Raw genomic sequence first — 112,997 nt, 5'->3', positions numbered from 1 at the left:
AGGGCGTCCTGTGGATGGAGGTCGGGGTAGGTGATCTGTGTCACCATCAGCCCCGCGAGGACGCCGGAGAGGCCAACGAGCAGGAGCGGGCCGACGAAGCCCGCGAGGACGCCGGCCGCGAGAATGGTCGCGGCGAGCGTCGAAGGCGAGCCTTTCGTCTCCGCGAGGTCGCTGTCGTAGGCGGTATAGAGGCCGAGGCGGGTGACCGCCATCGCGACGTAGACGGCGGGGAGGAGCAGTCCCAGTGCATAGAGGAGAGGGCGGTCGGCGAGCGTCCAGGCGTCGGCCGCCCGCGACGCGATGAGCATGGCGGGGGCGACGCCGAAAGAGGCCACGTCGGCGAGAGAGTCGAGATAGGGACCGGCAGGCGTCCCCCCGCGCTTCCGCGCGACGACTCCGTCGAGGCCGTCGGCGACGGCCGCCAGGAGGACGATGCGGGCCGCGAGTGGGGCGTTCTCCGTCGCGACAAACGCGGCCAGGAACCCGAGCATCGCGTTGCTGACCGTCACGGCGTCGGCCAGCCCCAGACGCCCGACGAACCGCGGTTGCATAGGCCCAACCTCTGGGACCGAGGATTTACGTCTTTATATCGTCGGATTCGATCACCGAACCAGTCTGCCTTTATTCGTCGCGCGCCGAGTGATACGTATGCACAGGCGTCGACTCCTCGCGGCGCTCGGAACGGGACTGGCCGTCGGCAGCGCCGGCTGTGTCGCCGGTGGCGTCAGCGGTGACGTCAAGGGCGATGTCGGTATGACCGCCGAAGCCTTCCAGCCCGCGACCATCACGATCACCGTCGGTGAGGACGTTGTCTGGCACAACAACAGCGCCCGCGCTCACTCCGTCACCGCCTACGACGACGGCATCCCCGAGGGTGCGGACTTCTTCGCCACGGGCGGCTACGACTCCACGAGCGCCGCCCGCGAGGCGTGGGACGGGTTGGACGGCGCGCTCGAAAACGGGGAGACGTTCAGCCACACCTTCGAGACGCCCGGCCGGTTCAACTACTTCTGTATCCCACACGAGCGGGCGGGGATGGTCGGACAGGTCGTCGTCGAGGAGTGATCACGCCGTCGGGAGTTCGACGACGACGGTCGTCCCGTCGTCGCCGGTGTCGACGTCGACTCGGCCGCTCGACACGCGAACGATCCAGTTCGTGAGCCACAGCCCAAGCCCGGTGCTATGGGTGAGTTGTGTCTCCGCCCCCGCCTCGAGGACGCGCCGCTCCACCGGCGGGAGTCCGGGACCGTCGTCGACGATTCGGAGGACGACTCGCTCGCCGGCGTCGGCCGTCGAGAGATCCACACACACCCGCGGAACGGGTGTTTCGTTGTGCTCGACCGCGTTTTCGAGGACGTTGTCGACGGCGTGTGAGAGAAGTTCGTGCGCGCTCACGGGGGCCACGTCCGGGAGTGTCGCCCGAATCTCACAGTCGGGGAACGTCCGCCGGAGTTCGGCGAGTCGCTCCCGCGTCACGGCGGCCAGATCCAGCCGGGTCGCCTCGGTCCGGTCGGCGTCGGCAACCCGAGCGATCAACCGGGCCTCGTCGCTCAACTCGACGAGATCATCGAGGCGGCGCCGAGCGACATCGAGGCTCCGTCTCGCCGCCTCGTCGTCTACGTGTGTCGCCAGTTGATCGACGTGACCCTGTACGACGTTCACGTCGTTCCGGAGGTTGTGGCGCAACACCCGGTTGAGGACGCCGAGTCGCTGTCGACGCCCCCGGCGATCCGTCACGTCGAGGACGACAAACGCCGCGCCCCCGTCCTCCCGGCGGAGCGGGGCAGCCCAGATCCGGGTATCGAGGAGGGAGCCGTCCGGCCGCCGGTGGTGTGCGTCCTCGCCCGCGATCCGCGCTCCCCGCCGCAGGCGGTCGAGGAGGGCGTCGAATCCGTCGCCGTCCGGTCTGTCGGCCCAAGTCACACCGAACGAACGACCGAGGACGGCCGCCCGCTCCCGGCCGAAGGTTCGCTCGGCGGCCGGATTCCAGAGCTGTACGCAGCCCCTCTCGTCGACGGCACAGATCGCCACGGGCGCCGCGTCGATCACCGTCGAGAACCGATCCACGAGATCCTCGACGGCCGCCGTGAGCACGGCCACCTGCTCCTCGCCGTCGAGTTCGCGGTCCAACGCGTCGAGCAACTCCGCGAACACCGTCCGTGAGAGTTGCTCCCGATCCGCCGCAGTCTCCCCGCCGACGCCGGTGTAGGCGTCGACCACCGCCCGCTCTACCGCCTCGTGCCCGCGGCGACTCAGCGCCCGAAACACGGCCCCGGCGATCTGGTCCGTCGACTCGTCCATTTTAGGCATACCTAAAAAATGGCCAATCATAAGCGTTCGGCTCCCGGCGCCGGCGGCCGGTTACGTCGCCCCGACTCAGAGGGCGTCGTCCGCTTGCAGGTTCAGTCCCGCGACGAGTCGGGCGGTGATGACCTGTTCGACGATATCGACCAGTTGGGCGTCGTCGCTGGTGTAGTCGGCGAAGATGCCGAGCGGTACCTCGCCGCCGGCCATCTCCCGGTGGCCGCCGGCGCTGCCCACATCCGAGAACGCCTCGGTGAGCACGTCGCCGATGTGGACCCGTGTGTCCGTCGAGCGTGCGCTCAGGTGGATGCTCTCGTCGACGACACCGAAGACGACGGCGGTTTCGACCCCCTCCAGCGTGGCGAGGTAGTCCGCCGCTTGCGGGAGGGCGTCTCGTTCGGTCGTCCGGCCGACGTGGGAGATGAGCACCGCGCCCCGAACCCGCCGGTTGGCGATGGCGCGGGCGATGGCGTCGACGGTGGCACCGGTGACCGACGGCGTCGAGAGCTGTCGGAGCAGATCCAGATCCGCCGCGTCGTGGAGATATCCCGCGGCGTCGTACTCGGCGTCGGTCGCGCCACGGAGAAAGCCCAGCGTCTCCCGCCGGATCGCAAACAGCAGCGCCGTCGCCAGCGTGGCATCGAGGTCGAGGTCGAACGCCCGGACGTATTCGGTGAGAATCGTCGCCGTCGCGCCGATGGTCTCGCGGTGGTCGACAAAGCGAGCATCGATATCCTCCGCAGGATGGTGATCGAAGACGATGTCCACCGGCGTCCCGTCCGACACGCGGTTGTTCGCGCCGGGGACAGCGTGATCGACAAACGCTAGGAGCGACTCCGGCGGGCGGTCACGGATGCTCTCCGTGTCGAACTCCCGGAGGTCGATATCGAGGAGGTTGATGAACGCCCGGTTTTGCTGGTGTGAGATGTCCCCGCTGTAGAGGATCCGCCGCTCGTCGATTCCGACGGCTGCGGCGATCCGTCCGAGCGCTAGCGCGCTCGCGAGACAGTCCGGATCGGGGTTGTTGTGACAGACGATGGTCAGTTCCTCGGCCGGCGTCAGTAGCTCTCGTAGCGCCTGGGCGGTGCTCATACCACTGTGTGGGGTCCCGGTGGGCACAAGCGTACCGGGCGAACTCGGGGCTTACGTCACGTGGCCGGCGGTCGTCGCCGGTCAGTGCTCGTCGAGGACGCCCGCGGCGAACCGCGTCATCGCCCGCCGGGGCTTCGCGGACAGGAGGCTGATGATGGCGTGATCGAGACCGTACTCCGACAGTCGTCGGAAGTAGTCCCGAAACCAGTCGATACCGGCGCGGTAGCCGAGGTGGATCGGCTCCGGCTCCGCTCCCGGGTCGTCCGTGAGATCGACGCGGACGGCGATCACGAACGGTTTCTCGCCCGCGAGGTTCCGCCACCGGTCTAAGTAGCTCCGGAGTGTTTCCTCCGGGAGGTGATAGAAGATCCAGCCGTCACCGTGGTCGGCAATCCACTCGACCGACTGGCGGGCGTGGCCCGTCGGGAACAGTGGAAGCGTCTCCGTCGTCGGCTTCGGCAACACGTCCAACTTGCCGTCGAGTTCACCCCACGGGCCATCGAGGGTCGGATACTCCTCGCGCCAGAGGGTCCGAATCGCGTCGATGCGCTCGCGGACCGTCACGTCCCGGTCGTCCGGGTCGACGCCGAACGCGGGATACTCGGGGTCACGGTCGCCGGAGGCGACGCCGAGGACGAGTCGGCCCTCCGAGAGACGGTCGACGCTCGCCGCGGCCTTGGCCACGTGAATCGGGTGCCGGAGCGGAAGGACGACGCTAGCGGTTCCGAGCGCTATCTCGTCGGTGTGCGCCGCCGCGTGCGAGAGCAGGGGCCACGTATCGAACGCGCCGCCAGCGTCGCCGAACCGCGGCCAGTACGTCGGGACGTCCCGTGCCCAGAGACCGTCGAAACCAACCGACTCGGCGTGGCTCGCGAGTCGTGTCTCCGTCGCGATGTCTGGGGTCGATTCCCGGACGCCCGTAAGCGGGAACCCGATTCCGAACGAGAGGCCGTCGGATGCGAACAGCCGTCGGTAGCCGGCGTTTGCGTACTCCAACTCGGTCATCGGGTGTCCTTGTCGCCGGACACACATCCGTACTCGGATCGCGGCGTCCGCAAAAAGGGTCGGTCGGTACCGATCAGTCCTCGTCGACAGCGACGTCTTCCTCGTCGACGTCGACGGCGGCCTCCTCCTCGGCGGCGACCTCTTCGGGCCGCGCTTCGAGGGTGAGTTTCTGGACCTCGACCCGCCGGAGCGGGTAGATGGTCTTGGCCTCGCCGTAGACGGCCGAGGAGAGACGCCCCTCGATACAGCTCTCGACGAAGGACTCGAAGTCGCGTTCGTCGGCAGCTTCCTCGACGAGGTCGATCATGACCCGCCGGATGGCCTGCTCCTGGCTCCGGTCGGCCTTCTTCGTCGTGAACGCGACGGGCTGTACGCGGACGCGGTAGTCGTCCGTCGTCAGCACCGTCACGGTGGCGCCGACCTTCGAGGCGCCGCGGCGCACCAGACTCCGCAGGTAGTCCCGCGTGAGTTCGTGCTTGACGAACTCCGTGTACGCGGAGTCCGACCCCACGTCCGTGATCTTGAACGTGAGTTTGGTGTTGTTCGACCCGGCGTCGTTCGTGAGGTCGCCGAGGGTCGTCTCGATGGTTCGTCCGATGATCTTCTCCGGTTCGTCGGCGAGCGTCTGGCCGAGTTCCGCCCGGTCGTACTGCTCCGGGGCGAAAACCGTATACCAGCGCTTGCCACGTTGCTGCTTGGGTACTGAGCGTTCACTCATGATTGTGGTTGTGTCCGCGTGCCGTTTGTACGACGGTCTCCGCGACCGTCAGGTTCACCACGTAATCGTCGAGGGTCGACCCCAGACCGCCTGCGGTCTCGCGTTCGACGACCGTGCGGACGACGTCGTCCGCCACGTCGGTCGTCATCGACGGCGTGTTGTCCGGCCGGAGTGCGGCCGCCACCGCCGACGCGTCCTCGTGTGTCGTCTCGACGCGGGCGCGTCTCATAGCGCCCCCCTGAACGCCGCGATGAACCTCGATACCTCCGCTTCGAACGCGTCCGCGTCCGCGCTCGCGTCGTCGAACCGCGCCGTCGCCCACCGGGAGCCACCGGCGCTCTGCCCGTCCGCGTCGACCGCCCGAACCGCCTCGGCCATCGCCGCGTCGAGACCGTCGTCGGCCGTGCTCGCGGCGGCAGCCGCCTCGTCGGCAACGACCAACACGGTCGGCTCCGGCGACTCGAAGTCCCGACAGAGGCGAGCGACCGTTTCGAGCCGACCCGGATCACCGTCCGCGACGCGCGCGACGAAGACGCCGTCGTATCGACCCGTCGTCGCGTCCGACAGCGCCCCGTGGACCGCCCGGGCGTGTCCCCGCCAGGCGTCGACGACGGCCGACCGGGTCGCCTCGGCGTCGCGAATGGCGAGGGCGACTCCCGTCCCCGGCCGCTCGCGTGCGGCCGCGTCAAGGGCGTCACCGAACCCTGCGACGGTCGCGAACCGACGCTCCGGGGTCGCGTACGGATGCAGGACCCGCTCGACGGCCTCCGCAGCCCGCGTCGACGGCGCCGAAGCCTCGATAGCCAGCCACGACGCCAACTGCCGACGGTCCGCACTCTCGGGGTCGGCGGGAACACCGAGGTCCGCGAGCGCCGCCCGCACCTGTTCGGGATCGCCCGACCCCGGCCCGCGAACGAGCGTCGAGTGGGCGAGACCCTCAACCGGGTCGGTCGTCGGAACCGCTAATCCCGGGCGACGCTCGATCTCCGTCTGCTCTGTGGCCGCGTCGAGCAACGACGGCGCGTCACCGACCGGGCGACCGGCCGCGGTGACCCCCGCGAGCGCGAGGATCGGATCGGAGTCGACGCCGAGTTCGCGGGCCGCCGCCGCGGCCCCGACACTCGTCGGCCGCGCGTCGCCCGGGAGTGCGAGGTCCCCACCCGTCACGCCGAGTGCGAGGGCGACATCGTCGCCGTCGGCCGGCAAGGGGTTGGGCACCGGGTCGACGCGCACCTGGAAGGGCGTGGATCGCTCCCGTAACGCCCGCGCGAGGACGCCGCTGGCGGCCAGCGCGTCGCCGTTCGCCGCCGCGACGACCCGGACGAACGGGGCGTCACGGAGCGTCGCGGCCACGTCGCCGGCGTCGGCGTCCTCGACTGTCGCGGGCGCGGTGGACATCTATTCCTCGAGCAGTTCGACGGCGACCTCGTAGCTGTACGTGAAGTCCTCGTCGAGCGCGTCGCCGCGGTAGTAGTTCACGAGGCGGCGGATCTTCGACTCCGTGTTCTGGAGTGCGCGCTTGTTCTGGTGGTCCTGAGGGTTCTCCTGCATATGCTCGCGCAGGCGGAGGGCCCGCTCCATCAGGCTGCGCAGGTCCTCGGGCAGTTCCGGCTCAGCGTCGTGTTCTGCCAGAATCTCGGTGAGCTTCTTCCCCGTCGCCAGCTTGACGTCGGGGATTGGCGTGCCTTTCACGCCCTCGTCGCGCAGTTTCATCCCGATGACGCTCGGGTCGTGACCCTGCTCGGCGAGTTCGACCACGCGCTCTTCGATGTCCGCTTCGTCTACGTCGCTCCACTCCGGGGGTTCGTCTGCCGCCGGCTTGTCCGAACCGGACGAGCCACGGCGGCGGGTGTGCATTCGTGCCATAGATGGATTGGAACCGCACAGACCGCAGAAGCGTATCCGTGACCGACAGCTGTCGGTCACACACTCCCGCAATCCCAAGCCCGAAGGCGAGTCGGATTTGCGGTCGCGCCGTTCCCACCCGAACCAACGCAGTCCAGCACTAAACCGTTTCGAATCCGAGGGTTCGGGGCCGTGGGACTGTGACACGACCGACGCCCCGATCCGAAGGCCTTATTATGTGGACCGCGGTACGGTTCGTTGCGACGCGGGCTCGTAGATCAGGGGTAGATCACTCCCTTGGCATGGGAGAGGCCCCGGGTTCAAATCCCGGCGAGTCCACTACTGTTCCTCGGTCATACTCAGGGATCACGACCGCGAAGTGCGAACTCTGAGACGACTGGATTCATCACCTCTGAGCGCGGAACTACTCCCTCGCAGAAGGGAGTTTGACAGGGGTCTCCGGTCGTCGTACGTCGCTGAGTTAGTTCACGACACCGTACAACAGGCACGAGACGCGTTTGGCTCAACGGCGTCACTTTCGTCGATATAGAAATTAGAGAATAGCGGAGAGAACCCGCTCGATTCTAGTTGTCGAACATTTCAGCGAGTCTCGCGTTTAGAGTCTCCCTATCTAGCTCGTCGTCACTGAAGTCGAAGTCAACCTCTGCCATCTCCTCGTAATCACTGACCGTCGGTGGCTCGTTTGGCATTGTTACACCGCCTCCGCGCTGATCGCTAGTTCGTCACTGATACCTGATGAGTCGATTGCACTCTCCGAAAGTGGGAGGCCGATGAGGCCAAAGCGGATGTCCTCACCAGGAGCTAGTTCCTTGATCGTGATTCCGTCCGTTGGATAGAAGACTCCGAAACCAAACAGATCTGGTGCGTTTTGTGGCACGAGCAGAACGGCCACCGCTCCAGAGTCGGTCTCGAGATACGCCAGTGGGGTCGCGGTTACCTCAACTGTCTGGGCGCCCTGATTCCGGATCTCGAACACATCGGCAATCTCGGTGATCGCGTTCGCGTTCAGTCCCTCCCCACCAGCGATTCCGCTCCCGACATTGTTGTTGCTCGCGGTGAGGTCGATTGCGAGGGCGTCATTCGAGGTGGTGTCGACGTAATTTCCGCTCGGTTCATCGGTCGGCTGAATGCCGAGGTGTGCGTCGGCGTCGTCGCTGACCGTGACGCTGATATTACGCTGCGCCTCGACACTGGAGAACGCTCCGGTACCCACGGTTGCCGCACCGCCACCGGCGAGGGCCCCGAGTCCCAGCACGAATCTTCGACGGTTCATTATTACTCCTCCTAGTTGGTTGCGGTCGCGGTGAAGGTCACCGAACCGAGGAGCTGGTCGCCGTCGCTCACACTTTCACCGACCGTGTCGATCTCGATACTGACAGTAACACTACTCCCCGTCCCGAGGGTGACTGGGCTACTCCCAATCGAGTCTCCGTCGTACGCGTTACCATCCTTGTAGAACTTCACCAGAGAGCTATTGTCTCCTGTCTTGGAGAGACTGACTTCGACCTCTTGCGTTCCCTGATTCTCGATGTGGAAGAGGTCGTCTATCTGGGTCACTGCGTCGGGATTGACACCGTCACCTCCACCACCAGTTGCGTTACTGGCATCTAGGTCGATGGACAGCGTTCCACCGTTCCCGTCGTCGGTCACGTACTCGGAGTTTGCGCCGCCGGTCCCCTCCAGTCGCAGGTACGCGCTTGCGTCGTCAGCAACCGCCACGTCGACGTTCCGGCTTGCAGTCACGTTAGTAAACGCACCAGTACCAGTCACAGCGACCGCCGCGGCCGCGAGTGATCCCACACCAGTGATGAACTTGCGTCGTTGCATAGTCGTTCGCTCCTATTTTCGCGCGCCCTGTCTCACAGCCCGGTGCTGTGATCGAACGCGCTTACGTCACCCGTTTTCCCCTACCTGTGTTGTTGTGAGGCGGTTGAAGATTGCCTATGACTGATTGCCGATCACCGTCACGCCGTTCAACGGGTGGATTATAGAGGGATAGCTCGGTCTGATCTCGCCGGTGATCGTCGCTCTCCCCGGTCAAATGGTCTTTGAAACCCGCGAATTTCGGGGTTGCGCGGTTCAATTGGATAACGAACAAGCCAACCCGTCTCACGGGGCCGCGACCCACGACCCGAACCGAGTGGTGTCGGTGCCCGGACTGAACTCACCATCTCGCCGCAGGGCATCCGTTGTCGAGGTGGTGCCGAGTTCATCCGCTAGGCGTCGTCACTCGTCGGCTGGTTCCGGGATGTGTTGGACTTCGGTCGCAGACGATCTATTCCGGCCGCTTCGGGGGCGTTGTTCCACGAACCGGCGTGTTTCCGATACGCGCTCCGACCGGTCTCCACGTGCTCGGCCATCTCCCGGCTCGAAGGGGATTGTACTTATCGGCGAGTCGTTCTATTTCGGCGAGTGCTGCTCGATCTGAACGCTTCTTTCGATCCGCGGGTTGCGAGAGAGGTCGGCAGTCTCAAACGCTCCGGTCCACGCTCCGAATCTATGCGTGTGGTCGACTTGGAGCAACCCGAACCGACGACCCGGCTGAGGAGCAGCCGCCGGGGTATCTACGCTTGAAGCGGCGTTCACGACGCATACAGGTATTCCGCGCTCCGTCTCGTCGCGGCGTCGCCACTGCAGACTATGAGGGGTCACGCCGTGGAACACGACGCACTTGGGGATGGTAAATCATTTACTCTTTTGCAGGCAACATAATACGTTGTGACCCAGACGGTGCGAGTGCTTCACGTCGACGACGACACTCAGCTTGGCAAGCTGACGGCGACGTTCCTCGAGCGCGAAGACGACCGTTTCGCCGTTCAGACGGCCACGAGTGTCGCCGAGGCCATCGACAGGATCAGAAGCCAGCCACCCGACTGTGTCGTTTCCGATTACGACATGCCGGGGGCAAACGGCATCGAGTTCCTGCGACGTGTCCGCGACGAGTGGCCCGAGTTACCGTTTATTCTGTTCACCGGTAAGGGGAGCGAGGAGGTCGCCAGCGAGGCGATTGCCCACGGCGCGACCGATTACCTACAGAAAGGGAAAGGGACGGATCAGTACGAGTTGCTCGCCAACCGCATCGGAAACGCCGTCTCACAGTACCGATCCGAAACCCGGCTCCGGGAGACGAGAGAGGAGTACGCCACCGTCTTCGAGAGCGCCTTGGTTGGACTGCTGTTGGTCGATGTCGAACGCGACGGATTCCGATATCAACGGTGTAACCCGCAGGCGCTCGAACTCATTGGCCGGGACCGGACAGGTATCGTCGGACACACGCCGTGTGAGGTGTTCGGCCCGGAGGACGGGCGGAAAATTCGGGGGGCATACCGGACGTGCGTCGAGCGTGGTGAACCGCTCGAATACACGGTCGACCTCGAACTGCCGGCCGGTCAGGTTGCCAGACCGGGCAAGGTTGCTCCCGTCGTGTTGGACGGTGAGATCGAACAGTTGGTGGTTTCGTTTTACGACATCACGGAAAAACGGTGGCAAAAAGAGCAACTGGAGCGGCAAAACGACCTCTTCAGGAAAGCGCAGGACATCGCCGACATCGGTGCGTGGGAGTACGACATTTTGGAGGACCGAATCACGTGGACGGATCAGGTCTACGAAATCTACGACCGTCCACCGGAGGCGCCCGCGGACACCGAAGCGGTCGTGGACCTGCACCATCCGGACGACCGGGAGACGCTTCGGGAGGCGTGTACGGACGCGGTCGAAACCGGCGAGCCGTACGACCTAGAGCTGCGGCTCCAGCCCGCAGACGGAGAGACACGGTGGGTGTCCGTCCACGGGCAGCCACAGACCGAGGACGGAGAGCTCGTCAGAGTTCGTGGGACGATTCAGGACGTGACCGAGAGCAAGCGTCGCGTCGAAGAGATACTGGAGCTGAGTCGTCAGTATCGGACACTCTCGGAGAATATTCCCAACGGGGCAGTGTTCCTGTTCGACGACGACCTTCGGTACGTCCGGGCTCGTGGGCCAGAACTCGACGCGGTCGGTCTCTCACCCGACGATGTCGAAGGGACGACTCCACACGACGTCTTCCCGGACGCGCTCGCCGAAGAACTCGCACACTATTTCACCGAGGCCCTGAACGGGCGCAGTCATACGTTCACACAGACGCTCGGGGACCGGACCTACCGGAATCGGACGGTGCCGGTCGAAACCGGTGGCGGAGCGATCACTCACGGAATCGCACTGACACAGAACGTCACGGAGCAAGTCGAGCGCAGGCAGGAACTCGAGACCCAAAACGAGCGGTTGGAGGAATTTACCGACGTCGTCACCCACGACCTACGAAACCCACTTCAGGCCGCCACGGGGCGGCTGGAGTTGGCACAGGCAGAGGACGACTCCACCCACCTGTCGGCCGCAGCCGATGCACTGGACCGGAGTCAGGCGCTTATCGACGACCTGTCGACGCTCGCACAGTGCGGCGATACGGTGGGCAGCACCGAACCACTCTCGGTGCCGGCACAAGCCGAGGAGTGTTGGCAGATGGTCCCGAGCGACGACGCCACGCTGGCTGTCGAGAGCGACCGGACGATACGTGCCGACCGCAGCCGCTTCCGCCAGGTGCTGGAGAATCTCTTCGCCAACGCCGTCGAACACGGTGGGGCGGAGGTGACGGTGTCAGTCGGCGACCTGCCCGACGGGTTCTACGTCGCGGACGACGGGGTCGGGATTCCCGAGAACGAACGCGAGGAGGTCTTCGAGGCTGGCTACTCGACTACGACCGATGGAACCGGCCTTGGGTTGCGGATCGTCAAGCGCATCGTCGACGGTCACGGCTGGAAGGTCGCGGTGACAGACAGCGACGGCGGCGGAACACGAGTCGAAATTACGGGCGTCGACACCGCCTGACGCGGGGGCGTCGTTCGGGTCCCCACGTGCCCCTCGGTGGGCGAACGCTCGCGCAGTCGCGGACGCGGGTTGGCAGCAACGGCGTTGGTTGCGCGGTGGGGCAGTCCCCTATTGGCTCCCCGCGATCCCTGCGGACGTGCCGCCGACGGTGATCACCCGGATCGGGATGCTCGGCCGCTGTCCGCGCTCAGTCGTCGGCGTGGCCCCCTTCCGGCGTGAACGTAACGCCGTCAATCTCGATTTCATCCGGGACGCTGCTCGTGTCGTGAGTTCCGACCGGCGGGAGGTTCGTCTCGGCCGCCGGTGAGGCATCGAGATCGGTCTCGTCGTCGATGGCCGACATCTTGCCGTCCGCGTCGCGGGCGTCCTGGTCGATCCGCATCGAGCAGAACTCCACACCACACATCGAGCAGAACCGCGCCTCCTTGTAGTTGTCTCCGGGAAGAGTCTGATCGTGGTACGCCTGGGCTCGCTCCGGATCTAGCGCGAGGTCGAACTGCCGACGCCAGTCGAACTCGTAGCGCGCCTCCGAGAGCGCGTCGTCCCAGTCACGGGCGCCCGGCAGGCCGGCCGCCACGTCCGCCGCGTGGGCGGCGATTCGGTAGGCCGCCAGCCCGTCGCGCACGTCTTCGCGGCCGGGAAGTCCCAAGTGCTCTTTCGGCGTAACGTAACAGAGCATCGCGGCCCCGGCACGGCCCGCCTCGGCCGCGCCGATGGCGCTCGTGATATGGTCGTACCCCGGTGCGACGTCGGTGACGAGCGGGCCGAGCACGTAGAACGGGGCGCCATCACAGACCGCCTGTTGGCGCTCGACGTTGTTCGCAACCTGATCCATCGGGACGTGGCCCGGTCCTTCGACCATCACCTGCACTCCGTGGTCCCACGCCGTCCGGGTGAGTTCGCCCAAGGTATCGAGTTCGGCGAACTGGGCCTCGTCACTCGCGTCGGCGAGACTCCCCGGCCGAAGCCCGTCGCCGAGCGAGAACGTGACGTCGTGTTCGGCGAAGATCCCACAGATGTCCTCGAAGTGGGTGTACAGCGGGTTCTGCGCTCCGTTCTCCTCGATCCACTGGGCTAGAATCGACCCGCCACGGGAGACGATACCCGTCTTCCGGCCGTCGGTCAGCGGCAGGTGCTCCATCAAAACGCCGGCGTGGACCGTCATGTAGTCGACCCCCTGTTGGGCCTGCTTTTCGATCACGTCGAGCAACAGGTCGTGGGTGAGGTCGGCAGGATCGTCGACGTGCTTGATCGCCTCGTAGATGGGAACCGTACCGACGGGCACCGGCGAGTGATCGACGTTCGTCTCGCGAATCTCGTCGAGGTTGGCCCCCGTCGAGAGATCCATCACCGTATCCGCCCCGTAGTGGACCGCCGCGTGGAGCTTTTCCAGTTCCCCCTGTAGATCACTCGTCTCCTCGCTGTTGCCGATGTTGGCGTTAACCTTCGTGGCGAACTCCCGCCCGATGATCATCGGATCGAGCGCGTCGTGGGCGTGATTGTTGGGGATGACCGCCTGGCCGCTGGCGACCTGTTCCCGGATGAACTCCGGGTCGCGATGCTCTCGCTCGGCCACCCGTTCCATCGCTGCCGTCACCTCGCCGTCGCGAGCGCGTTGAATCTGGGTCGGCGCCATCGATAACTAGGTTATATCACTAGATAATATTTGTTTCGGCTCCTCCCCCGGTGGCGGCCCCGGATAGCAGCGGTCGGTCGCTCGTCGAGAGACGAGTCGGGTCACGACGTGGACCGCACGCTGCCGTTCGGAGTGTGCCTTTGCCGACTCGACACCACACGGATTGGCTCGGTTCGGATCGGCCCGCCGCTCGGGACACCGGGGCGATGGTGTTCGTTTTCAGCTTCGCGCGCACGCGCGCGACGACGCTAAGTGCGTTCGACCCTACGTTTCGATATGAGTCAACGTGACGAGCGGGTGAGGTCGGACCCGCCGGACTACGCCGAAACCGACGTCTCTGTGCTCGTAATCGGCGCCGGTGCTGCCGGCGCCCGGACGGCAATCGAACTGGCCGAGCGCGGCGTCGACGACGTGCTCGTTCTCGGGAAGCGGAGCCACGGTGATGCCCACACCACGTGGGCACGTGGCGGTATCAATGGGGCCTTGGGGACGCGGGACCCGGAGGACGACTGGACGATCCACGCCGCGGACACCCTCGACGAGGGCCACTTCGTCAACGATCCCGAGAAAGTTCGGGCCGTCGCCGAACAGATGCCCGAGCGGCTTCGAGAGCTTGACGAGTGGGGGATGGACTACTCCCGGACGGATGACGGTGAGATCGACCAGCGGTACTTCGGCGCACAGTCGTTCCGTCGCACCGCGTTCGCCGGCGATCACACCGGTGAGTCACTCCTCGACACGCTGATCGACCGGGCGCAGTCGCTCGCAATCCCGTATCGCGAGGACGTGATGATAACCAAACTCGTCACCGACGGCGACCGTATTCACGGCGCTGTCGGGTTCGACATGGACAGCGGCGAGTTCGTCCTGTTCAATGCCGGAACGGTCGTGCTCGCGGCTGGCGGGTACGCGGCCATCTACGGCCGCCACACCTCGCGGGACGACGAGAACAACGGCGACGGCCCGGCGCTGGCCTACGACGCCGGTGCCGAGTTGATGGACATGGAGTTCGTACAGTTCCATCCGACCGGGATGGCGGTCGACGAGTCCGATGCCGAGTGGGAGCCGTGGAGCGGCCGACTCGTCACCGAGGCCGTTCGAGGCGAGGGGGGACGGCTCTACAACGCCGACGGCGAGCGGTTCATGGAGCGGTACTCGCCGGGGCAGATGGAGTTAGACGCCCGAGACGTCGTCGCGCGCGCCATCGCTCAGGAGGTCGCTGCGGGGCGTGGCACGGCGAACGGCGGCGTCTATCTCGACATCTCCCACCGCGAGTCGTCGTTCATTCAGGAACGACTCCCCCGGATGTACGAGCGGTTTCAGGACCTCGGGGTCGACTTGGCGACGGAGCCGGTCGAAGTCGCTCCGACGGCCCACTACGGCATGGGCGGCGTCGCCGTCGACGCTCACGGTGAGACGGATATCCGGGGGCTGTTCGCGATTGGGGAGACGATGGCCGGCGTCCACGGCGCGAACCGGCTGGGGGGCAACTCGCTCGCGGAAACCGTCGCGTACGGGTTCCTCACCGGCAAGCGGATCGCTGACCGCGTCGACGGACCCGGATCGGTGCCCGAGACCTGCATCGAGACGGTCGTCGAACCGCATCTGGCCGACCTCGACCGGATGGCCGACAGCGACGGGGCCTACGACGCCGAGACCGTCTTCGAGGAACTACAGGCCCTCACGTGGGAGCACGCGGGTCTCCTCCGCGACGAACAGTCGCTGGCCGACGGCCTCGACGCGCTCGATGACGTTCGACAGAAGGCCGGCGACATGCGAGTCGGACCGGTCACGAGTCGGTCGTTCGAACTCGCTATCGACATCGGATTCATGCTGACGGCCGCCGAAGCCGTGCTCCGGGGTGCCGACGAGCGCACCGAATCGCGCGGCGCCCACTATCGGACGGACTACCCCGAAACCGACGGCACGTGGCAGCGTAACATCCACTACCGACGGGCTGCAATCGGTGGAATGACGACGCACGCCGAGCCTGTCGACGCGCCGAGCGAGGCGGTACAGGCGGCTCTCGACGAAGGCCACGAACTCGACTATCACCAGCTCGAATGAGACGCCACGGTTCGCGGACGCCTCACCCTGCCGTCGCGTTGCCGTCGGGTGCCGCCTCGTAGACCACCTGAACCGACGCCCGCACCGTCACGGGACCGGACTCGATGTCGGTTGGAGGAGCGCCGGTCGCAACGGGCGTCTCGGTCGCATAGGCGCCCTCGTCGGCGGCACGAGGGGACCCTCCTCGGGTCGTCCGGATGACGTTCACGCCGGTGACAGAAAGGTTCGCGTCGCTGGCGAGCGCGCGGGCCTTCGTCCGGGCGTCGGCCATTGCAGCGCTCCGGGCGCGGCCTTCGAGTTCTCGCCGGCGGTCGGTCGAGAGCGTGAAACTCACGTCGTCGACCTCGGTAGCGCCGTTGGCGACGGCGGTGTCGACAATGTCGCCGACGCGGTCCGGATCGGTGACGGTGATCTCGAAGTCGTGCATGGCTCGATATCGAATCTGGGGGTCGGCGCCCTCTTCGCGGGGCCGACGGCGATCCTGCCGGATATCGTAGCGCTGGGTGGTGATGTGATCCTCTGCGACGCCGGCGTCGGTGAGGGCGGTACGCATCCGCGAAACGTTGCGGGTGAGGTCACGGCGGGCGGTCGCCGCGTCAGGGGCAGTCGCGACGACCGCCACGTCGACGACGGCCTGATTCGGTTCGGCGTCGGCGCTCCCGCTTCCGGCGACGCGGATAGTGCTGTCCGCTGTCGACGGTGTTGGCGTGTTGGCGGTCGTCGACGACCCGGCCGAACAGCCGGCGATCACGAGTAGGGCGGCGAGTCCCACGGCGACGAACGCGTGTCGTTGCATGGTAGGACGACCTCCGCCGGGAAGTGACAAAGGTGTCCGGGAGACACAAAGACCGGTTTGAGATACCGGTGCGCGCGGTGACTCCGCGGGGACGACCGACCAGCGACACACCGGTCACGCCCCACCCCGTCGGTCGTATCGGCCCACGTCGAGGGCGATGGGTCACGCGGACAGTCGTCGGTGACTGGGGGATTTTTGCCCGTTCCGACCCACCGTCCGGTTATGACACACGAACGCGTCGAGTACCACGATGTCGACCCGGTCGGTGGCGGCCTGCACTTCCTGCGCGACGCCCTCGACTGTGCGAACCTCGGAGTGTCGGTGCTGGACGTCGAGGCCGGCTGGAGCGGGAAGCCCCACGACCACGAAGACGACGGTCAAGAGGAAGTGTACGTCCTCGTCGAGGGGGCGGCGACGGTCACCGTCGAAGACGAAACGGTGTCGATGGCGGCTGGCGACGCCCTGCGCGTCGACCCGGCGTCGACCCGCCAGATCGACACCGAGGAAGCGTCCCTGTTCGTCATCGCAGGGGCGCCCTAGAGGCGGGCGTCTAGGTCGACCAGCGCCGTCTCGTCGTCCACCTCGGCGTCGACGAGATGCCGCCGACTGACCGACCGCGGGCGTTTTGCGCGCCGGCGGCCGAGCCAGCGCCAGCCGAGATTTCGCAGTTCCCGGCGCTGTTCGCGGTCCAGTCTGGGTCGGTGAGTGTCGCTCGTATCGCTCATGGCTCGGTCGTCCGGACCCTTCGACGTCGGTCGATCCAGACGGGATACCGAGCACTCCGGACCCGACCGACTTCAATCTGTGGGCCGAGGCTCCGCCTCCCGTCGCTCGCTATCACACGATCTCTGCGCCGACCGAAGGATACTCTCAGCGACACCTGTACGCGAGGACTCCCAGTGGAACGGTCACGAACGCGAATCCAATCGCCGGACCCAGGAAGACAATCTTCGACAGTTCGTGTGCAACGAAGACAGTCACTCCCAGTTCGTCACGGAACGGCAGCAGTGGCCAGTTCCGATACAGACCGAACAGCAGTCCTGCGAGAGGGAGAGCGAGCGACAGGGCCGCGAACTGCCGCCGAATGCGCTCGTCTGGAGTGTTCCACGCCGTTCCGCCCATCGACAGCGCCGAACTCACGCTGATCGAAACAAAGCCACCGACACCGACGACGAGGCCGCCGAGGGTATCGACGAGTGCGGGGAGTCCGGACTGCAACAACACGGCCCACACGGACGCAAGCGATAGCAGCACCGGCCAGAGGAGGATTCCGATCACGTAGCCGTATGGCGGGGTGAGAACCCACCACCGTCGCAGGAATGTCAGCCCGGAATCGGCAACGTCGCCCCCGTTTTCTCGTGTGCTCGCTCCCATACTGTCGGTGAGTGGGTTGTACGTACGTAACTGTTGGCCGGCAGGCGGTTGTCACACCAACGAACGGGGTGACCTTCGGAACACTCCGTGTCGGTGGAGATGGGACAGCGGACGCCCCACAATGGAGGCGGGGTTTCTCGCCGCCGACTCGATTCCGCTCTCCGCCCCGTCGTCGCCATCATCGGGCACAACGTCGAGTAAGTTCTCCGATGGCTCGATACGGAGCGTCATTCGAGCGGTTCGACGGTGTCACCCGGACGAATGGTCCCGCTTACGAGGATATCCGCTCGAAGCCCGCCACGGTGGGCGAGCGCGTCGAGGACGTCCGCGCCGACGAGGTCCTGTAGGTAGTGACACGGTTCGCAGAGACGGTCCCCTCGACAGATAGCGTCGCCGACGCGAAATCGCGTGTCGACGAGGTGATTGAGTGCGGCGTCCCGGGTGACGACGTTCCGACGGTGTTCGCCGGAGTCGAGTTCGATATCGGCGTCGCGGGCGATCGCGTCGATGGCTTCCGCTTCGATGAGCGTCAGGTCGTAGCCGTCGTCCCGGGCTTCGCTCTGCTCCCAAGAGACGAACGTCCCGGTTTCGTTTTCGCTAAAGTACCGGTCACCCCGAAGGCCACGCCCCGCGACGGCTTCGACTTCGCTGCGTGTCTCCATCGGGGCGCCAGCGTCGGGCGCAGTGAAGATTCGTTCGGCAGTCCCCGTCCCATCCATACCATCACGTCCCATGCCACTCGAAAATAGCTTTTCCGTACCGCGGACGTAGCCACCGACGAGGGAATACCGGTCCGCCACCGACGGAACGAACCCGCGGTCAGGTTCACGCCGAGAACCGCTGGTTCCCGGGGGTCGGTGTCACCCGTGCGGGTTCAGCCCCGGCCTCCGTTGGCTGGGGCACTCTCCTTCGAGCGATCCTGGGCGCTGTCGGCGGGCCACGCCGGGACGAAGACGTCGATTGTCGTCCCGTGGTCGTCGACGTCGGCCGTCACCATCCCGCCACAGTACGTCACGATCCAGGTCACCTTCCAGAGACCGAGCCCGCTGCTGTGGGTGAGTTGTGTTTCCTCACCTGTGGTCAGAATGTGTTGTTCTTGGGCGGACAGCCCGGGACCGTTGTCGCGCACCGAGAACTGAACCTCGCCCTCGTCGCTGAGCGTGACATCGATGTGTACTGCCGGATCCGGATTCGTGTTGTGCTTGACGGCGTTCGCGATCAGTTCGTCGAGGATCGTCAGTATCTCGTGGGTGACCTCGTAGCCGGCGAGACGCTCGTCGACATCGAGTGTCGTGGTCGCCTCGATGTCAGCGAGCGCTTGTCGGATCGACGTCGTGGCCGACCCCAACGGTAGCCGCCCGCCCGTCGCATCGAGGCGATCAAAGATCTGCTCGATCTCGTGTGCCTTCTCGGATCGAGCGATGATCGTCTCGGTCACGCCCTGGACTGCCTGGGCGACCTGGCGGGTCTGTGCTTCCCGCTCGTCGTCGTCGACAGAGGACTGGTAGAGGTCTTCGAGTCGCGTCATCTGGAGCGAGATGACGTTCAGTTTGTTCCGGAGGTTGTGTCTGAGCAGCCGGTTCAACACCGACAGACGCTGCTCGCGGACGAGATCCTCCGTCAGTTCTACCTGAATGGCAACGAACGCGACCGGCGCTCCGTGCTCGTCGGTGACCGGTGCAGCCGTCTGGCGGGCGAGATACCGATCCCCGCTTTTGGTCTTGTTGACGATCTGCTCGGAGAATACCTCGCCCGCGAGCACGGTGTTCCAGAGCCGTTCGTAGTACCCCTCGTCCATCTCACCGGACTTGAGAATACGCGGCGTCTGCCCGATGGCCTCCTCGGCGGAGTAGCCGGTGATCTCCTCGAACGCCGGGTTGACGTGGCGGATCACGCCGTCGGCGTCGGTGATGAAGATTGCGTATCCGGCGTGTTCGACTGCCTTTTGATACTCCTTTGCCTCTCGATGCGCCGTGATGGCGGCGACCGTGTTCGGAATTGCTTCGGAAATGTCCCGGAACAACTCGATCTCGGCTTCGCTGAAGCCGTCCAGCGCAGTCGTGTAGACGCCGAGAACGTACGCCCGGCCGGTCGGGAAGCGCAACGGGACTGCCAGACACGCGGTGATCCCTCGGTCGGCAGCAGCCGCTTCCCAGCCGTCATCGCGGTCCGGGTCGACGTCGACGACGTGGACTTCGTCGGCGCCGGCGTCGGCCGCTCTGCACACTGGATCGGGGTCGTCGATGTCGCTGCGCTGCCGGTGGACGTACCCGTCCGGGTGCCCGGCGACGTAGCCAGTCTCGTCGTCCGCCACCGCGTACAGCCAAGCCACCCGGTACGCGTCGATGGTCGACAACTTCTCCGGAACGAGCGTCGTGAACTCGTCTGGATCCCCGTTCTGGACGAGCACCTTGTTGAGTTCACGAAACAGCCGGGCGACCTCTTCGAGGTGGACAATCTGAGTCACGTCGGTGAGCGTGATCGCTTCCGAGGCGGTCTCGGCCTTGATGTCGACCCGGTGGCCCTCGAACTTGGCACGCTGGTCACCGAGCGACCGGGAGATGACGGTCTTTTCACCGCTACCTAGGTTCGCCAGTTCGGGGTCGGCGGTGGTGAGGGGTCGGCCCTGAATAGGCTCGTTTTCGAGGATGGAGGCCGCGCTGTCGTTGTAGTTGACGACCGTCCCGTGATCGTCCAGGATGAGCGCCCCCTCGGAGATGCTCTCGGCGATAGACGACTGATCGGGATTGCTGAGGCGGGTGAACTCGCCGCGCGCGTACCAGAACACACCGAGTGCGAAGAGAGCGACACCAATCGGTTCGTAGTTCAACAGGAGTACCGGCCCCTGGTCGTAGTAGGCGGCGATGTACGGAACAAGCGGGAGTGCCGTGACCGAGACGAGCAGATACAGCGCCGTCGGACGCGTCTCGGCGTCGGCAAACGAATCGAAGAGAAACCAAAATCCCATCCCGGACGCGGTGTACGAGAACCCAGTCACCAGCCAGTGGGGGGCGAAGTGCGTGACGCGGGCGTGGTGGAACGGGTCCGCGACGATTCGCATCTGCATGTACGCTCCGTGGATCGGGTTGGTCACCTTCATCAGTACAATCGCGGCGAAGACGCTGACAGCGAGGAGTCGCAGGGACCGTGATCGGTGGTACTGCCGGCCACTGTAGGCCGAAGCGAAGTAGAGCCACGCGAAGACGGTGGCGATGCCGGCGATCAGTCCGATGAGATATACGATACGTTTGCTCGACAGCGCCGGCAACAGGAGTCGGGCCGCCATCAGGAGCGCCCAGACCCCGTTCAACAGGAACAGTCCGGCGACTCCACGACGGATGTCGGGGTGAGAGAGCGTCCGAACGCCGAGTAGCGCACCGAGACAGATGAGACCAGCGAGGCTGAAGACCGCCACGTAGAGACCGTGCAACGTCCCGAGTATGATCTGTGCCATCTATTTCTTCGGTGTGTCTCTGTTATCGGATCCCCGTCACGGCAGGAAAACCGTCCCACTGCGGTCACGTCCGCAGTCAAGAGTACAAGAGCGCTACTAAAGTGGTGCTAGCGTATTCTCACGGGATGGGAACCCGCGTCCGTCCCGGGCGAGTGGAAGCGCACACGAACGGGTGAGTGCTTCAGGGATCGATGGCGTCCATTTGCTCCTCTCTTTACCTCCCCTCCCCGACGAACCGCACCTCGATTTCGTCCCGTCGAATGTGGACGTTGTGTTCCGGACTGAGTCCTTCGTCACCGCCCGATTTTGCGTTCCACGCGCTCCGGGGCACGTCGAAGGCTTTCCGAAGGTCGCCGTCCGCCCCACTCACCGCGAGTCTGGTGGTGTACGTCGCGGGACGGGAGAGCGCGAGTGCGATGTAGCCTCCGGGCGAAATCGTTCCCGTTCCCTCGCATACCAGCGCCCGTTCGTTCGACCCCAGGTCGACGGTTAGCGAAACACTCACCGCATCCTCGGAATCGTTGTATATCTCTACCCCATGAACACTCACGGGCCTCGACGTCTCGCCCAAAACGACCTCCGTACCGGGCGCTTGACCGGGGTACGAGCGGACGAACTCGCGTGTGTGCTTTGCAACTGGGATGTCTCCCGTCCGCGTGAGTGAAAACGCCGAGTTGGCCGCCGGTTCTCCGGATGACGCACAGCCACCGAGCGGAACGGCTAACGCAAGCGCGCTCGCCCCCAGTAACTGACGGCGGTTCATATGTCACCATCTCCGCCGGATCGCAAAAGTTCGTGGCACGGTCAACAACTGATTTTAGCCTTCTCTCGTTCGACAAGTTCCGCGTCTGTGAGGGTGTCACAGCGCCGCTTTCGTGCTCGCCGGAGAGAGAGGCGGTCGGTGCTCTCCCGAGTCTCTAGTCCCGATGGCTGTGTCGATCAGGGAGACGAACGCGACGACAGGTCGGTGGGTCGGCCCGACGACGCTTGCTCCCGGTTGCGCGTCGGCGTCGGCGGCTTCACGCCGATGTCTTCTGGGACGCGGCCGATATCGGAGACCGACGGCAGATGCCGGAGCCGTCGTGTGGCGTTACCACTCCCAGAACGAGCGGGTGAACAGCACCAGCACCGGCACCACTTCGAGTCGTCCGAGCCACATCAGCACGATCATGAGAACCTTCGACGTCGCGGGAAACTGGAGGTAACTGCCGAACGGGCCGAGCATCCCGAATCCGGGGCCGATGTTCCCGATGGTCGCGATACTCGCGCTGAGCGCCTCGATGGTCGTCAGTTGGAGTCCGACACGCCCCGTATCGAGGGCGATGATCACCGCCGATACGGCGAAGATGAACAGATAGAGGAACGTGAATCCAAAGATACCGCTGACGACGTCTTCGTCGATGACCTGTCCACCGAGCCGTACTGGTTCCACCACGTCGGGATACACCGTCGCCGACAGTTGGCGTCGCGCGGCCTTGAGAATGACCAGCCACCGGATGACCTTGACGCCGCCGCCGGTCGACCCGGCGGACCCGCCGATAAACATGACGGCCAACAGGAGTACCTGTGTCCACTCGCTCCACTGAGCGAAATCACTCGTCGCGTAGCCCGTGGAATTGAGTAGCGTCACGGTCTGGAACAGCGCTTGCCGGAGCGAGTTCTCGGCGACACCCTGAGTGGTGCCACCCAGCCCGCCGAGTGCGGGGGCGGCCCCGGTGAACAGCATCGCCCAGAGCAACAGTGTGATGCCGACGATTGCGCCGACGTATCCCTGCAACTCTCGGTTCCGGAACACCTCCGCAAACTTCCGTTGCAGAACGAAATAGAAGAGCGCGAAGTTCGTCCCTGCGACGATAATAAAGGGAATGACGAGCCACTGGACCGCCGGCGAGAAGGCTGCGATACTGTTTGCCTCGGGCGAGAATCCGCCGGTCGGGAGCGTCGTGAACCCGTGTGCAATCGCGTTGTACAGATCCATGTTGGGGGCAACACCGAGAAGGTGGAGCGCGTACAGCAGACAGATGAACAACGCGGTGAACTCGGCGTAGACCAGCCACAGGATGCGTGCCGTCTCGGCGATCTGGGGGGTGAGCTTCTTCAGTTCCGGTCCTGGCGCCTCCGCGTCGATCAACTGAGCACCGTTGACCGCGAGTTCGGGCAGAATCGCGACCATGAGCACGATGATACCCATCCCGCCGAGCCACTGCGTCAGTTGCCGATACATCAGCAGGGCGTGGGAGTGACGCTCGAAGGATATCTCCTCGAGGACCGTCGCCCCCGTCGTCGTGTATCCCGACGTCGACTCGAACAGTGCGTTGACGAGTGAGTTCCCCAGTGCAGCCGGCGAGTCCAGCGAGAGGCCGACGGTCGACGCCGTGTCGAACCCCGCCAGTAGATACGGCACTGTCCCGCCCACGGAGACCCCAACCCAGGCAAGCGTCACGAACAGGAACGCCTCTTCGAGTCCGAGGTCGGCTCCGTCCTCGAGTCGTTCGAGCGCCAGACCGATCCCGGCAGTGATCACCATCGATGCCAGAAAGACGAACTGGTCGTCACCGTAGACGACGGCGACGGTCAGTGGGACGAGCATCGTCACGGCGAGATACTTGAGCAGCGTGCCCACGTACGCACAGCTCTGTCGCCAGTTGACGCTCACGCGCATGCACCGACACTCCGTTCCAGACGACGCGAGCGTCGGGACCGCATCGTCCGGGAGCGTTCGTCGTCACGCGGTCTCATAGGAGGTTGATCGTCGCTTCGGCTACGTCACTGTCGGCGAGAACGACGGCATGGTCCCCCGATTCGACGACGGTATCACCGCGGGGCATCAGGAAGCTCCCGTTGCGGGTGATCGCACCGACCACGACGCCGTCCGGGAGGTCACCGATAGCCTCCTCGATTGGACGCCCGGTGAGAATGCTCTCCTCGTCGATCCGGATTTCGATCACCTCTACCTGCTCGTGTTCGAGGAGGTCGACGCTCTGTGTGTCTTGATCGCGGGCGAACTCGACGATTTCCTCCGCGGTTGCCCGCCGTGGATTTACCGCGACATCGACGCCAGCATCCTCGAACAGTTCGACGTATTCGCCGTGGTCGACGATTGCGACTGACCGGTCGATGCCCACCTGTTTGGCCCGCAACGCCGAGAGAAGATTCGCTTCGCTGTTCCTGTCGAGTGCGGCGACGACGACGTCGATGTCTTCGATCCGTTCGTCGTCGAGGAAGTCACGAACAGTCGGGTCCTTGTTGCGGACGGTCGTCACCGAAAGACGCTCCGACAGTGCGCGTGCCCGGTCGGGGTCGGCTTCGAGGAGATGGGGGCGCAGGCCACGCTCCTCCAGGAGCCGAGCGGTGTGATAGCCGATATCGCTACCTCCGACGATCAGCACGTTTCTCGTCGGTGATTCGGCGTGCCCGAGTTTGGCGCCGAAGGCGTGAACGGATGCGGGTTTCCCGATGACGATGATATCGTCGTCCGCCTCGATTCGGGTCGAGCCACGCGGGACGATGGTCGTTCCCCCCCGCAGGATCGCAGCGAAGGTCAGCGATTCGAACTGATCAGCCTCGCTGATCGTCTTGCCGACGATAGCGCCGCCCGATTCGACGTTGAACTCGGCCATCTGGACCGTTCCGCCGGCGAAGACGTCGAAGTCCTGCGCTGCCTCCAGTCCCGTCCCGCCGACCGCTGCCCCGATTGTCAACAGATTCGTCCCGACCATGAAGTCGACACCGAACACGTCCTCCGCTCGGTCCCACGTGTCGATGTATTTCAACCCCTTTACCCGTGCGACGGTCGTGACATCCGCCAAGGATTTCGCGGTCTCACAGGTCAGTAGATTGATCTCGTCGCTTCCGGTGCTTGCGATGAGTAGATCGGCGCTTTCGACCCCCGATTCCCGTAGCGTCTCGATAGACGAACAGTCGCCCACGACCGTCAGCACGTCCAGTTCGTAGCCCAGACCGTCGGTGCGGTCCGCGTCTACGTCGACCATCACGACGTCGTGGTTCCTCGCGAGTTCGGCTGCGACTCTCGTTCCGACCCGGCCGGCACCGGCGATTATCACGCGCATACAGTCGTCAGATTAGCCCATGCTCGGACAGTCGGTAAGTACGCTTCGGTAGGGGCCGTTGGCATCCACCCCCGGCCTGTCGCGTTCCGAGGGAGAGTGTCGTTGGTCGGCGTATGCGGGTGCTGTATACGCGCTCCGCGTGTCGCCGCCCCGTCGCCAACTACTCGGCCTCTGCCGACGGCGGCACGACAGACACGGTGGTGTGGACTGGGTGGCTGATGGCCACCGGACCCGGTCGCCTGGGCAGTAATTGGTGGTCGGGCGCCACAGCACAGAGACAGAGCGCGGGGTGAGAGATTGCCGGCCGTCTGTGACGAATACGACCGTGACAGCGCGCTAGTCGGACGTGGCGTGGCCGGGTTCCTTTTCGGGGAGAGATTCACTACATTCGATCTCGAACCTCGCTCCCCCTTCCTCGCCTTCCGAAACCGAGAGCTGCCACCCGTGTGCTTTAATGATATCTTGGACGATTGCGAGGCCGAACCCCGTTCCCTGCTGACTCGTCGTGTATCCTTGTTTGAGAACGTTCTGCCGTTCGCGTTCGGGGATTCCGGTACCGGTATCCTCGACATAGAATCCGCGCCCGCCCGATAAGGGACCGACTTCGACGGTCATCTCAGTCGAGTCGTTGTGTTCGACGCTGTTTCGGTACAGGTTCTCGAAGACGTTGAGCAAGCGATCACCGTCAGCCTCGAGTTCGAGGGTGGTCTCGACGACGAGCGTCGCCTCACCGGTCGCAACGTTTTCCCAGGCGTCACGAGCGAGCGTTCCGATGTCCACGTCCGCTGTCTCGGCGGCTATCTCGCCGGCCCGAGCCAGCGTGAGCGAGTCCTCGATGATGTCCTCCATTCGGCCGAGTTGGCGCTGGATATCGTCGATGGCCGCGGCAGTTTCCTCGTCGACGTCTGGTTTGAGAAGTTCGGCCCGACCGGCTGCGACATTAAGCGGATTTCGAAGGTCGTGCGCAACGATGCTCGCGAACTGGTCGAGTCGTTCGTTCTGGCGTTCGAGCTGTCGTTTTCGCTGCCGTTGTTTCGTCACGTCACGCGAGTTGAGGACGATGCCTTCGACGTACGGGTCGCCGAGCAAGTTCGTCGCACGCGCTTCCATCGTCCGCCAGTTGCCGTCGGCATCGCGGTATCTCGCGACGTACTGACCGACGAAGCCGTAGTCGTCCGCGTGCCTCGAGAGTTCCATGATGATCTCCTCTCGATCATTGGGGTGAATTCGGTCGATGATGTTCTCACCGATCATCTCCTCCGGGTCGTAGCCGAGTATCTCCGAGACCGACGGGCTGACGTACGTGACCGTTCCGTCTTTTTGCATCACGGTCACGACATCGGACGACCGCTCGATGAGCCGTTGGAACCGTTCTTCGACCACGTGCCGGTCGGTCACGTCCCGGTAGATGAGGAGCGATCCGAGTTCGGCGCCAGTCTGATCGGTCAGTGCCGTCTGGGTGACGTCGAAGTACCGCTTCCCATCCGCGGACTCGACGGAGACGTCTGCCTCCGGGGCGTTCTCGTCTTCTGCTGTGGAGCCGTAGGATGGAACGATATCGGAAGCGGGTTGGCCGATGACCGGCGTCTCGGTGTCCAGTAGTTCCACGGCGGCCGCGTTCACTTCGACGACTTGGCCATCCAAGTCAACGACGAAGATGGGATCGGTCATCTCGTCGACGAGCGCGTGTCTTGCAACGGGTGCGAGTTCGAGGAAGTCAAAGCGAAAGAGGGCAACCGCGAATGTGATACCCGTGACTCCGAACGCGAATGGGGTCGGGTCTATCGAACTCGGGAGGCCGACGCTGAATCCACCGAGCGTCACCGATCCGAGCGGAGAGATACCTGACACCCAAAACAAACTCACGAGGAGGGGAACCAGACCGCCGAACAATATCAGCCCAACTTGGATCCGATATCGTCGGTGCCGTCGAATCCCGACGAGGATGATAATCAGGTAGCTCACGAAGAGCAACGCATACGAGTAGACGATGTTGAGCCAGAACGCCGGCCCGAGCGCACGGTCGACGTACGCCATAGGTGCACCGGTAAATCCGGTAATCGTCCACAATAGGTCGTGCATCGGCGATGTCGCGGCGAGTGCGAGGACGATAGCCGGTTCGACGAGGAGTAGAACGCCGGCCCGTCGACGGAGCAGTGACTCGTGGCCTGCATACGCGAGGACGAACCACAGTTGCGTCGGCGGTAGCCCGACTAATCCGACGTAGCTGACGAAAAGGCCTCCTCGATAGGTCGCGAGAGTCGTGCTTGCGCCCTGAACAGCACTCCCCGACGCATACAGCGAGACGCAGATCATTGTCGCAGCGAACGGCACCGCGCCTTGGACCCCCCTTCGACGGACAGCCATAATAGCAAGTCCGAGATTGAGGCAAGAAACTCCCAGCAGGAGCCACGTTGCCACCCCAAAGGAGAAGGACATACTCCCTGACTTTCCGTGCTAAAGTATGAATCTTGGCCTAGTAAACGATCCCTACACGAATTCGAGGCGGTCCGCCCATTCCCCGCTCTTTCGAGACCAGGCGGTGCTGTGAGGACCGTACCACCCCTGGATCGAAGGGGCCGGAGCGCGCGCAGGGAGGACATCCGGGAGTCGCTCCCGGAGCGGCTCCGAGGAACTCGCGGAACTCGAATCCCGAGTATGGTTTCGAAACGACGACTCACGTCGTAGTCCGTCTTAGACGACGAACGTGCGACGAAGCGACGTGCCACACTGGAGAGGGATCGAACCACGAGGCGAAACCGCCGTCGTCCGGAATGATGCCGTAGCCGAGCGAATGCGCCATCGCAGCCGGAGACAGCGGCGTTGGCGAGGACCTGTCCGCGTCCGGAGGCTGTACGAAGACGGCTGTGAATTCGCCGTGGTACTACCGATCTTATCAGGAACCTCGCTCATGGTTTCAGCATCAGGCTCAGCAGCTCCAAGCCATTGTTTCAGCTGTTCACGTCCTCTCGGTTCGGTACTGCTGGCGCTGAAATCGCTGTTTGGTAGCTACTGTGGCGGTCGTGAAGGTGCCGTGATACCTTGACCCTCGGAAACGTTATCCGTCACTCGGCCCTCTGTTTGTTTGTAATGGCAAACGGTAAGGTTGATTTCTTCAACGACACAGGCGGCTACGGTTTCATTTCGACTGACGACGGCGACCTCGACGACGACGAAGACGTGTTCTTCCACATGGAGGATGTCGGCGGCGAAGACCTCACGGAAGGTACTGAGGTCGAATTCGACATCGAGTCCTCGCCGAAGGGGCCTCGCGCGGCGAACGTCGTCCGGCAGTAATACTGGGACACGACTGTCGTTCACAGCGACAGACACCACTCTCGACTTTTCAGACGATTCTACGTCCGAGTTGACACTATCAATATACTCTACAGCTACCGATTCGACTAGTTACTGTGGCGGTGTGAGACCCCTCCGCTGACACCCCCGTTCAGAGTGTATCTTGGGGAGGGAGTGCCGGTTTACTGAATGCGATATGCTCTCTCTATGAACCTTTATTAGTTGACAGTCTGCTCTTTCTGTCGTGTCATTTCCTCGGGCCAAGCCGGTTGACGACCTCTACGATGAGGTCGCTGGATACGACCTCGTTGTGGTCCCAGACGCGCCGCTGGCCAGTGCGTTGAACCGCCGTATCGACAGGCCACACCTCGGATCGTTTGCGATAACCCCACGTCGTCTCGCAGCGGGTCGCCGCGAAGAAGCCGAGGACCGCATTGCCTTCCTCGAACTCGTCGAACGGACCGACTTGGACTGGAAGCGCGGTGCCTACGCCATCGGGAACATCCTCCAGTGCTGGGAACATCATGGGCGTCTCGAGGCGATTCTCGACTACGACGCCTACGTCGACGACGCCACACGCCAAGCCGTCGAGCACATCGCTGACCTCGAGACGACCTCCTGGCGACTCACCGAGTATCGAATCGACGATCAGCAGGATGTCGCCGTCGTCGGCGACGAGCAACTGACCCAACTGGAGCGTTCCATCCTCCCCGACGACTACGATACGTACGACACGTTCGACGACAGGGAGTTCGACCATCCACCGTTCCACATCTTCGACTCCTCGACAGCAATCGTCGACACCGTCGTCGACGCCGTTACCGAAGAGAACGCCGACGACGTTGCTGTCGTACTCGATCAGGGGAGTGAGTTCTCCCCACTCATCGAGTCTGCCTTCGAGGCTGACGACATCCCGTTCTACGGTGGCCCCGGGTTCGTCGACCATCCGGATCACCGCACGTTCGTCCAGTTGCTTCGTGCAGCACACGGCGGCACCGATACTCGCGTCGGCGAGATACGGCCACTCCTCTCTCGACTCGGCGTCTCTATAGACGTCGAACACGACGAGAAACGGCTCTACGAACTCGACGACAGTGAACTGGACTGGGTTGTCGACTTCTGTGACCGCATCGAGAACCGGACTTTCGCTGAGGTGCTCGATCGGTTCGAGGACAGGGTAGACCGCCGACTCGACACATTCCGTGACGAACTGGAGACGCTCGGAATCGCCGACACGCACGCAACCGAGCGCGCGGTGGACCAGCTCGTGTTCTACCTCCAGAGCTACGAGGTACCCGTCGACCGTGAGAACGAGGGTGTGTTGCTCGCCGACGCGAAGTCAGCCGCCTACGTCGACCGCCCGGTCGTCTTCTACCTGGGATTGGACGAAGACTGGACACACTCGGCGCCACGTCGCCCCTGGGTCGACCAGGACGCCCAGTACACGCGCAACATCCAGCAGTTTCGGCTCCTTCTCCAGAGCGGGGGAACCCAATACTACCTCGTCCAGGATGCGAAGGGAGGTTCACCGGTTACGCCGTGTCTCTACTTCGAAGAATTGCTTGACGAAGAGTTCGAGCGCTTCAGCGACCTCGAATCCGAAACGCACACGCGACGGGTCGGTCGTTCTGGTGGTGGATTTGAGAAAGAATCGTCCGACGCCACCACCACCGAGGTGTCGACCATCAGCCAGTCGAGCCTTAGCACGTACGTCAACTCGCCCCGCGACCACTTCTTCGGCCGGCTTGTCGACGGCCCAGACAAGGATTACTTCAAAGAAGGCAACTTGTTCCACGATTTCGCCGAGTTCTACGTCACCCACCCGGAGTTCGTCGACGACAACGTTATCGACGACGTCGTGGAGTACGTGCTCAACGAAACGCGACCGTTCGTCCGGTCGGTCGACGAAGCGACCCGACGGACCAAATACCGTGCTGGTCTGGAGACCATCGTCGCGTTCTTCGAGGAGAACAGGCCGGTCGACGGCGAGTTCCTCACCACCACGAGCGACTGGGGGACGAACGTCTTTGCCGAGCGCTTCGACAAATCCGTCGCCTCTCCCATCACCGAACGCTGGTTCGAGAACGACGACCTGAGACTGAAGGGTAAGATCGATCTGATTCACTCGCCATCCCGGCTGGTCGACCACAAGAGCGGCCGGCGCAAAAGCGCCGGTCAAGTCGTCAAGAGTTCGGCGCTCGACCCGCCGAGCGATTCGCCGAACTTCCAAGCACTGCTGTACCTCACCCACTGGCGCTCGCAGTATCCCGACCAAGAACTCGAGTTCACATTCTTCCACTTCCTCGAGACGCTCGACGATGTCGTCGCCGGCGAAGTTGACCTTGACGACACGCTAACGACGGTTTCGTACTACCCGATGCCGTTCGACGAATACGCCCGCTCCGAGTCCTTCTTCGACGAGCTAGTCGAGGACGGCTCGAACAACTGCCAGAAAACGCTCTCTCAGGTGGCCTACGAGGACTACGCTGCGGTCTTCGACGAGGCGGCCCCACCGGATACAACTGACAGCGACGAACTCATCGACTCGGTGTTCGGCGAGACACTAACTGCACGGATGAAAGACTGCGTAGGCGACTACAAGTACGTCGAGTCGGGCTGCAAGCAGGCGCTGCGTCAGTTGACGCGCGTCCGTGGACAGGCGTTCTTCGAGAACGACCTTGACGCGTTCGAGCCGTTCGTCGACGAGCGTCTCGAGGAGTTGAATCGACGACGTGCAGGTGAGGAGCGCTTCCCCGTCGAGGGACTCGGTGGGGAACCGAACTACCGCTACGTGGACAACCGCGACCTCCTCCTGGAGGGTGACCGATGACCGACCCCCAACCGAACGATCAGCAACAGGAACTCATCGACAGCACGGACGGTCTCTACCTCGTCGACGCCGGCGCCGGGACCGGCAAGACGTTCACCGTGACGCGCCGTTACGCCAACATCGTCTCACAGAACGACGTCGAGCCTGACGACGTCTTACTTGTAACGTTCACGAACAACGCGGCCGGCGAGATGAAAGATCGCATCGTCGGCAACTGCCACTACGGGATGCGTGACCTCGCGGACGCACCGATCCAGACGTTCCACTCGCTGTGCCACGACGTCCTCGAAGAGCATGGCCACGCCGCGCCAACCTACCTCGGCATCGACGACCGCATCACCGGATCGACGCGCATCATCGAGGACGAACTCGTCGAACAAGCCCTGTTCGAGGAGTTCATCGACCGATTCAGCGACGACCACCCCGAGTACGACGACGTTTTCCGCGCGCTCTCGAACCCAGAAGACCTGCTGGGACTCGTCAACCAGCTCGCCGCGAAGGGGGTATTCCCCGACGCCGACGGCTGGTACCGCGACGGCGAGCGCCACCTCGATGGCGACTTTGCAGCGTTCAAGCAACAGTTCGACGAGCTGAACGAATCGCGCAACGGTGGGAGCAAACAGTCGCTGCTGCGGTCGAAACTCGGTCGGTACGGCCGGAACAAGACATACCTGCCAGATGCGCCCGAGAAGTCGAAGATTCGCGGCAGCGGCAAGCAGGTGCCCGACGACATCGCCCAACTCGTCTTTGCCGAGGACCGAGGGGAACTGAAGGCGTTCGTCCACGATGTCTACCACGAGTACCTGCGGTTCGCGCTGCGGCGGAACTACCTGAACTTCGGGATGCTCCAACTGTTCGCGTTCGTCCTGCTCTGTGAGAACCACGAGTTGCGCGAGGAGGTCGCGTTCGAGTACGTGATGATCGACGAGTTCCAGGACTCCAGCGAGATCCAGTTCAAACTCGCGCTCCTGTTGGCGGGGACGAACAACATCTGTGTCGTCGGAGACTGGAAGCAGAGCATCTATCGCTTCCAGTACGCCGACGTCGCCAACATCGTCGAGTTCGAGGATCGACTCGGTCGATTCGTCGAGCAGTTGAACAGCGACCACGAACGGGTCTCGTTCCCTACGAGTCCCATCACCACCATCGAACTCGTCGAGAATTACCGTTCCACCCAACGGATCCTCGACTTCTCGGAACACGGCCTCCGTGTCCCCGCGGCGAATCGCGACGACGTCGACGTCGATGCGGTCGATGACCGCATCGTCTCACTCGAGTCGAACGCTGACCACGAGAACACCACCATCGAAGCCGTCCAGAGCGACGAGGAACAGGAAGCGGTGCTGGCGAAGATACAGGGGATCGTCGGCAACGAGGATTACCGCGTCGAGGACGAAGACGGTGGCCTCCGGGCGCCAGAGTATAGCGACGTCGCAGTGTTGACCCGTACCCGTGACTTCGGTCGCGAATTGCTCGGGACTGCCGAAGAGTACGGTCTCCCGATGGCATACGAGGGTGGAATCGAACTCTTCCGAACCGATCAGGCGAAGCTTCTGCTCGCCTGGTTGCGCATCCTCGAAGACGACGTCGACCGTGGTTGGGCAGTCGTCCTCGAGCGCGCGGGGTACGCGCTCGACGAAATCGATGCCGTCCTCGAACGTGAGGCATACCCCGAGAACATGGTCGAGTTCTGCGAAGAGCTCCAGGGAATGGAGACGCTTGGCGGCGTCGCCCGGTGTGTGTTCGCGCGCTACGGGTACGCTGGGCCGACTGCCGACGTCGTCCTCCATACGCTCCAGTCGGTCCACAACGCGACCACACAGACGCGTGGCGACCTCATCCGGTTCATCGAGCGCGCAATCGAGGCCGGGAGTACCCACGAGGTGCACGCCGGGGCGGGGACGAACTCGGTGACCGTCCAGACGATTCACGCCACGAAAGGCCTCGAGTATCCCATCGTCATTCTGGCGAATATGAACAGCGGGCGCTTCCCGCCGGGTGGCAGTGGTGGCGGGGTCATTAGCTACGACGAACCCAACGGGGTGCGGCAGCGTAAGATCTACTCGGAGGAGGCACACGGGCTGCCACACGTCTACGACAACTGGCAAGCCGACGTCCTCCAGAAGTGTTCACCTCGCGAGTACGACGAGGAACGCCGGTTGCTGTACGTCGCCATCACCCGCGCCGAAAGCCACGTCGTCTTCACAGCCGGCGAGGACCCGAACACGTTTGTCGAAGAACTCCCAGTCGAGGTCGAGGAAATCGCTCCCGACGTCACGGAGCGCACGCAGAAGGAGACGGAACAGACTCCGCTTCAGGTCGAGATGCCAGTCCCAGAGGGCCCACGAGGCCACACGCCACACACACTCATGCACGACGACGTCTTCGAGGACGTCGAGGGCGGCAGAGGGACTGAGTTCGGCACGCAGGTTCACGACTTCGCCGAGGCGTATGCACTCGGTGAGTGCGTCGAACCGCGGAATACTGACGAAGCGCACGTCAAGCAACTCATCGACGGGTTTGACGGGGACTTGTTGGTCGAAGAGGACGCGTATCTACCGCTGTCGGTCGACGGTGATCGTGTCACGATTTCGGGCATCGTCGACCTCGTGTGCGTGACCCCTGACTGTGTCGAGATTGTGGACTACAAGACTGACCGGGGCCGACATGGCGAAGAGGAGTATCGCAAGCAGTTGAGCGTGTACTACCACGTCGCTCGCGAAGTCTATCCCGACCGCGAGATCACTGCTAGTATCTTCTACACCGAAACGGGAAGTCGGCACGAGATTGACCCCCAACCCATCGACGACATACAGCGTCTCGTCGAAGAGGTCGAACCTCCTTCGGGGGGTGTTAGCGAAGCAATAGACCAGTGACTGCGTCGTCTGGCGCACGTCCGGCAGGTAGACGCGCGATCAATCCGTCCGGTCGTGAAAGGACTACAGTGCTTCCCCAACCGCGTTCAGATACTGGCAAGCACTCTCTTCGAGAGTTGTGGCATAGTCGTCGTACGTCTCTACGTCGGGATTGGTTGCGAGTTCGATCGAACGGAGCGAGTAGGTTCCCATCACACTCGACTCTTTCCGCTCACCACCCGTCTGCGGATAGACGATTGCACCAGGTGCTTCGAGGGCCAAAATGTACGACGTCAGTTGGTACACGTCGCCTGACGAGGTCGATCCCGTTTTCCACTTGGCGTCAGCCACAGTAACCGGTGTGCCGTCGTCACGAGTGACGAGTATGTCGGGGCGCATTGATACTGCGTGTGGGCCTTCAACCACGTTCGGTATCGAGGCCTGCCCTGCTACCTGGAGACCGTCAAGATTCTTCGCCGCCGCTCGGAACGACCGTTCGACTATCCGTTCGAACACGTCGTTCATATTGACGAATAACGCCAGCGAGCGTCGCTCCCCCGCCCGGACGTCTTCGAAGAACTCGCGTGCGAGGATTAATCGCGCCAGTTCGAGCAACGCCTCGTAGTGGTCGTTCAAACGGGAGAGCTCGATTCGCCGGACATCGGCCATCGAGACCGGTTCCACGGAAACGAATTCCCGAAGCTGTTGCTCCTGGTGCTTCAGTCGGCTAGATAACTTCTCATCTTGAACGAGCACCAAGAGAATCCGTAATGAGGCGAGAACAGCCCGGTTCAACAGGTTGTCGGTAGTGAATTCGTCGTACTCGACAGCGAAGTTGGTCGTCACAGCGGCCGGTCGCTGGAGCTGTCGCTGTACGTCTATTCGGCCCTGAACGTGCTCTCGAATATCGCGCGTCCGAGTGTAGTTACGGTGAAGTCCTTGATCGAGGACGGTCTGTAGCTCTGCTTGGAAAAGCACGCCAAGTGCATCGAAGAACGATGATGCACTGGTGAACGACGTTTCGAAGTCAAACGTATCCACGGGAGTATCGAACGCGTACTGTAGTGCCCAGAGCAACCGGGTTACCGTTTGTTTTGGCGTTACTTCGATCTGTAGCCCGCTGGGAAGTGTGATCGTCCCCACGTGAGAACCGGTTTCGATGATCACTAGGCCGTCGCTGGTGAAGGCGGTTTCGAGCGGTGTCGTCTGGCTTATATCATCGAGTGACTCTAAGAACGTGATGTCTTTCTGGCTGAGGTCGATGGGGTGAGTGCTGTCGTGTTCGTCGAGGGAGACGATGTCTCCATCACGGGTCGGTCCGGCCTCGCTCTCTGCTTGGATCGGCGGACCGAGTTGGCCGATGGGAACGAAGTCACTCATCCCGGAACGACCGCGCTTCTTTCGCGAACGATCGAATCCCCTCTTCGAGAGTCGTAATCGCTTCCTCGGCGAGTTCGTCTATGGCGAGGGTAGGTTCATTGAATGAGCCATTGTCTCCTGCGTCCGGGTTCCAGTTGTGCTCGTAGCCGTCGATGTCGTTGAAGACGCGGCCGGCTTGTTCGATGAACTCGCGGGTGAGTGGGTTCTCATCCCGGTTGTGCAACCAATTCCACCGGAACCCAATTTCTCCCTTTTCGTCGATTTTGATGATTCCGACACCGGGATCGACATCGTCTGACTTCACCATCACAGACGCATTGTGCTTGCCTCGGCCCGCGTCCAACCAGCCAATCTCGTCACCAGCGTCGAGTACTCTGTTGATCTGTGCTGCCGATTCGCTGTCAAGTGTCGATGTTAGTCGCTGACGGAACGTCTCGGGTGTTCGTTCGCCGGCAGCCCACGGGTCTTCTGCATCCTGTTGTACTGCTCCGGTAGCGCCTCCATTGGACTCTGCAGTTACAGATCGAGGAAGCGGGGCGGGGTCGTCTATACCCGCGAGGGCACATAGTGCAAGATACAGCTCGTGTACATCGAACGATCGAATCCGTTCGGTGTCCCAGTCTACCAGTCGATCGCCCGTCTCACGCAGGAGTTCGTCACGAAGGCGCTCGAACTGACCGAAGTAGTATTCCTCGAGTTGTGGGAGAATGTCGTACCGCCAGGCATCGGAGAACGCACTCGCCGACTCGTGGTTGAGAAGGTACGTGTGTCCCAGCTGTTTCCCCTTCCCGAGCTGAGGGGCTGCCAAGATACGGTCATTCAGCGTTCGCACTGCGAGAATACTCACGCCCAAGAGTCGCTCCCTAGGTGGGACTGCATCAGATCGCTCTGTGACAGCGCTTCGTGGATCAGTCGTTACGGTGTCGTACTCGTCGAACACCGACTCCAGATCTGGGGGAAAGTCGATGAACCGGAACCGCCGTCGAAGCGCAGTATCGACCAGCGCAATGGACTGGTCGGCCGTGTTCATCGTCCCGATGACGTAGAGGTTCGATGGAATCGTGAACGTCTCCCCCGAGTGGGCGAGCTCGGTTTCGAAGCTATCCCGCTTGTCGGCTTCGAGGAGCGTGATCACCTCACCGAATATCTGCGCGAGGTTACCGCGGTTGATCTCGTCGATGATGAGAACGAACGGTGGTGATGTCTCACCGTCAGCGGTTGCTTGCAGGGCGTCGGATGCGTCCCCGGCGATTTTCTTCAGGACGCCGTCTTCGACTCGGTAGGAAACGCTCCCGGACTCAGTCGCATCGGCAGTCAGACCCTCGATGAAGTCCTCGTAGGAAAACGACGGGTGGAATGTGACCGACCGAACCTGACTCTGTGTCGGCTCGCCTTCAGTTCGCTCGTTCACCCACCAGTCGGCGAACCGCTTCGCCTCGAACGTCTTACCCGTTCCAGGCGGACCATAGAAAACGACTTGCTTCGAACTCTTGAGTTGACGCTCGACAACACCAGCTATCGGTGGCCGCTCGGGCCGGCTCGGTTCGGTGATTCCATTGAGCGTGTGGTAGCTCTCGAGGACCGACTCGAATTTCGAAAGCACAGCTCCGGCAGTCACCGCTTCGTCGGTTATCCGTTCGAGGTCACGTTGCTGTTTCCACTCCCCATCACGTTTCTCGTCGCCTACGTGGAGGCCGTATGAGAGACGATCACCGTGGAATCCGAGATACAGTTGGTACGCTTCGGTCTGGCTCTCGTGGGTGGCTGGAAATATCGCTAGCCAAGCGAAGTCGTCCAGCTTGTGACGGGGCTCTGAATGGTTGACGATATGCTGGGTCGACTCCTGTGCGCCACTCTGCTCGAGGAAGAAGTTGGATAACGTCCGAAGATAGGCGTTCAGCCGAGGCTTGTAGTAGTCGTAGTATAGCTGGCCGACCGTAGTGAACGGTCTATAACCCTGAGCGATGTTCTTCTCGTGTTTCTCGTTCTCTTCCTCGATGAATGTGGCTAGTTCGTCAGTCGTCAACCCGCTATCCGACGTAATCGACTGAAGCGCTCGGTAGCGAACCCGGTTGATCTTGTCGTCGCCTTGGTACTGGTTCGCTTTCGCCTTCAGATAGGGGCTTGGAAGGCGTCGAATCGCCTCGCAGAAGCTGTTCGGTTCACTGGCTTCCCCTTCTTCGATCTCATCTTGAAGTTCCTGTCGGTACTCGTGAATACGGCGTGATGTCTGTCGAATCGATTGTAAGAGGAACGTTGCGAAGGATTCCGGCACTGGGTCGGTGCCGATGTGTTCGAAAAACCGTTCTAGGTCGGCAGGGTCGATATCGAAGCGATACTGATCATTGAGACTTGCTGAAAGACGTCTGGTGAAGGTCTGATAGAGGGCGCGTTTTTCCTCGGCTGTTAGCGTCTCGGTCGTATCGACAACTGCGTCGTTCAGTTGTTCTTCCCTCGCGGGCCCCCAATCAGCGAAATAGCGTAGCACTCCCCGAAGTGCGGCCTCCGAGTAATCTGTCTCCTCCATCGCACTCGGAACCGAAACGAGGTGATACGCGTTCTTCAGTTCTTGCGTATCAAAGTAATAGCCCTCAATTTCGAGCGTACTTGGCATCTACAAAAAGATGTGTACTCTCTGGGATAGGTGTTTTCGTAGAGGGAACGTCGATGGCGTCGACTACTGTGTTTCGATTGTCTGAAGTAGGCAGTCGAAATACAGTGGCTTCCTAAAGATGACCTCTCGCACAAATTGAATCCGTTGAAGACGAATGGGCGCTGCAGGATTTGAACCCGCGACAATCTGGTCCGAAGCCAGATACTCTGTCCAGGCTGAGCTAAGCGCCCGTGTTCTAACGAAACTCGACGGCCGATGATAAATGACGCGATTTGCGATGGACATCGCAGGAGCACGGTATCGTCCGGGCCGAGTGATAGGGGTGGGGACGGTTTCTCCGCATCGAAGCCTCATCCTCCGATTCTACGCAATCAAAAAGAATATTACCGGCTCACTATATGTTCATACTACCTCATGATTTCCGGTGAGCTGTGTCGTCCGCAGGGAGTGGTTTCCCTCCATCTAGTGGTCCCCACGAGGGTTCGTGATGTATGACCTTGGCCCGCCGCTCGGTGTCGAGGTCGAAGCGGGGACCAACCTCCTTCTCTCCGGTCCGGCGCTCACCGGCAAGAAAAGCTTCGCCTTCGACGCACTAGCGACCGGCATCCGCAACGACGAGGGTGCCGTCGTCGTCAGTAACACCGACGGCGCCAAACGCGTCTTCGAGGATCTCGGTGAACGCGTCGACTACGCCGACCGTCCCGTCGCGGTCGTAGACTGTGTCACCAGACAGCAGGGTGTCAACGAGGTCCGCGACGATACGCAGGTCCGCTACACTTCTTCGCCCGTGGACATGACTGGCGTCGGGATCAAGTTCTCCGAAATCCTCGAAGAGTTCTACGAGAAGCAAGGTGTGGAGCGAAACCGGGTGTTTCTGGACTCGCTGTCGACGCTCCTGATGTACTCGGACCTCCAGACGGTGTTCCGCTTCCTTCACGTCTTCACCGGGCGCGTCCAGAGCGTCGACGGACTCGGTCTCTACGCCATCGACTCCTCGGCCCACGACGACAAGACCATGAACACGCTAAAACAACTGTTCGACGGCGTGATCGAGACTCACGAGGACGGCGAGCCGACGGCGAACCTGCCTGAGCGGTAGCGGGCGATTCTTGATCGCGGGTCGCCTACGCCACAACCATGACTGATACGACTGACGACGACATCGAATCGCTCCTCAACGTCGACACCATCGCCGTCGTCGGCTGTTCGGGAACGCCCGGCAAGGCAGCCCACGACGTTCCGGCCTACCTCCAACGACAGGGGTACGACATCGTCCCGGTCAACCCGAACCGCGAGGAGATCCTCGGCCGGCCGTCGGTCGATAGCCTCGCCGAGGTTGGTGCGGCGGTCGATTTGGTCGACGTGTTTCGACCGAGCGAGGCAGTGAGCGGCGTCGTCAGCGACGTGCTGGAGCGGGTCGCGGCGCGTGACGACGTCCAAGGCGTCTGGCTCCAGCGCGGGATCCGTGACGACGACGCGGCCGCCCGCGCCCGCGAGGCTGGACTGCGCGTCGTCCAGGATCGCTGTCTGAAGGTCGAACATCGGCGACACAGCGAGTGAGGGGTCAGGCGTCGGTGGTGGCGTCAGCCGCGTCACCGCCGTCGCTTCCTTCCTCGGCGGCGACTTCCTCGGCGTCGACGACGTGGACTTCGGCGGTGATCGCTTCCACGTCGATCCCGCGTTGCTCGGCGAGTGCCTCGAGGATGGCCCGCTGTTCGGCTAGTTCGCGGTCGAGTTCGTCGACCCGGTCCTGTGTCTCGACGACCGTTTCGCGCATCTCGCTCACCTGTTCTCGAAGCTTGTTCAGGCGGGCGTAGACGTCTTCGGCCATGTCGGCGACCTGCTGAAGCTTCTTGGCGGTGCTTCCGAAACCCATACACGACATCTCTCGTGCGTGCCTTGAGTGTGTTTCGGGGTGGGAGCTACTCGTCGACGTCGATCCGCGGCACCGTTCGCCGGAGGCCGAGGTAGGCGGCGACCCCGAGGACGACGTAGCCAGCGACCAGCAACGGATACGTCGGACCGACGCTGTCCACGGCGAGGCGGGCGACGGAGTTGACGGGGTTCACGGGGAGGAGCGTCGCCCCGCCGAAGGCGACGAGGACGCCCACGGAGTAGAGAAACTGGGCGGCCCGGCGGTCCGGGGCGAGCAGGGCGATGGTCGCCGCAAGTGTGACCACGAGGAGAGCGAGTGCGGCGACGACGACGAGCACGGCGACGGGGTGGCGAACGCTCGTCCCGTTGAGATCCAACAACGCGACCCAGAGCGCCGCCTGCGCGGGGGCGAGTCCCACCGCGGCCCACACCTTGCCGTCGACGATGTCGACGGTCGAGACGGGGGCGACCCGGAGGAGTTCGAGCGTCCCGCGTTCGACCTCCTCGGTCAGCGAGTCGACGGTCATCGACCCGCTGATGAAGACGGGGAGGAAACAGAGCAACGGGAGCAACACGGTGTAGCTGAACCCGTAGTACGGCGAGGCGCCGCTCCGCGGTGGGAGGCCGAGCGGCGTCGCCGACAGCTGCGCGGAGCGGTCGGCCCGCTCCACGCGCTCGAACGTCGACAGCGCGTCGCGCAACTGGACGACGATGATCGTCGTACGGACGTTACCGTCGGGGACCGTCGCTGTGACGAATACCCGGCCCGCCCGCCGGTCCGCGAGGAGGATGGCGTCCACCTCCCCGCGGTCGAAGGCCGCCCGCGCCGACGTCTCGGAGACGTAGCGCGTCCCCGATATCGACGGTCGCTCGTCGACGGTCGCCAGCAACTCGTTGCTCGCGTCGCCGGTGACGGCCACCTCCGTCTCGAAGCCATCGACGCTTCCAGGGTCGTACAGCGAGACGAGGCCGACGACGAGAAACGACGAGAAGGCGGCGATGAACAGTTGAATGAGCAAGGCGAGGACGATTGTCTTCTCGGAGCGCAGCGTCGCCAGTTCCCGCCGGGCGATGGTCAGGCGTGGATCACCCAAGGACACTCACCACCGCGAAGTTGTACGCCGCATGAAGCAACGTCGCGGGCACGAGCGCCGCGAAATACCAGTTACGGGAGCGACTCGCCCCCAGCGCCGCGATACTCGTCGTCGTCGCGTGGAGGACGAGGGGGGCAACGAGGAGTCCGAGGGCGGCCGCGGAGCCGACGCCGACCGGCGTGAACGCCGCCTGTCCGAGCGCCAGATCCGGAAGCCCAACGAACTGGACGACGGCAGTGAGCTTCTCGCCGAGGAAAAATCCGAGTCCCGAGAGCGAGCCGAGAATGAGTGCCGTCCGCAGGGTGCGGCGGTTGGTGAAGTCGTTTTCGAATCCCGCGTAGACGTGGACGCTCTTTGCGACTTCCTCCACGCCGGCGACGACGAGCAGGAGGAGGGGAATCGAGACGTCGACGGGGAGGACAAAGAGGACGGCGATGGCGAGGAGTTCGACGATGAAGACGAAGGGGATAGCGAGCGCGCTCAGGACGGCCATAGAGCGCGGCCCAGCGATTCGGCTGTCGAGCGCGTCAAGGAACTTCAGCGGGACGGGGCGCTGTGTGAACATATCCTCCTCGCGGTAGACACCGACTCCGAGGGTGAAGAGGACGGCCGCGCCCACGTAGAAGGGGCCGGTCGAGAAGGCGTACTGGGCGGCGGTGACGCCGGTACCCTGCAGGTCGTGGACGACGAGCGTCAGCGGCGAGATGAGGGCGATTGGCGTCACGTTCGTGAAGATGGCGGGGACGAAGGCATAGGAGGTGAGAAAGACGGAGATGGTGACGGTGACGAAGGTGAGCTCCTTGAACGACCGGGCGAACATGCCGCCGACGAAGGTGGCCGCAAGATAGAGGGCGGCGATGGGGGCAACGGCGGCCACGCTCGTCAGGCCGCCGCCGATGGCGAGGGCGATGACTGCGGTCAGGCCCACCAGCGTCGCCAAGTACGGCAAGGTCTTGCCCGCGACGATAGCGGTCGGAGAGACGGGCGCGACCAACAGCAGTTCGCCCCGTCGGTTGATCCGTTCGTTGAGGATGCTACTCCCGTAGGGCTGGATGACGAAGTTCATCGGCACGAAAAAGACGAACGCGAGGACGAGTGCGCCGAAGGGGAACGGCGGCGAGATATCGGCCGGCGAGCCGGAATTGCCGCCGCCCAGGAGACTCCCGCCGAGAAACGGGACGCCGAGCGAGCCGTCGGTGCCGCCGGTGCCGCCGGCGGTGTCTGCAGTGTCGTCTGCTCCTCCGTCGCCGCCGTCGCTCCCACCTTCGCTTTCGCTCCCGTCGTCGCCACCGCTGCGCGTCTCGTCGCCGGACGCGGGGTCGTCGCCGGCTACGCCGCCGGTCCCAGCGCCCGTTTCCGTCCCGGAGCCGCCATCGGCGACAGCGCCCGGGCTACCCCCACGGTCGGCGTACCGAAGCGTGACGACGACCGGGAACGCCGCCGAGACGTTCTCCTCTGCCTCCATCTGATTTAGGTTGTGCCGTCGAACGGCGCTCCGGAACGACGACAGTGCGGCCTCGGCCTTCCGCGAGTCGGCAACGTAGAACTGGTCGTCGCGGACGACCACCTCGACGCTGCGGCCGAGCGAGCCGAGGTCAGGGGGTCGCGCCGCGAGTGCCGGACTCTCTCGAACCACCTCGTGGTAAGGGCTGTCGGCCGCGACCCCGATCCGGTAGACGTCGCGGTCGAGGGCGGCGCCGCCAGTCGCGAGGGTTGCACCGCCGACCGCTCCCGCGAGCAGGAGAGCAACGAGACCGAGCGCCGCCGTCCGTCGGTCGACGACGCCGGCGCTTCGCCCCACCTCCCAGCGGGCGATACGGGCGACCGCACGGAGACCGTCGCGGAGTCGGTCGGACGGCGGCGGCGCCGTCACTGCGCCCCCCGCGGGCCGTCGACCGTCTCCGCGGCCAGATCCAGGAATATCTCCTCCAGACTCGGCTCGTCGGTGCGAATATCGACTACCTCGCCGCCCGCCTCGCCGGCCGCCTCGCGGACCCGCTCGACGGCCGCCATGTCCGCGACGGTGGTGACGTGGCGGTCGCCGGCCGGGTCGGTCTCGAACGCGGGGACGGGAACCGACGTGAACACGCGGTACTCGGTGGTGCCGTACCGTTCCCGAATCTCGGGGACGGTCCCGCGGGCGACGATTTCGCCCCGGTTCATGATCGCCACCCGGTCACAGACGCTCTCGACGTGATAGAGGTTGTGCGCGCTGAACAGCACCGTCTTGCCGGCGTCACGGAGTTCGCGAACGAACTCCAGGACGTAGTTGGTGGTCAGTGGGTCGAGTCCGCTCGCGGGTTCGTCGTAGACCAACACGTCGGGATCGTTCACCAGCGACCGGGCGATTGCGACCTTGCGTTTCATGCCCTTCGATACGTCGCCGAGCCGACGGTCGCGGTGGTCAAGTTCGAGACGGTCGAGGGTCTCTTCGATCCGTTCGGTCGCCGTCTCGGACGGCACGTCGTAGAGGTCAGCGAAGAAATCGAGATACGAGCGGGCGGTCATGTCCTCGTAGAGCGGCGATTCCTCGGGGAGGAACCCAAGCGAGCGGCGCATCTCGGGGTCCTCGGCGTCGAAGCCCGCGACGGTTGCCGACCCAGCCGAAGGTTCGATCAGCCCGGCGATCATCTTCAGCGTCGTCGTCTTTCCTGCGCCGTTCGGGCCGACGATGCCGAAAATCTCGCCCCGCTCTACGTCGAACGTGCTGCCGACGACGGCGGGGAAGTCGCCGTATGTCTTCCGGAGGGAGTCGGCCTCGATCATCTCTCGGAGTGACGGCCGGCGGCGGGTTAAACGCACGGCCCGCAGAATCAGTCGTGATTCTCACACCGTCGTACTCGTTCGACCGGCGGTTGCCGCCGCGGGGCGCGGTCGCCCGACTCACTCCGGGACGACGTCGATTCGCTCTCGGAGCCACGCGGCCGCGTCCTCGATTTCGGCGGCGTCGGTTGCGGTGATCTTCAACCGGTTTCGCTCGTCGCCGCTCGGGTAGCTCCCGACGGTGACGTCGAACCGCTCGCGGACGCCTGCGAGCGCCTCGACCATCGATCCCTCGGGCTGTGGGGTGTACAGCGTCGTCGAGACGGCGTCGCCGCCGAACTCGCCGGCCACGAGTTCGAAGAGGGCCTGCATCTCCGCGGGAACCCCCGGGAAGGCGTAGACGTTTTCGAGGACACAGCCGGGACACAGCCCCTCGGGGTTGACGAGCGGACGGGACCCCTCGGGCAGCGCCGCCCAGGCGTCGACGTCGATGTCAAGTTCGTGGGCCTCGACCAGGTCGGGGTTGCGCTCCCGATAGGCGGCGACGGTCTCGACGACGTCCTCGCGGACAGCGGGGTCGACGACCAAGTCACGGCCGAAGGCGTCCGCGATGGCGTCGGCAGTCACATCGTCGTGTGTGCCGCCCAAGCCACCGGTGACGACGACGGCATCGAAGGCATCACACCACCGCTCGACGGTCTCCCGAATCACCGCCCGGTCGTCCGGAACGGTAAGGATGCGGACGACCGTCGCACCCGCCGACGTCAGCCGGTCGGCGAGCCACGTCGCGTTCGTGTTCTCCGTATCACCCGCGAGCACCTCGTCGCCCACGGTGAGAATGGCGACTTCCATCGGCCGTGACGAGAGTGGCCGCGACCAAAAGCTGTCTGGATCGGTCACCAACGCGTCGCGCGAGCGGTCGATCACAGTAACGGTGAAGGGGTTGTAGTGTCACGTATCCAAACAGTTTGGCGACGACCACGACACAGGTTGCCCGTCGAAACGAACTCCCTGACATGACTGATTCCACGACCGACCCGCGCTGTCCGAACTGCGGTGAGCCAATCGGCCGGACGGCGACCTACTGTATGCACTGTTCGGCCGACCTCACCGAGGAGCGGGCAGCGGCCGACGCGGACAACGACGGCGTGTGGGACGAGGCGGAGGCCGAGGTTGGGACGGAGATGGCCGCAGGCGCCGCCGAGTCACAGGCGGACTCCGGGATCGGTGCCACCATCGCGGCGTACGGTCGTCGGATCACCGACGCGGCCGACAGGTCCGGAGCCACCGCCGGGACGGAGGGGCAAGCCAGCCGGCTGCTAGCTCCCGACGGAGCCGTCGACGGCACGCTCACCGCCTTGGTCGGCGCCGTTGGCGGACTCGTCGTCGGCGTGGTCGGCACTGTCGTCCTCGGGTTTCTCACGGGGAGTGGCGTGGCGATTCCGCTCGGCTTCGTCGCGTGGCTTGGTGCCACCGCCTATCTAGTCCGCCGACGGACGGTCCAGGATGCGGTCGCGAAAAGCGGCTACGCCGTCGCGGTCGTCTTACTGAGCGTGCCGGTGGTCGCACTCAGCCCGGCCGTCCCCGTCGACGGCGGCCTCGATGAGCGCGGCGGACTCTTCGTCGTGTTGATCCTCTTCGTGGGCGTTCCGGCCGCCATCGCCGCCGCCGTCGGGCTGATCGCCTCGCGGTTCGTGCCCGACAGCCCCGAGGCGGCCACTGGCGGGACCGATGGCGACGGTGGCGGGGATAGAAACACCGACACAAGCGGGTGATCGAACGCTCGACTCAGTCGTACTCGTAGAAGCCGGTGCCCGTCTTCCGGCCGAGGTCACCGGCCGCGACCTTCCGCTTGAGCAGATAGGGCGGCTTGTAGCGGTCGCCAAGTTCGTCGGCGAGCGTCTGGCTGGCGTCGAGACAGACATCGAGACCGATGTGATCGGCGAGTTCGAGCGGCCCCATCGGGACGTTCGTGCCGAGTTTTAGCCCCGCGTCCATGTCCGCCTTGCTCGCGACGCCCTCGTCGTAGGCGCGGATGCCCTCGTTGATCCACGGCATCAACACCCGATTGACGACGAAGCCGGGTTTGTCGTCGGACTCCCAGGTGGTCTTCCCGAAGTCCTCGGCGAGGGTGTGCGAGCACTCGACGGCCGCGTCGGCCGTCTTCTCGCCGACGACGAGTTCGAGACCTTCCATGATCGGCGCGGGGTTCATGAAGTGCAGGCCGACGACGAGTTCGGGGCGCTCCGTCACCGACGCGATGGTGGTGATCGAGAGCGTCGAGGTGTTCGTCGCGAGGATCACGTCGTCGTCGACGGCGGCATCGAGGTCCGCGAAGACCTCCTGTTTGATCTCCATGTTCTCGACGGCGGCCTCGATGACGTAGTCACAGGCCGCAAGGTCGTCGAGGTCGGTCGTGCCGGAGATGCGCTCGACCGCGGCGTCGGCCTCCGACCGGGCGAGTTGGTCCTTCTCGACGAACCGAGAGAGGCTGTCGTCGATGCGGTCGAAGCCGTCCGCGACGAGGTCGTCCTCGATGTCCCGCATCACCACGTCGTAGCCGGCGGTGGCGGCGACCTGTGCGATGCCACTGCCCATCGTCCCGGCGCCGACGACCCCGACGGTGTCGATATCGCTAAACTCTCGCATAGATCCTCTTCTGCGTGCCTGGACCGTAAGGGTAGCGACCGGCGGCGACCTACCGGACGAGGTAGCCGCCGTCGATGACGACCGATGTGCCCGTCATATACCACGAGGCCTCTGAGGCCAGAAAGACGACCAGCGGGGCGATGTCTGCCGGGGCCGCCATCTCGTCGAGGAGCATCTCGTCGAACCACTGCTGGGTCATCTCCGGTTCGTTGGCGATCACCTCGTCGACCATCTCCGTCCGGACGTAGCCGGGATTCACGTTGTTGACCCGCACGTCGTGTTCGGCCCACTCCGATGCGAGTTGGTATTTCAGCCCCTCGACGCCTGCCTTCGAGGCGTTGTACGAAAGCTGCGGTTGTGGGTGGTTCGCCATGAACGCAGAGATGGAGGAGATGTTGACGATGGAGCCGCCCCCGTCGTCGATCATCTCACGACCGACGAACTTCGCACAGTTGAAGACGCCGGTCAGGTTCACCTCGACGACGCGGTGCCACTCCGCGGCCGACATCTCCTCGGCCGGCGTGTTGATCGTGATGCCAGCGTTGTTCACGAGGATGTCGACGCCGCCGAACGCCGCGACGGTCGCCTCCGCGAGTGCTCGGGCGTCGTCCTCGTCGGTGACGTCGACTGGCACCGCGAGCGTCTCGGCGCCGGTGGTCGTGGCGATGTCGGCCGCGGCGCGTTCGCCGGCCGCTTCGTCGCGGTTGGCGACGACGACGTTCGCCCCCGCCTCCGCGAGCGCGGTCGAAATCGCCCGTCCGATGCCGCGATTGCCACCGGTTACGACGGCCGTCTGTCCGTCCAGCCGGAATCGATCCAGTACAGACATCCCGAGAGATGACAGAGTGAACGCTCCTAAAACTGTGGGGCCGACAACGCTGGAAAGCAAACCCGACTCGACCGATCCCGAGACGAATCACGATGCACGTAGTGACGCGTGGAGAGAGTCCGCCCGCTCGATCCACGACCACACGCTTTATGTGTGATTTGACCGGAACGTTCTATACATGATTCCCGGCGCTGACTCCGCGATCACTCGTGACGGCAAGGCACTAATCCTCGCGTACGACCACGGCCTCGAACACGGCCCGGTCGACTTCGAACCGGTGCCGGAGACGACTGACCCCGCGACGGTGTTCGACGTGGCCACCCACGGCGCGGTGACCGCCGTCGCGGTCCAGAAGGGCGTCGCCGAGGCGTACTACCCGTCCTACGAGGACGACGTGTCCCTGCTGGCGAAGCTGAACGGGACGAGCAACCTCTGGATGGGCGAGCCAGACTCGTCGGTCAACTGGTCGGTCGACTACGCGGCCGAACTCGGCGCCGACGCCATCGGCTTCACCGTCTACGGCGGATCGAACCACGAGGTCGAGATGTTCGAGGAGTTCCGACAGGCACAGGAGGCGGCCCGTGACCACGACATGGGCGTCGTGATGTGGTCGTACCCGCGTGGCCAAGGGCTGAAAGACGACACGAGTCCCGGGACCATCGCCTACGCCTCCCGCCTGGGTCTCGAACTCGGTGCCGACATCGCGAAGGTGAAATATCCCGGCTCGGCCGACGCAATGGAGTGGGCCGTCGACAGTGCGGGCGACATGAAGGTCGTGATGAGCGGCGGGTCGAAGACGAGCGACGAAGCGTTCCTCTCGACGGTACGGGAAGCGATGGACGCGGGCGCCAACGGCTTGGCGGTCGGCCGCAACGTCTTCCAGCGGGAGAACCCTGAGGCCATCCTCGACGGCCTCGAAGCGGTCATTTTCGAGGACGCGTCCGTCGACGAGGCCCTCGCGGCGACCGGCGCCGTCGAAGCGAGCGACTGATGCGCCGGGACGACGCCGTCGCCACGATCCGTGAGACGGTCGCTGCGACCGCCCCGGAGATCCGCGCGGGGTTGCCCGGCCGCCGCGAGAAGTCCGAGGCCGAGAACCCCACCGGTGATCGGCGGTTGGCGGCCGACGAGTACGCCGACGACCTGCTCGAAGACCGCCTCGGCGGGATCGACGGTGTCGGCGAGTACGCCAGCGAGGAGCGGGCATCGGTCGTCGACACGGGTGAGGGGCTCTCGGTTGCGGTCGATCCCCTTGACGGCTCCTCGAACCTCAAGCCCAACAACGTCATGGGCACCATCGTCGGCGTCTACGACGCCCCGTTGCCCGCTCGGGGGCGGGATCTGATCGCCGCGGGCTATGTCCTCTATGGCCCCCTCACCACGATGGTCTTCGCGGAGGATGAGTCTGCAACCGAGTACCTGATCGAGGACGGCACGGCGACGACGCTCCGCGAGGACGTGACCCTCCCTGCGGACCCGACCGTCTACGGCTTCGGTGGACGGGTCCCCGACTGGCCAGACGACTTTGTGGCCTACGCCGAGTCGGTCGAGAACGAACTCAAACTCCGCTACGGCGGGGCGATGATCGGCGACGTGAACCAGGTGCTCACCTACGGCGGGGTGTTCGCCTACCCCGGCCTCGAATCGGCGCCCGAGGGCAAACTCCGCCTCCAGTTCGAGGCCAACCCCGTGGGATACGTGATCCGGGCGGCGGGCGGCCGGACCTCCGACGGCGACGGCTCGATACTCGACGTCGATCCCGACGGCCTCCACGACCGGACGCCGACCCACCTCGGTAACGCGTCGCTGATCGAGCGGTTGGAGTCGGCACTCGACTGACCCGGCCATCGCTCGGCGTGTTGCCCCCGGTAATGAGTCGTTTCCGCCGCGTATGCGGCGTATACTCACGGGGGACGTTGCTGTGGCATCGGTATGGCAACCAACACGGACTCCGCGAACAGCCGGCGTCCGGAGACGGTCGGCCCGTCGGTCGGCGGTGCGTACGTCGCCACCGTCGCCGCCCGGACGACGGCGTACACGACCTGGCTCTGGGCGTGCGCGCTCGGGGCGCTCGCGCTCGACGTCGCGCTCACCGTCGTCGGCCTCCGTCTCGGCCTGACCGAACTCAACCCCGTCGCCGCCGGCCTCATCGCCGATATCGGGACGCTCCCTGCGCTCGTCACGCTGAAGGGCGTTGCCGTCGGCGTCGGCCTCGCCGGGCGAGCCGTCCTACCCGCCGCGTACTACGGTCTCATTCCCGTCGGCCTGGCGCTCCCGTGGACCGTGGCCGCCGTCCTCAACCTGGCCACGGTCGGCGTCGTCCTCCTCTGACCCGGGATTGATGTCCCGGGCCGCCCAGCCCTCGATATGGCCCGCCGAACGGTCCTGTTCACGCCGGGTGACCGCCCGGATCGGTGTCGCACGGCACCGGCCACCGGCGCCGATACGGTCGTGTTCGACCTGGAAGACGCCGTCGCGCCGACCGACGCTGACGCGGCACGCGAAGCCGTTAGCGACCTGCTTTCCGACCCCACCTTCGACCCCGTGAACGCGGAGGTAGCCGTCCGTGTCGGGCGGTCGCCGGCCGCGGATCTCGACGCGCTTGTCGACGTGTCGTCGCGTCTCGACGCGGTGATGGTGCCGAAAGCGACCGCCGAGCGGGTAGCTACCGTCAGCGAGATGCTCGCCGCCCGCGACCTGTCGGTGCCGATCCTCGCGCTGATCGAAACGGCAACTGGCGTCCTCGACGCACGCGAAGTCGCGGCGGCTGCAGCGGTCGACGCGCTCTGTTTCGGCGCCGAGGACCTCGCTGCCGACCTCGGCGCGACCCGTACGGGCGCGGGAACGGAGGTGCTGTACGCCCGCCAGCGGGTCGTCGTGGCGGCGCGGGCGGGGGGTGTCGACGCTGTCGACACCGTCCACACCGACCTCGACGACGATTCGGGCCTCCGCGAGTCGAGCGAGTTCGCCGCCACGCTCGGCTACGACGGGAAGATGGTGATCCACCCCGACCAACTCACCGTCGTCGTCGAAGGGTTCGCCCCCGACCCCGAACGGGTCGCGTGGGCCCGCCAGGTGCTCGACGCTGACGAGGCGGCCGAGGGTGGCGTCTTCGAGGTGGACGGCGAGATGATCGACGCGCCGTTGCTGGCACAGGCCGAACGGATTCTCGACCGGGCGGATGGGTGGGAATGAGCGTCCCGGACCGTCGAAAGGTCTGTATTGCAGGAGAGCAAACCGGCGGGCCAGATGGCGGACATCAACCCGTTCGAGAGTCTCCAGGAACAGATCGACGACGCCGCGGCCTACCTCGACGCCGGCCCGGACGTGATCGAGCGACTCAAACGCCCCGAGCGTGTCTTGGAGACGACGCTCTCGGTGGAGATGGACGACGGATCGGTCGAGCAGTTCCGCGCCTACCGCGTCCAGTTCAACGGGGACCGCGGGCCGTACAAGGGCGGCATCCGATACCACCCGAACGTCACCCAGGACGAGGTGACGGCGCTGTCGGGGTGGATGGCGTACAAGTGCGCCGTGGTCGACATCCCGTACGGGGGGGCGAAAGGTGGCATCGCGTTCGACCCTCGGTCCTACTCCGAGACGGAACTCGAACGGATTACGCGTGCGTTCGCGACCGAACTCCGGCCACTCGTCGGCGCGGATCGGGACATCCCCGCGCCCGACGTCAACACCGGTCAGCGGGAGATGAACTGGATCAAGGACACCTACGAGACCCTCGAACGGACGACCGAACCCGGCGTCGTTACCGGGAAGTCACCGTCCTCCGGAGGAAGCGCCGGTCGGGTCGAGGCCACGGGTCGGTCGACGATGCTCGCCGCGCGGGAGGTTTTCGACTACCTCGGACGGGGCATCGAGGGCGCGACGGTCGCCGTGCAGGGCTACGGCAACGCCGGATCGGTCGCGGCGACGCTCCTCGACGCCGCAGGCGCGACGGTCGTCGCGGTCAGTGACTCCCGCGGCGGCGTCTACGCCGCCGACGGCCTCGATGCCGCGGCGGTCAAGCGGCACAAACGCGAGACCGGATCGGTCGTCGGCTACTCCGACGCCGACGAGGAGTTGACGAACGAGGCGTTGCTGACCGCGGACGTGGATCTGCTGGTCCCCGCGGCCTTGGAGAACGCCGTCGACGCGGAGATTGCCCGTGACGTGCAGGCCGACGTGATCGTCGAGGCGGCCAACGGTCCCCTGACCCCCAACGCCGACGATGTTCTCACCGACCGCGATGTCTACGTCGTCCCCGACATCCTGGCGAACGCCGGGGGGGTCACCGTCTCGTACTTCGAGTGGGTGCAGAACCGACAGCGGTTCGCGTGGACCGAAGCGCGCGTCAACGACGAACTCGAACGGGTCGTCACTGAGTCGTTCGACCGACTGGTCGACACCTACGAGTCGACCGCCGTACCGAACCTCCGGACGGCCGCGTACGTCGTCGCCATCGACCGCGTCGCCGACGCCGCCGACGACCGCGGCAACTGGCCTTGAGTGGAGGGGCCACTCCGTCCCGCACCGGCGCCCGATCAATAGGTATATACGTGATTCCGGGCAACATCGAGTCGACGTGTCCCGGTAGGGTAGTGGACTATCCTCTTGGCTTCCGGAGCCAGGGACCGGCGTTCAAATCGCCGCCGGGACGTTTCTCCTGACCCCGAGCGACAGCGTAGCGTCCGTGACACGCACCCATCGGTGTCGATCCAGCTGAAGCTATTTGAGTATCGAGCGTCAAGTGGGCGATATGCGGACGCTAGAGGAGGTAAACCGGCGGTTACTCGACGCCATCGAGGAGCCACCGGACACCGGCGAGGAACGGCGACTCGACGAACTCGCCGCGACGTTTTGGGAGCGTGCCCGGCGCGGCGAGGGCCTAGACGCCGGCTATCGCTGTCGGGTCCGATACAAGCTACGAACCATCGCCGAGACGACTCACGACGCCCGGGCGCGACACCTAGAGCGCGCTCGCGAGTTGCTCGCCGAACGCGCGGCGTCCGGGTAATCGCGTGACCGGCGACACCGACGGTCCGGTGTCACCACGGCGGGCGGCCACGGCGGCACTCGGCGTGGGAGCGGCCGTCGCCCTCGGGCTGTTCGCCGGGGTCGGAACCGGCCCGTACGTGGCGTTCGCGACGGCGACGATATACGCCGGCGCGGCGTATTTCTACGTCACGTTCGACCTGTCCCTTGGCGCGACGCCGCTCGAGTTCGAGCGCCGAGCGGATAGGCTGGGGTACGCGGTGGGACTGTTCGGAACGAGCGTGAGTCCGCTGGTGTTGGCCCAGCGGTACGGCGGCGAGTCGGTCGTGTTCGTGACCTGGACACTGGGACTGATCGCCTTCCTCGTGTTCGTCCCGCGGGCACACCGCGTGTCGACGCGGGACTGAGAGCGAGCGGCGCTGTGCAGGACCCAGGGCGGATCGGCGGTCATCGGTTCTAGCGGTTGCAGACCGCCGAAGACACACTCGGCGGGAAACGGGGACAGCGGTCCGTACGGACCCTCGATGGTGGCGATGTAGTGAGATTTATCCCGCAGTAGGGGCGAGGATTTCCGAAGAATGCTTGGAGCCATCAAGCGCGAGCTATTCGAGGGGATACGCGTCGCGGTCGGCGATGCAGGCTACGACCGCGACGTCGAGCCCTCGACCGTCGAGTTGGAGGACTTCGACGACGAGGAGAAAGGGGAGTTCTCGTCCGCGGTTTCCTTTGCTATCGCGGCCGACGCGGGGGCGAACCCGATGGCGGTCGCCGAGGAGATTGCCGACCGGCACCGCGAGGCCGGGTTGCCCGACGGAATCGCCTCGGTCTCCGTCGAGAACGGTCACATCAACTACCACCTCGACGTAGACCAGATGGCTCTGCGAACGCTGTCGACAATCGACGCGGAAGGGGCGGCCTACGGGACGCGAGATCGGGACGACCCCGACCGGATCGTCGCCGACGTCTCCTCGCCGAACATCGCCAAACCGCTCCACGTGGGTCACCTGCGGAACACGATCCTCAGCGACGCGTTGATGAACGTCTTGGAGGCGCGGGGCCACGACGTGACCCGTGACAACCACCTCGGAGACTGGGGGACACAGTTCGGCAACCTTCTCCACGAGTACGTCGAATTCGGCGACGAGACCGCCTTCGAGGACGACCCTATCGCCCACCTCCTGGAACTCTACCAGCAGTTCGAACAGCGGGACTCGATGCTGGAGGACGTCGAGGAGTTCGACGCCGTGACCGACGCGTTCGGTGAGGCGGTCGCCGAGGAGCGAGCGTTCCACGTCGACGACGGCAAGGAGTGGTTCGCACGCCTCGAACGCGGTGACGAGCAGGCGGTCGAGCGCTGGGAGCGGTTCCGAGAGGCGAGCATCGAGCGCTTCAAGCGCGTCTACGCCGAACTCGGCGTCGACTTCGACCTCTGGCTGGGTGAGAGTTTCTACGCCCGTGAGGGGTGGAACGACCGGGTCGTCGAGAAGGCCCTCGACGAGGACGTGGCGATGCGCGGCCCGGACGACTCGGTGTTTATTCCGATCTACGCCGACGAGTACGGCGAGGCGGGCGACCCGTCGACCGCGGCCGTCGACGCGTCGCTGGACCGGGCGCGTGAGCTGCTCGACGAGGCCGGAAGCGTCGCGGACGCCGACTTCGACGCCTTCTACATCGTCAAGTCCGACGGCTCGACGGTCTACGGCACCCGCGACCTGGCAACCATCGAGTACCGGGTGAGCGAACTCGGCGCCGACCAGTCGGTCTACGTCGTCGCCAGCGAGCAGAACCGCTACTTCCAGCAACTGTTCGTCGCCGCCCGGAAGATGGGGTACGACGACGTCCACCTCGAACATATCGACTACGGGATGATCAGCCTCCCCGAGGGGAGTATGTCGACCCGCGGCGGTCAGATCGTCACCGTCCGCGAGGTGCTCGACGCGGCCCGGGAGCGCGCCCGCGACATTGTCGCGGAGAAGGGTCGCGACGTTGCCGAGGAGGGGATCGACACCATCGCCCGCAAGATTGCGCTCGCGACGGTCAAATACGGGATGGTCGCCTCGAACCGCGGCAAGGACATCACCTTCGATATCGACGAGGCGGTCTCGCTGGAGGGCGACACCGGCCCGTACGTCCAGTACGCCACCACCCGCGCGTACAGCATTCTCGATGCGGCGGAGACGGTCCCCGACGTCGAGGGCGTCGATCCGGCGGCGTTCAACGACACCGACCACAACCTGCTCCATCACCTCGGCCGCTACCCGCTCGTGCTCGGGCGGTGCGAGGAGCGATACGACGCCGCACCTCTCGCCCGCTACCTGCTGGAGCTGGCACACGTGTTCAACTCCTTCTATCACAAGAACCGCGTGCTCGACGCCGAGGACGCGGCAGCGGAGCGTCTCGTCCTGACCGACGCGACTGCACAGGTGTTCGAGAACGGCTTGGGGCTGCTCGGCATCGATACGCTCGCCGAGATGTGATCGACGGGGCACTTTTGCCCGCCCGGCCCGACGAGCAGCCGTGAACCGGAGTCGTGCGCTCGTCGTCGTACTCTGTCTCGTGAGCGCCGGCTGTCTCGGGGTCGGACCTGCCCCGTCAGACGCCGGTGAGACGACGACGGCGACGCCCGCGAGCGAAACGACCGTCCGCGTAACCGACGTGGTCGACGGCGACACACTCGACGTGCGGTTTCCGGACGGGCGGACCGACACGGTACGACTGCTCGGGGTCGACACGCCGGAGGTCCACGTCGAGAACGACCCCGCGGAGTTCGAGGGGGTGCCCGACACCGAGACGGGTCGTCGCTGTCTCCGCCGCCACGGCGAGGCGGCGACGACCTTCGCCGTCGAGCGACTCGCCGACCGTTCGGTCACCCTGCGCTTCGACGCGGCGGCCGGCCGGCGCGGCGGCTACGACCGACTGCTCGCGTACGTCCGCGTCGACGGCGAGTCGTTCAACGCTGCGTTGCTCGAACGCGGCCACGCGAGACTCTACGACAGTTCGTTCCGGGAGCGGGACCGATACGCCACACTCGAACGGGCCGCCCGCACAGACGGCCGTGGCGTCTGGTCGTGTGCGGCCTGAGAGAATGCGGTGGAGAGCGTGTGAGCGCCGGACGAGCCACAGCCGTGTGTCCCGCCCGACGTGATTACCACTGTGTATTCGCAAAGACTTTAGTATAACCAGAAAATATGTTATGACGAGTATGACACCCACACGGTCCCGGAGGCAGACGACGGACAAACGGACGGCCTGGGCCCGTGGGGCGGTGGGTCGATGATGGCGACCAAGGCTGGACTCGCCGGGCAGTTGGCCGTCGTCGCCGGCTTCGAGAACCCGCAGGCCGCCCTCGAACAGTATCCGACACCGCCGGAACTGGCCGCACACGTGGTTCACGTGGCCGACCTCAACGACGACATCCAGGGCCGGACGGTCGTCGACCTCGGCGCGGGGACGGGGATGTTCACGCTCGGAGCGGCGCTGCGCGGCCCCGAGCGAGCGGTCGGGGTCGAACTCGACCGCGACGCGCTGGAAGTCGCCCGCGAAAACAGGCGGCGGGTCGGCACCCGAACGGAGATTCACTGGGTACAGGGCGACGCCACCAGCGCCCCAGTCGATCCGGACGGGCCGACGACAGTCGTGATGAACCCGCCGTTCGGCGCGCAGTCGGGCAACGAACACGCCGACCGGGCGTTTCTGGCGACGGCCGCCGAGATTGCCGACGTCTCCTATTCGGTCCACAACGCCGGCAGCCGGGAGTTCGTCGAGGCGTTCGCGGCCGACAACGGCGGCGAGGTGACCCACGCCTTCGCGGCGCAGTTCTCCCTCGACCGACAGTTCGACCACCACGCGGCCGACCGTCACGAGATCGATACGGAAGTGTTCCGGATCGAGTGGTCCTGAGGCCGACGGCTCACTCGTAGGTTTCCTGTCTCGCGACCCGAACCCGCGTCCCACCGTTGAGGGCGTAGACCCGTCCTTCGACGTTGAGGAACTCCAAGCCACCGACCGATATCGTCTGGTTGGTGGCGGGCATTGGCGCGACCGACGACCGGTTTCCCACCGAGACGTTGAGGCGGAAGCCCTCCGGCGCCGCTTCGAGGGTGACGTTCCGGCCGGCGATTACGGGGTCGGCCCGCGCCGGCGGCGAGGTGTAGGCGGTTACGTTTCGGTCCCCGTATGCGAGACCGACCCGGTAGACCGTCCCGCCGCCGATGGCGTTCCACCCGGTTCGACGGACGCGGACGGAGTCCCGCCACCCGACGCCGCCGACGCGGACCTGCGTCGACCCGGTGAAGTCGAGTCGCCCCTTTGAGACCGCGGTCATCCAGATACCGCGGTCGCGGTTTCTGACGATCACCCCCGAGGTGTTGACCTGTGTCGTCTCCCCGAACGCCTCCACATCGATCACCGACACCATTCCGTTCGGTACGTCCTCCGCGTAGGTTACCTCGTACCCACGAACCGTGATCGGATCGCTCTCCCCGGGCAGGTCGCCGGACTGGGCCGTCATCAGGTTGATTGGAACCGCTGGTCCGGCGATGGCGGCGGTACAGAGCAACAGGGCGACCCCGCCGACCTGCCACCGCGGAATCGCCTGCAGGGCGTCCGGACTCTCCGGTGCCGACAGGAGCGGCCGGGCCGACGCCGCGACCGTTCCCGCGACGAGCGCCGCCAGGAGGACCACCAGCGCGAGGCCGGCCGCACGATAGAGGACGTAAGTCTCGCCGCCGCGGTACCAGTAGACCGCCCACATCGACTGGGCGACCCCGAAGAGCACGACGCCGACGGCGACGCGGGCCGCCGACGGTCGCTCCGCGTCGCTGGACCGGAGGAACCACACCCCGAGGAGGACGCCCGCGAGGAGTCCGACCGCGTGCCCTTGGATGGCGATGTCGGCCCACCACGGCGAGGAGTATGATGGCCCGGCGCTCGCCGACAGCGTGGGGGTCTGGAGCGCCCGATAGAGCGTCCGGACCGCGTTGCCGGCGCTCAGCGCGACGACCGTCGTGATCGGGTACCGCACCAGTGCGAACCCCGCAAAGGCAAAGACCACCCCCGAGAAGCCGATGATCGGACCGAGCGAGAAGGCGGCGGTGAACAGGCCGACGGCGACGACGGCGGCCGGGAACACCACGAACGCCCGCACGTAGGGGTTGGTCCACGCCGCGGTGAACGTCTGCGTGCCCCGTTCGTGGGGGAAGTGACTCCAGGCGTACTCCGCGACCGGTGCCAACACGAGCGTCCCGACGAGGTTGCCGACGAGGTGACCCGCGCCGGAGTGAGAGAACCCGGCAGCCAGTATCCCCAGCGGGTAGAAGTACGACCACGCCCGAAAGGGGATGGTGACCGGGTTGTACCAGTCGCTCCACCCACCCTGGACGAACAGGTACACCGTGAGGACGACACCAACTGAGACAAGTGTTCCCCAAGGAACGCCAAGGACGAACCGTGAGCGCAGGTGTGCTCCCCACCGACCGCGCGGCCGGTCAAGCGCGACGACGGCGGCGACAGCGATTAGCAGAGAGAGACCGACCGCCAATCGAAAGAGAGTCGCCGCGTCGGGCGCGTCAAGCATGTCCCCTGTTCACGCCCCGGTCGTAATGAATCCGACGGGCGGCGACGTGGCCGTCGCTCGGCGGGGAGCCACCAACGGAGCGAATCGGGCGTTACAGCTTGCTTTCGGCGTCCTCGGCAAGTTCGGCCATCCGCTTGCCGACCCGGCCGGCGTCCGAAAACTCGTCTTCGCTCATCGCCGTCGCCAGGGCGTTGCCGAGAACGAACACCGCGTGTTTGTGCTCGCTTTTCGACTTGTGGACGTGCGAGGGGTCGACGCTCAGTGACTCGTAAGGGTCGAAGAGTTCGCTGTCGACGGTCTCTTGACTCCGAAAGTAGTTCATGATCGTCACCATCTGCTCGTGGAGTTCGAGGAGTTCCTCCTTGTGCATGCTGTCGCGTACGGACGAAAGCCGGTTAAGGATTACTGCGCCGCTCCCAAGAGAGGGACCGCAGCGATTAGAACACGTACTCGTCTTCGTGACCCATCATGCCCTCGTCCTCGAAGCCGGGCTCTTCCTCTTCTATCGGACCGCTCGTCTTGTACGCCCGGATCCCCGTCGAGAGCAGTTCCTGGATGGCTTCCTCCCGGTTGACGAACTCCCCTTGCTCGATCAACTGGGCGATCTGCATCTCCAGGTGTTCCGGGACCGTTATTTCCACGTTCGGCATTTGGACGTTCGACGCTTTGGAAGGGGCGTATTTAAATTCTGTGGGGGAAAGCCCGGCTTTCAAAAACTGAAGGTTTCACCAGCCAAGGATATTCTCGGATAGGGCAAACTGTAATTCTCGAATCCTATACCCTATCGACACGCATAGGTGGCTTCGGGCGCCACAGACGGTATGGTCGAAGACGTCACCGGGCTCTACCGCGAGTTCGGCGACGAGCGCCTCCCGCCGGGACAACACCGAACCGAGGGGTTTCCCGTCCTCTCGAAGGGGAACGAACCCAGGGTCACCCGCGAGGAGTGGTCGCTCACACTGAGCGGTGCCGTATCGGAGCCACGAACCGTCGACTGGGAGGCGTTCACGTCGCTGGACGTCGAGACACAGCGACAGGACTTCCACTGCGTGACCGGGTGGAGCCGGTTCGATTGTGAGTTCACCGGCGTGCCTTTCCAGACGCTTGCCGACCACGCCGACGTCGACGACGACGCGGAACACGTCCTCTTTCACGCCGCGGACGGGTACACGACCGACCTCCCCCTCGATGCGTGTCTGCGCCCCGAGACGCTCCTCGCGTTCGCGTTCGACGACGACCCCCTCCCGCGGGAACACGGCGGCCCCGTCCGCGTGGTCACACCCCATCGCTACGCCTACAAGGGCGCCAAGTGGGTCACCGGGGTCGAGTTCCTCACCGAACCGGAACGCGGCTTCTGGGAGAAGCGGGGCTACTCCGTGACGGCGAACCCTTGGCGCGAGGAACGCTACGGATAGTTAGGTAAAAGAGTGCGGCGGCCTCACAGGTTTATAATGGGTGTCCCGCGAAGCGACGAGACGGGAACGCGTCTCGTCAGTCGATCGATCCGGGCGTCGGTCCCCTCGCTCCGTGTCGCCCTCGACGCGCTGCCGGCGCCGCGGACGTTCTGGACGGGACCCGACGAGGCGACGGTGGTCGCCGGCGGCGTCGCCGCCGCAATCACCGCCGACGGACGAGACCGATTTACCGCCGTCCGCGAGGGTATCGACCGGCTGTTGCGCTCCGGCGACGTCCACGCCGGCACCGAGGCCGCCTGCCCCCGACTGTTCGGCGGCTTCGCCTTCCACGACGACGGCGGCGACGGCTCGGTCTGGGCCGACTTCCCTGGCGCGCGGTTCGTTCTCCCGCGCGTGCAGGTGACCGAAACCGACCGCGGAACGTGGCTGACGGTCAACGCCGTCGGCCCCGACGCGACAGTCGCGGCCGTCGAGGACCGCCTCGACGACGAACGCGAACGGCTGGCGGGCCTCGACGACTCCGACCCGGGGCCGCCGCCCGAGATCGTCTCGCGGACGCGCACCACCCCGCGGACCGCGTGGCGTGACTCCGTCGCGGCCGCCGTCGAGCGGATCCGCGCCGGCGACCTCCAGAAGGTCGTCCTCGCACAGGCGCTCGACGTGACCCTCGACCGGCCGCTCTCGGTGCCCGACGTCCTCGCACGCCTCGGATCGACCTATTCCGACTGCTATCGTTTCCTCGTCGAACCGACGGCCGGCGCCGACCGCCCGAGTTTCTTCGGTGCGACCCCCGAGCGACTGGTGAGTCGACACGGCCGCACCGTCGCCACGGGGGCGCTGGCCGGGACGACCGGCCGCGGCGACACGCCCGCCGAGGACGACTGGCTGGCCGAAGAACTGCTCGACGACGAGAAAAACGTCCACGAACACGAACTCGTCGGGGAGACCATCCGCGAACAGCTCGCCCCCTTCGCGTCCTCGATCAGCGCCGGCGAGCGTCGCGTCCGCCGCCTAGAGACGGTCCAACACCTCTTTACCCCCATCACCGCGACGCTGGATCGAGACACGCACGTCCTCGAGTTGGTGGAGGCGCTCCACCCGACGCCCGCCGTCGGCGGCCTCCCGCCAGAGCGGGCGCTGGCGACCATCCGCGAGACGGAGCCGTTCGACCGCGGGTGGTACGCCGCCCCGGTCGGCTGGGTCGACGCCGCCGGCAACGGCACCTTCGCCGTCGCGATCCGCTCTGCTCTCGCTCGAGACACGTCGACCACGCTCTTTGCCGGGGTCGGCGTCGTCGCTGACTCCGATCCCGACCGTGAGTGGGACGAAGTACAGCTCAAATACCGCCCGATCCTCGACGAGTTGGAGCGATGAGCGCGCCGAACCGAAACGTCCTCTGGGGGCGGGCGCTCGTCGACGAACTCGTTCGCGGCGGCGTCGAGCACGTCGTCGCGTCGCCGGGGAGCCGTTCGACGCCGCTGGTCACCGCCGCCACCGAACACGACGAGCTGACGGTGTATTCGGTCCTCGACGAGCGGTCGGCGGCCTTCTTCGCGCTGGGACGGGCCCGTCGCACCGGCGAGGTGACGCCCCTGATCTGTACCTCCGGTACCGCCGCGGCCAACTATCACCCCGCCGTGATCGAGGCCGACCGCGGGCGCGTCCCGCTGCTCTTACTCACCGCCGACCGCCCGCCGGAACTCCACGACAGCGGCGCCAACCAGACCGTCGATCAGGAGAAGCTGTACGGCGACGCCGTTCGGTGGTACGCCGACTTGCCCGAACCCGAGGCTGAGGAGCGGAAGCTCCGTTCGTTGCGGACGACCGCCGCCCGCGCGCTCGCTGCGGCGACGGGGACGCCTGCGGGGCCGGTCCACCTGAACTGCCGGTTTCGCAAACCCCTGGAGCCGACGCCCGTCACCGGAGACGTGCCCGCGGACCTCGACCCCCTCGCGGCCGTCGGCCGTGACGGCGAGCAACCGTTCGTGCGAACGACGGCGGGGGTGCCGCGACTCGACCGCGCCGACGTTCGACCGCTCGTCGAAGCCTTGTCGGTCGAGCGAGGGCTGATCGTCGCCGGGCCGACCGATCCACCGGGGGTCGACCCCGAGGCGATCACGGCGCTTGCACACGCGACGGGCTTTCCCGTTGTCGCCGATCCGCTCTCGGGGCTTCGCTTCGGCGGACACACGCGCGTGACGACGACCGTCGGCGGCTACGACGGCTATCTCGACACACGCGTGACCGACGACTGGCCCGACCCCGAGGTGGTCGTCCGGGTCGGCGCCTCGCCTACCTCGAAGCGCCTCCGACAGTACCTCGCGCGGACCGACGCCCGGCAGTTCGTCGTCGACCCCGCGAGCGGCTGGCGCGAGGCGGCGTTCCGGGCGACGGATCTGGTCGTCGCCGATCCCTCGCGGCTCGCGGCCCGACTGGCGGAACTCGTCGGCGGCCCGGACGCTCCGGCGTGGCGCGAGCGCTGGGCCGAGGCCGAACGGGTCTACCGCGAGACGGTCGGTGACGTTACCGACGACGGCGCCGGCGGCTACTTCGAAGGCGCCGTCCTCGCGGACGTGGCCGACCTCGCACCCGAGCCGTCGACGCTGGTGGTGTCGAACTCGAACCCGGTTCGTGACGCCGACCGATACGCCCCGCCAACCGCGGCGAACTACACCGTCCTCGGCAACCGCGGTGCCTCCGGCATCGACGGCGTCGTCTCGACCGGCCTCGGTGCCGGCAGCGCCACGACCGACCACTGTACGCTCGTCGTCGGCGACCTGGCGTACTACCACGACGGCAACGGACTGCTGTCGGCGCTCCGGTGTGGCGTCGACGCGACGGTGGTCCTCATCAACAACGACGGCGGCGGCATCTTCCATCGCCTCCCCATCGAGTCCTTCGATCCCCCCTTCACCGAGTCGTTCAAGACGCCACACGGTCGCAGCTTCGAGCCGACGGCCGACCTCTACGATCTGACACACGTCGCCGTCGACGGCCGCGAGGCGTTCCGCGACGCCTACGCCGACGCCGTCGGGCGCGACGGTGCGGATGTGATCGAGGTGCGCACCGACGCCGAGGCCAGCCAGCGAACGCGGGAGCGCCTGGTCGAGGCAACCGTCGAGGCCCTTGTGGACGGGGCGTAATCGGCGCCGGGCGTGAGTGTGCGGACGGGGATTTATCAGTCCGCGACCGGTGACACCGACCGATGCCCTCCACGAGCCGCACCTGGCAGGTATCGGCCCTCGGTCTCGCCCTTCTCGTCGTCGGCTACGCGACGGTAATCGCCGGCAACACGCTCCTCGGAGTGCTTCTCGCCGCCGTCGTCTACCTGCTCGCGTGGGTGATCGACCGGGCGTCGCCCGGAACCCCGCTCGGCGACATGACCCACGCGCGGCGCCTGGCGACCGGTGCCGTCGTCCTACTCGTGCTCGCGTACTCGGTTGTCATCGCGGCGTCGTTCTTGCTCGGCGTCCTCGTCTCGATGGTTGTCGTCGCCGTCGCGTGGCTCACCAGTCCCCTGGGACCGGTCGCGCGGTGGCTCGACACCCGGTGAAGTGAATCTTTTTGCGCGCGCCGCCCCGCCCTCGGTGTATGGTGTCCGATCTCTTCGACGCCGACCGGTGGACGGCCGTCACCGGCGAGTTCGACGACGTGACCTACCACCGCGCGGACGACGTCCCCGCGGTACGGATCGCAATCGACCGCCCCGAGGTTCGCAATGCCTTCCGCCCAGGAACCGTCGACGAACTGTACGCGGCGCTGGATCACGCCCGTCAGCAGGCCGACGTGGGCGCGGTGCTGTTGACGGGCAACGGCCCGTCGCCGAAAGACGGCGGGTGGGCGTTCTCCGCCGGCGGCGACCAGGCCATCCGCGGGGAGTCGGGCTACGAGTACCGCGAGGACGACACGGCCGACGCGGCCGAGGGCACCGACGCCGACACCGGTGACGCCGCGCTCGACACCGACACGCCGACCGTCGGTCGTCTCCACATCCTCGAAGTTCAGCGCCTGATTCGGTTCATGCCCAAGCCGGTCGTCGCCGTTGTCCCCGGGTGGGCCGTCGGCGGTGGGCACTCCCTGCACGTCGTCTGTGACCTCACCCTCGCGAGCGAGGAGCACGCGAAGTTCCTCCAGACCGACCCCGACGTGGCCTCCTTCGACGGCGGGTTCGGCTCCGCCTACCTCGCCCGACAGATCGGACAGAAGAAGGCACGCGAGGTGTTTTTCCTCGGGAAGACCTACGACGCCGCCGAGGCCGCGCAGATGGGGATGGTGAACGAGGCGGTTCCCCACGAGACCCTTGAGGACGTTGCCCTCGACTGGGCCGAGACGATGACGGACAAGAGTCCGACCGCGATGCGGATGCTAAAATACGCCTTCAACCTCGCCGACGACGGGATGGTCGGGCAGCAGGTGTTCGCCGGCGAGGCGACCCGCCTGGCGTACATGACCGACGAGGCAAGCGAAGGGCGGGACGCCTTCCTCGACGGGCGAGACCCGGACTTCGGCGACGTGCCGTGGCATTACTGACCGACAGTTGGTGCCCGATTGGCAAACTTTATCATCAATACTCGTACGATGACGAGTGATGGCAGCCGAAGACGAAACATCCGCTTGGCGAACCTTCGTGTTCGGGGACGAAGACCTCCCCGATCCAGATTATCCCATCGATCACGTTCCACGGGACGAACGCAAAGGGCTGGTAAGCATCTCGGCGGTGTTGCTGGGGTTTGTCTTTTTCGCTGGCACCCTCTGGTCGGGCGCCGAGGTGGGCGCGGCGATGGGCTTTGGTCCGATGCTCACCGCGACGGCCGTCGGCTACGCCATCCTCGGCGTCTACGTCGCGGCGCTGTGTGGCATCGCCGCCAAGGCCGGGCTGACGACCGTTCTCCTCGCCCGATACAGCTTCGGTCGGTGGGGAGCGAAGTTCGCTGACCTCCTTCTCGGGGGCACACAGGTCGGCTGGTTTGGCGTCACCATCCCCATGGTCGCCATCCCGACGGCCACCTTCTTCGGCCTCGACTCGCCGACGTTCACCCTGGCGCTCATCGTCATCTGGGGTGTCCTCCACCTCGCGACGGCCTACGTCGGCTACGAGGGGATGGAGAAGCTCTCCATGGTCGCCGTCCCCATCTTGGTCGTCGTCGGCCTGCTCTCGGTGTACATCGCCGTGGGTGACGCCGGCGGGATCGACGGCCTGTTTGCCGGCGGGAGCGGCGGGATGGGCTTTGCCGCCGCCGTCACCATCGTCGTCGGGACGTTCATCAGCGGCGGGACGCAGGCGCCGAACTGGGCGCGGTTTGCCTCCTCTACCCGCGTCGGCTTCTGGGCCGGCCTCGTCGCCTTTCTCGTGGGTAACGGCTTTCTCTTTCTCTCGGGCGCCGTCGGGGGTGCCGTCTACAACGTGACCCCCGCCGGCGACCTCTACGAGGTGCTCGCCGCACAGGGACTCGCGGCCATCGGGCTGGTCGCGCTCGTGCTCAACATCTGGACGACGAACGACAACGCCGCATACGCCTTCGGCGTCGCCGGCAGCGAAGCCTTCGAGTTCGACCGCAAGCGCCCGTTCGTCCTCGCCGGCGGAACGGTCGGTATCCTGCTAGCGCTGGCCGGCGCCGAGAGCCTGCTTATTCCGTGGCTGTCGACGCTCGGTCAGTACGTCCCGCCTCTCGGTGGCGTCATCATCGCCGACTTCCTCCTCTGCTGGCGGTTGCGTATCCCCCACATGGACGACGTCGAGTTCGCTGGGGTTCGCTGGATCGGAGTCTTCGCCTACCTCGTCGGCATCGTCGTCGCCGCCCTCACCGCGGGCCAAGTCGCCCCCGGCGTGGCCGCCCCGCAGGTGCTTCCCGGTCCCGGCGGTGCGGCGCTCAACGGCCTCGTCGCCGCCTTCGTCGTCCACACGGCGGCGTACTACCTGCTCGAAGGCACCGGTGTCCTCGCCGGCCATGAGGTCACCCCCGACGCCGAGCGGTTCTAGTCGTCGACCTCTTCGACGCGCTTGCCCGTCGCCTTCGGGACCACCCGCCGGTCGGCGTCGACCCACTCACGGTCGAACTCTGCCCCCTCGAACAGGCGGTCGAGAAACACCGCCAGCGCCGCCACCTCCGAGTGGGGCTGGTTCGTCACGCCGACGTTCCAGTCGGCGCGGTCGTACACCTCGAAGTCGACTTTTCCGGCGCCAACGACGATCAGGAGCGGGTCACTCCGATGGCGGTCACGGATCGTCGGCGTCACCGCCTCGACCGGTTCACCGTACATCGTGAGGTGGACGACCGTCCCCTCCCACTCTTGGAGGATCGGTCGGTAGGCGTCGGTCACCGTCACGTCGAACGGACCGCCGAAGCGGTCGGTGATGTCGGTGACCGTCTCCCGCGCCTGCGAGGTGTCGCCGACGAGGACCGCCCGGTCGGCGCCGAGCGCCCGCGCCGTCAGGGCTACGTGTGTCGTCATGCGGTCGTCCCGGCCGGGCCGGTGGCCCAGTCGCAACACGACCACCTCGGGGGCATCCTGCATATCCGACGCGAGGGCACCGAGGAGGTAACGGCTTTCGGAACGTGGATCGACGTGAGAACGCTTGGACCCGACGCCGTCGGAGAGACACGCCTTTACTCGCCCGGATCGAATGGGATCTGTGCAGATCGTGGGCTACGACGCCACCGAGGGCGGCCTCCTGGTGAGCGACTGCGATGGCGCGGTCGACGGCGCCGCGGACAGATCCGGGCCGCCCGAGTCCACGGCCGTCCCCGTCGAGTACGTCCCTCTCGATCCGGGGGCCGACCTCGACTATCGACTCGGCGACCGCCACTGTGCCGGCATCGTCACCGACGACGGCCACCGATCCTGTGACGACCCGGACGCCCCCTACTGTACGGCTCACACGTCGACGTGGGTCTGTGCTCGGTGTACGGGCACCTGTCTCAAAGACGAGATGGACTGTTTCGACGACCACGCAGTCTACTTGGCGGCGTTCGCGCCGGATACGTTCAAGATTGGGGTCACGAAGGAGTGGCGCCTGGAGACCCGCCTCCGCGAACAGGGGGCCGACCGCGGCGCTCACCTCCGGACGGTCGAGAACGGCCGGATCGCCCGCGAAATCGAGGCAGGGCTGGCCGACGAGATTCCGGACCGGGTGCGAGTCCCGACAAAGCGGGCGGGGCTGGGCCGGACGGTCGACGAGGCGGCGTGGGCGGACCTGCTCGCGGGGTTCGATCCGCGAGCCACCGTCGAGTTCGACTACGGTCTCGACCTCGCCGAGCGCCCAGTCGCGGAGACGATAGCGACGGGACGGATTCGCGGGACCAAGGGCCGCCTACTCGTGGTGGATCACGGTGGAAGCACCTACGCGGTAGATCTGCGGGACCTGGTCGGCTACGAGGTGACACACGGCGGCACCGACCGCCGACTGCAGTCGAGTCTCGGGGCGTTCGGATAAGGAGTTCGCTCGAACGGTAGCGCCCGCGACATCACGGAGCGGCGTGGTGACCGACCGCCTCAGTCGTCGCGCATATCCGGCGGCAGGAGGTTCGGGATGCCATCCTCGATCGGATACTCCTCGCCCGTGACGGTCCCGATCAGGCGGCCCTCGATGATCTCCTCGCCGTCGCGCTCCTCCACCTCGAGTTCCAGTTCGCTCTTATCGAGCGGATCACAGAGGATCTCCATCAGGGATTCCTTCATCACCCGAGGGGAGGGGGTCAGCCGGTAAAAATCCACGGGTACAGCGGCCGTCACTCCGGCCAGATTGCCGTCACGGCGCGATCCCCGTCCTCGACGGTGTCGTAGGCGAACCCCCGGTCGTCGAGTCGCGGGAAGAGGTGCTGTGGGACTCGGTCGTTCACCTGCACTAGCATCCCGTCGCCGCCGAGGTCGGTGAGAGTCTCGAGGGTCTGCTTCAGGGGTTCCGGCGGCGGCAGGTCGCGCACGTCGAGAATCTGGTGGTCACCGGTCGACGGGGCCTCCGTCTCGGCCAGCAGTGATTCGACGCCTGGCATACTTCGTCGTTGGACGGCCCTCCGCGAGGGGTTTGCCCCGAACACGTTCGGCCCATACGTCACTGTGTCCGGGGTTCTTGACGCTGCCAAGAGGAGTACGACCATGGCGACAGTCAGCGTCTCGCGGACGATAGCAGGGTCGGCGTCGGCGGTCAGTGAGGCGATCACCGACGTCGAACCGTTCATGCTCGCGGCCGGGTTCGACGAGGTGACCGTCGACGGCGACGAGATACATCTCGTCAACCGGGTGGGCATCGCTCAACTCGAATTGAGCCTCGAACGTATCGAGGACCCCGAGGCAGTCCTGGCCTACGAGCAGGTAGAGGGTATCTTCGAGTCGATGCGCACCGTCTACCGAATCGAGGACGCCGGCGAGGCGGGGGTCCGGGTCGTGGCGGAAACCGACTTCGCACTCGACGTGGCACTCGTCGGTGACCTCCTCGATGCGACGGTCATCAAGCGACAACGGCGCCGCGAACTCGACGCGCAGTTCGACCACCTCGAATCACTGTTCGCCTGACGCGGCCCCGAACGTGTTCGGGCAACCGCTTTGGGGGCTGGGTCGGCAACGTTCGGACATGGAGACAACACACGACGACGCCGAGCCAATCACGGACGCAGTTCACGAGACGTCGTGGTCGGCGAACCTCGAAGGGCCGGAGCACGCCGCCGACCGCGAACTCGTGGTCGAACAGGCCATCGACGCGGTGGTACACACGGCGTCGGGCAACCACGTCAACTTGGTGACCCACGGTGACCACGGGCACCCCGAAACGTACCTCTACGCGGAGCTACGGGCGGCCTTCGACGACGCACGCATCGAGTACGTCGATCAGTGTGGCTGTGGCGGGCACGTCACCCGCGTTCACGTCTAACATGCACCCCAGCGCCATCGACACCGACGAGCGGCCGTTCGTCCTCGTGTGGGAACTCACGCGGGCGTGTGACCTCACCTGCAAGCACTGCCGGGCGGACGCCCAGCCGGAGCGCCACCCGGACGAACTCACGACCACGGAGGGGAAAGCACTCCTCGATGCGGCGCGGCGCTTCGGCGAGAACCAGTTGGTCGTGCTCTCGGGCGGCGATCCGCTGGCTCGCGACGACACGGTCGAACTGATCGAATACGGCGCCGACCGAGGGCTTCTGATGACGCTCACCCCGAGTGGCACGGCGTCGCTGACGCCGGACCGGGTCGGGGACATCGCGGACGCCGGCGCCCGACGCCTCGCCGTGAGCGTCGACGGCGGCACCCGCGCGGCTCACGACGAGTTCCGCGGTGAACCCGGGAGCTTCGAGTCGACCATCCGGGCGGCGGAGGCGGCCCGCGACGCTGGCCTCCCGCTTCAGATCAACACGACCGTCTGCGCGGAAACCGTCGAGGAACTTCCGGCGATCCGCGAACTCGTCGCTGATCTTGATGCCGTCCTGTGGTCGGTCTTCTTTCTCGTCCCCATCGGTCGCGGGACGGTCCTCGACAGCGTCGGTCCAGCCCGTGCCGAGCGGGTGATGGAGTGGCTGGTCGACGTCGAGGAAGCGGCCGACTTCGGGATCAAGACCACCGAGGCCCCCCACTACCGGCGGGTCGCACTCCAGCACCGACGCGACGAGGGCGAGTCGGCGGCGACGGCGCCCGACAGTATCGGCCGGCGGGTCGGGGTGACGGCCGGCGACGGCTTCGCCTTCGTCAGCCACGTCGGCGACGTGTTCCCCTCCGGCTTCCTCCCCGTCTCCGCCGGCAACGTCCGCGAGACGGATCTGGTGGACTGTTACCGGAACGCCGAGCTGTTTACCGACCTCCGCGACCCGGACGCCCTCGGCGGAAAGTGTGGCGCCTGCGAGTTCCGCGGAGTCTGCGGCGGGAGTCGGTCGCGGGCCTACGCAACGACCGGCGATCCGCTGGCGAGCGACCCGCTCTGTGCGTACGTCCCCGAGGACTACGGGGGACCGCTCCCCGACGGCCACGAGTCTCACCCTCACGCCTGACCATGTCGACGCCCCCAATCTGTCAGGCCACGGCGCGGCCGGAGGACCGCTCGATCACGGCCGAGGCGAGTGACGACGCCCCAGCGGACGCCGCGGCGCTCGACCGGCGCCTGCGCGAGCGAGGTGTCGCGGTCGCCGACCGGGAACTAGCGACCGCGCTCGGACGACTCGACGACCTCTCGCCCGCCCAACGGCAGGTCGTGGCGACGATGGCCGGCCGGATCGCCGCGGGCGTCCTCGCACCCGCTCGGGCGGCGGTCGACTGCGAGGGTGGCGACAGAGTCGACGGATCAGTCTCCCCCGAGACGGTTCGACGGCTGTTCCTCCCGGACGAAGATGTTCGGGACGGGGCGTAGGTGACGCGGACGCTTAGGGTACCTATGCCCCTCGTTCCGCGCCCTTGGTCGAGCGACAGCGACGACTTCGACGACTACGACACCTTTCGTCCCGAGGCTCTGTCCGCCCCGGGTTCGTTCCTCGACGGGCACGAGGTGCTGACCGGTCGTCGGCACGCCGCCTTCCACCGGCTGACCCGCGACCGGTTCGAGGCTCGCACCGTCTACGACGTGACCTTCGGCTACAATCTCGCGCGCCTGAACCTGGACACCCGACACCCGGACGCGGGCTACCGATACGCCGTCGAGACCGACGACTCGTCGGTCCTCCGCGCGGAGTTCACGCCGACGACGGAGTTCTGCCCGCAGAGTGACACGCTCGTAACGGCGTCGTTTCGCGCTTGGAACGCCGACGACGCCGGCCCGTCCCACGAGTTCGACCTCGTGCGCGTCAGGGTCGCGCCGATGCACGAATCGAGCGCCCGAATCAACGACCGCCTCGCAGACATGGAAACAGCCTACCTCGACTCGGGATCAGTGCCGGGTGACGGGAGCGAGTCCGGTCCCGGGACGGCGAGCGACGCCGACGACACGCCGGCCGACGGAGACGGTCCGTCGACGCCGTTCTGACCGCCCGACGGCGGCCGCTAGTCGCCGTCGGCCGGATCGAACACACCGTCGCCCAGCGACGACGGCGCGTGGCGCCACAGGACGAGCGACAGGTTCGCCGCGAAGACGGCGAGTCCGACCGCGAGGGCGGCACCGCCGGCGACGACGAGGCGGTGACGGGCGAACAGGTCGCCACCGATCAGGAGGCCGCCGCCGACGACGACGAGGACGAGGTCGGCCGTCGCCAGACGGCCGTCGTACAGGTCGTCAATCATCGGCACCGACTCGAACCCGAGACGGTCGCTGTAGCGGTGGACCCAGACCAGGAAGGGGACGATGTGATAGAGGGTCCCCAGGAGTACGAGAAGGAAGACGAGGCCGAGCAGGTGGGTGGTGTTCGGGGCGCCGAATCGGACGGCGACCCCGAGCGGGTCGCGAAGCCACGCCGGTGTGGTGAGGGCGGCCCAGGCGAGGCCGGTCGGTGCGAGAAGCGCGTACCGGGTCAGCATCGGCGTCCGGTCGGCTCGGGCATCGAGGAGCAGGCGGACGAGGACGGTGAGGAAGGCCGCACACCCGACGAGCAGGAGTGCGGCGCCGACGCGGGCAAGCGCCGCGGCACCGACGAGACGGCCGGCGGCGAGGACGACGACGCCCGTCGGGTGGGCGGCCGTCTCGACCCGCCGGAACCAGTGATCGACGCCCCGGAGTTCCGTCTGGCCGAACATCGGAACGAGCTGGTACAACGCGCCGTAGACCGTCGTCAGGACGGCGCCGAAGACGGCGAGCGTGGCGTGAGCGGCGACGACGCCGCCACGAGCGACCGGCAGGGCGGCGAACGGCCGCGCGACGAAGCCGACGGCGAGCAGGAGGCCGAGCGGCGTCAGCACGACGAAAAAGCCAAGCGCCGCCGCGAAGTGCCCCTCGGTCACGTCGAAGGGGCGCGCCGCCGCGAGCGTTCGGCCGACGTTGTACGCGAGCGTCCAGAAGCCGGCGAGCACCAGCGCCCCGAAGACGGGAAGGGCCGCGAGCCGGGCGGTCAGAAACCCGCCGACCATGCCGGTGAGACCGACGGCAAGGAGCCACAACTGTACCCGTGCCAGCCGATGCGAGTGGAGGTGTGTCCCCGACCACACCGGGACGAACTGCGTCATGGCGCCCGCGATAGTGAGACAGACAAAGCCCACGAGCACCAGGTGGAGGTGGGCGGCACGGGCGAAACCGGTCACGAGGCCCAGTCCGTCCGCGACTCCGACGACCCCGCCGGCTAGCAGGAACGCCAGCGCGACCACGAAATGCCGGAGCGGGATCGAGAGCGGCGGCTGGGTGTCCGTGTCGACGTCGTCGGGTACGGCAGCCATACGTACCGGTACGCCCTTTGCGTCCCTCGGTTCCGCCCCGAACGTGTTCGTGTCCACCCGCCGAAACCGGGTTTTTAACACGGAGGGCGCCTCAGTGAGCGGTATGCCTTCCGCCGAAGTTTCGCTGCCGGACGACGTCGACATCGAGATCAGACAGCTCGTCGAAGAAGGCGAGTTCATCAACCGTGACCAAGCCGTTGAGGAACTCCTCTCGCTCGGCGTGTCCGCCTACAACACGGACGACTCCCCGAACCAGACGGCCGACGAGGACCTGTTCACGCAGGTGGTCGACGACCAGCAGGACCCGGCCATCCGCAACGAGTCCGACGACGAACACACGCTGTAGATCAGTCGGCGGCCAGTAGTCGCTCGGACGTTCGGTCGAACGCCTCGCGCTCGTCGCTCCAGAACGCCCGCAGGTCGCCCAACGGCTGTCGCACCGGTTCGGCCACGTCGTCGCTGACCTCGTACTCGGCGGTCGATTTGACCTCGTGGTAGGCGTCGCGGAAGGCCATCCCGTCCTCGACCTTCCGGTTTGCGGTGTAGGCGGCAAAGATGCCCTCGTCGACGGTGAACTCCGCCGAGAGTTCCAGGTCCTCGATCAGTGGTGTGAGAATGTCGACGGTGGCCCGCACCGTATCGATGCTCTCGAGCAGGTGTTTTTTCGTCCGCTGACTGTCGCGGTTGTAGCCGCTGGGGAGTTTGCCGATGATGCGGCGGACGGCCTCCTTGCTCGCGGACACCTCCTCGGCTTTCGCCCGCGCCAACTCCAGGATGTCGGGGTTGCGCTTCTGTGGCATGATGCTGCTCCCCGTGCAGTACTCGTCGGGCAACGCGAAGAACTGCTGGTCCTCGGAGAAGTTGATGAGATCCTCGGCGAGCTTCTGGATGTCGAGCATAACCAGATCGAGCGTCTGGAGGAGCTGTAACTCCTGTTTCCCGCGATTCGAGCAGTAGATCGGGTTGTGCTGTTTCTGGGAGAACCCGAGCAACTCGGTGGTCAGGTCGCGGTCGATATCGAGGCTAGTGCCGTAGGAGGCGGCGGCGCCGAGAGGGTTCGAGTCGACGATGCGGTAAGTCGCCCTGAGCGACCGCAGGTCGTCGACGAGTGCGTCGGCGTAACTCGACGCCCACAGTCCCGTCGAGGAGGGCATAGCCTGTTGCTGATGTGTGTATCCCGGGATCAGCATGTTCTTCTCGGCGGCGAAGGTGTCGAGAGCGGAGACGAGTCCCAGGATTCGGTCGGCGAGGTCGATAGCTGCGTCTTTCATGAACAGCCGCGTGTCGACGAAAACCTGATCGTTGCGCGACCGGGCGAGGTGCATCTTCTTGCCCGCCTCGGTGCGCTGGGTCACCCGCTCCTCGACGAAGGTGTGGACGTCCTCACCCTCGACTGCCGGCGCCTCGCGGTAGAGGTCGGTGAGCGCCGCCCGGAGCGCGGTGAGTTCGTCGTCGGTGACAAACCCCTGCCGGTTCAGCATCGTCACGTGGGCGAGGTTGGTCAAGACGTCGTACGGGAGAAACCGGTTTTCGAACTCCTTTGGCTCCATCGTGTACTGGAGTGTCGCCTCGCTCGCCGAGTGATCGGTGTTCTCCCAGAGCATGACCCCGCTTGTCCGAGGACCGTACTAAGGGTTTTCGTCCGCCGCCGCGGATCAGAACGCCGTCGACGACTTCCCTTTCAGTCCGAGCAACTCCCGCGTCTCGACGGGGGTGGCGACCTCCCGTCCCGCCACCTCGCGGGTGAGCCGTACCATCTTCTCGACGAGTTCGGCGTTGCTCTCCGCCAGCCGACCGCGTTCGAGATAGAGGTTATCCTCCAGTCCCACCCGGGCGTGGCCCCCCATCGAGACGGCCTGCGTGCCGAGGGGGAACTCGTGGCGGCCGGCGCCGATGACCGAGAAGGTGAAGTCGTCGCCGAAGAGGTCCTCGGCCACGTCCACGAGGTGGTTCAGGTTCTTCGCGCTCGCACCGATTCCACCGTGGATGCCGAGGACGAACTGGATGTGTATCGGCGTTTGCACCAGCCCCCGGTCGACCAGGTGTTTCGCGTTGTAGAGGTGGCCAACGTCGTACACCTCCAGTTCGGGCTTGGTGTCGTGTTCGTCGAAGATTGGAAGGATAGTCTCCAGATCAGCGAAGGTGTTCTGAAAGATGAGGTCACGGGTGCCATCGAGATATTCGGGCTCCCAGTCGTACTCGAACTCGTCGTACTTCTCGACCAACTGGTAGAGGCCAAAGTTGATCGACCCCATGTTACAGGAGGCCATCTCGGGTTCAAGTTCGGGGACGACCTGGATGCGCTCTTCGGGTGGCATTGTCGGCGCGCCGCCGGTGGTCGGCTGGACAATCGCGTCACAGCCCTCGGCGACGGTCTCGGCAACCTCGCGGAACAGGTCGAGATCCGTGACCGGTTCGCCGGTCGCCTCGTCGCGAACGTGGACGTGGACGATACTCGCCCCGGCCTCGGCGGCGGCGACGGCCTCGGCGGCAATCTCCTCGGCGGTGATCGGAAGGTGCGGGGACATGGTCGGCGTGTGGATCGCTCCCGTCACCGCACAGGAGACGACAGTCTTGTCGAACTCGCGCATACGACCGCGGAGGGGCGCCGCCGGCATATGTGTAGGGGGTCGTTCCGACGACCCGTCCCCGCATTCTGTCTCCGTGGACCGAAGCTCACGCCCGTCCGGGACCGGTGTTCCCGGCGACGATGCCGCCGAGTGCGCCGAGAACCGCGGGGAACACGACGCCAGCTAGCAACACCGCCGGTAGGAGTTCGGGCCGGCCGCTGAAGCTGGCGCCAAGCCCCTCGGTCGAGACACGGAACAGCATCGCGCCGATGATCGACAGGGCCAGATACGGCAGGACGACGAGAGAGCCAGCGACTGCGCCGTCGGTCGTCCCCGCGACGCCTCGCGCGCGGCCGACCGCCAGCCCCGCCCCGATCAGCAGCGCCACCGGAACCAGATACAGGAGCGGCGTGAACCCGTCCCCGCCGACGAACGACGTCGTGTTCGACCCGCCAAAGCCGAGAAATCCAGCCTCGACGACGGTGCCGACGAAGTGACTGTTGAAAAACACCCAGCCGATGAAGTCGATGCTGTTGCCGCCGCCGACGTTGTCGGAAATATCGCCCAGTTCGGACCTGTCGAGACGGGCGAGGACGACCAGCGCCGTGAGCAGGTAGCCGACGATCCAGGCGGCGGCGCCGGCGACGACACCCTCAACGAGCGGCAGGTCGCCGGTATCGACTGACGAGGACATATGTGTGAGAGTCATCCACATGAGATGAGGCTTCCGGTGTGCCGCTCCTGTGACCGCACTGATCGAAATCGGCCTCGGAACCGGGCAGGCGGGGCGCGGGGACAACGGCTAAGGTCTCGACCGCCGACCGGCCTCTCGTGACCTACGAACACACACCCGTGACGGTCGAGGGGAAGCGAGCGGTCGTGATCGGTGGCACGAGCGGCATCGGTGGCGCGCTGGCGCGTGGCTTCGCGGCCGACGGCGCGGACGTGGTGGCGACGAGCCGAACGGAACGCCGGGTCGCAGAGACGGCGGCCGACCTCCGCGATCTCGGCGCCGAGACCGTCGAGGTGACCTGCGACGTGACCGAGCCTGAGAGTATCGACGCGATGTTCGATGCCGTGGTCGACGGTCTCGGTGGGATCGATATCCTCGTCACCTCCCAGAGCTACATCTCGCGGACGACCATCGCGGACGGCACCGAGGCGGACTGGGAGCGGGTCTTCGACGTGCAACTCGACGGCACCTACCGCGCGGTTCAGAGTGCCGCCGAGCGGATGGACGAGGGGTCGATCATCCCCATCTCTTCGATCTCGAACCAGACGGCGATCCCGAATCTCGTGCCGTACACGACCGCGAAAGGTGGGATCGACTCGTTCACTCGGGTGGCCGCGAAGGAACTCGGCCCCGAGATCCGGGTCAACGCGATCAAACCCGGATTCGTCCGCTCCGAGCAGACGACGGGGACGTACGACGAGGGGACCGAGCGGAACCGAGAGATCACTCGCCGGACGGTCCACGGCCGAATGGCCGACCCCGAGGAAATCGTCGGCGCCGCAATCTACCTCGCCAGCGACGCGGCCACCTACACCACGGGGAGCGTGCTGACCGTCGACGACGGCTTCACCGCCGACGCGTTCGGAAGCGAATAGCGACGGTGTGGCCCGTCCGAACCGAACCGCTCTTGTCAGCGCGTGCGGTACGCTGACGCCATGGATCGACGGATCACGGCCGTCCGGGCGGCCCGCGCCGGTGCGGCCCTCGCGGCGGAACTGTTTCGCACCGGACTCGACGTCGAGACGAAGGACTCGGCGACCGACTTCGTCACCGAGGCCGATAGGCGTACCCAGGAACGCATTGTCGAGTTCCTCGCCGAGGAGTATCCCGACGACCCCGTCGTCGGCGAGGAGGGCGACGGCCGCAAGCGCCTGCAGGCGGACGAGACGGCGTGGATCGTCGACCCGATCGACGGCACGACGAACTACGTTCGGGACATCCCGCTGTGGGCGACGAGCGTCGCGGTCGTGGTGGACGGAGATCCCGTCGCGGCCGCCAACTGCCTCCCGATGCTCGGCGACGAGTACCACGCCGGAACTGACGACGTGATTCGGACCACGTACCAGCCGGACGGCCCGGTCGACGACGGCGACTCGGTAACGGTCAGCGACGCGTCGAGCCTCGAAGCGAGCATCGTCGCCCCGACGCTTCGGTACACGGGAGACGGGGTGTACGGCTCGCTCCTCGGGGCGCTCTCCCCGCACGTGGGCGATGTCCGCCGCTTCGGATCGGCACAAACGACGCTCTCGCTCGTCGCCGGCGGCCACCTCGATGCCGCCGTCGGCGTCACCGAAGCCCACCCGTGGGACACCGTCGCTGGCGTCCATCTGATCGAGCGCGCCGGCGGGACGGTGACGGACCTCGACGGCGACCCGTGGACGCCACGGAGCGAGGGCCTCGTCGCCTCGAACGGCCGGATTCACGACGCCCTGCTCGCGGTGTTGTGATCGGCGGGTCGCCGTCGGCGAAGTTCGACACGAACATCTATTAGCGTCCGGCGTGCCAGTTCGGGGCATGGCTCCGGAACGCGAAACGCGGACGGACGGGGTGGTTCATCGACCCTCCCGGGAGTTCGTCGAATCGACCAACGTCCACGAGTTCATGCGGGCGTACGACATCGACGACTACGAGGCGTTGATCGAGCGGACCACCTCGGAAGTCCCGGGTGAGCCACGGTCCGGCGTCGACTGGTTCTGGGACGAACTCGTCGACTACCTCGGAATCGAGTTCGACGAAAGGTACGACGCGGTCCGCAACGACGCCGCAGGCCCGCAGTTCACCGAGTGGTTCCCCGGTGCCCGCCTCAACGCCGCTCACAACGTCCTCGACCGGCACGCCGCCCCCGACGCCGAGACCCGCAACACGGTCGCCTGCATCTGGGAGGGGGAACCGGGCGACGTGCGGGAACTCACCTATCACGAACTCCACCGCGAGGCCAACCGCGTGGCGAACTACCTGGAATCCCGAGGGGTCGGCACGGGCGATACCGTCGCGCTCTATATGCCCATGGTACCCGAGGTGATCGCCATCCTCTATGGCTGTTTCAAGGTGGGTGCCGTCGCCGTCCCGGTGTTCTCGGGGTTCGGTGTCGACGCCACGGCCACCCGTATCGACGACGCCGAAGCAAGCGTCCTGTTCACGGGCGACGGCTTCTATCGCCGGGGCGACCACGTCCGACTGAAGGCGACGGCCGACGAGGCCATCGACCAGGCGGGCCACGTCGAACACGTCGTCGTCTACGACCGCCTCGGCCTCGCGAGCGACGGGTCGATCCCGTGGCACGACCGGGACGAACACTGGAGCGAGGCAGTCGGCGAGGCCAGCGACGACTACGAGACGAAATCCCTCGACGCGAACCAGGAGTCGATGCTGCTGTACTCCTCGGGGACGACCGGGCGGCCGAAAGGCATCGTCCACACCCACGCCGGCGCACTTCTCCAAGCGGCAAAGGAGGTGTACTTCGGGATGGATCTCAAGCCCGCCGACCGATTTTTCTGGGTCAGCGACATCGGCTGGATGATGGGACCGTGGACCCTGTTGGGCACCCACGCTCACGGCGGCACGGTCTTCATGTACGAAGGGGCACCGGACCACCCGGAGCCGGATCGATTCTGGCGGATGATCGACGACCACGGCATCACGCAGTTTGGCATCTCGCCCACGGCGATTCGGGCGCTCCGCAAGCGGGGCGACGAGTGGGTCGAGGGCCACGACCTCTCGACGCTTCGCGTCCTAGGGTCGACCGGCGAGCCTTGGGACCCCGAATCGTGGCTCTGGTTCTACGAGGAGGTGGGCGGCGGCGACACGCCGATCATCAACATCTCCGGAGGGACCGAGATCATGGGCTGCTTTCTGATGCCCATGCCGATCAATCCGCTCAAGCCCTGCACCCTCGGCGGACCGGGGCTGGGGATGGACATCGACATCGTCGACCGCGAGGGAGAGTCCATCGCCGACGCACACGAGCGGGGCTTTCTCGTTGCCCGTGACTCCTGTCCGAGCATGACGAAGTCACTGTGGAGCGGCGACGAGCGCTATCTGGAGGAGTACTGGAGCACCTGGGAGGGCCTGTGGGACCACGGCGACTGGGCCCAGAAGGACGAAGACGGCTTCTGGTTCCTGCACGGCCGCGCCGACGACGCTCTCAACGTCGCGGGCCGGAAGGTCGGGCCGGCGGAAGTCGAGGGCGCCGCGATGGAACACCCGGCGGTCAACCAGGCCGCCGCCATCGGCGCCGCCGACGACACGACCGGGACGGCGGTCGTCCTCTATGCCGTCCTCGAAGCCGATGAGACGGAGAGCGACGACCTGCGCGGGGCTATTCGGGAGACGGTCGGCACGGAACTCGGCAAGCCGTTCCGCCCCCGCGAGGTCCGATTCGTCGACACCTTCCCCAAGACCCAGAGCGGGAAGATCATCCGCCGGGCCATCGAGGCCGTCCACCGGGGCGAGGAACTCGGCGATATGAGCAGCATCGAGAACCCCGACGCGCTAGCGGAAATCGAGAACGCGCGGTAGCTACCGCGGCCCGAAGCTCTCGGCCCGAAGGTCGTCGACGCCGACGGCCTCGGCAACCGTCTTTGCGTCTCTGACGAACGACTCGAAGCCGAAGACGTACACCGTCGCGTCGGCGGCGGCCGCGAGGGTGTCCGTCGCCTCGTCGAGGGCCTCGACGAGCATGACCGTCGCGCCGTCGGCTTCGAGGGCGTCCAGCCGATTCCGATGGGGTGGGTCCTGTCCCCAGAAGACGATAGTGGCGTCGTGGCCGTTCTCTCGGGCGCGTTCGGCGATGCCAACCGCCGGGCCGATGCCCGGTCCCTCGGCGAGGACGACTGCCGGCCCGTCTCCGGTGTAGCGAACGTCACCGAAGGGACCCTCGATTTCGACCGTGTCGCCGGGGGTTCGCTCGGCGAGCCACGGGGCGAGGGTTCCCTCGGGGACGTACTCGACGGTTACCTCCATTCGCTCCTCGGTCTCCGGCGAGGAGAGCGTGTAGTATCCGGACTCTTCGACCCCGTCGACGGTCGCCCGGACCAAGAGGAACTGTCCGGGGGCGGCGTCGAACCCGTCGGGCGTCCGCAGTTCCAGCGCGACCGTCCGCTCGCCGACCGACTCGACGGCTTCGACCGTGACCTGTGGCATACTCGTGGAACCGCGGTCGGCGTGGATAAACCTTGGCCGACGGGACCGGTATCGTGACTCCGACACTGAGACACTGGACAGGAGTTATGAGCCTCCTGGACGCGTATGTCGATAAGGTGTCATCCATGAATACCGAATTCACACACCGACCGTCGTACACACATCTGACAGTCGAACTCGACGCGGGGGAGTCCGTCGTCGCGGAACCCGGAGCGATGGTCGGCCACTCGTCGAACGTCGCCGTCGAGACATCGACCAGCCGTGACGGCCTGCTCAGTTCCGCGAAGTCGATGCTCGGCGGTGAGTCCATGTTCGCAAACGAGTTTGTCGCCGAGGGTGGCTCGGGGACGGTGACGCTTGCCCCCTCGACGCCCGGCGACGTGATGGAACACGAACTCGACGACGAGACGCTGTACACCACCGACGGGGCCTTTCTCGCCGCGACGCCCGGAGTGGACATCGACAGCGAACTCGGCGGGCTGAAGTCGATGCTCGGGGAGGCCAGCCTGACACCCCTCGCGCTGAAAGGGACGGGCACGGCCTTCGTCGATGCCTACGGCGGCCTCGAACGCCTCGACCTCGACGCCGGGGAGTCGTACGTGCTCGACAACGAACACCTCGTGGCGTGGGACGACAGCGTCGACTTCGAGACGCGGAGCGTCGGGAGTCTGAAATCGGCGGTGCTTGGCGGCGAGGGACTCGTCTTCGAGTTCACCGGCCCCGGGACGGCGTGGTACCAGACCCGCGACCTGGACGCTTTCGTCTCGGTCCTCCAGCCACGCATGCCGAGCAACTGATCGCCCGCGAGACCCCCCGTCCCGACCCCGAGGTATAAGACCGCCAGGGCCGACTGTGGGTGTGCCATGCACGATACGGTACTCGCAAGCGAGACGCGGACGGTCGTCTCGCCCGGCCGGATCGAACTCGGGGCTGGAGCGGTCGAAGCTCTCGGCGGGCACGCCGCGCGGTACGGTAACACCGCTCTCGTCGTCGCCACCGAACAGATCTTCGAGTTCCACGGCGACAGAGTGATCGACCAACTGGAGACGGTGGGCGTCGATCCGGTGGTGTACACGGACGTCCGCCCCGATCCAACCGTCGAAAACATCGAGAGCGCCCACGCGCGCTACGAACGCGAGGACTGTGACATGATCGTCACCCTCGGCGGCGGCTCCTCCATCGACACGGGCAAGGGGGTCGGCATTCTCGCGACCAACGAAGGGCCGATCCGCGAGTTCGGCGTCGACCGTGCCGGCTACGAGGGCGTCCCCAACCCCACCCCGCCGCTCGTCGCCGTCAACACCACCGCCGGCACGGGGAGTGAGGCGACCCGCTCGGTCGTCGTCAGCGACGAGTCCACGTCGACGAAGTTCCTCATCGTCTCCGCGAACGTCGTCCCCGACGTGGCCATCGAAGACCCCGTCCTCACGCAGTCACTTCCCAAGAGCCATACGGCCTTTACGGGCATCGACGCCTTGACTCACGCCATCGAGGCCTACGTCTCGGTGAAATCTTACAGCGTGCCCGACGGCTACGCCGAGGAGGCCATGGAGCGCATCGCCCGCTCGCTGCCGGTCGCGTGGGCCAACGGCGACAACCTCGACGCCCGCGCCGACGTGATGGTCGGGCAACTCCAGGCCGGCCAGGCGTTTACCAACGCCTCCGTAGCGCTGGTCCACGGCCTCGCTCGTCCCCTCGGCGCACAACTCCACATCCCTCACGGACTCGCAAACGGACTCATTCTCCCCTACGTCGTCGACTTCTCTGCGATGGCCGCCCCCGAGAAGTACGCCGAAATCGCGCGGATCCTCGACGCCGCCGACGCGGACGACTCGACCCGTACGGCCGCCGACGCCGCCGCCGACGGCGTACTCGACCTCTGTGCCGACCTGGATCTCACCGGCTACCTCGACGACTTCGGCGAGGTGCCCACCCGCGAGGAGTACCTCGACGTGGTCGACGAGATGGCACAGGACGCCATCGACTCCGGATCGCCCGAGAACAACCCTCGGAAACCCACCCGTGACGAGATTGCTGACCTCTATCTCACCATCTACGACGACGCACTCGCCCCCGACAGCCCGCGTCGTTCCTAATCCTCCCGTCACGCTATGGCCATCAGTTTCCCCGCTTCCTCACTGTTCGGTCTCGTGATGCTCGCTATCGGCCTGCTGATCACGCTCGTTAGCCTGCGGTACGTCTGGCGGTCGAGCGCCCTCCTGCGTGTGGCGACAGTGTCGCGGATCGACGACATGGAGGGTTCGCTCGTCCGTCTCACGGGTACCGTCGAGGCCGACGGCGACCTGATCGAAGCGCCGTTCAGCGGCGTCGACTGCGTTACCCTCCGGGCGTCGGTCGAGGAGCGACGCCTCGGCTCGTTTCTCTTCCCCACCGACGTGACGATTCACGATCCGTCGCAGAGCCGCCCGTTCGTCCTGCGGACGCCTCACGCGGCCGTCCCGGTCGACGCGCCGACCCGGACCGTCGTCCTCGATCCGACCGTCGTCGCCACGGTCGGGCCGGCGGACACACTGCCGGATCGGATCGCCCGCTACGAGCGTCGCACCGACGGGCTGGCGCCCGACTCGGGATACCGGTCGCCGCCGGCGGCGCTTGCCCCACTCGCCCGCGCGCTCTCGCTCGGCACGCGCCGGTACAGCGAACACCGCCTCTCGCCCGGCGAGACGGTGACCGTCGTCGGGCGCGTTGCCGACGGCCGCGTCGACCCGCTGGTCGCCGTCGATGGCTCGCCCGCCCGAGCGCTCCTCCGACTGTCGAAGACGTCGGTCGCCGGACTGCTCGTGGGTCTGTTCGCCGCCGCCCTCGGCGTCCTCCTGCTCGTCGGTTAGGCGTCGTCGTTCGGTGGATCGGCCGCGACCGGCCCCGAAAGGGGCTCATCCCGGCGCTCCCGGAGCGCCGTCTTCGCGAACTTGCCGGTCGCGGTCTTGGGCACCGACTCGACGAACCTGAACTGGTCGGGCACCCACCAGTCGGGGAACTCCCGGCGGACGCGGTCGGCGGCCGCGGCGATCAGGTCGTCCTCGTCGCGGTCGGCGTCGGCGACGACGTAGACGACCGGCCGCTCCCCCCATCGCTCGTGGGGAACGCCGACGACCGCCGCCTCGCTCACCGCCTCGTGGCTCATGATAGCGTTCTCGACCGCCTGTGAGGAGATCCACTCCCCACCGGACTTGATCACGTCCGCGGCCCGGTCGACGAGTTCGACGTAGCCGTCGGGATCGACGGTGACGACGTCGCCGGTGCGGAGCCACGACCCGTCGAAGGCGCCGTCGTCGCCGTCGACGTACCCCTCGGCGACCCAGGGGCCGCGCACCCGGAGTTCGCCCATCGCCTCGCCATCGTGGGGCACGGTGTCGCCGTCGTCGTCGACCACCTCGAACTCCAGTCCCGGGAGGATCAGCCCTTGCTTCTTGCGTTTGGCCAACTGCGTCTCGTAGTCCGCGTCCCGGAGGCCGGGTTTGAGGTGGGAGACGGCGCCGACGGGCGCCGTCTCGGTCATTCCCCACCCGTGGACCACCTCGATACCCCGGTCGTCGAACGCGCGGATCAGCCGTTCCGGCGGCGCCGCCCCCCCGACGACGATTCGGGAGAGCGTCGAGAGGTCGGCGTCGTGGTCCTGCAGGTACTCGAGGACGCCGAGCCACACGGTTGGTACCCCCGCGGTGAGGGTGACGCCCTCGCGTTCGATCAGGCCGACCAGATCCGCGGGGTCGGGTGAGGGACCGGGGTAGACCTGCTTTGCCCCCGCCGCCGTCGCCGCGTAGGGGAGTCCCCAGGCGTTGATGTGAAACATCGGAACGACGGGCATGACGACGTCGGCGTCGGCGATGTCCAGACCCATGGGCGTCATGATCGCCATCGTGTGACTCCAGAGCATCCGCTGGGTGTACGCGACCCCCTTCGGATCGCCGGTCGTCCCCGAGGAGTAACACAGGCCGGCGGGGTCGTCACCGTCGAGGGTCGGCGGGTCGTAGTCACCGCCGTGGTCGGCGACGAAGTCGGTGAGAGTCGTCGTCGGGAGCGGGAGGTCCGGAGCGTCCGCGCCGACGACGACCACCCGTTCGACGCTCGCGAAGGCGTCGGGGGCGTAGGCGTCACGGAGCGTGTCGACCAGCGAGGGATCGACGAACAGCAGGCGGTCCCCCGCTTCCGCGACGATACGCTGCACGTCATCGGCCGGGAGTAACGGATTGATGGTGTGGAGTTGTGCGCCGAGGTCGGGCACCGCGAAGTAGGCCGTGAAGTGGTTATCGTGATTCCAACAGAGGGTCGCGACGCGATCACCGCGGTCGATGCCCACCGCCCGCAGGGCGCTCGCCAGTCGCCGCACCCGGTCGGCGTAGCCCGCGTACGTATCCCGGTCGATGCCATCGCCCGTCCGTGCGACGACCGCCCGATCCGGATACAGCGTCGCCGCCCGCGTCAGGAACGGACGGAGCGTCTGTCCAGCCATACAGAAACGTCCGACACGACACCGATAAAGCCTGTCACCCCGTCCCCGATCCGGCACAGGTCCCTGGCGTCGGTCAATAGCTCGGCGGACGACGGCTGACGGCCGGGTCGAACGAGCCGTCGGATCGGGTCAGCAGGGGGCGGCGTCGACCAACCGTTCGCCGCGGTCGGTTCGCGGGACGACCGCCGGCACGTCGACCGGATCGCCGTCCTCGTCGACGGCGACCATGGTGAAACACGCCGACGTGGTCTGTGTGGTCTCCTCCTCGCGCGGGTCGCGGCTCTCCACGTCGACCCGCACTTCGAGACTGCTGCTACCGGTTTCGTAGACGTACGCGGACAGGACCGCGACGTGGCCGACCGGAATCGGGGTCCGGAAGTCGACGCTCCCGATGTGGGCTGTGACACAGGTCTCTCCCGCGACGGTCATCGCCGCGATGGCAGCCAGTTCGTCCATCAGCCGAACCACCTCCCCGCCGTGTGTGTTTCCGTAGTTGTTTGCCTGATTCGGCTGGATTCGCTCGGTCGACTCGACGTAGGAGTCGAGCACTGTGATCGGCATCGGAGTAGAGGTACCTTCGCGTTGGACCCGCTTGGGGGTGTCGCCGCTGACGGGGCCGACCGGAGTCAGCGGAGCCACGACAGCAGGCCGCCATCGTCGTCGTCATCGTAGGGCTCGTGATCGACCACGCCCCGTCGCCGCCCCTCGTCGACCAGTTCGGCGTCGATATCCTCCTGTGTGAAGTCGAAAAAGCGCTCCTCGGGAAGTTCGATGTCGAGTACGTCGAGCGTGGTCGGTTCGCCTCGGTTGTCGAAGGCACGCCAGTCGTCGGGGCCGTACGGCGCGCCGACGATGATATGGACATCGCCCTGGCCGAAGGTGGATAGGTCGGCCGAACTCGGCCGGAGAGCGCCGTTCGGGTGTGAGTGGACCGACCCCACCGACTGCACGTCGTTCGGTTTCATGCTCGTTTTCACTGTCGCGCTGACGGGGTTCGAGGTGGTGCCAGGAATGACCAACACGTCGGTGATAACCTGTCCCGACCGGTCGAGACCGAGTTTCCGGGCGTCCTCGGCGCGGAGAAATCCCATGTACTCGTCTGGGTGGCTCTCCTCGCTGGCTTCGCGGACGAACTCCAGCGTCTCGCGGGCGATGCCGAGGAGTTCACTCGACCGGAACAGGCGCATACCCTGATTCGGGTCCGTCCCCCCCTAAGGATTCCGGGCGACGCCGGTCACCAGCATATAAACCGGGCGACTACGAGGGTGTGGATATGGCACGCGCACGGACGGTGGTACCGTGACGGTGCAGTTGCCGAGCGAGATCGTCGTCGAGCGCTTCCTGCCGACGGTGCGGTCGATGCTCGCGGCCGAACTCGCGGATCGCGGGTTCGCACAGCGCGAGGTCGCCGACCGCCTCGGCGTCTCGCAGGCGGCCGTGAGTCAGTATCTCGCCGGCGAGTCGGACGGCGAGGAGCGGCTCGTCGAGCACCCACGGATGCGGGCGACGGTCGAGCGGATCGCTGACGGCTTCGAGACGGGCCGGATGGACGACTACGAGGCGCTGGCGGAACTCATGGAACTGGTCCGTGAGTTCGAGGACCGGGGACCGATCTGTGCGATCCACGAGGAGGAGATGCCCGCGCTGGCGGGCATGGGGTGTGATCTCTGTGTCCGCGGCCGCGACCGGGCGGTCCAGGCCGAACGGGAGACCCTCTCGAACGTGCGCCGAGCAGTCAGGCGCTTTGCCAACACGCCGGAGGCGGCCGCGCACGTCCCGAACGTCGGGACGAACGTGGCGATGTCACTGCCCGACGCGACCGACCAGACCGACGTCGCGGCCGTTCCCGGGCGCCTCCACGCGATGCGTGGCGGGGTCAACGTCCCCGCGAACCCGGAGTTTGGCGCCTCCAAGCACGTGTCGACGACCCTGCTTGCCGCCACGGCCGCCGACCCGGCGATCCGGGGTGCGATCAACCTAGCGACGAGCGATACCCTCCTCGCGGCGGTGCCCGACTCGGTCGACGCCGTCGCGTTCGACGCCGCGTACGAGGACCGCCGCGCCCGACTGGACGACCTGTTCGCGGCGGGCGTTCCCCGCGTCCTCTACCACGAGGGCGCGTTCGGCATCGAACCGATTACCTACGTTCTCGGAGAGAGCGCGGTCGACGCGGTCAAAACGGCGGCCAACCTGATCGCCGCGGCCGGGGCCGAACGCGATGACGGCGCCCCGGCCTGACCGACGTCCGAACCGTGTGGTCCAAGACCGCCCGATGCCCGTTGTAGACCGGCGTGAACGTCCCGCCAAGGATCACGACGCGGTCGTTGTGTGACCTGATTTGGCGTGGGAGATCACGCCCGGAGTAGGTGACGGTGGGTGGGGGCCAAACGTTCATAGACGTTCGACCCCCACCGTCGACTATGCGTACCGAGAAGAACGTGGGTGGTCGCGACAGACTCGTGCGGGCGCTTTTCGCGGCGGTACTCACCGTCGTCGCCATCGGCGCCCTCAGAGGCGGTAAGCGAACGACCGGAGTCCTCGCCGCGGCGGGAGCACTCGGCTTCGGCTTCAACGCCGTGACCTGTTTCTGTGGTCTGAACGCGGTCCTCGGGATCGATACGACCGACGAGTGATACAGGTTGTTGTAAGTAATTATCGGTGGGTCGTCGAGACGGTCCAGCGACCCACCAGTAAACAGTTACAAAATCCGTATGAGGGCGGCGCGAGGTGCGGTGGGCCGTTCGGCGTTCGTGGTCCCCGGGATTTAAGCCCGGTTTGGGAGTTCGTCACACCATGTACGGCGCCTACGAGAGCATCTCCGTGACCGTCGACGACGGCGTCGCGACGGTCACGTTCCACCGCCCGGAGAAGTACAACGCCCTGAGCACCGAGGTGTCACTTGATCTGGCACGTGCGTTCACCGAGATCCAACTCGACCGCGACATCGACGTCGTGGTCGTCACCGGCGAGGGGACCGACGCCTTCTGTGCCGGTGCCGATATCGAGGAGTACGCGGGCGACGCCGCCGCCCACGACCCGCGACAGAAAGACCGCCAGCGCTTCCTCTACGAGGACGTCTATCGGGCGCTGTACGACCTCCACCCACCGACTATCGCCAAGATCAACGGCTACTGTGTCGGTGGCGGCCTCATCCTGGCGGCCTTCTGTGACCTGCGGATCGCCGTCGACGACGCCGAGTTCGGCGTCCCGACGACCGACATCGGAATGGTGCCGAGCGGCGGGTCGACATACCGCCTCGCGCAGTTGATCGGCGAGGCCAAACTGAAGGAACTCGTCTACACGGCAGACTTGATCGACGCCGCAGCGGCCCGGGACGCCGGCTTCCTCAATCGGGTCGTCCCCCGGTCGGATCTCGACGACGCCGTCGACGACGTCGTCGATTCGATCCAACACACGGGACAGAGTGCGGTCAAACACTCGAAGCGGGCGATCAACGGCGGCGTGAACGCGACCGACCCCGACACGGCGCGCGAACACGAGGCTGCCGTCTGGTGGGAGCAGTTCACCACGGCCGAGCGTGCCCGCCTCATCGACGAGTTCAACGAGGGGTGACCGCTGTCGCGAGTCGGCGGGTGTGACGCCCGAGACGGGGCCCGCGGCGGGACGTTTATGTGGATACCGCGACCCACGCCGAACGATGACCTACCGGATCGTCGTCACCGACTACGACTTCCCCGACCTGTCGATAGAGCGAACGGCCCTCGAGGACGCCGACGTGGAGCTTCGGGGGGAGTACGCCCGAACCCCCGAGGAGGTAATCGAGGCCGCCGAGGACGCCGACGCACTCCTGGTGCAGTACGCAGAGATTACCGAGGCGGTGTTCGAGGCGCTCGACCTCCAGGCCGTCGGCCGGTACGGTATCGGTGTCGACTCCGTCGACCTCGACGCCGCCACCGAGCACGGCGTCCCGGTGGTGAACGTGCCCGACTACTGTATCGAGGAGGTGCCAACGCACGCGCTCGCACTCCTCCTCGCCTGCATCCGCAAGGTCCCCAGCTACGACCGGGCGATCAAGGGCGGGGAGTGGGACTGGACCGGCGGCAAACCAATGCATCGTCTCACCGGGTCGACGCTCGGTCTCGTCGGCTTCGGCAAACTCCCACAGCGCCTGCGGGAACTCGTCGCTGGCTTCGACCTCGACGTTCTCGTCTACGACCCCTACGTCGACGCCGCGGCGGTCGAGGCCGCAGACGCCGAGAAGGTCGACCTCGACACCCTCCTGGAGCGCTCGAAGTACGTGTCGGTCCACGCGCCACTCACCGAGGAGACGCACCACCTCATCGACGCGGCGGCCTTCGAGCGGATGCGCGAGGACGCGATTCTGATCAACACCGCCCGGGGGCCGCTGGTCGATATCGACGCCCTCGGCGAGGCGGTCGAGGACGGGGAAATCGCCGGCGCGGGTCTCGACGTGTTGCCCGAGGAGCCGCCGGATCGAATCCCGCCCATCGAGCACGAATCGGTCGTCTACACGCCACACGTCGCCTGGTACTCCGAGGAGTCGATGGCGACCATGCGCCGGACGGTCACCGAAGACCTGCGAGACATCTTGCAGGGCGCCATGCCCCGAAATCCAGTAAACGACGTATCCGGGGCGGAGTGAGCGGGTCGGAGGGGCGGCCGGTCGGGTCCGTGGGAGAGAGGTGGGGAGAGGAGCGCCGGCCGACAGCGGGTGGATCGTGAGACTCTTCGCCTCGAAGCAGGCGCGTCGGCGCACGCTCGCGTCCCTTCTCGTCGGCGGCCTCGCGCTCGCGACGGTGACCGTTCTGGTTCGCGACCGACTGTGGATTCTGACCGACGCCGCGACACTCCGGGCGTTCGTCCGTGGGTTCGGAGCACTGGCGCCCGTCGCCCTGGTCGTCCTCCAAGTTCTCCAAGTCGTTCTGGCGCCGATCCCCGGACAGGTGCTTGCGGTCGTCGCCGGCTACCTCTTCGGCCCGTGGTGGGGGACGCTGTTCAACGTCGTCGGCATCGGTCTGGGCAGTGCGGTCGCCTTCTGGCTGTCGCGCCGGTTCGGCCGTGGGTACGTCGAACGCGTGGTCCACGCGCCGGTTCTGGAGCGGTTCGACGGGCTAGTCGAGCGGCGTGGCCTCCCTGCCCTGTTCGTCCTCTTTTTGATCCCCGGACTCCCGGACGATGCGCTCTGTTTCGTCGGCGGGTTGACCAAGATTCCCCTCCGCAAACTCGTCGTCGTCGCGGTGGTTGGCCGGGCACCCGCGTTCTTCCTCGCCAACGTCCTCGGTGGTCTCGTGGCAGCGGGCGAACTCCGCCGGGCTGCCGTCCTGTTCGGCGTCGTCACCGCTCTCGCCGTCGTCGCCTACCTGTGGCGGGATCGGATCGCGGACACACTCGACGACCTGCTCCCCTGAGACGAGGCGTCACCGCGTGTGGCGCGCCGTCCGTGTCACTCCGTGTCGGCGTCCGAGAGCCGACCGGGACGCCACTCGCCGTCGAACTCCTCGTGGAGATAGGGCTTCGCGCCCTCGCCGCTGTAGGTGGCGACGAGTTGCCCGTCGCCTTCGAGGTGGTACTTGTAGGTGGTGAGACCTTCGAGGCCGACGGGGCCGCGGGCGTGGATCTTCCCCGTGCTGATGCCCACCTCGGCGCCGAGGCCGAAGCGGTAGCCGTCCGCAAAGCGCGTCGAGGCGTTGTGGAAGACGCTCGCGGCGTCGACGCTCCGCATGAAGGTGCCCGCGCGGTCGGCGTCCGTGGTCACGATGGACTCCGTGTGCTTCGAGCCGTGGGCGTTGACGTGATCGACGGCGGCCGCGAGGGAGTCGACAATCTTGATCGAGAGTTCGAGGTCGCCGTACTCGGTCGACCAGTCCTCGTCGGTCGCGGGGTCGATGTCGACAACCTCGCGGGTCGGGGCGTCGCCACGGAGCGTGACCCCCGCCTCGCGGTAGCGCTCGACCATCCCGGGCAGGAACTCGTCGGCGACGGCCTCGTGGACCACGAGCGTCTCGACGGCGTTGCACACCGCGGGATACTGCACCTTGGCGTCGAAGGCGACGTCCGCGGCCATCTCGAGGTCGGCCGCGCGGTCGACGAAGACGTGACACACGCCCTCGGTGTGGCCGAGGACGGGAATACTCGTGTTGTCCTGGATGTAGCTGACGAACTCGGAGCTTCCACGGGGCATGAGCAGGTCGACGGCGTCGTCCATCCCGAGAAGCGTCGTCACGTCCTCTCGGGCCTCGATGAGTTGTGCCCAGCCGTCGGGCAGGTCGGCCGTCGCCTCCGCGATGATCTCGTACAGCACGCGGTTGGAGTGACTCGCCTCGCTCCCGCCTTTCAGGATGACGGCGTTGCCGGATTTGAGGCTGAGCGCGGCGATCTGAACGAGCGCGTCCGGCCGGGATTCGAAGACGGTGCCGATGACCCCGATGGGGACGCCCACCTTGTAGAGTTCGAGGTCCTCGTCGAGTCGGCGGGATTCCAGCGTCCGGCCCAGGGGGTCCGCCTGGGCGGCGACGCTCCGGACCATCTCGGTGATATCGTCGAGTTTCGACGGCGAGAGGTCGAGGCGGTCGACCAGCGCCTGGCTGTACTCGCCGGCTTCGAGCAGTTCCTCGGCCGCCTGCACGTCCTTCGCGTTGGCGTCGAGGATGCGCTCGTGGTTCGCGTCGATGGCGTCGGCGACCGCCCGGAGGGTGTCGCTCCGCACGTCGTCGTCGACGTTCGCCAGGTCGAGCGCGGCGGCCTGTGCCTCCGTAACCTTCTGCTCGGTAGATTTGGCTTGCTCAGTCATCGATGACTCCGTTCACGGGGACGAATATCGTCCCCACGGATTTCCCAGTAGCGATTCGTTCGAGCACGTTCGGCTCGGTCGACCCGGCAATGATGGCGGGCGCGCCGTGTTCGCTCACCTTGCGTGCGCCTTGGACCTTCGTCCGGATACCGCCGAATCCGATCCCGTCACTCGACCCGCCGGCGATGAGTTCCTGCACCTCGGCGTAGTTACGCCCGACGGCTTCGATCCGCTCTGCGTCGGCGTCGGCTTTCGGATTCCCGGTGTAGACCCCGTCGACGTCGGTGAGTGTCACCAGTAGGTCAACGTCGACGCCGACGGCGACCGAAGAAGCGAGCATGTCGTTGTCGCCGATCCGGATCTCCTCGGTCGCGACGGCGTCGTTCTCGTTGATGATCGGGACGACGCCCCAGTCGAGGAGCGTCTCGATGGAGTTTCGGAAGTTGGTGAACCGCTCGGGGTCCTCTAGGTCGTGATCCGTCAGGAGGATCTGGGCGACCGTCTGGCCGTAGCGCTCGAAGCTCTCCGTGTACCGCCGCATCAGGTGGCTCTGGCCGACCGTCGAGAGCGCCTGTGACTCCTCGACCGTCTCGGACGGGTAGTCGATCCGCCCCATGCCGGCACCGATAGCGCCGGAGGAGACGAGAATGACCTCCTTGCCGCGGGAGCGCAGATCCTCGATATCGTCGACGAGTTTGTCGAGTTTCTCGTCGTCGAGATTCGACTCGTCGTCGGTCAGAGAGTTCGTTCCGGCCTTGACGACGACGCGCGTGGCGTTGGCCGCGAGCCCTCGTGCCCGCTCGACGGCCGCCGACTCGACGACCTCATTCATCGTCGAACCCGCTGGACAGTTCGCGGGAGCGGTCGGCCGCCGCGTGTACGGCGTCGCCGACGACGGCGTCGGCGTCGCTGTCCCACAGCACCTCCATACCCTCGATGGTCGTGCCCCCCTCGGTCGCGACGGCGTCGATCAGGTCGTCGAGGGACTCCTCGGACCGGAGGACCGTCTCGGCGGCACCCTTGAACGTCTGGGCGGCGAGCGTCCGGGCGTCCCCGGGAGCCATTCCCTCGGCGACGGCACCCTCCTGCATCGACTTGATGAGATAGTAGACGAAGGCCGGGCCGCTCCCGTTGAGCGCCGTCGCCACGTCCATCAGGTCCTCGTCGATCACCACGAACTCGCCGAGCGCGTCGAGGACCGCGCTGACGTCCGCATCGGGGGTGTCCCAACTCACCGCCGCGGCCATCGTGCCCGTCTCGGCGGCGAGGTTGGGCATGAGGCGAACGACCGTCGCGTCGGTGTGTTCGGCGGCGAACGACCGCGGGACGCCGGCCGCGATGGTGACGAGCGTCTGGTCCGCAGAGAGATCGAGATCACCGAGGACGGCGCCCACCACGTCCGGTTTCACGGCGACGAACACCACGTCCGCGTCGGCCGTCGCCGCCGCGACGTCCGACGTCGTCTCCGCACAGTACGGCTCGATGGCTTCGAGGGCGTCCGTGTCCAGATCACACGCGGTCACCCTGTGGGTGTCGGCCCGGGAGAGCCCCTTCACCAAGGCTCCGCCCATGTGGCCACACCCGATGACGCTCACGGTAGTCATGTCGTACGTCCTCTAGACGCCGACCCCAATATACGGACTTTGATTCGCGCCAGCCGTCCGCTCCCTACTCGTAGGTCGTCGTGTAGCCGCCGTCGTGGAGCATGTCGCCGCCGTTGAGGTGGCGGGCGTGCGTCGAGAAGCCGAACACGAAGAGGTTCGCCACCTCCGCGGGCGTCATCATCTCCGTCGTCCGCGCCTGGCCCAGCATGACGTCCTCGACGACCTCCTGTTTGGCGATGCCTCGTTCCTCGGCCGTGTCCTCGATTTGGTTCACCATCAGCGGCGTCAGGACGTAGCCGACGCTGACCGAGAAGGCCCGCAGGGTCCCCTCGCCCTCCGCAGCGATGGCGCGGGTCAACCCGTTCAACCCGTGTTTGGCCGTGATGTACGCGGCCTTGTCCTGCGTGGCGTAGCGGCCGTGGACCGAGGACATATTCCCGATGGCGCCGACCCCATCCCCCGCCCGAATGTGTGGCATCGCGAGTTTCGCGGTCAGGAACGGCGCCCGGAGCATCACGTCGAGCAGTTGGTCGTATTTCTCCATCGGGAACTCGGGGATGGCGGCGATATGTTGCATCCCCGCGACGTTGGCGACGTAGCGAAGATCACCACGCTCGGCCGCGGCGTCGACCATCGCCGCGACGGCGTCGTCGTCGGTGAGGTTGGTGGGCACCGGCAGCACCTCGCCCGTGGCGCCAACGTCGACGGCGAGTTCGGCGGTGCCGTCGAGTCCCTCCGCGTCGACGTCGGCCCCGACGACGGTCAGCCCGTTCGCCGCGAGCGCGACGGCCGTGGCACGGCCGATGCCCGACGCCGCGCCCGTGACGATAGCGACCGTCTTGGGGACGAACCGCTCGTCGTCGAGGACGAGGAGGTCCTCGGCGGTCAGTTCCGGTTCGCTGAGGTCGAACTCGGTGGACATGCGTACCCCTCCTTCGTAACGGGGGCCTAAAACGCTGGGTGGGGTCTCGCAGAGGTGGCGCGCCAGCGGAAACTGGACGCCGGGGACGACAAACCGGAGCGCAGGACTCCGAGGGAACTCTGTGATCGTGGTCACAGTCGCGTGGCGGCGGCAGGCGGCGCCGGGGGCGTTTCTTCAAATATTAATGTCTCGGCCCGGAACCCCCGCTAATGACGCTGTCCGTGACCAACACGCTGACCGGCGACCGCGAGGAGTTCGAGCCAGCGGGTGAGGAAGTCCTGTTGTACGTCTGTGGGCTGACGGTCTCGGACGACGCACACCTCGGCCACGCCAGGGTGTGGACCCACGCCGACGTGATGCACCGGTGGCTCTCGCATCTGGGCTACGAGGTGCGCCACGTGGAGAACTTCACCGACGTGAACGAGAAGGTCGTTGCCCGCGTCGGCGAGGACGACCTCGGCGGGTCGGAACTCGACGTTGCCGAGGGGTTCATCGCCTCGGTCATCGAGGATATGCGCGGCCTGAACCTGAAGCGGGCGACGGTGTATCCACGGGTCTCGGAGCACGTCCCCGAGATCATCGACCTCGTGGAGACGCTGATCGACCGCGGCTACGCCTACGAGGCCAACGGGTCGGTCTACTTCGACGTGACCGCCTTCGAGGACTACGGCAAGCTGTCGAATCAGCACCTCGACGAGATGGAGTCCCAGGGCAACCCCGACGAGCGCTCGGAGAAGCGCCACCCCGCCGACTTCGCGCTCTGGAAGGCCGGCGGTGTCTCGCCGAGCGACGTGGCCGAACACCGCAAGGACGACCGACCGCTCGGCGACCACCCCCCGACCGGAGAGACGTGGGACTCCCCCTGGGGCGAGGGTCGGCCCGGGTGGCACATCGAGTGCTCGGCGATGAGCACGACTCACCTCGACGACACCATCGACATCCACGTCGGCGGCCACGACCTCGTCTTTCCCCACCACGAGAACGAAATCGCCCAGAGCGAGGCGGCGACGGGCGAGCAGTTCGCCCGCTACTGGCTCCACACCGGCCTGCTCGAAACGGCGGGCGAGAAGATGAGTTCCAGCCTCGGCAACTACTTCTACGTCGCCGACGCGCTGGCTGAGTTCGGTCCCAACGTCATCCGGACGTTCTACTGCTCGACCAACTACGGGTCGGAACAGACGTTCAGCGAGGCGGCGATGGCCGAGGCCGAAGAGCGCTGGGAACGCCTTGAACGCGCCCACGAGACGGCGGTCGACGCCTGTGACGGCGTCGACGCCCGCACCAAGGCCGAAGACGAGACACTGCGGACGGCCGTCGCGGAGACGCGCACGGAGTTCGCCGCGGCGATGAACGACGACTTCGGCGTCCGCGAGGCGACGGCCGCGCTGCTGGAACTCGCAACGGCGGTCAACCGCCACGTCGACGGACGGGAGGCGTACGACTACGTCGGCCTGCGGCGGGCGGTCGAGGCGTTCGAGGAACTGGGCGGCGGGGTGCTCGGCCTCGACTTCGGCGGCGGAACCGAGGGCGACGCCCGTCTCGCCGACGACCTGATCGAACTCGTTCTCGACGTGCGCGCGGCCGAACGCGAGGCCGGCAACTACGAACGGGCGGACGAACTCCGCGACGACTTGGAGGCGCTCGGCGTCACCGTCGAGGACGGCGCCGACGGGACGACCTACCGGTACTGAGCGGGCGGCGCCGACGGCACGGTCAGACGGTGAACAGTTCCGTCTCCTCGGGAACGGCAAAGAGGCCCATCCGGACGCCGGCATCCAGCCATCCGTAGCCGTAGGAGTAGGCAGCGAGCGCGTTCACGGGGTCGTCGTTCGCGCGGAAGTGACGGCCGTCGTCGAGGTACGATTCGGCCATCTCTCGGCACTCCGCGGCGGCGGTTCCCAGCGGAGTGTCGGCCGGCGGTCGTGTTTCGGCTTCGTCGAGTGCGTCGGCGAGCATTCGCTCGTAACGGTCGGTCTTCTCCTGCAGATCGGCGGGCATAGACGCGGGTGGGAGCGGCGGCGACAAGAAACCGCCGACGGTGGCGGTCTCGCGCCCACGCACCCGACAGCGCAAGGTAAATGGGTCCCACCGACCAACTGTGTGTATGAGCGAGCGCGACGACGCCGAACACCGGCGTCTCATCGTCGCCGGAAGCGGCATCGCGGGACTCACGGCTGCCATCTACGCCGGCCGGTCGAACAACGATCCGCTGGTGTTCGAGGGCGACGAACCCGGCGGACAGCTGACGCTGACGACGGAAGTCGACAACTTCCCGGGCTTCCCGGAGGGGATCAGCGGCCCGGAACTGGTCAGCAACATGAAAGAGCAGGCGCGGAAGTTCGGCGCCGAAATCGAGAACGGCGTGATCGAGTCGGCCGACGTGATCGACGACCCCGGGCCGGGTCACACCTTCCACGTCACACTGTCGAGCGGCGAGACGTACACGGCCGACGCCGTCATCGCCGCCTCGGGAGCGAGCGCCCGCACTCTCGGCATCCCGGGCGAGGACGAACTCATGGGCTACGGGCTGTCGACGTGTGCCACCTGTGACGGCGCCTTCTTCCGCGACGAGGAGATTGTCGTCGTCGGCGGTGGCGACGCCGCCTGCGAGGAGGCCGTCTTCCTGACGAAGTTCGCGTCGACGGTCCACCTGGTCCACCGTCGCGAGGAGTTCCGCGCCGAGGACTACTGGATCGACCGCGTGATGGAACACGTCGATGACGGCGATATCGACCTCAAGTTGAACACAGAGGTGACCGAACTCCACGGCTCCAAGGAGGACGGCGTCGACCACGTGACGATGGTCCAGCACCCCGAGGGACACCCGACGGACAAACTCGACGACCCCGAGACCGACGAGTTTGCCTTCGACGCTGGCGCCGTCTTCTACGCCATCGGCCACACGCCCAACACCGACTACCTAGAGGACCTAGACGTCGAAATGGACGACGACGGCTATCTCGAAACCATCGGTGGCGACGGCGCCGGGCAGACGGCGACGGGCGTGCCCGGCCTGTTCGGCGCGGGCGACGTGGTCGACTACCACTACCAGCAGGCGATCACCGCGGGCGGCATGGGCTGTCAGGCCGCCATCGACGCCGACGACTACCTCGAAGACCTGGAACGCGAGCGTGCGGCCGCCGGGACGGAGGCCGCCACCCCCGCCGAAAGCGACGACTGAACGGCGACCGCGAGTCCCACACGCCCTTATACCGCGGGGTCCGAGTAGTGCCATGGTCGACACTGAGACCTACACCATCGAAGGCCCGGACGGCGATACGGACGAACTCGAACTGCCGGAAGGGTTGGTCGACACCCTCGCCGAACAGGGCGAGTCACCGACGACGGTCGTCGCCGAAATCGCGTTGCTCTCTTTCGTTCAGCGCTCCCACGCCATCGTCCACCACGCGGAGGGCGAGGTGCCCGCCGACCTCGACGCGATCAACGAGAAAGCCGAGGCACTCTTCGAAGAGCGATTCGGCATGACCTTCGAGGAGGCGACGGGTCACAGCCACTAAACGAACAGGAGCGGAAGCATCGCGAGGACACCGGCGGTGACGCCGGCGACGAGTTCGCGTCGCCCACCACCCGGCAGGTCCGCGCCGATGGCGAGGGCCTCCGGGACGAACTCCGTGGCGACGAGGTAGATCATCGCACCGGCGGCGAAGCCAAAGCCGATCGGCAGGAATTCGCGGGCGATGCGGACGAACAGGAACGCGATCACCGCGCCGATGGGCTGCGGGAGACTGGAGAAGACGGCCCACCAGACCATCTTCCACTCCGAGATGCCGAGCGTCCGCAACGGAATGGAGATAGCGACCCCCTCGGGGATGTTGTGAATCGAGATGGCGACGGTCATGAACACGGCGAGTACCGGCACGACGAAGCCAAAGAGGCCGAGAGTCGTCCCCGCCCCCGACTGTAGTCCGAGGTCGGCGAAGGAGACACCCACCGCAACCCCCTCGGGGAAACTGTGGACGGTGAGCACGCCGAGGATCAGGAGTAACTTCCGGAAATCCGCCTCCGCGTAGTTCTTCGGCTGCACCTCGTACCCCTCGATCACCTCGTGGGCGACGACGACCAACACCACGCCCGCGAGCAATCCGGGCACGATCTCGACCGGCGAATCCGCGGCCGACAACCCCTCGAACACCAGGCCAAACACCGACGCGGCGACCATGATCCCCGAGGCGAGTCCCCACAACGCAACGTTCCAGCGGTCGCTCACCTCGTCGACGAGGAAAAACGGAATCGCCCCGAGACCGGTCGCCAGCGCGGTCACCAGACCGGCGAGAAAGACGAACACGACGTTCGCTAGTAGCGCCATCGTTCGACGACAAGCGGTCGACGAATATAAATATTATCACGATTCTGATATATTTGGCCGGCCTAAACCGGCGGGAACCGCCCCCCGCATTTATGCGGTGGCCGGTGATAGCGTCGTTCGATGGGAGGATTGTCCTCGTTGTTTGCGCCGGATCGTGTCGCCGTCGTCGGAGCGACGGAGCGTCCGGGATCGGTCGGGCGCGCACTCGTCGAGAATCTCGCCGACTTCGACGGCGATGTCGTGCCCGTCAACCCGAACTACGAGACGGTGTGTGGCCTGCCGACGAAAGATAACCTTTCCGACACGAGCGCCGATCTGGCCGTGGTGGTGGTGCCGGCGCCCGCGGTGCTCGATGTCGTCCGCGAGGCCGGCGAGGCGGGGGTTCGGAACGTCGTCGTCATCTCGGCGGGGTTCGGCGAGGCGGGTGGCGAGGGTGCCGCCCGCGAACGCGACCTAGTCGAACTGGCCGAGGAGTACGATCTGAACGTCGTCGGGCCGAACTCACTCGGAATTATCGGGACGCCGGTCGGTCTCAACGCCACGTTCGCCCCACGGTCGGCGCCCACCGGATCGATATCGTTCCTGAGCCAGTCGGGGGCCTTCGTCACCGCCGTCCTCGATTGGGCGGCCGACCACGGCGTCGGATTCAAGGACGTGGTGTCGCTCGGCAACAAGGCCGTCCTCGACGAGGCGGACTTCGTGGCCTCGTGGGGCGAGGACGAGGGGACGGACGTAATCGTCGGCTACCTCGAAAGCGTCGAGGACGGCCGCCGGTTCGTCGAGGTGGCCCGCGAGGTGACCCCCGAGACGCCCGTCGTGGTCGTCAAGTCCGGGCGGACGGAGGCGGGGGCACAGGCTGCGTCCTCGCATACGGGGGCGATGGCGGGGCAAGACCGGGCGGCCGCGGCTGGCTTCCGAGAGGCGGGTGTCGTCCGCGTCGACACCGTCCAGGAACTCTTCGATGCCGCGCGCGTCCTCGCCGGACAGCCGGTGCCCGAAACCGACGGCGTGGCCGTCGTCACCAACGCCGGCGGGCCGGGCGTGATGGCGACCGACGCCGTCGGCGACGCCGCTCTGTCGCTCGCGACGTTCGACGACGGGACGGTCGACCGCCTCCGTGAGCACCTGCCCGAGGGGGCGAACGTCTACAATCCGGTGGACGTCATCGGCGACGCCGACACTGAGCGGATGTGTACGGCCGTCGATGCCGTCCTCGACGACGACGCCGTGGGGTCGGCAGTCGTCATCGCTGCGCCCACCGCCACACTCGACTACGACGACCTAGCCGCGGCGGTGGCCGACCTCCAGGCGCGACACGGCGTCCCCGTGACGACGTGTCTGATGGGCGGCGAGCGAGCCCGACAGGCCGAGGGCGCCCTCGATGCGGCGGGCATCCCCAACTACTTCGATCCCGCGCGGGCGGTCGGGAGTCTCGACACCCTCTCGGAGTACCGCCAGGTTCGCGAGCGAGGGGGCGCCGAGCCGACGACCTACGACGTGGACCATGAGGCGGCTAGGGACGTACTCGACCAGGCACGGGAGCGCGGGGCGACACGACTCGGCGTCGAGGCCATGCCGCTGCTCGACGCCTACGGCATTCCGACGCCTGCGGGCGAGGTGGTCGACTCGCCGGTCGACGCCCTCGCGGTCGCCGAACGACTCGGCGATCCGGTCGTCATGAAGATCGTAAGCCCCGATATCCTGCACAAATCCGACATCGGCGGCGTAAAAGTCGGCGTCCCCCACGAGGAGGTGTACGACGCCTTCGAGGATCTGATCACCCGAGCGCGCAACTACCAGCCCGACGCGACGATCCTGGGCGTCCAGATTCAGGAGATGGTGGAGACGGAGTCGGGCGTCGAAACCATCGTGGGGACGAACCGCGACCCGCAGTTCGGGCCGCTGGTGCTGTTCGGCCTCGGCGGCGTCTTCGTCGAGGTGATGGAAGACACCGCCCTCCGTCTCGCGCCGCTGGCCGAGTCGGAGGCCGAGGCGATGCTCGACGAGATTCAGGCCGCGCCGCTCCTGTCGGGCGCGCGGGGACGCGACCCCGTCGACAGAGCGGCCGTCGCGGAGACGCTGGCCCGCCTCTCACAACTCGTCACCGACTTCCCGGCCATCCTCGAACTCGACGTGAATCCGCTGGTAGCTCGCCCCGACGGCGTGCTGGCGGTCGACCTCAGACTGACCCTCGATCCAGACACCCTATGACCACCCTACTCGTCACCGCGACCGGAGAGAGCACAGGCAAGACGGACGTCGCCGTCGCGCTCGGCCGCCAAGCGCAGGCCCGAGGCCACAGCGTCGGCTACATGAAACCGAAGGGAACGCGCCTCCAGAGTCAGGTCGGCAAGACGCTGGACCGTGACCCCATGCTGGCGCGTGAACTCCTCGAGGGCGACGACGAGATGCACGAGATGGAACCCATCGTCTACTCGCCAACGTTCGTCCGGAGCGCGATGGAGGGTCGAGAGCGGCCCGACGAACTCCGCGAGCGCGTTCGCGAGGGCTTCGACGCCGTCGCCGCGGACCGCGATCTGACGGTCGTCGAAGGCGGCGGCCGCCTGACGACCGGCGGCGTCGTCGACCTCACCGATCCCGAGGTGGCCGACCTTCTCGGCGCCGACGTCGTGTTGATCGCCGAGTACGAGACGCCAGCCGACGTGGACGACGTGCTGGCGGCCGCCCGACAGATCGGCGACCGCCTCACCGGCGTCCTGTTCAACCGGGTCGCCGACGCCGTCTACGACGAGGTCGAGACCCTCGTCGCGCCGTTTCTCGAAGAGCGAGGAGTGCCGGTGCTCGGCGTGTTGCCCCGCGAGCCGACCCTCGCGGGCGTCACCGTCGCCGACCTGGCGAGCGAACTCGGCGCCGAACTACTCACCGACGTCCCGACCGACGGCATCGTCGAGCGGTTCCTCGTCGGCGCGATGAGCGGCGAGTCGGCGCTCCGATTTTTCCGTCGAACGAAAGACGCCGCGGTCGTCACCGGCGGCGACCGCGCCGACATCCACACCGCGGCGCTCGAAGCACCGGGGATCAGATGTCTGGTACTCACAGGAGGGCGACGACCTCCCGCGACCGTCCTCGGCACCGCCGCGGAGAAGGGCGTCCCCATCCTGCTCTGTTCGGGTGATACGCTCACCACGCTCGAACGCGCCGAGGAGGTGGTCCGCGGCGGGCGGACGCGCGACGAACACACCGTCGAGGTGATGGGTGATCTGCTGACCGACCACGCCGACGTCGACGCGCTTCTCGACGCGGACTAGCACCGCCAGCCACGATCCGTCCGATTGAGTCGCTCGGCGCCGTCCGCGGTGACGACGACCAAGTCCTCGATCCGGACGCCGAAGCGATCCGGGAGGTAGATCCCGGGTTCGACGCTGAACACCATCCCCGGTTCGAGTGTCACCTCGCCGCCGGCGACGACGTCAGGTGCCTCGTGGACGTCGAGACCGGCGCCGTGACCCGTCCGGTGGACGAACCGCTCGCCGTAGCCCGCCGCCTCGATCACCGACCGAGCGGCGCGGTCGACCGCTCCCGTAGAGACCCCGGGTTCGACGCGCTCGACCGCTGCGGTCTGGGCTTTCCGGACGACCGAGTGGACTTCCTCGACGGCCGCCGGCGGGTCGCCGTCGAAGACGACCGTTCGGGTCTGATCGCTCACGTAGCCGTCGACACAGGTCCCGAAATCGAGGACGACGGGGTCGCCGGCTTCGATCACCCGGTCGCCGCTCGTGTGGTGCGGGTCGGCTCCGTTCGGTCCCGCAGCGACGATTGTCTCGAAGGCGATGCCCGTGCCGCCGTGGCTCTCCAGTCGCTCCTCGATGTACTCCGCGAGGTCGGCCTCCGTCCGCCCCACTGCATCGGGACCGAGAGAGCGTACGTCACGCATCGTCGCGTCCGCCGCCGCGGCGGCCGCCCGGAGGGCGTCGAGTTCCTCCTCGTCCTTCCGGCGGCGGATCGGGGTCACCACCTCGCTCGCGAGGCCGAACGAGGCCGCCGGCAGTCGCTCGCGGAGGGTGAGTGAGACGGCCGCCCACATCCGGTCCGCGAGGAGGACGCGGGCGGGCGATAGGTCCGCGAGGAGCGGATCGAGCACGGGGGCCGGCCCCGTCTCGTCGCGCCACGATCTGACATCCGTGACCCACGTTGCCGCCGCGATCCGTTCGGCCTCCAGCGCCGGGGCCACGAACGTCGGGTCGCCCTCGGTGGGAACCAGAAGGAGCGTGAGTCGGTCGCTCGGGTCGGCGTCGACGCCGGTCAGGTAGTACAGGCTTCGCCCGGGTGAGAGGGCTAGAAGATCGGCGTCGCTGTCGGTGAGTCGCGACTGGACCCGTCGGGTCCGCCGTTCGAACGGCGTCATGACACCCCGTTTCGCCCCCGTCGACAAAGACGCGTCGGCGTCTCCAACGCTGCGGTTGACCCCCTGTATTTTTGTCACGCGACTGCGGGGTCGTACGTATGCCCTCCTGGTACGCCTTCGCCGCCCTGTCGGCGGCGCGTAACGCGACCGAAGAGTTTCTCCGTCCCATAGAGCGAGGAACGTGGCTCCGCCTAGCGGTGATCACGCTGTTCGTCGGCGTCGGCGGTGGGATCCCAACCGGCGGAAACGCGAGCACGAGCGCCCCCTCCGGCGGCGGCAGCGGGATGTCGGAGTTCCCGTCGCTGTCGACGCCAGAGATCGGATCGACGGTGGCGCTGATCCTGGGGCTTCTCGCCATCGTACTCGTCCTCTATCTCCTGTGGAACCTCGTCGGCGCGGTGATGGAGTTCGTCCTCGTCCGTGCCCTCCGCGACCGCTCGGTGTCGATCCGCGACCCCTTCACCGCGGAGTTTCGCCCCGGTCTGCGGCTGTTTGGCTTCCGGATCGCCGTCAGCCTCGGCAGCCTCCTGTTGGTCGCGCTGCCGATACTGCTCGTGGTTGCCGGCGGCGTCAGCCTCTCGGCGGCAGTGTTCGTCCTCGTGATCCCGCTCTTAGTAGCCTTCGTCGTCGTCGGCCTCCTCACCAGCGTGATCCTCGGTCTGACGACCGACTTCGTGGTGCCGACAATGCTGACCGAGAATCGGGGCGTCCTCGACGCCTGGCGTCGGATCTGGCCGACGCTCCGCGCCGAGTGGAAACAGGTCGGCCTCTATCTGGTCGCCAAGTTCGTCCTCGGCATCGCCGTCAGCCTCGTCGTCTCCATCGCGATTCTCCTCGTCGCCATCGCGTTGGCCATCCCGGTCGTGATCGTCGGTGGCGCCCTGTATCTCGGTATCGCCGCCGCCGGCGTCGGTCACGCCGGCGCAATCGTCGCGATCCCGCTGGGACTGCTCTTTGTTCTCACGTTGATCGTCGTCGCCTTGCTTCTCCAGGTGCCCGCGCTCGTGTTCGTCCGCTACTACTCGTTGTCGGTGCTCGGGATGTTGCTCCCCGAACTGGATTTAGTCGGCGTCGACCGGCCGGACGACGACAAGGACGACGACGACGGAAATGGAACGGACGACGAGGACGGCGACGACGGAAATGGAACGGACGACGACGAGGACGGTGACGACGGGAACGGCACGGACGACGACCCAACAGACGCGGATATCGACGACGAACCGGTCCGCACCGGTGGGTCGACAAGCGGCGACGGCGTGGGGAGTCCCTCCTGGATCGGCGCCGGGGCCGCGGTTACGACGGTCCCCTACCGCCGCTCTTCCTGAAGCCGCTCGGTCGTTTCGATCAGCGGGTGTCGCGCGTAGTCGACGACCGAAATATCCTCGAGAGAGTCCAGCCCTTCCTTCGCGGCGGTCCGCTGCATCCCGAGTTCGAGGTCGGTGCCGCCTTCGTCGACGACGATAACGTAGGCGTCCATCTCCTCGATGTCGAGGCGGCTGGCGGCCATGACCCGGTGGTGGCCGTCCGCGAGCAAGAGCGTCCCGTCGTTGTCGATGACGACCAGTGGCTCGGCCAGTCCGTGTTCGAGTTCGTAGCTCCGGCCCTGTAACTCGTCGGCGTACACCCGGCCCTGGGTCGGCGTCAACTCGGACAGCGCGACACTCCGGCGTTCCTCCGTGGCCTCGATGTCGTGAATCTCCTCCAGCGTGTGGAGCAGTTTGTCCACCTTCTTGGGCGTCACCCGCTCGATCTGACTCCGGATGACGTCCGTGTTCGAGATGATGCCGACGAGTTTGCCCGCGTCGTCGACGACCGGGAGCTTCTGGATGCCCGAACGAAGGATCACCCGCGCGGCGTCGTTGACCTTCATCTCGGGATGGGCGACCACGAGGTCCTCGGACATCACGGTGAACACCAGCGCCTCGTCGTCGGCCAACAGTAGGTCGCGGGCGCTGACGAACCCCTCGACCTGCCGGCCGTCGGTCACCGGGAAGCCGGTGTGCCCGTCGCTCTCGACGATACGCCGCGATACCTCGGCGACGGAGTCGTCGGGGTCGACGGTGGCAACGTCCCGCGTCATGTACTCCTCGACGGTCGCGTTCTCGGCCATCGGTCCGTCGTACGCGGCCGACTCTCAAAAGCGTGGTCGTCCGACGGGGGCGGATATCAGCTATCGTCGGCCAGCGGGAACTCGAAGGCGGCGTCGGCGACCGACGGGTCGCGATTCGGTGCGTTCGGGGGGTTCTCAAGCACCTCGAAGACTCGCTCAGCGACCACATCGTCGACGATGTCCGCGAGCGAGTCGGACGCGTCCTCGTCGACGGCGCTGAGAATGCCCAGTGGGATCTGTGCGCCGGCCATGTCTGCGTGCCCGCCCGCGCTCCCGATGGCATCCAGCGCGTCGCGCAGAACCTCCCCAAGGTCGACCGCCGTCCCGCGGGCGCGCCCCGAGACGTACACCGTCTCGTCCATGAACCCGTAGACGACGACGATCCGTATCCCCTCCATGTCGAGGAGTTTGTCCGCCGCCTGCGCGAGGGCGTCGCGGTTCCGAATCCGGCCGACGCCGGTGGTGAGCACCTCGCCTCTGACGTCGCGGTTGTGGATCGCCGCGGCCAGAATCGACAACACCTCGGGACCCATGCTCGGCGACTCCACCCGTTCGAGGACCGACCCGTCCACGTGGGGATAGAGAAACGCCGCCGCCTCGAAGTCGGCCTCGACGGCCTCGCGGGTGAACTCCCGCGTATCGATGCGGATGCCGTACAGGAGCGCGGTCGCCACCTCGGGACTCGGGGCACGGCCCAGACGCTCCAGATACTCCGCAAGGAGGGTACTCGTCGCCCCGACGTTGCTTCGCAGGTCGACAAAGCGCGCCGTGACGGGGCCTCGTGGCGGGTGGTGGTCGACGACGACGTCGATGGCGGTGTCGGGATCAAGGCCGTCGTTGACGCCGGGGCGAGAGTGATCCACCAGCGCCACGCCCGCGTAGTCGTCGAGACTTTCGTCGGGGGCGAGCGTCCGCAAGTCGAGGTCGAGCAAGTTCACCAGCGCTTGGTTCTCTTGGTGTGAGATGTCCCCGTAGTAACAGGCGTCGGTCGCGACGCCAACCGACCGAGCGATGTCGGCGAGGGCGATGGCCGACGCGATGGCGTCCGGATCGGGGTTGTCGTGCATCACGACCGCCAGTCGGCCGTCGATCTGCCGGAGGGTACCCAGGAGTCGACACACCCGCTTGCCGCCGTCGTCGGCCACCGCCTCTAGGAGGTGATCGGCGAGTGTCGCCCGAGTGTCGACGACGCGGTCGGCGACGGCCGCCAACCGCTCGTCGGCGCCGCCGTCCCCCGTTGAGGCAACGATCAGCGCGTTCGGGAACGACTCTCGCGCCCGTTCCGCAGCGGTCACGTTACAGGCGGGGTCATCGCCGAGAACGAGCACCACGTCCGCTGCCTCGGGATACGTCTCCGGATCTGTCGGATCACCGTGGATCACCTCCGCGTCCGCGTCGAACCCCTCGGTCGCCCCATCGTCGGACACGACCACTCGGAGGTCACCGCCCCACGTCGAGACCACGCCGGCGACCGTCCGGCCGGCGTGACCGCAGCCGAGCACCAGCCGCCTGACCATGTACGTCGCTGACGGCGGGCCCCCAAAACCCTACCGTCACGCGTCGGCGATGGAATTAACCTTTTGTGTGACGTGATATCATGCACCATGACCGAGCACCCTGACCTCGTTGACCCGTCGCTCGGAGAGCAACTGGTGAGCGCCTGTCGGACGACGGTGGGTGATAGCCTCCGGAGCATCGTCTACTTCACGCCGGACGAGTACGAACAGATCTACCTCCGCTCGGATCTGGAGGCGGACGCCGACCTCACGGGCTGGGTCGAACACGAGGCCGCGGGGTTTCGAACACAGACAGCCTACGACGGCACCGAACTCGGCGCGTATCAGTACACGCTCCGGGTGTTCGAGAACGGCTTTGTCACGCGCGTCATCGAAGGGGACCACGGCGTGTTCGTGACGACTGACGGCATCACTGTCAGGCGTTCGAAGGAAGTGACGGAGGCTATCGGCGCGACGCTCAGCTGATCAGGCGAACAGCGCCGTGGCGGCGCTCTGTGCCGTCTCGACGACGGGGCCAAACGCCGGCAACAGCAGGAGCGTCCCGACGGCAGCAACCATCACCGCGGCGTAGAGGCCGACCGGCGTCGCACCGAGGTCGAACTCGCCAGTCGGGTCTTCGATCCACATCGCCTTCACCACTCGCGAGTAGTAGAACAGCGACAGTGCGCTGTTGATCGCGCCGACGGCGGCAAGCCACCAGAAGCCACCCTGGATTGCCTCGTAGAAGAGGGCGTACTTCGAGAGGAAGCCACCGAACGGCGGCAGGCCGGCGAGCGAGAACATGAACACCGTCATCGCCAGACAGGCGGCGGGTGCCCGGGTCGCCAGGCCGTTGTAATCCTCGAAGGTGCGCCCGACCTCCCAGTGTTCGACCATGGCGATGAACAGGAACGCGCCCGTGTTCATGAAGCCGTAGACGAGCAGGTGGGCCATGCTGGCGCCCATCACGTTGCCGTTGGGACCGCCACCCGAGAGGGCGGCGAGACCGATCAGGGCGTAGCCGGCGTGCCCGACCGAGGAGTACGCCAGCATCCGCTTGACGTTCTCCTGGGTCGCCGCCGCGAAGTTGCCGAGCGTCATCGTGACGACGGCGAGGATGGCAAAGAGCAGCGACCAGTCGATGCCCATCGGCACGACGGCGTCGAGTGGGAAGCCGACGGCAAAGACGCGGAAGGCGACGGCGAAGCCGGCCGCCTTCGAGGCCGACGACAGGAAGGCGCTGATCGGCGCGGGCGCGCCCTCGTAGGCCTCCGGCGCCCAGAAGTGGAAGGGCACCGACGCGGTCTTGAACGCGAAGCCACCGGCGATCATCACGATGCCCACGCCGGCGATGCCGACGAGGTCACCGGCCGAGCCGACGGCGCTCGCGACATCGGCGAGCAGGAGCGACCCTGTGGCCGCGTACACGAGCGAGATGCCGAACGTGAGCACCGCCGAGGAGACGGCACCGACGAGGAAGTACTTCAGTCCCGCCTCGACGCTTCCCCGGTTGTCCTTGAGGAAGGCGACGAGCGCGTACGAGGGTAGCGAGGCGAGTTCGAGGCTGATGAAGACCGTCGCCAGCGACCCCGACGAGCCCATGAGGCTCATGCCCGTGGCCGCCAGCAACACCAGGGAGTAAAACTCCGCCTGGTAGGTGCGGTCACGCAGGTAGTCGTAGCTCGCCAGCGACACCATGGCGACGACGCTGGCGACGACGACGGTGAAAAACAGGCTCAGGCCGTCGACGACCAGCGAACCGCCGTAGAGTTCGATGGCGCCGCCGCTTCCGGTCTGGCCGGTGCCCGCGAGCAGGAACCAGCCAGCGACGGCGAGCGTGGCGAGGCTGCCGAGCGTCGCGATGCCCGCAAGCGCCCCCGGTCGCGTCGAGTCCGGGTCGATACTGTCGACGAGCAACAGGACGAGCGCCGTCAGCCCGAGCAGGAGCGTCGGGGCGACGGCCGTCCAAGTCGGCAGTTGGGTCTGTAGTGGTGTCACGAGAGTTCACCTCCGAATTCGAGGAGGGGATCGACCGCGTTCTGGATCATCCCGAAGAAGAGGTCGGGAGCGACCCCGAGGACGATGATCGCCACGAGCAACACCGCGAGCGGTGCCGTCTCGCTGATCGGGGCCGGTCCGACCTCGTAGTCGGTCTCCAGACGGAACGCACCGAAGAGGGTCCGCTGCATCGCAAAGAGCAGGTACCCCGCGACGACGACGATGCCGAACATCGCGACGGCCGTGAACAGTGGCATGGCCGCGTGAACCGTCGACTCGAACGCGCCCTTGAAGATGAAGAACTCACCGGCAAAGCCGGCCATCAGGGGCAGACCCATGTACCCGAAGGCACCGGCGACCAAGATGCCGGTGGTGACCGGCATCCGGTCGGCCATCCCGGACATGTCGCCGACCATCCGGGTGTGGGTCGTGTTGTAGATGACACCGACCGCCATGAACATCAGCCCCGAGATGAGGCCGTGAGCGATCATCTGGAAGGTCGCCCCACCGACCCCGTAGGTCGTGTAGGCGATCAGCCCGAGAATGACATAGCCCATCGAGGACACCGACGAGTAGGCGACGATGCGCTTGAGATCCTGCTGGGCCAGTGCCAGCATCGCCCCGTAGATGACGCTGATCACCGCGATCAGGGCGATGGGAGCGGCGAACTGCGTCGCCGTCTCGGGGAGCATGGTGAAGTTGAACCGGAGCAGGGCGTAGGTCCCCATCTTCAGGAGGACGCCGGCCAGCATCACCGAGACCGGCGACGGCGCCTCGACGTGGGCGTCCGGCAGCCACGTGTGGAAGGGGACGATGGGCACCTTCACCGCGAAGCCGAGGAACATCGCCACGAAGGCGACGGTCCGCAGGGTCGCGGCGGGGATGCCGTACAGCGAGCCGAGTTCGCCCGCCCGCAACGCCCCGGCGATAGCCGGCATGTCCAGTGAGGACACCGAGTCGCCGAGACCGAAGACGAGGGCGATAAAGCCGATGAACATCGCCAGCGACGCGATGTTGGTGTAGACGAAGAACTTGATCGCGGCGTACTTCCGCCGCGGGCCACCCCAGACGCCGATGAGGAAGTACATCGGCAGGAGGACGGCCTCCCAGAAGACGAACCAGACGAAGAAATCGAGCGCCGTGAAGACACCCAGGAGGTTCGCCTCCATGAACAGCATCAGCCCGTAGAACTGCGACTGGCGGTCGTCGATGGACGCCCACGCGCTCACGACTGCGAGAGTCGTCAGTACCGTCGTCAGCACGACCAGCGGCAGGCCGATGCCGTCGACGCCGACGTGCCAGTTGAGCGTGTACCCGCCCAGTTCGAGCCACTGGACGGTCGTCTCGAACGCGGGGGTGCCGCCCGTGAGGGCGTTGCCCGTCGCGTCGAATCGACTCCACATGTAGAGGCTCCCCACGACGGGAAGCAGACTCAGCGTCGCCGCGAGGCGGCCGGCCCACGCGTTCGGGGCCAGCAACACGGCCATCGAGGCGACGAACGTGATGGCGATCAGCGCTTCGATTATCATACGAACCACCCTCCGAGAACCCCGAAGACCACAAGCAACGCCGTCAGCCCGAGGGTGAGGAGCGCGGCGTAGTTGCTCACGACGCCGGTCTGGATGCGGCGGATCCGGCTTCCGGCGAAGAGACTCACGCTAGAGACGCCGTTGACGACACCGTCGACGACGCCCTGATCGAACTTGTCGGCCAGCCGCGAGAGCGGCAGGACGACCGACGTGGCGATCCAGATCTGGTACTCGTCCTGGTAGTAGTTGTTGTACCAGAGGTCTTTCACGGCGCCCAGCTTCGCCGTGTGCTCCGTCGGCTCGGGCACGTTGTAGAGTACGTGCGCGAGGCCGGCACCGGCGAGCGCGAGCGCGAGTGACACCGCCCCGGCCACGTACGACGCCACGTCCGCGGACGTGTAGTGTGCGTAATCGTGGAGGAGTTCGCCGTAGTGTTCGGCGGTGAGCGCCGAAAGCTCGCCGTGGGCCAGCCAGTCGTGCAGGAATTCAAGATGGATCCCCGTCAGATCCTGGACCGGCACCATGTTGACGAACCCGATGGTGGCCGCGAGGATGCCGAGAACCACCAGCGGCCCCTTCACGTTCCAGCGCACCCCGTGTGGGTCGCGGGCCACCTCGGTCCGCGGTTCGCCGTGGAACGTCAGGAACACCATCCGGAAGGTGTAGAAGCCGGTGAAGAAGACGGCCACCAGTCCCATCGCGTAGCCGGCGAGGAGGAGCGGCGAGCCGCCGAGACCGTGGACGAGCGCCTCGTACAGCACCTCGTCCTTCGACCAGAAGCCGGCGAAGGGGACGATGCCCGCGAGGGCGAGCGACCCCGAGAGGAAGGTGTAGTAGGTGACGGGCATCCGCTCTTTGAGCCCGCCCATGTTCCACATATCCTCGTCGTGGTGCATGGCGATGATGACCGCACCGGCCCCGAGGAACAGCAGCGCCTTGAAGAAGGCGTGGGTCAGCAGGTGGAAGCTCGCGGCCACGTAGCCGCCGGCGCCCAGCCCCAGCATCATGTAGCCATACTGTGAGATGGTGGAGTAGGCGAGCACCTGCTTGATCTCCCGCTTGACGACGCCCATCGTCGCGGCGAAGAGGGCGGTGAAGCCCCCGACCAGCGCGATGATGCCGAGCGCCGTCGGCGAGAGCGCGTAGAAGCCGTACATCCGCGCGACCAGATAGACGCCGGCCGCGACCATCGTCGCGGCGTGGATGAGCGCGGAGACGGGCGTCGGACCTTCCATGGCGTCCGGAAGCCACGTATGCAGGGGGAACTGCGCGGACTTCCCGATGACGCCACCGAGGATCAGCAGGCCGAGAATCGTGAACCACGTCTCGGGCGCGAAGCCGAAGGTGGTCACCTCGGCGGCCGACCCCGCGAGGGCTTCCTCGGCGATGACCGGGAACGCCCCCTCGCCCGCGAACTTCGCGGTGCCGAAGGTGGCGAAGACGGCGACGACGCCGACGAGGAAGAAGTAGTCACCGAAGCGGGTGACCAGGAACGCCTTCTTCGCGGCGCTCGGCGGCCCCGAGTCCCGGAACCAGAAGCCGATCAGGAGATACGAGCAGAGACCGACCAGTTCGAAGAACATGAACGCCATCAACAGGTTGTCGGCGACGACGAACCCGAGCATGGAGGCGGTAAAGAGGCCGAGACCGGCGTAGTATCGCGGCAGGCCCGTCTCCCCCTCGTCGTTCATGTATCCGAGGCTGAACACGTGGACTAGGAGCGCGACCAGCGAGACGATGAGCAGCATCATCGCCGCGAGCGGGTCGAGCAGGAGGCCGAAGGTGAGCCGGGTCGTCTCCTCGCCGGCGCCCGCGACCCACGTGTAGAGCGTCTCGTTGTAGGCGTTGCCCGCGCTGACGGTCAGGAAGACCCACGCCGACAGCACGAGCGACCCCGCGGTGGCGGCGATGCCGCCGAAGGCCCCACCCTTGGGGAGGTACTTCCCTCCCGCGAGTGCCACGAGGAAAGAGAGGAAGGGCAGGAGAACGATGGCGGGCGCGTAGTCGAATGCTCCGACCATCTTACCACCTCATCCCCTTAGCCAGCGTCACGTCCACGTCGTCGAAGTTGCGGTACAGGACGAGGATGATCCCGATGCCGACGGCCACCTCGGCGGCGGCCAGCGCCATCGTGAACAGGCTAAACGTCTGCCCGGTGATGTTCCCCCAGTACGCCGAGAAGGCAACGAGGTTGATGTTGGCCGCGTTCAGCATCAACTCGACCGACATCAGGAACAACAGCGCGTTCTTCCGGGTCAGAATGCCGAACAGGCCGATACAGAACACGGCCGTCGCCAGCAGCAGATACCACTGAACCGGAACCATCAGTGGTCACCTCCGTCGTCGTCGGCGTCCGAATCGGACTCCGTGCCGTCGGTCAGCCGCTCGTGGACCTGCCGTCCGCCGTCAGCCAGGAGGGCAACTGCGCTGCCCTCTTCCTCACGTTTCGCCAACAGGATCGACCCATCAAGGGCCGCGTCCAGCGCGATGGCGATGACGATGAAGGCAACTAGGAAGCCCTCGCCGGGAACCGCCCCCATATCCAGGTTGAACATCGCGTAGCCGATGCTGGCGGTGATGCTTCCGTCCGACGGGAACCCTTGCGGGTCGCCGAACGAGGCCCGGAGGACGGCGACGGCGATGACGACGAAAAGGGCAACTGCTGCCAGACCGGGCAGCAGGTGCGACCCGACCCGCAGTTTTGGCTTCGTCGTCACGCCTCGCTCACCTCCGAGGGCTGTTCCGCTGTCGATTTGGTGAGCATCACGGCGAACGTGATGAGGATCAGGATCCCACCCACGTAGACGAGGACCTGCATGGCGGCGAGGAACTCCGCCTGTAACATCACGTAATGGACCGCGACGCTCAACAGGGCGCCACCTAAGAGGAGTGCGGAGTGCCACACGTCCTCGACGAGGACGACGCCCAGGCTGCACCCCAGCGTTACCAGGGAGAACAGCGCGAACGTAATCGTTTCATACACCATTGCTTGAATGTGCTCAAGGTATTCTTTTGAACGTTTCGAGACGGCACAGCGCCCACACGGCGCGGCCGTCCGGAACCTTACTGGTAGTCGATCTCCCCGTCGCCCTCACCGATCCACGCTCCCCGGTCGGGGTTCCGGGATTCGAGCGGGTCGATCCCCTTATACCAGGGGACGTTCTTCAACTGCTCTTTGTTGTAGACGAAGTCGTCTTTCGTGTCGGCGGTGAACTCGAAGTTCTGGGTGAGCAGGATGGCGTCCACCGGACACACCTCCTCGCAGAGTCGGCAGTAGATACACTGGCCGATGTGGAGGTTGTACTGTTCGCCGTTGCGCTGGTCGTCCTGGACGATCTGGATCGTGTCGTTCGGACAGACGTTCTCACACTGTCGACACCAGATACACCGCTCCTGGCTGAACTTGTGGACACCGCGGAACCGTGGACTCACTTCCGGCGCCACGTCGGGATATTCGACGGTGAACGTCTCCCCGTCCAGCGCGTGTTTCATCGTCGTCGCCATGCCTTTGAGGATTCCAATCATTACGCGATCACTCCCACGAGGATTGCCGTGAGCACGAGATTGGCGAAAGAGAGCACGAGCATGCCCTTCCAGCCCATCTCGATCAACTGGTCGATACGCACGCGCGGGACCGCCGACCGGGCCCACTGCGTGAACAGGAAGAACGCCCACATCTTGATGATCATCCAGACGAACCCGGGCAAGACCGGGCCAGCCGGGCCACCGAGGAACAGGACGGCGATCAGGGCACCGCCCAGGAAGATGTGGATGAACTCCCCGAGGTAGAACAGCACGAAGTAGACGCTGGAGTATTCGGTCTGGTATCCGGCGACAATCTCGGTCGGCGCCTCCGGAATGTCAAACGGATTCCGACCGATCTCCGCCAGGTTCGCCGCCACGAACAGAACGAACGCGAAGGGGTTGACGAAGGCGTACCAACTCGGGATCGACACGCCTCCGAGGGAGACGAGCGTCTCCG

Annotated in this window: 112 protein-coding genes, 3 tRNA genes and 2 pseudogenes (2 of these 117 only partly in view); 53 read left to right on the top strand and 64 right to left on the bottom strand. The window is 66.0% G+C overall.

The genetic code is table 11. From position 1 onward, the window contains the following. Positions 1–551, bottom strand: partial view of a protein sorting system archaetidylserine synthase gene (locus tag NO878_RS03535; RefSeq protein WP_256404578.1) — the 5' portion only. 130 nt of this gene lie to the left of the window's left edge; 551 of the gene's 681 nt are visible here — the first part of the coding sequence; the start codon lies at positions 549–551; its stop codon lies off the left edge, out of view. Positions 552–648: 97 nt separating this feature from the next. Between NO878_RS03535 and NO878_RS03530 the strand changes: the two genes are divergently transcribed. Continuing rightward, positions 649–1,065, top strand: coding sequence for a cupredoxin domain-containing protein (locus tag NO878_RS03530; RefSeq protein ID WP_256404577.1), 417 nt, complete (start codon positions 649–651; stop codon positions 1,063–1,065). On the opposite strand, the gene NO878_RS03525 is transcribed toward NO878_RS03530, so the two are convergent. The 7 genes from NO878_RS03525 to NO878_RS03495 form a co-directional block, all read right to left on the bottom strand. Further along, the gene (locus NO878_RS03525; RefSeq protein ID WP_256404576.1) at positions 1,066–2,301 is read right to left on the bottom strand and encodes an ATP-binding protein; all 1,236 of its coding nucleotides are present in this window, start codon (positions 2,299–2,301) and stop codon (positions 1,066–1,068) included. It abuts the gene before it with no gap. Between the two features lie 75 nt (positions 2,302–2,376). Next, positions 2,377–3,396 (bottom strand): DHH family phosphoesterase, encoded by a 1,020-nt coding sequence (locus tag NO878_RS03520; RefSeq protein WP_256404575.1) that lies wholly within the window; start codon positions 3,394–3,396, stop codon positions 2,377–2,379. 81 nt (positions 3,397–3,477) lie between these two features. After that, positions 3,478–4,401 (bottom strand): LLM class oxidoreductase, encoded by a 924-nt coding sequence (locus tag NO878_RS03515; protein WP_256404574.1) that lies wholly within the window; start codon positions 4,399–4,401, stop codon positions 3,478–3,480. 73 nt (positions 4,402–4,474) lie between these two features. Next, the gene (locus NO878_RS03510; RefSeq protein WP_256404573.1) at positions 4,475–5,119 is read right to left on the bottom strand and encodes a 30S ribosomal protein S3ae; all 645 of its coding nucleotides are present in this window, start codon (positions 5,117–5,119) and stop codon (positions 4,475–4,477) included. Beyond that, a complete protein-coding gene (locus NO878_RS03505) occupies positions 5,112–5,348 on the bottom strand; it encodes a KEOPS complex subunit Pcc1 (protein ID WP_256404572.1) in 237 nt (78 codons plus the stop codon). Before NO878_RS03505 ends, NO878_RS03510 begins: the two co-directional genes overlap by 8 nt. Next, the gene (locus NO878_RS03500) at positions 5,345–6,517 is read right to left on the bottom strand and encodes an exonuclease RecJ (protein ID WP_256404571.1); all 1,173 of its coding nucleotides are present in this window, start codon (positions 6,515–6,517) and stop codon (positions 5,345–5,347) included. The genes NO878_RS03505 and NO878_RS03500 overlap by 4 nt, the downstream gene beginning before the upstream one ends. After that, the gene (locus tag NO878_RS03495) at positions 6,518–6,985 is read right to left on the bottom strand and encodes a 30S ribosomal protein S15 (protein WP_256404570.1); all 468 of its coding nucleotides are present in this window, start codon (positions 6,983–6,985) and stop codon (positions 6,518–6,520) included. A gap of 246 nt (positions 6,986–7,231) precedes the next feature. On the opposite strand from NO878_RS03495, the gene NO878_RS03490 reads away from it, so the two are divergent. Next, a tRNA-Ala gene (locus NO878_RS03490) sits at positions 7,232–7,303 on the top strand. 245 nt (positions 7,304–7,548) lie between these two features. On the opposite strand, the gene NO878_RS03485 is transcribed toward NO878_RS03490, so the two are convergent. The 5 genes and pseudogenes from NO878_RS03485 to NO878_RS17225 all read right to left on the bottom strand — a co-directional run. After that, positions 7,549–7,674, bottom strand: a complete 126-nt coding sequence (locus tag NO878_RS03485) for a hypothetical protein (protein WP_256404569.1) — start codon at positions 7,672–7,674, stop codon at positions 7,549–7,551. A 2-nt stretch (positions 7,675–7,676) separates the two neighbouring features. Next, entirely contained in the window at positions 7,677–8,258 is a 582-nt protein-coding gene (locus NO878_RS03480) for a hypothetical protein (protein WP_256404568.1), read from the bottom strand. Positions 8,259–8,269: 11 nt separating this feature from the next. Next, a complete protein-coding gene (locus NO878_RS03475; protein ID WP_256404567.1) occupies positions 8,270–8,785 on the bottom strand; it encodes a DUF1102 domain-containing protein in 516 nt (171 codons plus the stop codon). A gap of 309 nt (positions 8,786–9,094) precedes the next feature. Beyond that, positions 9,095–9,199: pseudogene (locus NO878_RS17230) on the bottom strand (hypothetical protein); the annotation flags it as partial. Positions 9,200–9,201: 2 nt separating this feature from the next. Further along, positions 9,202–9,351 (bottom strand): annotated as a pseudogene (locus NO878_RS17225) (hypothetical protein); the annotation flags it as partial. A 352-nt stretch (positions 9,352–9,703) separates the two neighbouring features. Between NO878_RS17225 and NO878_RS03470 the strand changes: the two are divergent. Next, positions 9,704–11,848 carry a PAS domain-containing protein gene (locus tag NO878_RS03470; RefSeq protein WP_256404566.1) on the top strand — a complete coding sequence of 715 codons (2,145 nt, stop codon included), beginning with the start codon at positions 9,704–9,706 and terminating at the stop codon, positions 11,846–11,848. Between the two features lie 187 nt (positions 11,849–12,035). Here the strand turns inward: NO878_RS03470 and thiC are convergent, their stop codons facing one another. Further along, positions 12,036–13,484 (bottom strand): phosphomethylpyrimidine synthase ThiC, encoded by a 1,449-nt coding sequence (gene thiC, locus NO878_RS03465; protein ID WP_256404565.1) that lies wholly within the window; start codon positions 13,482–13,484, stop codon positions 12,036–12,038. 276 nt (positions 13,485–13,760) lie between these two features. On the opposite strand from thiC, the gene NO878_RS03460 reads away from it, so the two are divergent. Then, positions 13,761–15,551 (top strand): L-aspartate oxidase, encoded by a 1,791-nt coding sequence (locus NO878_RS03460; RefSeq protein ID WP_256404564.1) that lies wholly within the window; start codon positions 13,761–13,763, stop codon positions 15,549–15,551. 22 nt (positions 15,552–15,573) lie between these two features. Here the strand turns inward: NO878_RS03460 and NO878_RS03455 are convergent, their stop codons facing one another. Then, positions 15,574–16,347 (bottom strand): SIMPL domain-containing protein, encoded by a 774-nt coding sequence (locus NO878_RS03455; RefSeq protein ID WP_256404563.1) that lies wholly within the window; start codon positions 16,345–16,347, stop codon positions 15,574–15,576. 222 nt (positions 16,348–16,569) lie between these two features. On the opposite strand from NO878_RS03455, the gene NO878_RS03450 reads away from it, so the two are divergent. Continuing rightward, the gene (locus NO878_RS03450) at positions 16,570–16,887 is read left to right on the top strand and encodes a cupin domain-containing protein (RefSeq protein ID WP_256404562.1); all 318 of its coding nucleotides are present in this window, start codon (positions 16,570–16,572) and stop codon (positions 16,885–16,887) included. Here the strand turns inward: NO878_RS03450 and NO878_RS03445 are convergent. From NO878_RS03445 to NO878_RS03410, 8 genes are all read right to left on the bottom strand, one after another. Then, the gene (locus NO878_RS03445) at positions 16,884–17,072 is read right to left on the bottom strand and encodes a hypothetical protein (protein WP_256404561.1); all 189 of its coding nucleotides are present in this window, start codon (positions 17,070–17,072) and stop codon (positions 16,884–16,886) included. The two genes, NO878_RS03450 and NO878_RS03445, sit on opposite strands and share 4 nt — an antisense overlap. A gap of 145 nt (positions 17,073–17,217) precedes the next feature. Beyond that, the gene (locus NO878_RS03440) at positions 17,218–17,721 is read right to left on the bottom strand and encodes a hypothetical protein (RefSeq protein WP_256404560.1); all 504 of its coding nucleotides are present in this window, start codon (positions 17,719–17,721) and stop codon (positions 17,218–17,220) included. A gap of 227 nt (positions 17,722–17,948) precedes the next feature. Further along, on the bottom strand, positions 17,949–18,440 hold the full coding sequence (locus tag NO878_RS03435; protein WP_256404559.1) for an MOSC domain-containing protein: 492 nt from the start codon (positions 18,438–18,440) through the stop codon (positions 17,949–17,951). A 155-nt stretch (positions 18,441–18,595) separates the two neighbouring features. Continuing rightward, a complete protein-coding gene (locus tag NO878_RS03430; RefSeq protein WP_256404558.1) occupies positions 18,596–21,175 on the bottom strand; it encodes a PAS domain S-box protein in 2,580 nt (859 codons plus the stop codon). 214 nt (positions 21,176–21,389) lie between these two features. After that, complete coding sequence (locus NO878_RS03425; RefSeq protein ID WP_256404557.1) at positions 21,390–21,680, bottom strand: hypothetical protein; 291 nt, start codon at positions 21,678–21,680, stop codon at positions 21,390–21,392. A 585-nt stretch (positions 21,681–22,265) separates the two neighbouring features. Then, positions 22,266–23,837: a TrkH family potassium uptake protein gene (locus tag NO878_RS03420; protein WP_256404556.1), complete on the bottom strand. Its 1,572-nt coding sequence runs from the start codon at positions 23,835–23,837 to the stop codon at positions 22,266–22,268. Between the two features lie 73 nt (positions 23,838–23,910). Beyond that, the gene (gene trkA, locus NO878_RS03415; RefSeq protein WP_256404555.1) at positions 23,911–25,245 is read right to left on the bottom strand and encodes a Trk system potassium transporter TrkA; all 1,335 of its coding nucleotides are present in this window, start codon (positions 25,243–25,245) and stop codon (positions 23,911–23,913) included. 336 nt (positions 25,246–25,581) lie between these two features. Beyond that, a complete protein-coding gene (locus tag NO878_RS03410) occupies positions 25,582–27,684 on the bottom strand; it encodes a sensor histidine kinase (RefSeq protein ID WP_256404554.1) in 2,103 nt (700 codons plus the stop codon). 651 nt (positions 27,685–28,335) lie between these two features. On the opposite strand from NO878_RS03410, the gene NO878_RS03405 reads away from it, so the two are divergent. From NO878_RS03405 to NO878_RS03395, 3 genes are all read left to right on the top strand, one after another. Beyond that, on the top strand, positions 28,336–28,542 hold the full coding sequence (locus tag NO878_RS03405) for a cold-shock protein (protein ID WP_008418277.1): 207 nt from the start codon (positions 28,336–28,338) through the stop codon (positions 28,540–28,542). A gap of 244 nt (positions 28,543–28,786) precedes the next feature. Beyond that, positions 28,787–31,372 (top strand): PD-(D/E)XK nuclease family protein, encoded by a 2,586-nt coding sequence (locus tag NO878_RS03400; protein ID WP_256404553.1) that lies wholly within the window; start codon positions 28,787–28,789, stop codon positions 31,370–31,372. Then, positions 31,369–34,248 (top strand): UvrD-helicase domain-containing protein, encoded by a 2,880-nt coding sequence (locus NO878_RS03395; protein ID WP_256404552.1) that lies wholly within the window; start codon positions 31,369–31,371, stop codon positions 34,246–34,248. The genes NO878_RS03400 and NO878_RS03395 overlap by 4 nt, the downstream gene beginning before the upstream one ends. A gap of 63 nt (positions 34,249–34,311) precedes the next feature. On the opposite strand, the gene NO878_RS03390 is transcribed toward NO878_RS03395, so the two are convergent. The 3 genes from NO878_RS03390 to NO878_RS03380 all read right to left on the bottom strand — a co-directional run bounded on the left by NO878_RS03390 (position 34,312) and on the right by NO878_RS03380 (position 38,451). Next, positions 34,312–35,607: an McrC family protein gene (locus NO878_RS03390; RefSeq protein ID WP_256404551.1), complete on the bottom strand. Its 1,296-nt coding sequence runs from the start codon at positions 35,605–35,607 to the stop codon at positions 34,312–34,314. After that, positions 35,600–38,134: an McrB family protein gene (locus NO878_RS03385; RefSeq protein WP_256404550.1), complete on the bottom strand. Its 2,535-nt coding sequence runs from the start codon at positions 38,132–38,134 to the stop codon at positions 35,600–35,602. Before NO878_RS03385 ends, NO878_RS03390 begins: the two co-directional genes overlap by 8 nt. Positions 38,135–38,376: 242 nt before the next feature. Beyond that, positions 38,377–38,451, bottom strand: a tRNA-Arg gene (locus tag NO878_RS03380). A gap of 257 nt (positions 38,452–38,708) precedes the next feature. On the opposite strand from NO878_RS03380, the gene NO878_RS03375 reads away from it, so the two are divergent. Together NO878_RS03375 and NO878_RS03370 are read left to right on the top strand one after the other, a co-directional pair. Then, positions 38,709–39,320, top strand: a complete 612-nt coding sequence (locus tag NO878_RS03375; RefSeq protein ID WP_256404549.1) for an RAD55 family ATPase — start codon at positions 38,709–38,711, stop codon at positions 39,318–39,320. 38 nt (positions 39,321–39,358) lie between these two features. Then, positions 39,359–39,781, top strand: a complete 423-nt coding sequence (locus tag NO878_RS03370; protein ID WP_256404548.1) for a CoA-binding protein — start codon at positions 39,359–39,361, stop codon at positions 39,779–39,781. Between the two features lie 4 nt (positions 39,782–39,785). Here NO878_RS03370 and NO878_RS03365 read toward each other — a convergent pair whose 3' ends face one another. The 5 genes from NO878_RS03365 to NO878_RS03345 form a co-directional block, all read right to left on the bottom strand. After that, a complete protein-coding gene (locus NO878_RS03365) occupies positions 39,786–40,097 on the bottom strand; it encodes a DUF5798 family protein (RefSeq protein ID WP_256404547.1) in 312 nt (103 codons plus the stop codon). A gap of 46 nt (positions 40,098–40,143) precedes the next feature. Continuing rightward, entirely contained in the window at positions 40,144–41,190 is a 1,047-nt protein-coding gene (locus NO878_RS03360; protein ID WP_256404546.1) for an ABC transporter permease, read from the bottom strand. Further along, positions 41,183–43,063, bottom strand: coding sequence for a PrsW family glutamic-type intramembrane protease (locus NO878_RS03355; RefSeq protein ID WP_256404545.1), 1,881 nt, complete (start codon positions 43,061–43,063; stop codon positions 41,183–41,185). Before NO878_RS03355 ends, NO878_RS03360 begins: the two co-directional genes overlap by 8 nt. Beyond that, complete coding sequence (locus NO878_RS03350; protein ID WP_256404544.1) at positions 43,060–43,956, bottom strand: ABC transporter ATP-binding protein; 897 nt, start codon at positions 43,954–43,956, stop codon at positions 43,060–43,062. The genes NO878_RS03355 and NO878_RS03350 overlap by 4 nt, the downstream gene beginning before the upstream one ends. Positions 43,957–44,073: 117 nt before the next feature. After that, on the bottom strand, positions 44,074–44,805 hold the full coding sequence (locus NO878_RS03345; RefSeq protein ID WP_256404543.1) for a competence/damage-inducible protein A: 732 nt from the start codon (positions 44,803–44,805) through the stop codon (positions 44,074–44,076). Between the two features lie 164 nt (positions 44,806–44,969). Here NO878_RS03345 and NO878_RS03340 point away from each other — a divergent pair, with 164 nt between their 5' ends. After that, on the top strand, positions 44,970–45,728 hold the full coding sequence (locus tag NO878_RS03340) for a zinc-ribbon domain-containing protein (RefSeq protein ID WP_256404542.1): 759 nt from the start codon (positions 44,970–44,972) through the stop codon (positions 45,726–45,728). Positions 45,729–45,741: 13 nt separating this feature from the next. Here the strand turns inward: NO878_RS03340 and NO878_RS03335 are convergent, their stop codons facing one another. Beyond that, a complete protein-coding gene (locus NO878_RS03335) occupies positions 45,742–46,602 on the bottom strand; it encodes a 3-hydroxyacyl-CoA dehydrogenase family protein (RefSeq protein ID WP_256404541.1) in 861 nt (286 codons plus the stop codon). Positions 46,603–46,651: 49 nt separating this feature from the next. Further along, positions 46,652–47,431: an SDR family NAD(P)-dependent oxidoreductase gene (locus NO878_RS03330; RefSeq protein WP_256404540.1), complete on the bottom strand. Its 780-nt coding sequence runs from the start codon at positions 47,429–47,431 to the stop codon at positions 46,652–46,654. Positions 47,432–47,609: 178 nt separating this feature from the next. Here NO878_RS03330 and NO878_RS03325 point away from each other — a divergent pair, with 178 nt between their 5' ends. The 11 genes from NO878_RS03325 to NO878_RS03275 all read left to right on the top strand — a co-directional run bounded on the left by NO878_RS03325 (position 47,610) and on the right by NO878_RS03275 (position 56,320). Further along, positions 47,610–48,422, top strand: coding sequence for a class I fructose-bisphosphate aldolase (locus NO878_RS03325; protein ID WP_256404539.1), 813 nt, complete (start codon positions 47,610–47,612; stop codon positions 48,420–48,422). After that, positions 48,422–49,270 carry a class 1 fructose-bisphosphatase gene (locus NO878_RS03320; RefSeq protein ID WP_256404538.1) on the top strand — a complete coding sequence of 283 codons (849 nt, stop codon included), beginning with the start codon at positions 48,422–48,424 and terminating at the stop codon, positions 49,268–49,270. The genes NO878_RS03325 and NO878_RS03320 overlap by 1 nt, the downstream gene beginning before the upstream one ends. A gap of 93 nt (positions 49,271–49,363) precedes the next feature. Beyond that, the gene (locus NO878_RS03315; RefSeq protein WP_256404537.1) at positions 49,364–49,762 is read left to right on the top strand and encodes a hypothetical protein; all 399 of its coding nucleotides are present in this window, start codon (positions 49,364–49,366) and stop codon (positions 49,760–49,762) included. A 36-nt stretch (positions 49,763–49,798) separates the two neighbouring features. Beyond that, positions 49,799–50,626, top strand: a complete 828-nt coding sequence (locus NO878_RS03310) for an HpcH/HpaI aldolase/citrate lyase family protein (protein ID WP_256404536.1) — start codon at positions 49,799–49,801, stop codon at positions 50,624–50,626. 54 nt (positions 50,627–50,680) lie between these two features. Continuing rightward, positions 50,681–51,934 (top strand): Glu/Leu/Phe/Val family dehydrogenase, encoded by a 1,254-nt coding sequence (locus tag NO878_RS03305; protein WP_256404535.1) that lies wholly within the window; start codon positions 50,681–50,683, stop codon positions 51,932–51,934. 78 nt (positions 51,935–52,012) lie between these two features. Further along, positions 52,013–52,085: transfer RNA gene (locus NO878_RS03300), tRNA-Arg, on the top strand. Between the two features lie 99 nt (positions 52,086–52,184). Next, positions 52,185–52,442 carry a DUF7553 family protein gene (locus NO878_RS03295; RefSeq protein WP_256404534.1) on the top strand — a complete coding sequence of 86 codons (258 nt, stop codon included), beginning with the start codon at positions 52,185–52,187 and terminating at the stop codon, positions 52,440–52,442. Positions 52,443–52,446: 4 nt separating this feature from the next. Then, on the top strand, positions 52,447–52,827 hold the full coding sequence (locus NO878_RS03290; protein WP_256404533.1) for a hypothetical protein: 381 nt from the start codon (positions 52,447–52,449) through the stop codon (positions 52,825–52,827). A 171-nt stretch (positions 52,828–52,998) separates the two neighbouring features. Further along, on the top strand, positions 52,999–54,897 hold the full coding sequence (locus NO878_RS03285; protein ID WP_256404532.1) for an arginine--tRNA ligase: 1,899 nt from the start codon (positions 52,999–53,001) through the stop codon (positions 54,895–54,897). A gap of 40 nt (positions 54,898–54,937) precedes the next feature. Further along, complete coding sequence (locus tag NO878_RS17150; protein ID WP_256404531.1) at positions 54,938–55,501, top strand: thermonuclease family protein; 564 nt, start codon at positions 54,938–54,940, stop codon at positions 55,499–55,501. 195 nt (positions 55,502–55,696) lie between these two features. After that, positions 55,697–56,320, top strand: coding sequence for an METTL5 family protein (locus NO878_RS03275; RefSeq protein ID WP_256404530.1), 624 nt, complete (start codon positions 55,697–55,699; stop codon positions 56,318–56,320). 10 nt (positions 56,321–56,330) lie between these two features. On the opposite strand, the gene NO878_RS03270 is transcribed toward NO878_RS03275, so the two are convergent. The 3 genes from NO878_RS03270 to NO878_RS03260 all read right to left on the bottom strand — a co-directional run bounded on the left by NO878_RS03270 (position 56,331) and on the right by NO878_RS03260 (position 58,645). Continuing rightward, entirely contained in the window at positions 56,331–57,995 is a 1,665-nt protein-coding gene (locus NO878_RS03270) for a rhomboid family intramembrane serine protease (RefSeq protein ID WP_256404529.1), read from the bottom strand. Between the two features lie 91 nt (positions 57,996–58,086). Continuing rightward, positions 58,087–58,365, bottom strand: a complete 279-nt coding sequence (locus tag NO878_RS03265) for a UPF0058 family protein (RefSeq protein WP_256404528.1) — start codon at positions 58,363–58,365, stop codon at positions 58,087–58,089. Positions 58,366–58,432: 67 nt separating this feature from the next. Next, positions 58,433–58,645: a ribbon-helix-helix domain-containing protein gene (locus tag NO878_RS03260; protein WP_256404527.1), complete on the bottom strand. Its 213-nt coding sequence runs from the start codon at positions 58,643–58,645 to the stop codon at positions 58,433–58,435. Positions 58,646–58,816: 171 nt separating this feature from the next. Between NO878_RS03260 and NO878_RS03255 the strand changes: the two genes are divergently transcribed. The 6 genes from NO878_RS03255 to codB all read left to right on the top strand — a co-directional run bounded on the left by NO878_RS03255 (position 58,817) and on the right by codB (position 65,390). Next, positions 58,817–59,410: a molybdopterin-dependent oxidoreductase gene (locus tag NO878_RS03255; protein WP_256404526.1), complete on the top strand. Its 594-nt coding sequence runs from the start codon at positions 58,817–58,819 to the stop codon at positions 59,408–59,410. 36 nt (positions 59,411–59,446) lie between these two features. After that, a complete protein-coding gene (locus NO878_RS03250; protein ID WP_256404525.1) occupies positions 59,447–60,784 on the top strand; it encodes an isochorismate synthase in 1,338 nt (445 codons plus the stop codon). Then, on the top strand, positions 60,781–62,553 hold the full coding sequence (gene menD, locus NO878_RS03245; protein ID WP_256404524.1) for a 2-succinyl-5-enolpyruvyl-6-hydroxy-3-cyclohexene-1-carboxylic-acid synthase: 1,773 nt from the start codon (positions 60,781–60,783) through the stop codon (positions 62,551–62,553). Before NO878_RS03250 ends, menD begins: the two co-directional genes overlap by 4 nt. 62 nt (positions 62,554–62,615) lie before the next feature. Next, a complete protein-coding gene (locus NO878_RS03240; RefSeq protein WP_256404523.1) occupies positions 62,616–62,963 on the top strand; it encodes a hypothetical protein in 348 nt (115 codons plus the stop codon). A 38-nt stretch (positions 62,964–63,001) separates the two neighbouring features. Then, entirely contained in the window at positions 63,002–63,940 is a 939-nt protein-coding gene (locus NO878_RS03235; protein ID WP_256404522.1) for a 1,4-dihydroxy-2-naphthoyl-CoA synthase, read from the top strand. Between the two features lie 58 nt (positions 63,941–63,998). Beyond that, on the top strand, positions 63,999–65,390 hold the full coding sequence (gene codB / locus NO878_RS03230) for a cytosine permease (RefSeq protein WP_256404521.1): 1,392 nt from the start codon (positions 63,999–64,001) through the stop codon (positions 65,388–65,390). Here codB and NO878_RS03225 read toward each other — a convergent pair. Continuing rightward, on the bottom strand, positions 65,387–65,926 hold the full coding sequence (locus NO878_RS03225; protein WP_256404520.1) for a tRNA (cytidine(56)-2'-O)-methyltransferase: 540 nt from the start codon (positions 65,924–65,926) through the stop codon (positions 65,387–65,389). The two genes, codB and NO878_RS03225, sit on opposite strands and share 4 nt — an antisense overlap. 118 nt (positions 65,927–66,044) lie before the next feature. Between NO878_RS03225 and NO878_RS03220 the strand changes: the two genes are divergently transcribed. Next, positions 66,045–66,845: a DUF2797 domain-containing protein gene (locus NO878_RS03220; RefSeq protein WP_256404519.1), complete on the top strand. Its 801-nt coding sequence runs from the start codon at positions 66,045–66,047 to the stop codon at positions 66,843–66,845. 59 nt (positions 66,846–66,904) lie between these two features. Here the strand turns inward: NO878_RS03220 and NO878_RS03215 are convergent, their stop codons facing one another. Both NO878_RS03215 and NO878_RS03210 read right to left on the bottom strand, forming a co-directional pair. Beyond that, positions 66,905–67,090 (bottom strand): methytransferase partner Trm112, encoded by a 186-nt coding sequence (locus tag NO878_RS03215; protein ID WP_256404518.1) that lies wholly within the window; start codon positions 67,088–67,090, stop codon positions 66,905–66,907. 50 nt (positions 67,091–67,140) lie between these two features. After that, positions 67,141–67,404: a DUF2249 domain-containing protein gene (locus NO878_RS03210; protein WP_256404517.1), complete on the bottom strand. Its 264-nt coding sequence runs from the start codon at positions 67,402–67,404 to the stop codon at positions 67,141–67,143. Between the two features lie 103 nt (positions 67,405–67,507). Between NO878_RS03210 and NO878_RS03205 the strand changes: the two genes are divergently transcribed. From NO878_RS03205 to NO878_RS03185, 5 genes are read left to right on the top strand one after another with little or no spacing between them, the layout of a single operon-like run. After that, on the top strand, positions 67,508–67,924 hold the full coding sequence (locus tag NO878_RS03205) for an SRPBCC family protein (protein ID WP_256404516.1): 417 nt from the start codon (positions 67,508–67,510) through the stop codon (positions 67,922–67,924). Positions 67,925–67,982: 58 nt separating this feature from the next. Next, positions 67,983–68,279: a CGCGG family putative rSAM-modified RiPP protein gene (locus NO878_RS03200; protein ID WP_256404515.1), complete on the top strand. Its 297-nt coding sequence runs from the start codon at positions 67,983–67,985 to the stop codon at positions 68,277–68,279. Between the two features lies 1 nt (position 68,280). Beyond that, on the top strand, positions 68,281–69,387 hold the full coding sequence (locus NO878_RS03195) for a TIGR04053 family radical SAM/SPASM domain-containing protein (protein WP_256404514.1): 1,107 nt from the start codon (positions 68,281–68,283) through the stop codon (positions 69,385–69,387). A 2-nt stretch (positions 69,388–69,389) separates the two neighbouring features. Continuing rightward, positions 69,390–69,743: a hypothetical protein gene (locus tag NO878_RS03190; RefSeq protein ID WP_256404513.1), complete on the top strand. Its 354-nt coding sequence runs from the start codon at positions 69,390–69,392 to the stop codon at positions 69,741–69,743. 24 nt (positions 69,744–69,767) lie between these two features. Then, the gene (locus NO878_RS03185; RefSeq protein ID WP_256404512.1) at positions 69,768–70,352 is read left to right on the top strand and encodes a DUF7998 family protein; all 585 of its coding nucleotides are present in this window, start codon (positions 69,768–69,770) and stop codon (positions 70,350–70,352) included. 17 nt (positions 70,353–70,369) lie between these two features. On the opposite strand, the gene NO878_RS03180 is transcribed toward NO878_RS03185, so the two are convergent. After that, positions 70,370–71,689, bottom strand: a complete 1,320-nt coding sequence (locus NO878_RS03180) for a cbb3-type cytochrome c oxidase subunit I (protein WP_256404511.1) — start codon at positions 71,687–71,689, stop codon at positions 70,370–70,372. A gap of 103 nt (positions 71,690–71,792) precedes the next feature. Here NO878_RS03180 and NO878_RS03175 point away from each other — a divergent pair, with 103 nt between their 5' ends. Further along, positions 71,793–72,035 (top strand): DUF7120 family protein, encoded by a 243-nt coding sequence (locus NO878_RS03175; protein ID WP_256404510.1) that lies wholly within the window; start codon positions 71,793–71,795, stop codon positions 72,033–72,035. Position 72,036: 1 nt separating this feature from the next. On the opposite strand, the gene argH is transcribed toward NO878_RS03175, so the two are convergent. The 3 genes from argH to NO878_RS03160 form a co-directional block, all read right to left on the bottom strand. Next, positions 72,037–73,293, bottom strand: a complete 1,257-nt coding sequence (gene argH / locus NO878_RS03170) for an argininosuccinate lyase (protein WP_256404509.1) — start codon at positions 73,291–73,293, stop codon at positions 72,037–72,039. 51 nt (positions 73,294–73,344) lie between these two features. Next, entirely contained in the window at positions 73,345–74,280 is a 936-nt protein-coding gene (kce, locus tag NO878_RS03165) for a 3,5-dioxohexanoate:acetyl-CoA acetone transferase (RefSeq protein WP_256404508.1), read from the bottom strand. 85 nt (positions 74,281–74,365) lie between these two features. Next, complete coding sequence (locus tag NO878_RS03160) at positions 74,366–74,953, bottom strand: DUF7978 family protein (RefSeq protein ID WP_256404507.1); 588 nt, start codon at positions 74,951–74,953, stop codon at positions 74,366–74,368. A 137-nt stretch (positions 74,954–75,090) separates the two neighbouring features. Here NO878_RS03160 and NO878_RS03155 point away from each other — a divergent pair, with 137 nt between their 5' ends. The 3 genes from NO878_RS03155 to NO878_RS03145 all read left to right on the top strand — a co-directional run bounded on the left by NO878_RS03155 (position 75,091) and on the right by NO878_RS03145 (position 78,790). Beyond that, complete coding sequence (locus NO878_RS03155; protein WP_256404506.1) at positions 75,091–75,867, top strand: SDR family NAD(P)-dependent oxidoreductase; 777 nt, start codon at positions 75,091–75,093, stop codon at positions 75,865–75,867. Between the two features lie 60 nt (positions 75,868–75,927). Next, positions 75,928–76,719 (top strand): inositol monophosphatase family protein, encoded by a 792-nt coding sequence (locus NO878_RS03150; protein ID WP_256404505.1) that lies wholly within the window; start codon positions 75,928–75,930, stop codon positions 76,717–76,719. 67 nt (positions 76,720–76,786) lie between these two features. Next, positions 76,787–78,790, top strand: a complete 2,004-nt coding sequence (locus tag NO878_RS03145; RefSeq protein ID WP_256404504.1) for an AMP-binding protein — start codon at positions 76,787–76,789, stop codon at positions 78,788–78,790. Here NO878_RS03145 and NO878_RS03140 read toward each other — a convergent pair whose 3' ends face one another. Further along, positions 78,791–79,414 (bottom strand): ferredoxin--NADP reductase, encoded by a 624-nt coding sequence (locus tag NO878_RS03140; RefSeq protein WP_256404503.1) that lies wholly within the window; start codon positions 79,412–79,414, stop codon positions 78,791–78,793. It lies immediately after the preceding gene. Positions 79,415–79,539: 125 nt separating this feature from the next. On the opposite strand from NO878_RS03140, the gene NO878_RS03135 reads away from it, so the two are divergent. The 3 genes from NO878_RS03135 to NO878_RS03125 all read left to right on the top strand — a co-directional run bounded on the left by NO878_RS03135 (position 79,540) and on the right by NO878_RS03125 (position 82,263). Then, positions 79,540–80,211, top strand: a complete 672-nt coding sequence (locus NO878_RS03135; protein ID WP_256404502.1) for a TIGR00266 family protein — start codon at positions 79,540–79,542, stop codon at positions 80,209–80,211. A 66-nt stretch (positions 80,212–80,277) separates the two neighbouring features. Further along, positions 80,278–81,510, top strand: coding sequence for an iron-containing alcohol dehydrogenase (locus NO878_RS03130; RefSeq protein ID WP_256404501.1), 1,233 nt, complete (start codon positions 80,278–80,280; stop codon positions 81,508–81,510). 15 nt (positions 81,511–81,525) lie between these two features. Next, positions 81,526–82,263: a hypothetical protein gene (locus NO878_RS03125; protein ID WP_256404500.1), complete on the top strand. Its 738-nt coding sequence runs from the start codon at positions 81,526–81,528 to the stop codon at positions 82,261–82,263. Here the strand turns inward: NO878_RS03125 and NO878_RS03120 are convergent. The 3 genes from NO878_RS03120 to NO878_RS03110 all read right to left on the bottom strand — a co-directional run bounded on the left by NO878_RS03120 (position 82,260) and on the right by NO878_RS03110 (position 85,075). After that, positions 82,260–83,888 carry a long-chain fatty acid--CoA ligase gene (locus NO878_RS03120; protein WP_256404499.1) on the bottom strand — a complete coding sequence of 543 codons (1,629 nt, stop codon included), beginning with the start codon at positions 83,886–83,888 and terminating at the stop codon, positions 82,260–82,262. The genes NO878_RS03125 and NO878_RS03120 overlap by 4 nt on opposite strands. Before the next feature lie 129 nt (positions 83,889–84,017). Further along, positions 84,018–84,449, bottom strand: a complete 432-nt coding sequence (locus tag NO878_RS03115; protein ID WP_256404498.1) for an acyl-CoA thioesterase — start codon at positions 84,447–84,449, stop codon at positions 84,018–84,020. Between the two features lie 65 nt (positions 84,450–84,514). Beyond that, positions 84,515–85,075, bottom strand: a complete 561-nt coding sequence (locus tag NO878_RS03110; protein ID WP_256404497.1) for a Mov34/MPN/PAD-1 family protein — start codon at positions 85,073–85,075, stop codon at positions 84,515–84,517. A 112-nt stretch (positions 85,076–85,187) separates the two neighbouring features. On the opposite strand from NO878_RS03110, the gene NO878_RS03105 reads away from it, so the two are divergent. The 5 genes from NO878_RS03105 to NO878_RS03085 all read left to right on the top strand — a co-directional run bounded on the left by NO878_RS03105 (position 85,188) and on the right by NO878_RS03085 (position 89,278). Then, on the top strand, positions 85,188–86,126 hold the full coding sequence (locus NO878_RS03105; RefSeq protein ID WP_379823848.1) for a thiamine-phosphate synthase family protein: 939 nt from the start codon (positions 85,188–85,190) through the stop codon (positions 86,124–86,126). 182 nt (positions 86,127–86,308) lie between these two features. Then, on the top strand, positions 86,309–86,521 hold the full coding sequence (locus NO878_RS03100; protein WP_256404495.1) for a YgaP family membrane protein: 213 nt from the start codon (positions 86,309–86,311) through the stop codon (positions 86,519–86,521). A 160-nt stretch (positions 86,522–86,681) separates the two neighbouring features. Next, positions 86,682–87,461, top strand: coding sequence for an enoyl-CoA hydratase/isomerase family protein (locus NO878_RS03095; RefSeq protein ID WP_256404494.1), 780 nt, complete (start codon positions 86,682–86,684; stop codon positions 87,459–87,461). Positions 87,462–87,546: 85 nt separating this feature from the next. Further along, positions 87,547–88,512, top strand: a complete 966-nt coding sequence (locus tag NO878_RS03090; protein ID WP_256404493.1) for a C-terminal binding protein — start codon at positions 87,547–87,549, stop codon at positions 88,510–88,512. Positions 88,513–88,588: 76 nt separating this feature from the next. Next, positions 88,589–89,278, top strand: coding sequence for a TVP38/TMEM64 family protein (locus tag NO878_RS03085; RefSeq protein WP_256404492.1), 690 nt, complete (start codon positions 88,589–88,591; stop codon positions 89,276–89,278). 35 nt (positions 89,279–89,313) lie between these two features. Here NO878_RS03085 and NO878_RS03080 read toward each other — a convergent pair whose 3' ends face one another. The 4 genes from NO878_RS03080 to NO878_RS03065 form a co-directional block, all read right to left on the bottom strand. Further along, positions 89,314–90,660: a glutamate-5-semialdehyde dehydrogenase gene (locus NO878_RS03080; RefSeq protein WP_256404491.1), complete on the bottom strand. Its 1,347-nt coding sequence runs from the start codon at positions 90,658–90,660 to the stop codon at positions 89,314–89,316. After that, positions 90,653–91,492 (bottom strand): glutamate 5-kinase, encoded by an 840-nt coding sequence (proB, locus tag NO878_RS03075; protein WP_256404490.1) that lies wholly within the window; start codon positions 91,490–91,492, stop codon positions 90,653–90,655. Before proB ends, NO878_RS03080 begins: the two co-directional genes overlap by 8 nt. Further along, complete coding sequence (proC, locus tag NO878_RS03070; protein WP_256404489.1) at positions 91,485–92,264, bottom strand: pyrroline-5-carboxylate reductase; 780 nt, start codon at positions 92,262–92,264, stop codon at positions 91,485–91,487. Before proC ends, proB begins: the two co-directional genes overlap by 8 nt. A 64-nt stretch (positions 92,265–92,328) precedes the next feature. After that, the gene (locus tag NO878_RS03065) at positions 92,329–93,186 is read right to left on the bottom strand and encodes an SDR family oxidoreductase (protein ID WP_256404488.1); all 858 of its coding nucleotides are present in this window, start codon (positions 93,184–93,186) and stop codon (positions 92,329–92,331) included. Positions 93,187–93,395: 209 nt separating this feature from the next. On the opposite strand from NO878_RS03065, the gene cysS reads away from it, so the two are divergent. After that, positions 93,396–94,877 carry a cysteine--tRNA ligase gene (gene cysS / locus NO878_RS03060; protein WP_256404487.1) on the top strand — a complete coding sequence of 494 codons (1,482 nt, stop codon included), beginning with the start codon at positions 93,396–93,398 and terminating at the stop codon, positions 94,875–94,877. 22 nt (positions 94,878–94,899) lie between these two features. On the opposite strand, the gene NO878_RS03055 is transcribed toward cysS, so the two are convergent. After that, positions 94,900–95,184, bottom strand: a complete 285-nt coding sequence (locus NO878_RS03055) for a DUF357 domain-containing protein (RefSeq protein WP_256404486.1) — start codon at positions 95,182–95,184, stop codon at positions 94,900–94,902. 106 nt (positions 95,185–95,290) lie between these two features. On the opposite strand from NO878_RS03055, the gene NO878_RS03050 reads away from it, so the two are divergent. Together NO878_RS03050 and NO878_RS03045 are read left to right on the top strand one after the other, a co-directional pair. Continuing rightward, entirely contained in the window at positions 95,291–96,367 is a 1,077-nt protein-coding gene (locus NO878_RS03050; RefSeq protein ID WP_256404485.1) for an NAD(P)/FAD-dependent oxidoreductase, read from the top strand. Between the two features lie 52 nt (positions 96,368–96,419). Continuing rightward, positions 96,420–96,704, top strand: coding sequence for a DUF7545 family protein (locus tag NO878_RS03045; protein WP_256404484.1), 285 nt, complete (start codon positions 96,420–96,422; stop codon positions 96,702–96,704). On the opposite strand, the gene NO878_RS03040 is transcribed toward NO878_RS03045, so the two are convergent. After that, positions 96,701–97,513 (bottom strand): ZIP family metal transporter, encoded by an 813-nt coding sequence (locus NO878_RS03040; RefSeq protein ID WP_256404483.1) that lies wholly within the window; start codon positions 97,511–97,513, stop codon positions 96,701–96,703. The genes NO878_RS03045 and NO878_RS03040 overlap by 4 nt on opposite strands. A gap of 120 nt (positions 97,514–97,633) precedes the next feature. Here NO878_RS03040 and NO878_RS03035 point away from each other — a divergent pair, with 120 nt between their 5' ends. Continuing rightward, positions 97,634–99,724 carry an acetate--CoA ligase family protein gene (locus NO878_RS03035; RefSeq protein ID WP_256404482.1) on the top strand — a complete coding sequence of 697 codons (2,091 nt, stop codon included), beginning with the start codon at positions 97,634–97,636 and terminating at the stop codon, positions 99,722–99,724. Beyond that, positions 99,721–100,782, top strand: a complete 1,062-nt coding sequence (locus tag NO878_RS03030) for a phosphotransacetylase family protein (protein WP_256404480.1) — start codon at positions 99,721–99,723, stop codon at positions 100,780–100,782. The genes NO878_RS03035 and NO878_RS03030 overlap by 4 nt, the downstream gene beginning before the upstream one ends. On the opposite strand, the gene NO878_RS03025 is transcribed toward NO878_RS03030, so the two are convergent. Continuing rightward, positions 100,779–101,879 (bottom strand): M24 family metallopeptidase, encoded by a 1,101-nt coding sequence (locus NO878_RS03025; protein ID WP_256404479.1) that lies wholly within the window; start codon positions 101,877–101,879, stop codon positions 100,779–100,781. The genes NO878_RS03030 and NO878_RS03025 overlap by 4 nt on opposite strands. Positions 101,880–101,977: 98 nt before the next feature. On the opposite strand from NO878_RS03025, the gene NO878_RS03020 reads away from it, so the two are divergent. Further along, positions 101,978–103,207, top strand: a complete 1,230-nt coding sequence (locus tag NO878_RS03020; RefSeq protein WP_256404478.1) for a DUF7544 domain-containing protein — start codon at positions 101,978–101,980, stop codon at positions 103,205–103,207. On the opposite strand, the gene NO878_RS03015 is transcribed toward NO878_RS03020, so the two are convergent. Together NO878_RS03015 and NO878_RS03010 are read right to left on the bottom strand one after the other, a co-directional pair. Continuing rightward, a complete protein-coding gene (locus NO878_RS03015; RefSeq protein ID WP_256404477.1) occupies positions 103,189–103,992 on the bottom strand; it encodes a CBS domain-containing protein in 804 nt (267 codons plus the stop codon). The genes NO878_RS03020 and NO878_RS03015 overlap by 19 nt on opposite strands. A gap of 56 nt (positions 103,993–104,048) precedes the next feature. After that, entirely contained in the window at positions 104,049–105,509 is a 1,461-nt protein-coding gene (locus NO878_RS03010) for a DHH family phosphoesterase (RefSeq protein ID WP_256404476.1), read from the bottom strand. 87 nt (positions 105,510–105,596) lie between these two features. Between NO878_RS03010 and NO878_RS03005 the strand changes: the two genes are divergently transcribed. After that, positions 105,597–105,974, top strand: a complete 378-nt coding sequence (locus tag NO878_RS03005; RefSeq protein ID WP_256404475.1) for a DUF7522 family protein — start codon at positions 105,597–105,599, stop codon at positions 105,972–105,974. Here the strand turns inward: NO878_RS03005 and NO878_RS03000 are convergent, their stop codons facing one another. The 8 genes from NO878_RS03000 to NO878_RS02965 all read right to left on the bottom strand — a co-directional run. Further along, the gene (locus NO878_RS03000) at positions 105,975–107,486 is read right to left on the bottom strand and encodes an NADH-quinone oxidoreductase subunit N (RefSeq protein WP_256404474.1); all 1,512 of its coding nucleotides are present in this window, start codon (positions 107,484–107,486) and stop codon (positions 105,975–105,977) included. Continuing rightward, positions 107,483–109,015 carry a complex I subunit 4 family protein gene (locus NO878_RS02995; RefSeq protein ID WP_256404473.1) on the bottom strand — a complete coding sequence of 511 codons (1,533 nt, stop codon included), beginning with the start codon at positions 109,013–109,015 and terminating at the stop codon, positions 107,483–107,485. The genes NO878_RS03000 and NO878_RS02995 overlap by 4 nt, the downstream gene beginning before the upstream one ends. Then, positions 109,012–111,036, bottom strand: a complete 2,025-nt coding sequence (nuoL, locus tag NO878_RS02990; protein WP_256404472.1) for an NADH-quinone oxidoreductase subunit L — start codon at positions 111,034–111,036, stop codon at positions 109,012–109,014. The genes NO878_RS02995 and nuoL overlap by 4 nt, the downstream gene beginning before the upstream one ends. Before the next feature lies 1 nt (position 111,037). Further along, the gene (nuoK, locus tag NO878_RS02985; RefSeq protein ID WP_256404471.1) at positions 111,038–111,340 is read right to left on the bottom strand and encodes an NADH-quinone oxidoreductase subunit NuoK; all 303 of its coding nucleotides are present in this window, start codon (positions 111,338–111,340) and stop codon (positions 111,038–111,040) included. After that, positions 111,340–111,732: a proton-conducting membrane transporter gene (locus tag NO878_RS02980; protein ID WP_256404470.1), complete on the bottom strand. Its 393-nt coding sequence runs from the start codon at positions 111,730–111,732 to the stop codon at positions 111,340–111,342. Before NO878_RS02980 ends, nuoK begins: the two co-directional genes overlap by 1 nt. Further along, positions 111,729–112,001: an NADH-quinone oxidoreductase subunit J gene (locus NO878_RS02975; RefSeq protein ID WP_256404469.1), complete on the bottom strand. Its 273-nt coding sequence runs from the start codon at positions 111,999–112,001 to the stop codon at positions 111,729–111,731. Before NO878_RS02975 ends, NO878_RS02980 begins: the two co-directional genes overlap by 4 nt. Positions 112,002–112,078: 77 nt before the next feature. Further along, the gene (locus NO878_RS02970) at positions 112,079–112,540 is read right to left on the bottom strand and encodes a NuoI/complex I 23 kDa subunit family protein (protein WP_256404468.1); all 462 of its coding nucleotides are present in this window, start codon (positions 112,538–112,540) and stop codon (positions 112,079–112,081) included. Continuing rightward, positions 112,540–112,997, bottom strand: the 3' portion of a protein-coding gene (locus tag NO878_RS02965) for a complex I subunit 1/NuoH family protein (protein ID WP_256404467.1). It continues 673 nt past the right edge of the window; only the last 458 of its 1,131 coding nucleotides appear in the window; its start codon lies beyond the right edge, outside the window; it ends in the stop codon at positions 112,540–112,542. Before NO878_RS02965 ends, NO878_RS02970 begins: the two co-directional genes overlap by 1 nt.

Source organism: Haloplanus ruber (assembly GCF_024494725.1).
Classification (GTDB): domain Archaea; phylum Halobacteriota; class Halobacteria; order Halobacteriales; family Haloferacaceae; genus Haloplanus; species Haloplanus ruber.
The sequence above is the reverse complement of the archived record's forward strand: the minus strand, read 5'-3'. Positions and strand labels throughout refer to the sequence as shown.

Coding starts and splice junctions, on each gene's coding strand:
- NO878_RS03390 (WP_256404551.1), bottom strand. CDS start 35,607: ATGAGTGACTTCGTTCCCATCGGCCAACTCGGTCCGCCGATCCAAGCA.
- NO878_RS03160 (WP_256404507.1), bottom strand. CDS start 74,953: ATGTCCTCGTCAGTCGATACCGGCGACCTGCCGCTCGTTGAGGGTGTC.
- NO878_RS03270 (WP_256404529.1), bottom strand. CDS start 57,995: ATGCTTGACGCGCCCGACGCGGCGACTCTCTTTCGATTGGCGGTCGGT.
- NO878_RS03240 (WP_256404523.1), top strand. CDS start 62,616: ATGCCCTCCACGAGCCGCACCTGGCAGGTATCGGCCCTCGGTCTCGCC.
- NO878_RS03350 (WP_256404544.1), bottom strand. CDS start 43,956: ATGATCGAGGCCGACTCCCTCCGGAAGACATACGGCGACTTCCCCGCC.
- NO878_RS02970 (WP_256404468.1), bottom strand. CDS start 112,540: ATGATTGGAATCCTCAAAGGCATGGCGACGACGATGAAACACGCGCTG.
- NO878_RS03050 (WP_256404485.1), top strand. CDS start 95,291: ATGAGCGAGCGCGACGACGCCGAACACCGGCGTCTCATCGTCGCCGGA.
- NO878_RS03225 (WP_256404520.1), bottom strand. CDS start 65,926: ATGCAGGATGCCCCCGAGGTGGTCGTGTTGCGACTGGGCCACCGGCCC.
- NO878_RS03215 (WP_256404518.1), bottom strand. CDS start 67,090: ATGAAGGAATCCCTGATGGAGATCCTCTGTGATCCGCTCGATAAGAGC.
- NO878_RS03135 (WP_256404502.1), top strand. CDS start 79,540: ATGAATACCGAATTCACACACCGACCGTCGTACACACATCTGACAGTC.
- NO878_RS03525 (WP_256404576.1), bottom strand. CDS start 2,301: ATGGACGAGTCGACGGACCAGATCGCCGGGGCCGTGTTTCGGGCGCTG.
- NO878_RS03090 (WP_256404493.1), top strand. CDS start 87,547: ATGACCTACCGGATCGTCGTCACCGACTACGACTTCCCCGACCTGTCG.
- thiC (WP_256404565.1), bottom strand. CDS start 13,484: ATGGCGCCGACCCAGATTCAACGCGCTCGCGACGGCGAGGTGACGGCA.
- NO878_RS03145 (WP_256404504.1), top strand. CDS start 76,787: ATGGCTCCGGAACGCGAAACGCGGACGGACGGGGTGGTTCATCGACCC.
- NO878_RS03180 (WP_256404511.1), bottom strand. CDS start 71,689: ATGGCTGCCGTACCCGACGACGTCGACACGGACACCCAGCCGCCGCTC.
- nuoK (WP_256404471.1), bottom strand. CDS start 111,340: ATGGTTCCGGTTCAGTGGTATCTGCTGCTGGCGACGGCCGTGTTCTGT.
- NO878_RS03110 (WP_256404497.1), bottom strand. CDS start 85,075: ATGCGCCTGTTCCGGTCGAGTGAACTCCTCGGCATCGCCCGCGAGACG.
- NO878_RS03010 (WP_256404476.1), bottom strand. CDS start 105,509: ATGGTCAGGCGGCTGGTGCTCGGCTGCGGTCACGCCGGCCGGACGGTC.
- NO878_RS03095 (WP_256404494.1), top strand. CDS start 86,682: ATGTACGGCGCCTACGAGAGCATCTCCGTGACCGTCGACGACGGCGTC.
- proC (WP_256404489.1), bottom strand. CDS start 92,264: ATGACTACCGTGAGCGTCATCGGGTGTGGCCACATGGGCGGAGCCTTG.
- NO878_RS03325 (WP_256404539.1), top strand. CDS start 47,610: ATGATTCCCGGCGCTGACTCCGCGATCACTCGTGACGGCAAGGCACTA.
- NO878_RS03455 (WP_256404563.1), bottom strand. CDS start 16,347: ATGCAACGACACGCGTTCGTCGCCGTGGGACTCGCCGCCCTACTCGTG.
- NO878_RS03460 (WP_256404564.1), top strand. CDS start 13,761: ATGAGTCAACGTGACGAGCGGGTGAGGTCGGACCCGCCGGACTACGCC.
- NO878_RS03520 (WP_256404575.1), bottom strand. CDS start 3,396: ATGAGCACCGCCCAGGCGCTACGAGAGCTACTGACGCCGGCCGAGGAA.
- NO878_RS03420 (WP_256404556.1), bottom strand. CDS start 23,837: ATGCGCGTGAGCGTCAACTGGCGACAGAGCTGTGCGTACGTGGGCACG.
- argH (WP_256404509.1), bottom strand. CDS start 73,293: ATGCTCTGGGAGAACACCGATCACTCGGCGAGCGAGGCGACACTCCAG.
- NO878_RS03395 (WP_256404552.1), top strand. CDS start 31,369: ATGACCGACCCCCAACCGAACGATCAGCAACAGGAACTCATCGACAGC.
- NO878_RS03345 (WP_256404543.1), bottom strand. CDS start 44,805: ATGGAAGTCGCCATTCTCACCGTGGGCGACGAGGTGCTCGCGGGTGAT.
- NO878_RS03055 (WP_256404486.1), bottom strand. CDS start 95,184: ATGCCCGCCGATCTGCAGGAGAAGACCGACCGTTACGAGCGAATGCTC.
- NO878_RS03495 (WP_256404570.1), bottom strand. CDS start 6,985: ATGGCACGAATGCACACCCGCCGCCGTGGCTCGTCCGGTTCGGACAAG.
- NO878_RS03200 (WP_256404515.1), top strand. CDS start 67,983: ATGGAGACAACACACGACGACGCCGAGCCAATCACGGACGCAGTTCAC.
- menD (WP_256404524.1), top strand. CDS start 60,781: ATGAGCGCGCCGAACCGAAACGTCCTCTGGGGGCGGGCGCTCGTCGAC.
- NO878_RS03190 (WP_256404513.1), top strand. CDS start 69,390: ATGTCGACGCCCCCAATCTGTCAGGCCACGGCGCGGCCGGAGGACCGC.
- codB (WP_256404521.1), top strand. CDS start 63,999: ATGGCAGCCGAAGACGAAACATCCGCTTGGCGAACCTTCGTGTTCGGG.
- NO878_RS03150 (WP_256404505.1), top strand. CDS start 75,928: ATGGATCGACGGATCACGGCCGTCCGGGCGGCCCGCGCCGGTGCGGCC.
- NO878_RS03435 (WP_256404559.1), bottom strand. CDS start 18,440: ATGGATGGGACGGGGACTGCCGAACGAATCTTCACTGCGCCCGACGCT.
- NO878_RS03305 (WP_256404535.1), top strand. CDS start 50,681: ATGGCGGACATCAACCCGTTCGAGAGTCTCCAGGAACAGATCGACGAC.
- NO878_RS03365 (WP_256404547.1), bottom strand. CDS start 40,097: ATGGGTTTCGGAAGCACCGCCAAGAAGCTTCAGCAGGTCGCCGACATG.
- NO878_RS03115 (WP_256404498.1), bottom strand. CDS start 84,449: ATGCCGATCACAGTGCTCGACTCCTACGTCGAGTCGACCGAGCGAATC.
- NO878_RS03025 (WP_256404479.1), bottom strand. CDS start 101,879: ATGACGCCGTTCGAACGGCGGACCCGACGGGTCCAGTCGCGACTCACC.
- NO878_RS02975 (WP_256404469.1), bottom strand. CDS start 112,001: ATGGTGTATGAAACGATTACGTTCGCGCTGTTCTCCCTGGTAACGCTG.
- NO878_RS03285 (WP_256404532.1), top strand. CDS start 52,999: ATGCTTGGAGCCATCAAGCGCGAGCTATTCGAGGGGATACGCGTCGCG.
- NO878_RS03195 (WP_256404514.1), top strand. CDS start 68,281: ATGCACCCCAGCGCCATCGACACCGACGAGCGGCCGTTCGTCCTCGTG.
- NO878_RS03370 (WP_256404548.1), top strand. CDS start 39,359: ATGACTGATACGACTGACGACGACATCGAATCGCTCCTCAACGTCGAC.
- NO878_RS03120 (WP_256404499.1), bottom strand. CDS start 83,888: ATGGCTGGACAGACGCTCCGTCCGTTCCTGACGCGGGCGGCGACGCTG.
- NO878_RS03100 (WP_256404495.1), top strand. CDS start 86,309: ATGCGTACCGAGAAGAACGTGGGTGGTCGCGACAGACTCGTGCGGGCG.
- kce (WP_256404508.1), bottom strand. CDS start 74,280: ATGCGCGAGTTCGACAAGACTGTCGTCTCCTGTGCGGTGACGGGAGCG.
- NO878_RS03005 (WP_256404475.1), top strand. CDS start 105,597: ATGACCGAGCACCCTGACCTCGTTGACCCGTCGCTCGGAGAGCAACTG.
- NO878_RS03125 (WP_256404500.1), top strand. CDS start 81,526: ATGGCCATCAGTTTCCCCGCTTCCTCACTGTTCGGTCTCGTGATGCTC.
- NO878_RS03440 (WP_256404560.1), bottom strand. CDS start 17,721: ATGGGAGCGAGCACACGAGAAAACGGGGGCGACGTTGCCGATTCCGGG.
- cysS (WP_256404487.1), top strand. CDS start 93,396: ATGACGCTGTCCGTGACCAACACGCTGACCGGCGACCGCGAGGAGTTC.
- proB (WP_256404490.1), bottom strand. CDS start 91,492: ATGAATGAGGTCGTCGAGTCGGCGGCCGTCGAGCGGGCACGAGGGCTC.
- NO878_RS03065 (WP_256404488.1), bottom strand. CDS start 93,186: ATGTCCACCGAGTTCGACCTCAGCGAACCGGAACTGACCGCCGAGGAC.
- NO878_RS03295 (WP_256404534.1), top strand. CDS start 52,185: ATGCGGACGCTAGAGGAGGTAAACCGGCGGTTACTCGACGCCATCGAG.
- NO878_RS03500 (WP_256404571.1), bottom strand. CDS start 6,517: ATGTCCACCGCGCCCGCGACAGTCGAGGACGCCGACGCCGGCGACGTG.
- NO878_RS03265 (WP_256404528.1), bottom strand. CDS start 58,365: ATGCACAAGGAGGAACTCCTCGAACTCCACGAGCAGATGGTGACGATC.
- NO878_RS03385 (WP_256404550.1), bottom strand. CDS start 38,134: ATGGAGGAGACAGATTACTCGGAGGCCGCACTTCGGGGAGTGCTACGC.
- NO878_RS03445 (WP_256404561.1), bottom strand. CDS start 17,072: ATGAGCGATACGAGCGACACTCACCGACCCAGACTGGACCGCGAACAG.
- NO878_RS03530 (WP_256404577.1), top strand. CDS start 649: ATGCACAGGCGTCGACTCCTCGCGGCGCTCGGAACGGGACTGGCCGTC.
- NO878_RS03140 (WP_256404503.1), bottom strand. CDS start 79,414: ATGCCACAGGTCACGGTCGAAGCCGTCGAGTCGGTCGGCGAGCGGACG.
- NO878_RS03040 (WP_256404483.1), bottom strand. CDS start 97,513: ATGGCGCTACTAGCGAACGTCGTGTTCGTCTTTCTCGCCGGTCTGGTG.
- NO878_RS02995 (WP_256404473.1), bottom strand. CDS start 109,015: ATGATAATCGAAGCGCTGATCGCCATCACGTTCGTCGCCTCGATGGCC.
- trkA (WP_256404555.1), bottom strand. CDS start 25,245: ATGCGCGTGATAATCGCCGGTGCCGGCCGGGTCGGAACGAGAGTCGCA.
- NO878_RS03260 (WP_256404527.1), bottom strand. CDS start 58,645: ATGCCGAACGTGGAAATAACGGTCCCGGAACACCTGGAGATGCAGATC.
- NO878_RS03130 (WP_256404501.1), top strand. CDS start 80,278: ATGCACGATACGGTACTCGCAAGCGAGACGCGGACGGTCGTCTCGCCC.
- NO878_RS03485 (WP_256404569.1), bottom strand. CDS start 7,674: ATGCCAAACGAGCCACCGACGGTCAGTGATTACGAGGAGATGGCAGAG.
- NO878_RS03340 (WP_256404542.1), top strand. CDS start 44,970: ATGACTGATTCCACGACCGACCCGCGCTGTCCGAACTGCGGTGAGCCA.
- NO878_RS03450 (WP_256404562.1), top strand. CDS start 16,570: ATGACACACGAACGCGTCGAGTACCACGATGTCGACCCGGTCGGTGGC.
- NO878_RS03080 (WP_256404491.1), bottom strand. CDS start 90,660: ATGACTGAGCAAGCCAAATCTACCGAGCAGAAGGTTACGGAGGCACAG.
- NO878_RS03335 (WP_256404541.1), bottom strand. CDS start 46,602: ATGCGAGAGTTTAGCGATATCGACACCGTCGGGGTCGTCGGCGCCGGG.
- NO878_RS03210 (WP_256404517.1), bottom strand. CDS start 67,404: ATGCCAGGCGTCGAATCACTGCTGGCCGAGACGGAGGCCCCGTCGACC.
- NO878_RS03405 (WP_008418277.1), top strand. CDS start 28,336: ATGGCAAACGGTAAGGTTGATTTCTTCAACGACACAGGCGGCTACGGT.
- NO878_RS03375 (WP_256404549.1), top strand. CDS start 38,709: ATGTATGACCTTGGCCCGCCGCTCGGTGTCGAGGTCGAAGCGGGGACC.
- NO878_RS03330 (WP_256404540.1), bottom strand. CDS start 47,431: ATGTCTGTACTGGATCGATTCCGGCTGGACGGACAGACGGCCGTCGTA.
- NO878_RS03235 (WP_256404522.1), top strand. CDS start 63,002: ATGGTGTCCGATCTCTTCGACGCCGACCGGTGGACGGCCGTCACCGGC.
- NO878_RS03185 (WP_256404512.1), top strand. CDS start 69,768: ATGCCCCTCGTTCCGCGCCCTTGGTCGAGCGACAGCGACGACTTCGAC.
- NO878_RS03315 (WP_256404537.1), top strand. CDS start 49,364: ATGGCAACCAACACGGACTCCGCGAACAGCCGGCGTCCGGAGACGGTC.
- NO878_RS03035 (WP_256404482.1), top strand. CDS start 97,634: ATGGGAGGATTGTCCTCGTTGTTTGCGCCGGATCGTGTCGCCGTCGTC.
- NO878_RS03275 (WP_256404530.1), top strand. CDS start 55,697: ATGGCGACCAAGGCTGGACTCGCCGGGCAGTTGGCCGTCGTCGCCGGC.
- NO878_RS03430 (WP_256404558.1), bottom strand. CDS start 21,175: ATGGCACAGATCATACTCGGGACGTTGCACGGTCTCTACGTGGCGGTC.
- NO878_RS03030 (WP_256404480.1), top strand. CDS start 99,721: ATGACCACCCTACTCGTCACCGCGACCGGAGAGAGCACAGGCAAGACG.
- NO878_RS03515 (WP_256404574.1), bottom strand. CDS start 4,401: ATGACCGAGTTGGAGTACGCAAACGCCGGCTACCGACGGCTGTTCGCA.
- NO878_RS03480 (WP_256404568.1), bottom strand. CDS start 8,258: ATGAACCGTCGAAGATTCGTGCTGGGACTCGGGGCCCTCGCCGGTGGC.
- NO878_RS03015 (WP_256404477.1), bottom strand. CDS start 103,992: ATGGCCGAGAACGCGACCGTCGAGGAGTACATGACGCGGGACGTTGCC.
- NO878_RS03250 (WP_256404525.1), top strand. CDS start 59,447: ATGGGTGTCCCGCGAAGCGACGAGACGGGAACGCGTCTCGTCAGTCGA.
- NO878_RS03320 (WP_256404538.1), top strand. CDS start 48,422: ATGCGCCGGGACGACGCCGTCGCCACGATCCGTGAGACGGTCGCTGCG.
- NO878_RS03510 (WP_256404573.1), bottom strand. CDS start 5,119: ATGAGTGAACGCTCAGTACCCAAGCAGCAACGTGGCAAGCGCTGGTAT.
- NO878_RS03310 (WP_256404536.1), top strand. CDS start 49,799: ATGGCCCGCCGAACGGTCCTGTTCACGCCGGGTGACCGCCCGGATCGG.
- NO878_RS03410 (WP_256404554.1), bottom strand. CDS start 27,684: ATGTCCTTCTCCTTTGGGGTGGCAACGTGGCTCCTGCTGGGAGTTTCT.
- NO878_RS03505 (WP_256404572.1), bottom strand. CDS start 5,348: ATGAGACGCGCCCGCGTCGAGACGACACACGAGGACGCGTCGGCGGTG.
- nuoL (WP_256404472.1), bottom strand. CDS start 111,036: ATGGTCGGAGCATTCGACTACGCGCCCGCCATCGTTCTCCTGCCCTTC.
- NO878_RS03020 (WP_256404478.1), top strand. CDS start 101,978: ATGCCCTCCTGGTACGCCTTCGCCGCCCTGTCGGCGGCGCGTAACGCG.
- NO878_RS03045 (WP_256404484.1), top strand. CDS start 96,420: ATGGTCGACACTGAGACCTACACCATCGAAGGCCCGGACGGCGATACG.
- NO878_RS03175 (WP_256404510.1), top strand. CDS start 71,793: ATGCCTTCCGCCGAAGTTTCGCTGCCGGACGACGTCGACATCGAGATC.
- NO878_RS03255 (WP_256404526.1), top strand. CDS start 58,817: ATGGTCGAAGACGTCACCGGGCTCTACCGCGAGTTCGGCGACGAGCGC.
- NO878_RS03205 (WP_256404516.1), top strand. CDS start 67,508: ATGGCGACAGTCAGCGTCTCGCGGACGATAGCAGGGTCGGCGTCGGCG.